Origin of the sequence: Shimazuella soli (genome assembly GCF_022511585.1) — a bacterium.
In the GTDB taxonomy this organism is placed as follows: Bacteria; Bacillota; Bacilli; order Thermoactinomycetales; family Thermoactinomycetaceae; genus Shimazuella; species Shimazuella soli.
Window position 1 is genome coordinate 173,015 of the sequence record NZ_JAKWBN010000002.1, and the last position, 115,343, is coordinate 288,357.

Consider the following 115,343-nt stretch of genomic DNA (forward strand, 5'->3'; position numbering starts at 1 on the left):
TTATCGGTATGGGTTTCCATATTGCAGAAGGACCTGAAGTAGAAACGGATTATTTCAATTTTGAAATGTTAAATTTGCCAAAGAATCATCCAGCTCGTGATATGCAGGATTCTTTTTATATTTCACCTGAAACGCTGCTTCGAACTCATACTTCTGCTGTACAAGTAAGATCGATGATCGATAAAAAAGGCGAAGTTCCTGTTCGGATTATAAGCGCAGGAAAAGTATACCGTCGGGATGATGATGATTCTACTCACTCCCATCAATTTACACAAATCGAGGGATTGGTAGTAGACAGTGGTGTTTCCATGAGTGAACTGCATGGTGTGCTTCTCCATCTTATTCACCAATTGTTTGGAGAAGAGACAGAAGTTCGACTGCGTCCAAGTTATTTCCCATTTACAGAACCTAGTGTTGAAGTAGATATCTTCCATCCTGAAAAAGGTTGGATCGAAATCCTCGGTGCTGGTATGGTACACCCGACTGTTTTAGAGAAAGCAGGATATGATTCAGAAAAATATACTGGATTCGCTTTTGGTATCGGGGCAGAGCGAATCGCAATTTTAAAATACGATATAGATGATATTCGCAATTTTTATCAAAATGATTTGCGTTTTATAAAACAGTTTAAGTCGGTTTAAGAAGGAGGGTAAAACATGTTAGTTTCATATGAATGGTTATCGGAATATGTAGATTTAAAAGGAATTTCACCTGAAGATATTGCGGAAGAGCTAAACCGTACAGGAATTGAAGTGGAAGTTATTTATACAAGAGATGCTGGTGTATCTCGTGTTGTAGTGGGAAAAGTGCTCAGTTGTACCCCTCATCCAGAGGCAGATCGACTGAATATTTGTTCGGTGCATGTGGGGCATGCTACTCCTTTGCAGATTGTATGTGGAGCCAAAAATGTTGCCGCTGGTCAGTTGGTCCCCGTAGCGTTGGAGGGAGCAACACTGCCTGGAGACATAAAAATAAAAAGAACAAAACTTCGCGGGGTCGAGTCAAATGGTATGATTTGTTCTGCAAAAGAATTAGGTCTACCAGATAAAGTTTTAATGAAAGAACAACAAGATGGAATTTTAGTTCTTGGTAAAGATGCTCGTATTGGTCAAGATATCAAACAATATTTGGGTATGAATGATCAAGCGATCGAATTGCAGCTTACGCCAAATCGATCCGATTGTTTAAGTATGTTCGGTGTAGCCTATGAAATAGCAGCTATTTTTGATCGTGAGCTTCGTTTACCGGAAGTGGAAGTGGAAGAATCTCCAGAGCAAATCGCTCCTCTATCGATCAATATCCAAAGTGAAGCAGATTGTCCGATCTATTCCGCACAAGTTATTCACAATTTACGAATTGGTCCTTCCCCACAATGGATGCAAAATAGATTGATAACAGCTGGTATACGTCCAATCAATAATATTGTAGATATTACCAACTATGTCATGATTGAAACAGGTCAACCATTACATGCTTTTGATTACGAACAAGTACGGGATGGTCAAATCGTTGTGCGCCGCGCAGCCGAAGGGGAACAAGTGGTGACATTAGATGGTGTTACTCGTACTTGTGATGATGAGACGTTACTCATTACAGATGGTCACGAAATTTTAGGTTTAGCTGGAATTATGGGGGGAGAGTCCAGTGAAGTAACTCCAGTGACTTCTACTATTTTACTGGAATCAGCTTATTTTGATCCACAAGTGATTCGGAACACCTCTCGTAAACTTGGACTTCGTTCGGAAGCAAATCATCGCTTTGAGCGCGGTGTAAATCCGGAACGAGTACAGCCTGCTTTAGCTCGTGCTGTGCAGCTTTTGCGTGAGATAGCTTACGGAGAAGTAGCATCAGAGATCGTAGTAGAAGGTTTTGGGGAAGTGGAAGCCATCGACTTAACACTTCGACATGATCGTCTCACAACTGTTATGGGTATACAGTTGGAACAAGAAGAAGTCTTAAATATCTTTGAACGTTTACAGTTTCCAGCAATCGCAGAAGAAGGGGTATATGTTGTAAGAGTTCCAATTCGTCGACCTGATATAAATTTAGAAGTGGATCTGATTGAAGAAGTAGCACGTTTATATGGATATGACCGCATACCTACATCTTTACTGTGGGGACAACAACAACCTGGGGAAAGAACATGGGAACAGAAGAAAAAACAAGTAATTCGCCATACCCTGCGAGATCTTGGTTTGAATGAAGTTATTACCTATAGTTTGACCTCAGAAACACTAGAGCAAGAGATTGCGTACCCATTAACGGTACCATATATGTCTATACCGATTGCGATGCCAATGAGTAATGAACACGCAATCTTACGTACTAATTTGTTACCGCAATTGGTGCAAGTCGCAGCTCGAAATCGAAACCATGGTGTTACAGATGTTTCTATTTTTGAGTTAGCAAAAGTGTACCTTGCAAGCGATGATAACCAGCATTCTCTTCCAGAGGAGCGTTTTCAACTTGCATTTTTGCTGACTGGAAACTATCATCCTGCTAACTGGGCAAATGCAGCTCAAAAAGGTGGAGATTTCTTTACAGCAAAAGGTGTACTTACTACTTTGTTGGAACGCCTTGATATTACAGATGTGGATTATGAAGCAATCCAAGTTAAAGGTTTCCATCCAGGTCGTACCGCGATTATCAAACATAACAATCAAGTGATAGGAATATTAGGTCAACTTCATCCAGCTTTGAGTAAAAAATATGATTTAGATGACACAGTAGTATGTCAACTTGATTTAGAACTACTACTAGAAGCAACCTCTGATGAACTCATCTATCATCCAATACCGAGATATCCTGAGATAACACGGGATTTGGCATTGATCGTAGAAGAATCTGTTCCAGTGAGTCAGATTGAAGCAGGGATTCGAGCAGTTGCTGGAGAATTACTCAAAACAGTGACTTTATTTGATGTGTTTACAGGGAAACAAGTAGAGGATGGTAAGAAGAGTATTGCCTTTAATCTCGTCTATCGATCTGATGATCGCACGCTAACAGATGATGAAGTGCAACACGCACATAGTGGAGTAGTGGCATATCTAGAGGAGACATTCGGGGCAAAATTGAGACAATAATGTGGTGGTCCTATGAGCAAAAATAAAATGTCTGTCGAAATATATGGTCAATCATACCCCATAGTCAGCAAAGCTAACCCGGCACATATGCGTGAGGTGGCTAGTCTTGTGGATAACAAGATGCGAGAACTTGCGGAGATGAACCCACGGTTAGACACCACCAAATTAGCTGTTTTATCTGCTTGTAACATAGCTGATGAATTTTTGCGACTGAAACAAGAGTTTGATGAACTCATGCATTTGGTTGAAGATGAATCAATTTGAAACTTTGAAATCCACTTCTAAACGGAGTGGATTTTTTATGTATGAATGGGTGCGCAGCCGGGTCACGAGGCCCGACTGCGCAGAGCTCACTGCTTGGCGTCTCTTCTGGTTCTGCTGTTCCAGATTCGTCTGACCATTGCGGAGACAGGCCAGGCCGCGAATCCCGCAAGCAGCAAGCCTGCGATATACGGATCAGCTGCTCCGTTGAAGTAGATGGCAAGTGACATTGGAGCTCCTGAGGTGGCGAAAGGGACTTTCCCTTACGAGACCTCGAATTCAGTTTAAACATTATATTTCCAATATTCAATATTAAAGAATGATATATCTTACTTCTTTCACAAAATTAAGCATGTATAGGGAAATTCGTAAGAGGAATAATACTGTTAGATTTCAACCTAGAGAAAGGTTGTGTTTGGCAGTTGAGAAAGAAGTGGGTTGTAGTCGTAACCCTTATATGTATCTTATTTGTTCCTTTTTTGGCCAGTAATCAAGTCGTAGAAGCTAAGCCTTTTGGGAAAACAACGCTTCGTTATGGCTCCCGTGGTGGGGATGTCTATGAATTGCAAGGAAGATTAAAGCATTTAGGATACTATGCTGGTAAAATAGATGGTTCATTTGGAGCAAAAACAAAACATGCGGTAACATGGTTTCAATGGAAATTTGGCTTGAAGTCAGATGGAGTTGTAGGGGCAAAGACAAAGTTAAAACTGTGGCAAGCGACGAAAGCTTGGAGACCAGGAAGAACTACTAGGACAACGAAACCCGTGCAGTCCTCCAGCGGATTCTCAGCTCAAGACCTTAGGTTACTCGCCCAAGCTGTATATGGAGAAGCCCGAGGAGAACCATTTACTGGGCAAGTGGCAGTTGCTGCTGTTATCTTGAATCGTTTAGAAGACTCGCACTTTCCAAATACAATTTCAGGGATTATATTTGAACCTCTTGCCTTTACATCTGTAGCAGACGGTCAAATTTGGTTAACTCCCAATAGTACAGCCCGAAAAGCAGTCTCTGATGCTATCAACGGTTGGGACCCATCAGGTGGAGCAACTTATTACTTTAATCCAGAAACGGCAACATCAAAATGGATTTGGAGCAGACCGCAAATTAAAAGGATCGGAAAACACATATTTTGTAAATAAAAAAGGTTACTGGACGGAATCCAGTAACCTTTTTCTATGAGGTTGCTTTTGATCTTGTTGTAGGAACAAAAATATCGATTATCCCGATCAAAAGCGATGCAATTAATGCAGATAAGAAACCAATCCGATATCCCGGAACGATAAATTGAATCACATATAAAATGGCTGCACTCACTAAAAACCCGACAATTCCCCTGCCATAGGGAGTTATTTTATGTCCAGTGAGGCTTTCAATCAACCAGCCGACTACCATAATTGCTAAAGCAGCTAGCAATACAGATCCAAAACCAGCAATTCGAAATCCAGGAACCAAAAAGGCAACCACACCTAAAACGATTGCAGACACAATAAAGCGAATTACGTGGCGCAAAATATAACACCTCCTTATCTCTAGTCTGCATCCATTGCTGTTTTTTACTCCCAAAGTGTTATAATAAAAATGTTTGCTGGCACGGAGGTGTAGGAAAGTGGAAGATTCGTCATGGAAGGCATTGGAATATCTGACGATAAAAAATAGAATTAAAAATTTAGCAACGACTTCACTTGGACAAGAGGCTATTGAAGCGATGAAGCCATCCTCTGATTATTTCCATGTGGAACAACAACTTCGGATCACTCAGGAAGCGATGGATTTCTTGCGTCTCAAAGGAGAGGTCTCGCTTCATGGATTAGAAGATATTCGAGCAGCATTAATAAGAGTAACAAAAGGCAGTATTTTGCAAATAGAAGAATCCTGGGCAATTGCTACTACGATTCACGCAGGTCGCCAAGTGAAATCGGCAATGCGTCAACTTTCAGAAGAAAGTGCAACGCTTCCTTATTTGCGGAAGAACTGTGAGCAAATTGCCAGCTTGGATGATCTTGAAGCAGAAATAAAACGATGTATTAGTGAAGATTTAGAAGTAAAAAGTACAGCGAGTGAAGAACTTCGAGCAATTCGACAAAAGCTGATTACAGGAAGACAACGGATACAAGAAACATTACAGCAGATGCTTCGTTCTTCCCGGATTCAAAAAATGCTCCAGGAATCATTAATCACCATTCGAAATGAACGATATGTTATCCCGATCAAAGCAGAGTATCGAGGTTCTCTTGCTGGTATTATTCATGATCAGTCTGCATCAGGTGCTACCTTGTATATCGAACCACAATCTGTAGTGGCTATGGGTAACCAACTGAGAACATGGGAATTAGAAGAATCTCGAGAGATAGACAAAATTTTGGCTGCTCTATCTAACTTAGTAGCAGAAGTTACCAACGAATTAACCGAAAATGTAGCAATCTTAGGAGAACTAGATGGATTATTTGCCAAAGCAGAGTATGCAAGGATAGAGTGGGCAATTGTTCCCAAGATAATCCAAAATGGGCCACTTAAGCTAAAACAAGCTCGCCATCCTCTTCTTGATCGAGAATTAGCTGTTCCGATCGATCTTGAACTAGGGAATAATATCCAAGCCATCATCATTACTGGTCCAAATACTGGTGGAAAGACAGTAACATTAAAAACTGTTGGTTTATTAGCACTAATGATGCAGAGTGGATTTCCAATTCCTGCGTTAGATGGAACCATAATGCCTGTATACAGTGGGGTATATGCAGATATCGGGGATGAACAAAGCATTGAGCAAAGTTTGAGTACATTTTCTAGCCACATGACAAAAATCATTCGAATATTACATGAGATAGATGAGCATAGTTTGGTTTTATTTGATGAACTTGGCGCAGGTACTGATCCAACCGAAGGCGCTGCCATGGCAGTAGCTATCTTAAATCATGTACTTCACAAAGGTTGTTCGATTGTAGCTACTACTCATTACAGTGAATTAAAAGTATTTGCCCATACCCATCCAAAAGCAGTAAATGCAAGTGTGCAGTTTGATGTGGAAACTCTTCGCCCGACTTATAAGTTAGAAATCGGTGTTCCTGGTGAGTCCAATGCTTTTTCGATTGCAAAAAGACTAGGATTGTCCGAAGAAATTATTGAAGCGGCTAAAGAAGAGATATCGCAAGAAGAGAGCAGACTAGAAGAAGTAATCACTTCTTTGGCTAAAGCGAAACGAGAAGCAGAAGAAGAAGGTATGAAGGCCCAATCTTTGAGAGAAGAAGCAGAGAGATTATATCGAGATATACGCGAAAAATGGCAACTATGGGAAGAAGAAAAGTTTCAATTACAAGAGAAAGCAAGACAAGAAGCTCGATCGATCGTGAATCTTGCTACACGTGAAGCAGATGAAGTGTTGTCAGAGCTTCGCCAGTGGGCCAAAGAACGTCCACAAGATGTGAAAGAACATAAGCTGACTGAAGCACGCAGCAGGTTACAACAAGCCAATCCGGGTGTTACTTTAGTAGCACAAAAGGAAACATTTGCACCCGAAAAGGAACAATTGGTCGTTGGAGATGAAGTAAAAGCGAAGAGCTTTGGACAAAAAGGTACAGTCGTCGAGGTGCTCGCCGATGATCAATATCGGGTACAAGTTGGCTCTCTAAAGTTGGTATTAGATCGCTCCGGACTTACCAAACTAAAATCAACTGCAACTGCTACAAAGCCAATAACCTCTGTACGCAGCCGGTCTTTTGTAAAATCAGAAATTGACCTAAGAGGAAAATTGGTGGAAGAAGCACTTGTCGATATTGAAAAATACTTAGATGATGCGATCCTTGCCGGATTTAAGCAAGTACATCTTATTCATGGAAAAGGTACAGGAGCACTCCGTAAAGGAGTTCATGCCTATCTTGCGAAACACCGTCGAGTTGCTGCGTTTCGAAATGGAGAATATAGTGAAGGCGGTCTGGGAGTTACTGTAGTAGAATTAAAGTGAGGGAAAGAGAATGAAATATTTACCTCCGATTTTGGGCGGGGTATCCCTGCTCTTTTTGATAATTGGTATTCTATGGTTCTATTATCATGCAACATAAAAACGACTTAATTCTATTCGATACAGCAATCGAAGGTGACACATAGTGAAAATTGGTTCTAGAATCTTAAAAACAGCTATTGGAGCGGGTATATCCATCGCGCTTGCCCAAGCATTTCAGCTTACTTTTTACGCATCTGCTGGTACCGTAACTATGCTGTGCATCCAACGAACGAGAAAAAAATCATATGAAATTGCATGGCAGCGTTTTTTAGCTTGCTTGATTGGTTTAAGTGTGGCAGCTGCCATATTTAGTCTCTTGGGTTACAACACTTGGGCAATTACGATTATTTTGCTCATCAGTATTCCATTGATGATCCGGCTAAAAGCAAAAGAGAGTGTTATTGCAAGCTCTGTGTTTATCTTTCATTTATACGTAATGAAACATATCACCTGGCAGCTTGTTATTAATGAAATTGCTCTGATGATAATCGGAATAACCGTTGGTTTGCTGCTCAATCTGTTTATGCCCAGTGCAGACCAAGAGCTGCGGCGGTATCAACAAAAAATTGAAGAAAATTTCCGGATTATTTTCCATGAGATGGCGCGATATTTGCGTGAAGGAGACCATGATTGGAGTGGTATGGAGATCGTCGAGACAAATAGACTATTAAAAGAAGCGAAAGAAAGATCTGTACACAATGTAGAAAATCGTTTCGATGAAGAGGAGTTAAAGTTTTATCGCTATTTTCAAATGAGAGATAAACAATTTGATGTGATTGATCATTTGATTCCTCATTTGGTCTCATTTCACCCCTATTCGGATCAAGGTGAAAAACTAGCAGATTTTTTAGATCAATTGGCAGATGGGGTTCACCCGGGAAATACCGCAGATATTTATTTGGAACAGCTAAAGGAAATGACCGAAGAGTACCGTAATATGCCGCTGCCTAGTACAGAAGAAGAATTTCATATGAGAGCTACACTTTTCTTGATCATGAATGAGATAAGGAGATATTTAAAAATCAAAAAAAGATTGGCAAAATAATAGTGTAAGATAGGGGGAACCGTAAATGGATCGTTTTCTTCATGAGGAAAATAAAAAATTGAGTTCCATGCTGAGGACTTTAAGTGAAGCCATGTGGAATGTGAATACGACAGGAGAAGAAAAATGGCAGAAAGCGGAGATGGAGGCAGAGAAAGCGTACCGTCAATATGTCTCTGACAAAGAACGATTTGAAAAGTTGAAAGCACTGCGACAAGAAGTCAAAAAAGACAGCTTAGAAGCAAGACAAGTGGAGCGTCTGTATCAAGATGCGTTCTCCAATCAGCTTTCTTCAGAATTTATTCATGAATTGGTACAACTCTCCTCTACTTTGAGCAATCAATTTAATACATTCCGAGCGAAAGTGGATGGAAAAGAAGTAACCGAAAATACCATTCGGGAAACGCTCTTGACAAGCACAGATATCGAACGAAGAGAAAAAATATGGCATGCGAGTAAGCAGATCGGAAAAGAAGTAGAGAATGGGTTAATTCAATTGGTAAAACTGCGCAATAAAGCAGCTCAATCACTTGGCTACAAAGATCACTATGAAATGTCTTTTGAGTTGGCAGAATTAAATCTTGAGGAAGTTTTTGCTATTTTTGAAGACCTTGTTCGTCAAACAGACGAACCATTTAAACGCGTTAAGGCAGAGTTGGATGACGAATTGAGACACCAATATGGCATTACTGATAAAGTGTTATATCCGTGGCACTATCATGATCCATTTTTCCAAGAGGCGCCGTCTATCCCAGGGACAGATTTAACCCCGCATTTAAAAGGAAAAAATATCGAACAGCTTACCATTGACACTTTTTCTTCACTAGGTATGGAAATCCGTGATTTACTCGCAAAAAGCGATCTATATGAACGTCCAAATAAAAATCAACATGCGTTTTGCTTAGATATGGATCGTCAAGGTGATGTAAGGGTATTGTGCAATATTCAACCGAATCAATATTGGCTGGAGACGATGCTTCATGAATTTGGTCATGCTGTCTATGATAAATACGTAGATCGTGATCTGCCATTCACCCTGCGTACCCATGCTCATATCTTTACAACAGAAGCTGTGGCCATGTTTTTTGGGAGAATGGCAAAAGAAGAAGAATGGTTACATAAATTTATGGGATTATCCAAAGAGGAACTTGTATCGTGGATGCCACAGCAGCGAAAGATGCAGCAGCGAAAGATGCTGATCATGGCTCGTTGGATAATCACATTTGTCTTTTTTGAAAGAGAGCTGTATCGCAATCCAGATCAAGACTTAAATACACTTTGGTGGAAATTGGTCAAAGACATCCAAGGAGTAGAGCCGCCAAAAGATCAAGATTATCCCCATTGGGCGGCAAAAATTCACTTCACGATTGCACCTGTTTACTATCAAAACTATTTGCTTGGGGAATTGATGGCCTCGCAAATGCATTATTATATTCAAGACCATGTTTCATCGGAAATCTTTACAGAGCAGACAGGACAGTTCTTTATCCAAAAAGTATTTCAACCAGGTGACCGCACCGATTGGCGTGGATTGATCAAAGGAGCAACAGGAGAAGCCTTAAATCCAGCATATTTTGTGAAACAGTTTGTGTTATGATGAGGTGCTTGTTTAAAAATTATTAGACTTCATATAAACATTACAAAGAAGATTATATTTTTTGTGCTATAATGCCACAGAAGGTACATCGACCTTCCACTCACAACAAGGGAATCATGACTGAGAACACCAGAGAAACTTGTGTCCAGGAGTTCATCATCTTCGACGGGCAGATGTTTGGAGACAACTCCAGCATCCCCTTCCACTTCGGGAAGAGTGGTGGCAATCTCACCATTCGAGGAGTTGAGGAAATCAACGCTGCCTCCACTGGAGAAGAGAATGGTCGAGAAATCCGCTTCACGCTACCGCTGGGTGGCTCCGTCCTACTGAGCAACGACAGCGGACAGCGCGGCTTCATGCCCTCTACGGGAGAAATGTCGCTGACTGTCAAGGCGGCGAAGATGCTGATCGTAGGCTGACACCAGCCTGCATGATCCCGATCCTGAGTGGTGCGTAAGCGCCGCTCAGGAGTCCCGAAAGATAACCTAGGAAAATAATAGCCTAGGTTTTTTAAAACTCATTTACAAACCGATGGTCGGTATATATAATGAAAGTACATGGAGGTAAGCACATGAGACAAGAAGAACGTCGTTCCCAAACCAAAAAATTATTGCTTGATACGGTAATATCCCTCATTCAATCAAAGGGATGCGAAGCAGTTACAATGGCTGATATCGTCAACAATTCGGGATTATCCAAAGGGGCTATTTTTCACTATATCAAAAGCAAAGATGAACTGTTTGCATGGGTTTTGCAAGATCGCTTAGAGCAAGTCAATGAAGGATTTATGCAGCAAGTGGTTAAAAATCCAAACTTTGAACAGCCTATGAAACAAATTGCGGATAGTTTATGGGAGTTAGAAGATAAAAATGATATCACCAATCAAGTATGGATGTATCTACTCAGCAAAGCAGAACAACCCATGGTTGGAGAAGTGCTCACCCGTTTTTATGCTCAATCTTTTTCCTACTCCAAAATATGGATTGAACAAGGTCAAATCCATGGCGTTATACCCAAAGAACTTGATGCTATAAAAACCGCCGAAATATTTGTCTTGATCTCTTATGGAATTCGGTTACGCTCTGCTATCCCTGGAGTAGAAGCTTCATTTGGGGTTTCCGATTTTATTTCGATTATTAACCAGCAATTAGGAAAGAAAAAATAATAGAATGAGGAGGAGCGAAAATGGCACCTTTGATTGCGTTATTTGCTTCATTTGTCATTTTTCGTTTGATTGGATTTGCTGGAGTTGCGTATTTTAATGAGTGGCATACTTCTTTACAGGCAGGAGTAGCATTGATGTTTTTGCTCACTGCATCTGCTCACTGGGGAAAACGTCGGGAAGATTTAATTCGTATGGTACCGAGTTCGTTTCCAAATCCAGATTTATTGGTAACTATTACAGGATGGTTAGAGATTATAGGGGCTATCGGTATTCTGATTCCCCAAACATCTGTATACGCTTCATTGGGATTAGCAATTATGCTGGTCGCGATGTTTCCCGCAAATATAAAAGCAGCACGAGAAGGATTGACGATAGCTGGACAACCGACGCCTAAAATCGTGATTCGCACTATCTTACAAATCATTTTCCTAGTTGCTGTCTTGTTGGCAGGGTGAAGGCAGAACGTTATAAGAGAAATAAAAAGAAACCTTTTCAGAAAATAAGGGGAACGGTTTCTTTTTTGGTTTCTCTAAGGAATATAGGAAGATTTTTCGATTGATAATAACAAAATGAAAGAAGAAAGTACTTTTCTAGTGTTCCCCTATTGCACGAAAAATTAGATTCTTTTCACTTCCGTTTACCCCCTTTTCTCAATATATAGTATGAGTTATACTCAAGTAGGGCTACATATTGATTGCTAGCAGTTATATCTGCATCAAACTTAAAACATATCGATATCGATACCTATCCATAAATAGCGAGAAAAGGAAATGAGACAAATGCACTTATCTGATAATTTTTTAGAGCAATACATAGGCAAAAATCCAAAGTGGGGCTTTGAAGGTCTCGGATATATGGTTTACTTACGCACATATTCCCGAAAAAAAGCAGATGGGACACAAGAAGCTTGGTGGGAAACAGTAAAGCGAGTAACCGAAGGTAACTTTTCACTGGAAGAGAAGCGTCTTAAAGAGATTGGCAAATGGAACTACCAAAGAGAAGCGAGCTTACGGGAAGAGATGGAACGATTTTACCATCTGATGTTTAATCTTGTGCTTACACCACCAGGACGCGGACTATGGATGTCTGGAACGGCTTATGCGGAGAAAATAGGAGATGCTGAAAACAATTGTTGGTTTGTCTCCATGCGACCACAAAAATATGGAGAGAGTAAGATTAAACCAGCAATTGGTTCCATTGATGAACTATTGCCGTCCATGCCTGCCGTATTTACCTTTGATCAAGCAATGAAAGGTGGAGGTGTTGGCGTAAATCTGCAACGGAAAAATACAAATTTAATGCCAAAAGTAAAAAATGAGATTTCCCTTTATTTTATCAGTGATCCAGACCATGATGATTATTTTGGGGAACTAAATGCTTTAGGAGTAACTCCCATAGCTGCCAAAAATGATGACTCTGTCTACCGAGTAAAAGATAGCAGAGAAGGATGGGCAGAAGCACTCCAATTGGTGATCGATTCTCATTTTATTGAAGAAAATAAGTATCTTGTTTTGGACATCTCAGAAGTCCGCCCTCGTGGTTCCGAAATAAAAGGATTTGGCGGTGTCGCTAGCGGCCCTGCACCGCTTGTGCAAATGCTGGGAAAAGTAAATGATATTCTCAATAAAAGAGTGGGAGAACAAGTTACTTCTGTGGAGTGGGGGGACATCATCCAAAATATCGGTTGTTGTGTTGTTGCTGGTAATGTCCGCCGTACCGCCCTTATCTTGATTGGAGACAAAGAAGACAAGGACTTTATTGAATCAAAAAACTACAGCCTGGAGAAAAATCAAGAGGCAAGTCAATGGCGTTGGGCTAGCAACAACAGTGTTGCGATTGACGAAGATGTAACACCAGCAGATTTAGAAGAAATGGCAAAAAATATCTACTACAATGGGGAACCGGGTATCGTCAATATTGAACTTTCTAAGCACCATGGAAGAATTGCCGATGGATTACAAGAAAATATCGATGGAGAAGTCGAAGGGTTCAATCCATGTGGGGAAATCACGCTGCCAAATGCCTCCCCATGCAATTTATTTGAGATCAACTTACCGAAAATACATGAACTGATCGATGGGGGAAAAGAAGACAGCAACCTGTACAATGAAGCCAGTTGGTTGGCTGCGCGATACGCATATCGCATCACTTTTCGTAACTATGAATGGGAAGTGACGAGAAATATCATCGAAAAACATCGTCGATTAGGAGTCGGTATCACGGGTATTGCCGATTGGGTACTGATGAAGTTTGGAGATCGAGCTGTGCTCGGATTTGACGACCAAAATCAACCTATTTTCAATAAAGATGTGGAAGTAGCATTGGATAGATTGTACCAAGCAGTCAAAGAAACGAACTTGACTCATGCCGAGGAATTAGGAGCAAAACCATCTATTAAACTTACTACCGTGAAACCTTCCGGTTCGATGTCCTTACTCATGGGTGTTAGCCCTGGTATGCATTGGCACTGGTCTAAATATATGATTCGCCGGGTGCGCTTTTCAGCAAATTCCCCTCTGATTCCAGCTTTAATCGAGTGTGGATATTATGTGGAGCCGGTAATCTCAGGTTTCCAAAAAGATGGAAGTCCAAAAATTGATCAGCATACCCTTGTCGTTGAATTTCCAACAAAAGCACCTACTGCTGAACATCCAAAATTTCAAGCGGAAAACGATGTTCCTTTAGCAGAGCAAGCAGCAGTACAAGCATTGCTACAGTCTTACTGGTCAGATAATGCAGTTTCTGCAACATTGACCTTTAATAAAGAAGCAGGCAATGAAGAAAATAATATTGCAGAAATCGCGGCAGTACTCGAACAGTCAAAGCAAATACTAAAATCTACATCTCTTCTGCCACATGACTCCAATACGTATCCACAAATGCCATTGGAAGCTATTACGAAAGAAGAGTATGAGAAAAAGAAAGCAAAAATAGCCGCAAAACCTTGGGAATTGCTTGGAGAAGTGAGAATTTCCGAAGAGGACGATGCGGATGTCATCGGAGAATGTAAAGGTGGAGTTTGTCCAATAAGATGATGTTGTAAGAAGCCTACGCTTGTATGTAGGCTTTTTTGCTTAGTAGTAAAATATTGTGCAAAAATATCGATAATGATATCATGAAAGCCGCGCATTTTTTAAGTATGGGTAGGAAAAGAAGGCAGGTTAGCAGATAGTTCGATGGCAAGTGCAAAATTAGGAGCACAATATATTTTACAATCAAAAAAGCAAGCATCCTCTTAAGCGATAGAGGATGCTTGTTTTATTTTTCTCCCCACCGTTCGACTGTACCTGTATCAATTCCAAAAAGGTCAAGGGCACGTCCAACAGTATGATTTACGATATCTTCCAGCGTATTCGGACGAATATAGAAAGCAGGAACAGGTGGTGCGATGATACCACCGCTCTCTGTTATGGCCAACATGTTTTTAATATGGGCAGCAGTAAGAGGTGTTTCTCGCAGCAGAAGGACTAATCTTCTTCGTTCTTTCAAGGCTACATCAGCAGCACGAGTTAACAAATTATCTGTTATGGTATGAGCGATCGCAGACATCGTTTTGATCGAACATGGTGCTACGATCATGCCCATATTATGAAAAGAACCGCTTGAAATCGCTGCTCCAACATCTTGAATCCCATAATTCACATCTGCTAAACTGCGTAATTCTTTTACACTCATATCTGTTTCATAGTGCAGGGTCATCTCAGCTGCTTTGGATAAAACTAAGTGGCTCTCAATCTCTAGTTTCTTTAAAACTTCTAGTATGCGTATCCCATAAATAACACCAGTTGCTCCGCTGATTCCAACGATTAGTCGTTTATGTACAGTCATATTTGAGTCCTCTTTCGTTTTGTATATCAAGATATTGTTATTATAACAACATTTCTTTACAGGGAACTCACATCAGTAAGTTTTCTTTTCTCTACAAAAATTTTTTAAAAAAATCTTTTAGGTATGTCGATTTTGTCGTTTGTTATTCGTTGTCTATATAAAGAGCCAAAAGAGACTCATAGTTAAGTCGTTTAAACCAGAACTATCCTTTAAGTTGATTTTGAGAAACAATAGTAAAAAATATCCCTATCAAAGGAGAGATTCTATATGCATTCTGTCATTTCAAAAGATGGTACAAAAATAGTTTATGAAAAAGTTGGACATGGGCCTTCATTAGTACTGGTAACAGGTGCCTTCAGTTATCGAGAGTTTCCTGCTCAAATAGAATTGGCTCAGTTATTGTCTTCCCGCTTTACTGTTTACTATTACGACAGACGTGGTCGCGGAGATAGTGAAGATACCATGCCTTATGACGTAGAGCGGGAGTATGAAGATCTGGAGGCTCTTATAGAGGAGGCTGGAGGATCATCATATGTTTGGGGGTTGTCTTCTGGGGCTGTGATTGCTTTACAGACAGCAGCTAGAGGAGCAAACATCACAAAATTGGCTTTACATGAAGTACCATTTGTAGTTGATACAGAAGGGCATACAGCACCAGAAAATTTTGCGGAACATGTGAAAAATCTCATTAGCGAGGATAGGCGGGCAGAGGCCATCAAATATTTTATGACAAAAGGTATGGGGGCACCTTCTTTTGTCATTGCCATGATGCGGTTGATGCCGGGTGTATGGTCCAAATTGATGAATGTTGCTCACACCCTACCTTATGATGCAGCTTTATTAGATGGGTATATGGAAGGAAAACCTTTACCTGTTGGATTGTGGAATACAGTGACAATGCCAACTTTGGTTCTTGCAGGAACAGAGAGTCCGATTGCCTTACGTCATGGTGCGCGGGCATTAGCTAAAAATTTACCGAATGCAGCTTTGGTGAGTAAAAAGGGACTTGGTCATACCAAAAAACTACAAACAAGCAAGATTGCAAATGAACTACTTGCATTTTTCAACTGAAACAACAAACAAAAAAACTAAAGATTATTAGGGAGAATATGTGATGAATACAAAAAAACGATCTCTTTTGAAGCTTTTCTTAATTGGAGGAGTAACTTCTACACCTTTTTTCTACATCATATCCATCATCCAAATGTTTACACAGTCAGGATTTGACATCCGTCGTCATGCTATCAGCATGTTAACTTTGGGGGATTGGGGTTGGGTACAAAGTGCTAATTTCATTATTACAGGCTTACTTGCAGTTCTAGCTTCCATTGGTATAAGAAGTGTGTTGAAAGATCATAAAGCTGTTACTTGGGGGACATTGCTTATTGGTGTATATGGCATTGGGATGATTGGTGCTGGATTATTTCGTCCTGATCCTGGATTGGGTTTCCCTGCTGGTGCTCCACAAAGTATGCCAACATCCATGAGTACTCATGCAGCTTTGCACTCTCTAGCTTTCTTCACGTCTTTTATCTGTCTACTCATAGCCTGCTTTGTATTTTCACGTTTGTTTGCGGCTCAAGGCGAGAAAAACTGGAGAGTGTATTGCATTTCAACAGGGATTGTTTCACCATTGCTCATCATTTTAGGTATGGGGATGAATTCGTGGATGGGAATTATGATGGGATGTGCTGGTTTAGTAGCTTTTGGGTGGGTATCTGCCCTCTCCGGCAGGTATGTTATGAAACAAAATCAATTCAATGTGTAATCATTTGGAAAGGCTATTAATACTTAAAATTAATAAATTTATATTTAAAAATGATATATTTTTTATAATAGGAGGAATTTAAAATGAGATTTATGCTGATTGTAAAAGCAACGACAGATTCAGAAGCAGGTAATAAGCCGAGTCCAGAGCTTGTGGAAGCGATGCAAAAATATAATGAAGAGTTGGTTAAAGCAGGTGTGTTACTTGCCGCTGATGGATTACAACCAAGCAGCAATGGAATTCGAATTTCTTATCCAGAGCCTGGAGGGAAGCCGAGAGTCATCGACGGACCGTTTACAGAAACAAAAGAAATGATCGCTGGATATACCTTAATAGAAGTGAAATCGAAAGAAGAGGCTGTCGAATGGGCTTTACGAATGCCAGACCCGCATGGATTTGGACAAGGTGAGATCGAACTTCGTCAAGTAGTTGAAGTAGAAGATTTAATGGATAATCCGGAGACTTTAGCCAAAGAGGCTATTCTACGTAAACAGATTCAGGAGCAAAAGAAAGCGTGAGTTTTTCGGATGCTCATCGAACAATTGATGCAATATGGCGGATAGAGTCACCAAAACTAATAGCGGGTTTAACCAAAATGATACGTGATGTTGGTTTGGCAGAAGATCTAGCTCAGGATGCTCTTGTCATCGCTCTTGAACGATGGCCGGAAACGGGAATCCCAGAAAATCCAGGAGCTTGGCTGATGACAACTGCAAAGCGCCGCGCAATTGATCTGATACGTAGAAGTAAGATTCGTGATCAAAAATATGTAGAGATTGCTCATAGCATGGATTTGTATACAAAACCAGATATTGATAATTCAGCGGAGATCGGTGACGATCTCCTGCGGCTTATTTTTATGACCTGTCACCCTGTACTTTCACAAGAGGCTAGAGTAGCCCTCACACTTCGGCTATTATGTGGACTAACAACGGATGAAATCGCCCGGTCTTTTCTAGTTGCAGAATCAACAATTGCTCAGCGCATTGTTCGGGCTAAGAAAACCCTTCGTGCCAAGCAAATTCCCTTCGAATTGCCGACGGAAGAGGAGTTAAAAGATCGTTTGTCTACGGTACTTGAGGTGATATACCTCATGTTTAATGAAGGCTACTCTGCTACTTTTGGGGAAAATTGGGTTCGTCCGTTGTTGTGTCAAGAAGCCTTGAGGTTAGGGCGTATACTAGCTGAAATTGCATCTTCTGAGGCAGAAGTTCATGGATTGGTAGCTTTAATGGAGATACAATCTTCGAGATTGAGAACTAGGGTTAACTCACAAGGAGAACCAGTCCTGCTTATGGATCAAAATCGCTCCAAATGGGATCAATTGTTGATTCGGCGAGGATTGGCTGCACTAGAACGCAGTAAACATTTGGGAAAAACAATGGGTCCTTATTCACTGCAAGCAGCAATTTCAGCTTGTCATACAATAGCACCTACACCAATGGAAACGGATTGGGTAAAAATAGCCGCTCTCTATGAAGCTCTTTCTCGTGCAACACCATCTTCTATTGTTGAACTAAATCGTGCAGTAGCTATAGCAATGGCGTTTGGCCCAGAATATGGTTTACAGATTGTAGAAGAACTATATAAGGAACCTGCCCTGCAAAACTATTACTTACTGCCGAGTGTTCGAGGAGACCTTCTGATGAAGCTAGAACGTTATGAGGAAGCTTGTGTCGAATTAGAACGAGCAGCATCTATGACTGAAAATGAACGTGAAAGAATTCATCTGCAAAATCGAATAAATGAATGTAAAGAAAAGACTTAAATATATTTTAATAGATATGTCGATTTAAGCAGTTTTCATTCGTCGTTTTAGTAAGAAGGATATCAAAGAATTTCTTCTTAGATTGAAGGAGGCGAATGATCATACGATACATGTTAATAGTAAAAGCTTCGAAATATACCGAAGCAGGAGTGAGATACAGTCAAGAAGACCAAGAAGCAAAGACGGTCTACAAGAGAAATTTAGTGAAAGCTAATGTCCTATTAACAACAGAGTCCCTTCAACCTAGCGCTACAGGTATGAAAGTATTGTATTCCTCTCATCGCGATGAACCAAAAGTTCAAGTAGGACCTTTCTCTTTAGATGACACAGCGTGGATGACGGAATATATCTTGATTGATGTAGAAACAGAGGAAGAGGCTTTAAAATGGGCTTTACAGATGCCAGTGCCAAAAAATCGAGGCAAATTTGAGATTGAATTACAGAGGTTAGAAGAAAATTTGGATGTTTTAGAGGGAACGAGGGAACATCCAATGGAACATGATCTGAAGGATTTGCTAAGTATGTTAAAAATAACTGGAGGAGCAGACAAATATGAATCAAGAAATAACAGCGTATATAGATCAAATCGAACAAGAATGGCAAAAAGAAATTTGTAATCAAATACGACAAGTAATTCATCAAACGTTGCCAGAGGTCCAAGAACAAGTAAAATACAAACAAGCTTTTTATACAAAAGATGGGAAACAAGTCTGTGTATTCTTCCCTGCAAAAAATTGGATTAATGTTACTCTATTTAACGCTGAAACAGTTGAGGCTCCAGAAGGTTTCTTTGAATCCTCTTCAAAAGCCGATCGTAAAGCTGTTAAAATAAAGGAGGGACAATCTTTCGATTATTCCCTTTTAGGAAAAATTCTCCGACACATAACGCAAAACGTGAATTAACAAATTTGATTATAAATGTAGGGGACCGGCTGAATTACTCTATAAGGGTAATTTAGCCGGTCCTGTTCCAAAAGAATTGCTGTCAGTCGGTGTCCTTCTTACCGAGAGCTGCCTTCAGGAGAGGGTGCGAGCTTGCCTCTTCCTGCGCCTTCTTCAAAGCCTTCCTCTGAGCCTTCGTCCCAGGAAGCTTGAAGTTCGGAGTCTTGCTGTTCAGCTTGTGGCAGGGGCACCATACATAACTTCTCCTCTTAGTTCGAGACAGGGAGAACGTTTTTCTCACCTTGATGTGCTTTATTTTATATGTCCGCTTTTTCCAAAAAAAATCAATTTTATTTCCAAAATGTAAATTCATTGTTTATAAATCCATGTTAATATAAATAATATTCTGCTCTATTATAAAAAGCACATTGTCCGTTAAACAATGTGCTTTGTTCAATCGAGTCTCGGATGAAAGACTATCCGCATTTCCGATGTAATGGGAGGAAGTGGTGCAAGTTCTTCCTCTGTTTCTTCTTCCTCTAAAAAATGACTCATGTAAATCCATTCAGGCTGAATCATTCCAAGGGCAATCCAGTATTTATTTGCAGCAGGCTCTTTTAGCGTCATTTTTTATTTTCCTTACATATGTTTTTGTAGAAAATCTACATGAATGCAATTACAGTATATGTAAGGGAGCTTGGGCAGATGTAACTTTATTTTGGTTGATCATAGGCGAAACGTAACCATTTGGGATAATGGTTTTTTAATATGCCAGCCGCACCTTTCCCCCATCCAAGAGCATATCCATCAACGGTTACAAGTGTCCACCCTTTGTGAGTTGTAGGGACTGTTTCTCCTTGTAAAAAACGGTATAATTCCCTATCCCTATTTTGATATGATTGAACTTGTTTTATCGAATTGGCTTGAAGTGCCATAGCCCAAGCGTGAGAGGGGAGAAAGCGACCTTTTCGAATTTCACCCAAATATCTGCCTGGTTGAGCAACTTTACACTTGTCCAAATTAGGGAAATCAAGCGGTGTTTCATACAGATGATCTCCATAGAGTACCAAATTCCCTGAAAAAGACATTGGCTCCACAAACGTATCTTTTATAAATGCTTCAAAAAGAGCAGAAATTTGTTTGGGAATACGTGCATTTTTTATGCCTTTTTTTGATTTCTTATCGATTTTAGCCTCTTCTATATCCTGCTTCTTTTGTAATACTGCTAAAAAGTGTCCCTCTCCTCGAAGCAAATGAGGCCATAAGCGACTCGCTAGAGCAGTGGAGTCTGTTAATCCATTTTGAAAATGTTGATGGTTAGGAACTTCTATTAATTCAAAATCAGGATGGTTACGAAGGAAATTCTCCAATGTATATTCATTTTCTCGGCGATTAAATGTACAGGTGGAGTAGACTAACCGACCACCGGGTTTTAACATCTTCGCAGCTTCTGTTAGGATATATTGTTGGAGGTCAGCACACTTTTCACTGTTTTTGATGCTCCAATGTTCACATGCTTCTGGGTCTTTGCGAAACATCCCTTCACCTGAGCATGGTGCGTCAACTAGAATACGGTCGAAATAAGCAGTGAATCGCTCACTGAATCGATGTGGCTGTTCATTTAAAACGACAGCATTTGTCACTCCAAAACGTTCTAGATTGCTGATGAGTACTTTGCACCTTTTGCCATCTACTTCATTGGCGACGAGGATGCCCTCTCCATTCATTTTAGCGGCGATCTGTGTCGTTTTTCCTCCTGGAGCTGCACACATATCGAGGATTTTTTCACTCGGTTTTGGTTGAAGTGCTTCAACAGGTGCCATTGCACTTGCCTCTTGTATGTAATAAAGTCCTGCTGCGTGATAGACATGTTTTCCAGGGCGAGTGGTGACGGGAAAATAAAACCCATCTGGGCACCATGGGATCGGTTCAAAGTGAAAAGGGATCATGTTTTCAAGCGATTTTGGTGAAACTTTCATTATATTGGTCCTGAGACTTTTGACAGCTGGTTGTTCATACGTAGCAAGAAACTCGTCAAACGAACCGTTTAATTCTTTTTTTATTTCGGTTAAGAATTCGGTAGGCAGTACATTCATCATCGATAACTCCTGTTTTTTTATCTAAAAATCATTTTACTTCACATCTTGGAGGCAATAAAATGAGTTATTCTTTACGTTCTCTTCAATGGTTTATTTTTTTAATTGCTAATGGTCTCGCTGTACCTATTGTAATTGGACAATTATATCATTTATCTCCTATAGAAGTAGCAGAATTCATTCAGCGGACTTTTTTTGTCATTGGTATCAGTACTTTTCTTCAAGTAGCTTTTGGACATCGACTTCCTCTAATCGATGGACCAGCAGGAATATGGCTTGGAGTTTTTGTCGTTATGGGGCAAATCGCAGCGAACAAAAATACGTTGCATTCCTTGACAGGTATGCTTGCCGTTGCTGGTATTGTACTGATGATATTTGGATTTACTGGTCTGCTCAGTAAAATGTTAGTCATTTTCACTTCTTTGGTGACAAGTACGTTTTTGGTTTTGCTTTCCCTGCAATTAAGCGGTGTATTTTTAAAAGGAATGCTTGGAATTACTTCTGATATTACCTATTTTCCGCTAAAAGAAGCAGCTGTAGCCTTCTTTATTTTTGTTTTGGTATTTGTCTTATCGATGTGGGGAAAAGGTTGGATGAAAACCTACAACGTATTAATTGGTATTGCTCTTGGATGGATTTGCTTTTTGATCATTGGTGCTCCAAACAAAGCGGTGGGTACACATGCCTTTTTTTCTATTCCACAAGTTTTTGCATGGGGTATTCCTCAGTTTGATTTGGGCGGAATTGTTTCTGGTATCCTAATCGGTCTTGTTCTTATGTCGAATACTGTGGCAAGTATTACAGCCTTGAATCAAGTTATCCCAAAAGAACAAAGAGCAGATAAAAAAGAGTTGAATCAGTCAGGTTGGATTGGAGGGATTTCCCATCTTGTGTCTACCATTTTTTCTACTATTGGGATGGTATCCTTAACTGTTACAGCCGGTTTTGTAAAGACAACAAATCAAACCAAAACAAATGTATTAAAAATAGCTTGCATTGCTTTAGTTATTTTGTCTTGTTTTCCTCCTATCATGTCTCTCTTATCTCAATTACCTAGTCAGATAGCATATGCTGCAATTTTACCATCATTTGCTCAAATGTTTGCGATTGGCATACGAACATTATTGAATGAAAAACTGGATGACCGCAGAGTTACAATCTTTAGTTTATCTGTATCTTTAGGGATTGGGATTATGTTTTTACCTCTTCCTATCTTTCAAAAATTCCCCTCGGTGGTTCAATATATTTTTGGAAATGGATTGTTAGTAGGGGTGATAATTGTAATTTTGCTCGATCAGTTGTGGAGGAAGAAAATCATGTAAATGAAAATAAGCATAAGATGAGTGAAAAGTCAAAAAGAAAAGATGCAAACTTTAGGTATAGTTGGATACAATATAGGTAGCAAGATTATTTCTACTTGGTGGATCTCATTCACCTCTAGGAGGGAGCCTGGATGACGGTGTCAAAACCATGGCTACACCAATATCCGCCTCAAATCCCTAAAACATTATCTTATCCAGATGTAGCCCTGACCGCATTGTTGACTGATGCAGTAAAGCAATATCCGGACAGAGAAGCCATACATTTTTTAGGTAAGAAAATTTCTTATCGAACTTTATTGGATGAAACGTATCGTTTTGCAGAAGCTTTAAAAGAAGCAGGGGTAAAAGCAGATGATCGCGTTGCTATCATGCTGCCTAATATTCCACAAGCAGTTATTTCGTATTATGCTAGTTTGTTTCTAGATGGCGTTGTCGTTCAAGTAAATCCAATGTATACAGAGCGTGAACTGCTCCACATATTGAACGATTCAGGAGCTACTTCGCTCATTTGTCTCGATATCCACTTTGATAGAGTCGAAAAAGTTCACTTGCAGACAAACTTACAGCGAATTATCGTAACAAGTGTCGCTGAATATTTGCCGCTTCGCAAAAAATTGCTCTATCCTTTAACACAAAAATCATTGCCCAAAATTCCGCGTGAAGATCATGTATATCTGTTTCAAAATTTGCTCCACCATGTTCCTTTTGCAAATGCTATACAGACATCCAAACAAGCCGATGATTTAGCTTTGTTGCAATATACCGGTGGAACTACTGGGTTAGCGAAAGGTTCCATGTTATCCCATCGGAATTTGGTTGCAAATGCTCATCAAGCCTCCGCTTGGATGTATAAGACAAGGGAAGGGCAAGAAAAGATCCTTGGTGTTTTGCCATTTTTTCATGTTTATGGGATGACAGCTGTGATGAATTTGGCGATCAAACTTGCTGCGACCATGATCTTACTTCCCAAATTTGATCGTGATCAAATTCTCAAGACCATTGCCAAAGAGAAGCCTACTATTTTTCCTGGTGCACCGACGATGTATGTTTCATTGATCAATCACCCCCAAATTCATAAGTACCAATTAAACTCTATCGACGCATGTATTAGTGGTTCTGCGCCATTACCAATTGAAGTGCAGGACAAATTTGAACAACTTACAGGCGGTCGATTGGTAGAAGGATATGGATTAACGGAAACATCACCAGTTACACATACTAATTTAATTTGGGATCGAAAAAAAAGCTCTACGATTGGCTTGCCATGGCCGGACACGGAATGTAGAATCGTTTCGATGGAAACAGGGGAAGAACTGGCTCCTGGGCTTATTGGAGAACTTCAAATACGTGGACCGCAAGTAATGAAGGGCTATTGGAACCGTCCAGAAGAGACTGCCCAAGTGATCAAAGATGGTTGGTTATCCACTGGCGATATGGCGAAAATGGACGAAGAGGGTTATTTTTATATTGTGGATCGGCGAAAAGACCTTATTATTGCAGGTGGATTTAATATTTATCCGAGGGAAGTAGAAGAAGTATTGTACGAACACCCTGCTGTAGATGAGGCTGTAGTAATTGGAGTCCCTGATGCATATCGAGGAGAAACAACAAAAGCTTATATCGTAATCAAAAAAGGAATGACTGTAACATCTTCGGAACTCGACAAGCATTGCCGGGCTAATCTAGCAAGTTTCAAAGTTCCTAGACTCTACGAATTTCGAGACGAACTGCCGAAGTCATCTATTGGGAAAATATTAAGACGTGTACTGCAAGATGAAATAAGAGCGGAAAAGAAAAATTAGTCCAGTGTAACTGGGCTTTTTTGCTGTCTATATGATTGGTTTTGAAGGAAGAGAAGGAGCCAGCGAACGAGCCCACGAGCACAGCAGCGAGAAGAAGACCAGCGGCCTTACGCATATTGCGCATGGATTTGTCCTTTCAGTCGGAGATACCATCTTAATAGTACCTCAATTTCAAATGCTTTGCTAGTAATTCGCAATTTAACAAACAAAAAAGCCTTGTCCCATATGGGAAAGGGCTTTTAAATTCAAAGAAATTAGGGAGAAATAGGAGCGATTTTTTTATCATGAATCGTTTTAACCGCTGCTAAATAATACTTTTCTACTTCTTCTAATCTTGCTGCTATCTCGTCCGAAATGTTTGTTTTATCCCACTCATAGACATAAGTACCTAGTTTATAGTGTTCTACAAATTCTTGATCTTCTTTTGTGAATTCAGATGGTCCAACGTCTGCTTCCTCATCGCCTTTGAACCAATCCTCAAATAGGGACTGTATCATCTCTCTATATTTTTTCTCACACCGAACATGGAGATGGTATACAGAACGATAGGCAAAATCATCGTACCAACTCACTAACAAAATAAAACAACGTGGGTCTTGTGGATGGAAGATAACTTGATAACTGGATAGCGGCGGCTGATAATTTTCGTTCCATTCTTCATAATACTCTTCTTCCTCATCCTCATCATCGTTGATAACTTCAAAGGGAAGGGCATCGGCAGAATAACCAAGTATTTTAATCAGTTCTTGAAACTGGTCATGATGACTGTCGTCGGTACTGTCATAGAGACTTAGTTGAATAAGGTCAGAATGATCTTGTTGCAATGCATCTTTTATCTTAGACAAAGGTGGAGCTGCCTGAAAACTAGGGATTGGTACTTCTGCTTCTCTCATATAGTGAGCCAAAAGGTCACTAATCTCTTTCTCTAAAAAAGATACTGCTACTTCGTAAGGAGTATAACCTTCTGAAGTTTTTATGTTAACATCTGCCCCATGTTCCAAAAAAAGTTTTACTAACTTTAGATTTCTATATTGGATAGCTCGAAGCAGCGGACTGCCGTAATACTTGATAGGAGTATTTACATTTAAGCCAGCTTCCAATAAGACTTTACATAAAGGAATCATTTGATTATGGCGAGAACCACTAATCGCATCGTTCCACAGATCGGGGTTGTCCACAGGTACACCGATGCGGATGAATTCTTTTACAACTTCTGTATCTCCTCTGCCAATGGGCCAAATTAAAAAGTTTTTCATTTTTTCGGGGTCTGTTTGTGCTCCATATTTGATCAAAAGGTGTATCGCTTCAACCGAACAAGCATCCCGAAGGGGAGGATGATAGAAGTAATGTCCTCTTACCTGAGCTTCTGGATCAGCTCCATGTTGTAGTAAAAGTTCCATAATCTCGAGTAAATTTAATCTTGTCGCCAGATGAAGAAGAGATTCAGTCCCTAATTTATGATTGGGATCAGCACCATATCTGAGTAGCAACTCTGCCATTTTAGTATCTCTGTGTTTGATTGCATTTTCTAATGGCACATGTAAATGGAGATATGGTGCACTTGGTTTTGCTCCGTTTTCTAAGAGTAGTTCTGCTAGTTCTAGATTTTGTTTGTCTACTGCAATATGGAGAGGAAGACGAAATTCAACCTGATGGTCTTCGTGATTTAAAAGATTAGGATGAACATTCATCTCCATTAGTGTTTTCGCAGCAGTGATATCTTCTGTTTCCACTGCTTCATAAAGTGATTTGTCTGGTTTTGTCTTATACTTGTGATTTGCATCATCTGTCCATAATACAGAAAGTAATTTTCCGGTTCGGGCAACTTGCCAAGGAGCATGATTTCGTTTATTGGTGATGGTTTTGTCAGCACCCAGCGTCAGTAGATGATTTACTCCTGTTTCATGCCCGCATAGTGCTGCAAAATGAAGGGGAGTATTCCCATCTTTATCCATGCTATTGATATCCATTCCTAATTGCACCAAATAATCTATTATTTCAGTTGTTCCACTTGCAGCAGCCATATGGAGTAGCGTCACATTAGAGTAGTCATCCAACATACGATCATTTTCAGCAAACTCTTCTTTGAAAGCTGCAAACTCCTTTTCCATTACTAACTCAGAAAGATGGGCAAATCGTTTGTTATCATGACGTAAATCATACATAAGTCCAACTAGCGGCGGTAGATTAGTCATTTTCACCCTACCTTTTATAAATATTTTTATATATATCATAAATTAATAACAATCTTCTTGGTGAAAAATATTATATAATTTAAAGGGACTTGCACTTGAATAGCAGGGATAAGTTATCTTATATAGAATATATAATTATACCTAAAATTGTAAATATAGCATGGTAAAGTTTTCTATTTACAAAATTTGTAACTAATTTTATGAATACTTTCCTTATAAGGGGCAGCTATGAATCAACATCTCAGTCGTCGGGCATTTTTAAAGCGGGCGTTATTTGGTTTTCTCAGTCTTATTCCATTGACAGCAGGGTATAGCTATGGAATAGAGCCTAGGTGGTTAGAAGTTTCAGAGAAATTCATACGTCTTCCACGGTTAGCTTCAGCATTTGAAGGGATGCGAGTTGTAGTATTCGGTGATTTGCATGTTGGATTTCATATGAACGAAGATGATGTGTCTCACGTAGTTACGAAAGTAAATTCTTTAAAACCTGACTTATTGTTGTTTACGGGTGACTTGGTAGACGACAAACAGGACGTTCTTTTTCCAATCCTCCCTCATCTCCAAAAATTACATGCCCCGCTTGGAAAATTTGCTGTTCTTGGAAACCATGATTATCAAGGGGACCTAGTTACACCAAATTTTGAACACATTGGTTTTCATGTTCTCCGAAATAGGCATCATTTGATCCGAAAAGGACAGGATACGTTGGTGATTGCAGGTGTAGAGGATATGTTGATGGGTAAACCCTCTTTAAACCAAGCAATCGAAGGAGCACCAGACACATGTACGTTATTGCTCTCGCATTGTCCCGATTTTGCATCCAATATTGTATCAAACCAAGTTGATTTACAAATATCTGGTCATAGTCATGGCGGGCAAATACGGCTTCCATTTCTCGGCGCTATGATTACCCCTCCAGGCGGGAGAATTTATACGGATGGATTTTATTCGCTGGAAAAAACGAATGTATATGTGAACAGAGGAATTGGCACTACCATTTTACCCTTTCGCTTTCATTGTCGACCACAGATTTCAATCTTACATTTATCTCGTACATAATTTTCAAAATTCAACTACCTGAATTGATAGGATGATCATACTGAATAATTTCTTCGGATTGCTAAATATGTGGAAATGGCATAAAATTCTAGTTGGTGTAAATGAACGGACTGCAAGGGAGGAGATAGATAATGGGGTCCATTCGTGCTTTAGGTAAGTTTCTGAAACCTTATAGAGGGATTGCGATACTCGGACCGCTACTGATGGTATTAGAAGTAACCATGGATTTACTTCAACCTACGATTATGCAACATATTATTGATCATGGGATCGCAAATCAAGATACAGGTTATGTGATTCGTATGGGTATTTTGATGATTGTAGCCGCATTGATCGGATTAGTCGGCGGATTAGGGTGTATTTTTTTCTCTACGAAAACTGCTGTAAATTTTTCGGGAGATGTGCGACTTGCTGCATTAAGTAAAATCATCACTTTTTCTGGGGAAAATCGCGAACGTTTTGGTGCAGGCAAATTAATAACTATTGTCACCAATGATATTGTTACTATCCAAAATGCACTTACGATGACATTACGTGTACTTGTTAGGGGACCGCTTTTGTTTATTGGAAGTATGGTAATCGTCTTGTTTTCTTCCAAGGGACTTTCACCTGTTTTATTTGTGGTTGTACCTGCATTGTTGATTACGGTGTTCTTTATCGCCAATAGGTCAAGTCGAATGTTTCAAAAAGTACAAGAAGCAATTGATAAAGTGAATACGAGGTTACAAGAGAATTTAGCCGGTATGAGAGTAATTAAAGCATATGTGCAGCAAAAGCAGGAAATACAGCGGTTTGCTGAAGTGAATGATGGACTGACGAAAGCAAACCGTTCGGCAGTACAAGTGATCTCTATCATGATGCCTGTGATCATGCTTATCATTAATGGAGGAATAATAGGAACTTTATGGCTAGGAACTTATAAAGTTGCTGATAACAGTATAGAAGTTGGAGCTATACTCGCTTTTATCAATTATTTGATGCTAATTTTGATGGCACTTATGCAAGTCAGTATGGTTTCGATTCTCATCACGCGTGCTGTCCCTTCAGCAGCAAGGGTACAAGAAGTATTGGATACAAAAATAACGATTACCAACAAATCAGATAGTTACGAACCAAGTGAGATAAAGGGAAAAGTAGAGTTTCAAAATGTTTCCTTTAGTTACAGTAAAAATGAGGAGCAAGTATTAAAAAATATTTCTTTTTCCGTGCAATCTGGTGAAACAATCGGCATTATCGGTTCTACTGGAAGTGGGAAGTCAACATTAGTAAAGCTAATCGCGCGGTTGTATGACGTTGATTCTGGCGAAATTTTACTCGATGGAATCAATATCAAACAGTATAAACTTGATGCGCTCAGGTCTTCTATTGGTTTCGTAACCCAAAAAGCTACCTTGTTTTCTGGATCTATCTTGGAAAATATTCGATATGGAAATGACGAAGTAGGACCGTCTGAACTAAAAGCTGCTGCCGATGATGCATGTGCTTCAGAATTTATCGATCGATTGGAAGACGGATATAAGTACACTCTAACCCAAGGGGCTACGAATTTGTCTGGAGGTCAAAAACAGCGACTATCCTTAGCGAGGGCTTTTGTCCGCTCTGCTCCTATCCTAATTCTCGATGATTCTACGTCTGCTGTAGATGCAAAATCCGAAGAAACTATTCAGGCTGCCCTGCACAGGTCATCCGATCAGACTATTTTTTTAATCGCATCAAAAATTTCTTCCCTTATGGATGCAGATAAAATATTAGTACTGGAAGACGGTGAATTAGTTGGTATGGGAAGTCACACTAATTTATTAGCTGATTGCGAAGTGTATCGTGAAATTTATCTTTCTCAGGGTGGTCAGATTGATATCGTAGCAGAGGCAGGAGGGAAGAGCTAAGATGAGCGAAACATCTGGAACACGTTCCGCAACACCACCCCGATTTGGATTTCGTGGAGGTGGTCGATTTGGTGTGCAAATGGAAAAGCCAAAAGATGCGCGAAATACAGTAAAACGAATATGGAAGTATTTAGGAAGACAAAGTATTGGCTTAATTGCTGCGATTGTTCTTGTTTTACTTACGTCTTTACTCGGTTTGCTCGGACCTTACTATATAGGAGTAATTATCGATAAGTATATCATTCCCCATGATGTTAATGGATCTGTACGGATGATCCTCTTTTTGGCGGGAATTTATTTACTTACTACTGCTCTAACATGGCTACAGACATTTATTATGATCAATATTGCGCAGAAAACGATTAATCAGTTGCGATATGATCTTTTTGTAAAACTTCAAACTTTATCATTGCGTTTTTTTGATAGCCGACCACATGGTGATCTGATGAGTAGAGTGACAAATGATATAGACAATCTCAACAGTGCTCTCTCTCAAAGTGTTACGCAAGTGATATCCTCTATTATTTCTATTGTCGGGGTAATGATTGCCATGTTTTCGTTGAACCCTATATTGGCAATCATTACATTGCTGATTGTGCCTTTAATGATCCTTTCTACAAAGAAAATATATCAATATAGCAGCAGTAGTTTTATTAAAAGGCAGAGAGATATTGGTGAATTAAATGGTTTTGTAGAAGAAAAGATCCAAGGTGCAGAAGTAGTCACACTCTATGGAAAAGAAGCTCAAACCATCGAACAATTTGGTGAGATTAATGACAGGTTGCGTGAATCTGGCAGACAGGCAGACACCTTTTCAGGATTTATCAATCCGATTATCAATTTTATCAATAACTTAGGTCTAGGGCTGGTGATTGGGGCAGGTGCACTACTAGTTTTGCATGAAAGTATGACGATTGGGATTATCGCATCGTTTGTGAGCTATTCCAGACAGTTTTCTCGGCCTATCAGTCAGATTGCAACATTATTAAATACGATTCAATCCGCTATTGCCGGTGGTGAACGTGTTTTTGAAATCATGGATGAAGTACCGGAAATCACGGACAAAGAAAATGCCTTAGTCGTAGAAAAATTTCGGGGAGAAGTTAACTTTCAGCATGTTTCCTTTGGCTATCAATCGGATCAACTTGTTTTAAAAGATATAAATTTAGAGGCAAATCCTGGAGAAATGATTGCTCTTGTCGGTCCAACTGGTTCGGGGAAAACGACGATTGTAAATCTATTGACAAGATTTTATGATATTCAAACTGGGCATATTTCTATTGATGGTAATAATATTAAGGACTATCGAATCGATGATTTACGAAAAAGAATCAGTATCGTTTTGCAGGATACCTATCTGTTTTCTGGTACAATCCTTGAAAATATTCGTTATGGTCGGCAAGATGCCACTGAGGAAGAAGTAAAAACTGCTGCAAAGATGGCTTGGGCGCATTACTTTATCAAGCATCTGCCGAAACAGTATCAGTCTGAAATCGTCTCAGGAGGAACCAATCTCAGTCAAGGACAGCGTCAATTGATTGCCATCGCTAGAGCAATTCTCATGAATTCGGATATCCTCATTTTGGATGAAGCTACTTCTAATATTGATACCCGAACTGAACTTCACATTCAGCGAGGATTAAAAAATCTAATGGCAGGACGTACTAGTTTTGTCATTGCTCACCGTTTAAAGACAATCGAGAATGCCGATAAGATTTTAGTGATTCATCAAGGAAAAATAATAGAACAAGGAACCCATGAGGAGTTATTGAATAAAAGAGGATTTTATCAAGAATTATATGCTGCACAGTTTGAAATCTGAGGAAAATTTTAGCTTAGTTCCTATTTGGGAGCTGAGCTAAATTTAATTACTGTCCTTTTGCTTAGGTGCTTTTCAAAGCCCAGCCAAGGTACTATGAGAAAAATACAATTTACATTGTTTTCTTTTTTTGTTTGACAATGAAAACATGTGTTTATAAAATTGAGATAGAAAATGAACCACCATTCAGCAAAGAAAGGAATAGGGCAGATGGCAAAACGGACTAGTCAGAAATATGATGCCATCTTAGAAGCATCTATTCGTGTTATTGCTAAGTATGGCTATCATCGAGCGCAAGTGTCTAAAATCGCAAAAGAAGCATGTGTGGCAGATGGAACCATTTATTTATATTTCGAAAATAAAGAGGATTTATTGATTTCTATTTTTAGGGAAAAAATTGGCAGTTTCATTCGTTTAGTCAAACGGAAAATTGCTACTGCAAAAGATGCAAAAGAGCAGCTGTTTCACATTATCGCTTTGCATCTGGGTTACTTAGAAACAAATCCATTGCTTGCTGTTGTAGTGCAGATGGAAATACGCCAGTCTGATCCCTATGTTCGCAAAGAAATTGGTGAATTGATGCAAGCATACTTAAACCTGATTGAGCATGTAATGGAACAAGGCAAGGAATCAGGTGTTTTCCGCTCTGATTTGGATGTACGTTTGGCACGAAAGATGATCTTTGGAACATTAGATGATCTTGTAACTTCATGGGTGAGCCATCAACAAAAATATTCCTTACAAGCGTTAGCCAAGCCAGTTTACCAGATGTTTGTAAACGGGATTACTGCGAAAAAGGGGGATTAACATGAATTTTCTAGTCTGCTTAAAACAAACCTTTGATACAGAAGAGAAAATCGTGTTAAAAAATGGACAGATAAGTGAAGAGGCAGTTGAATTTATTATTAATCCGTATGATGAATATGCTGTAGAAGAAGCAATCCGCCTAAAGGAAAAGCATGGTGGAGAAATAACAGTACTTACCATAGGTCCAGATCGAACAGAACAAGCTCTGCGCTCAGCATTAGCAATGGGAGCAGATAAAGCGATATTAGTAGAAACAGAAGAGCTGGAAGTAGAATTAGATGAACATAGTATTTCTCAAGTTATTTATGCTGTATTACAGGAACAAGACGATGAGTTTGACTTGATATTGTGCGGCTATATGGCAGTAGATGATGGTTCTGCACAAGTAGGACCAAGACTTGCGCAATTGCTGCAAATTCCTCATGTATCTACCATTACTAGCATCTCGGTTGATGGGAAAAATGCTGCCATTGAAAAAGATGTGGAAGGTGATACTGAACATATTCAAACAACATTACCCTTATTAGTAACCACACAACAAGGATTAAATGACCCCAGATATCCCACCATTCCCGGCATTATGAAAGCCAAAAGAAAACCATTGACCCGCTATGAACTCGATGATTTATCCCTTTCAGAAGAAACAATTCAATCCAAAACAACACAAAAGGAAATATTTTTACCGCCCAAAAAAACCGCAGGCCTGATTTTGACTGGAAGTATAGAGGAACAGGTTACTTCTTTAATAGAGAAATTGAATAAAGAAGCAAAGGTTTTATAGAGGAGGGGATCAGATGAGTAAGAAAGTCCTTGTCTTTGCGGATCGAAAAGAAGGGCAGTTGCGACAAGTTACGCTGGAAAGTATTTCAGCTGCACGCACGATTGTAGATGATGGTGAAGTGACGGTAGCTTTACTTGGCTCAGATGCGAGAAAAGAGACAGATACGCTTACCCATCATGGAGCTGATCGTGTACTTCTCGTTGAAGACAGCCAATTCGATTCGTATATAACTGATGCATATTTTTTGGCATGGCAACAGGTCATTGATCAAGTAAAACCAGACTTTATTGTGACAGGTCATACAACTGTAGGAAAAGATGTGTCTCCTAGGATTGCTGCTCATTTTTCTTTTGGGTTGATATCAGATTGTATAGCCATTGAACGAAATGGGGATGAAGTTATATATACACGTCCCATTTATGCAGGAAAAGCTTTTGTCAAAAAAAGTTTTCGACCGGGTGTGCAATTTGTTACCATTCGCCCTAATAATATCCCCCTTATCTCTGTTGATCCATCACGCTCTGCACAGATAGAAGAACTTACTGTTCCAATCAAACATGATTTGTTGCGTACGATTGTGACAAATGTGGTGAAAAAAGCTGCGACGGGTATCGATTTATCGGAAGCTAGAATCGTTGTTTCTGGTGGAAGAGGAGTAAAAAGTGCAGAAGGTTTTCAGCCATTACAAGAATTAGCAGATGTCTTAAATGCTGCAGTAGGTGCATCGAGAGGAGCATGTGATGCTGGTTACTGTGATTATGCGCTGCAAATTGGTCAAACGGGAAAAGTGGTTACTCCTGATCTGTATATTGCTTGTGGTATTTCAGGAGCTATTCAACATGTAGCAGGGATGTCTAGTTCTAAAGTAATCGTGGCCATCAACAAAGACCCCGATGCTCCTATCTTTCAGATTGCTGATTATGGGATTGTAGGCGACTTATTTGAAGTGGTTCCATTGTTAACCAAAGAGTTAAAAAAGCTCCTTCCTCCTGCTTAAACTGTTTCGGACTGCGAAATAGTTGATATTTCGTGTAAAAGTGATATACTAACTTATGAATTGTAAGTACCATTTAGGAGGAATTACCAATGGCAATCGTAGAAGTAACAGATAAAGATTTTGGCACAAGTGTGGAAGGTGCAGAGAGCGGAACAGTTCTAGTAGATTTCTGGGCTCCATGGTGTGGTCCATGTAAAATTATTGCTCCTATTTTAGAAGAAGTGAACGAAGAGATTGGCGAGAAAGTAACCATTGCAAAACTAAATGTAGATAACAACCCAGAATCAGCTAGCAGATTTGGTGTCATGAGTATCCCTACTCTGATGGTTTTTCAAAACGGGGAGATGAAATCCAAATTGGTTGGACTTCAACCAAAAGAACAGTTGATTCAATGGTTAGGTGAATATATGTAAGCGAAAAGAAGTGTCCGGGTAACGGGCACTTTTTTTTGATATTTGACTTTTGTATATTTTTTCTTTTTGGTAAATTACATCTCTTTGTAAATGTTATACTATTTATTGCAGGATACATATACTCAGGAGGAATAATAAATGGCACTTATAGAAGGTACAGACAAAACCTTTGCGATAGACGTAGAAGGAGAAGATAGTGGAAAGGTATTGGTTTATTTTTGGGCTCCATGGTGTCCTCCATGTAAAGTTCTTGGTCCGATCATACAAGAGATAGATGAGGAAATTGGCGATAAGCTAAAGATCGTAAAAATAAATGTCGACGATAATCCTGAATCAGCTGCTAATTTTGAAGTGATGAGTATTCCTACATTGATCGGTTTCCATAATGGAGAGATGAAATCCAAATTGATTGGTCTTCAGCCAAAAGAACAGTTGATTCAATGGTTAGATGCCATGTAAAACAAAAAGTGTCCAGATGGACACTTTTTTACTCTACAAAGGAGCGGTGAGGACATGAATTTGCTTGAAAAAGCTATTTTGATTGCTGTGAAAGCACATGCAGGACAAATCGATAAGGGAGGACAGGCTTATATCCTCCATCCTTTAGCAGTGATGTCGCGTGTTTCTTCCACTGATGCAAAGATAGTAGCTGTACTTCATGATGTGATCGAAGATACACCCATCACCATGGAAATTTTGCAGAAAGAGGGCTTTCCAGTCCATATAAGGGAAGCTATTTTGGCAGTAACGAGGCAAGAAAAAGAAACATATGAAGCCTTTATTGAGCGAACTGCTCAAAATAGTTTAGCCGTAGAAGTAAAGTTAGCGGATTTAGAAGAGAATATGAACTTAGATCGCCTTCCACAAGTTACTTCAAAAGATAAAGAGCGTCTTGCCAAGTATCGTGAGGCATATAATCGCCTAAAAAGCTCGATTTAGCTGCCTATTGGTGGGATTTGCCTCGATGTCGTAGAATAGAAGGGAGAACAAGTGAGGGAGAAACACATGTTAAAAGATAAATTGAGTTTACTGCCAAATCAACCAGGTTGTTATCTGATGAAGAATAACCAAGGGGAAATCATATATGTGGGGAAGGCGAAGAACTTACGTAATCGGGTTCGTTCTTATTTTTCTGGTTCCCACGATGCGAAGACAACTCGACTAGTGATGGATATTGCTGATTTTGAATATATCGTAACATCAAGTGATCTTGAAGCATTGATACTTGAGTCCAATTTGATAAAAAAACATTATCCACATTACAACATCATGCTAAAAGATGATAAATCTTATCCATATATACAATTGACCAAAGAAAGACATCCTCGGCTGCTTGTTACACGAAAATTGGTCAAAGACGGCTCTAAATATTTTGGTCCTTATCCCAATGCTGGTGCCGCACAGCAGACGAAAAAGCTGCTCGATAAACTTTTTCCACTTCGGAAATGTACGACACTACCTAAACGTGTTTGTCTTTATTACCATTTGGGACAGTGTTTAGCACCTTGTGAATATGAAGTATCGGAAGAACAGTATGAGGAATGGACTCAGAAGATCACCCGTTTTCTAGGAGGAAATCATCCTGAATTAAAGAAAGAATTAAGTCAGCAAATGCATGAAGCTGCCGAGTCGCTACAATTTGAAAAAGCAAAAGAACTGCGTGATTTAATTAACGATATTGATACCTTAATGGAAAAGCAGCATGTTTCCCTTGCGGATCAAGTAGATCGAGATGTGTTTGGTTATTATGTGGAAAAAGGTTATCTGAGTGTCCAAGTATTTTTTATCCGGCAAGGAAAACTTTTGGAGAGAAATGTCTCTATTTCTCCGCATTTTCAAGAGCCGGAGGAAGATTTCCTCAGCTTTGTTGGGCAGTTTTACTACGATGCCCCTGCTTTGCCAAAAGAGATTGTCTTACCAAAAGGAATAGATGAAAACTTAGTATCTGGACTCATTCCAGAAGGGAAAATCGTGATTCCCCAAAGAGGCACCAAACGAAAATTAGTGGAAATGGCGACAGAGAATGCAAAGATTGCTCTTACAGAGCGGCTCCGTTTGATGGAACGGGATGAGAGTAAAACCACTTTATCGCTTACGCAGCTAGCTGATGCAATTGGGATGGACTTGCCTAAACGAATAGAAGCATTTGACAACTCCAATATTCAAGGAGCAGATCCGGTATCGGCGATGGTCGTATTCATCGATGGCAAACCAGCCAAAAAAGAATACAGAAAGTACAAAGTTCGTACCGTAGAAGGTCCTGATGATTACGAAACCATGCGAGAGGTTGTGAGACGTCGTTATACAAGAGTCTTAAAAGAAAACTTACCTCTGCCTGATCTGATTCTTATCGATGGTGGAAAAGGTCAGCTGGCAGCAGCCTTAGATGTATTGGAAAATGAACTAGGACTTGCTATTCCTGTTGGGGGCATGGCGAAAAACGAGAAACACCAAACGGCAACTCTAATTATGGGAGAGCCGCCTTTAGAAGTTCCATTGAAACGGGGAACGGATGGGTTTTACTTATTACAGCGCATTCAAGATGAAGTTCACCGTTTTGCCTTGTCCTTTCATCGGCAGACAAGAAGCAAGAGTTTTCTCCAGTCGAAGCTCGATGAGATTCCGGGAGTTGGGGAGAAACGCAAACAGCAGCTTTATAGGCATTTCGGTTCGATGGAAAAGATACAAGCAGCGAGTATCGAAGAATTACAAAAAGCAGGAATCCCAGTGAAGTTGGCGGAAACGATTAAACAGCACTTGGTGACAAAGGAGAGGTAAAAAGACAGCCCCCTCGATCTGCTCCTGATTGGAGCGAACCGAGGGGGATGGCACTTTGGCACTCAGGCCTCAGTGCCGGGCTTTACCTGGTTGTGGCCCTCTTGCTCGCGGTCTTCTTGGCTGCGGTGGTCCTCTTGGCCGGAGCCTTCGGAGCCGCAGTCCTCTTGGCCGGAGCCTTCGGAGCCGCGGTCCTCTTGGCCGGAGCCTTCGGAGCCGCGGTCCTCTTGGCCGGAGCCTTCGGAGCCGCGGTCCTCTTGGCCGGAGCCTTCGGAGCCGCGGTCCTCTTGGCCGGAGCCTTCGAAGCCGCGGTCTTCTTGGCTGCTGCCTTCTTGGCCGGAGTCGACTTCCAGACGATCTCGTTCTCGGGCAGATCCCTTGTTCCGTTGACAAACTCCTCCAGAAGCTTGCCGGGACGGAACTGAATCGTGATCGTCTCCGTCTGAGGGGTTCGAGTCACCACCTTTTCGATGGTGCCGAAACCTGTGACGGAGACCTCTTCGTCATCGACGAGTCCCCGAGCGATGCCTTCGAGTACGGCTTCGACTGAGATGGACGCATGCTGGCAACTACCCAGCCTGCCCGCGACGAACTCAACCAGATCAGCCTTGATCATTACGTTGCCCTTCTTTGCGGATGGGAACCGTTACAAGAAACACTGCCTTGGATGAAATGCTGTGAATCCTGCTTGCTTTTATTTTAACGGACTTTTTATAATTTGCAAATAAAATATGTGCGGAGTTAAATTTTGTTTTTATTTAATGATAGAAACACATAACATATGTAATTTACTCAATAAGTAGCAAATATTCTGCTGTTTTCTAAGCCTTAAAGCTATCCATTATGATTTAATATTATTAACTTGATGAGATATCGAGAGTTGGGAAGAAACAGCAGCTTTATCGGTATTTCGGATCGATGAAAAAGATACAAGCAGCGAGTAAAGAAGAATTACAAAAAGCAGGAATCCCAGTGAAGTTGGCGGAAACGATTAAACAGCACTTGGTAACAAAAAATCCGAATTAATGCGTAGTTTTTTAATAAAGAAGGGGTAAAAAGACAGCCCCCTCGATCTGCTCCTGATTAGAGCGAACCGAGGGGGATGGCACTTTGGCACTCAGGCCTCAGTGCCGAGACTTACTTGGTCGCCGTCCGCTTGGCCGGTGTCCTTGAAGCCGTGGTCTTCTTGGCCGCTGCCCTCTTGGCGGCGGTGTTCGAAGCCGTGGTCTTCTTGGCCGCTGCCCTCTTGGCGGCGGTGTTCGAAGCCGTGGTCTTCTTGGCTGCTGCCCTCTTGGCGGCGGTGTTCGAAGCCGTGGTCTTCTTGGCTGCCGCCTTCTTGACCGTGGAAGCGGTTCCGCCCGTGAGGCTGCCCTTGGGCGCCTTCCTGACGGAGATCTCGTCTTCGTGAGGAAGCTTCTTCGAGCCGCTGACGAGGTCCTTGAAGCCCTGTCCTGCCCTGAAGCGCGGGACAGAGGTCTTCTTGACTCGCACCCGCTCCCCCGTCTGGGGGTTGCGGGCGTAGCGGGCGGGCCGGTCGACCTTCTCGAAGGAACCGAAGCCGGTGACGCTGACGCGACCGCTGCCGGCGACAACTTCCCGGACGATGGCGTCCAAGACGTGGTCGACAGCGTAGGCCGCCTGCTGGCGACCGCCCACCTTGTCGGCGATGGCCTCGACGAGCTGTGCCTTGTTCATACTTGAACCCTTCTTGTGGGAACTGTTACAAGAAGCACAGTTACTCGATGGAGTGACTGTAAATCCTGCTTGCTTTTATTTTAACGAACTTTTTGTAATTTGCAAATAAGATTCTGTATGAAGTGATATAAACATTTTTATTTCGGGGGTAAAAATACATAAGAGATGTAATGAAAACAATCACCGATAAATGCTTTCTATTGTTTACTAGCCTTAAAGCTATCAATTATAATTAATATTATTAAGATTTTATGAGTAAAGGAGGGATTCTTATTATTCCTCAAACAAATTCCAAGCGTCCATCCGGCAGACCAAAGAGAAACACAAATAGTGAATTAAAAGATACAGAGAAACTCATTTTATTTCATAATTCGTTGTCCCAACAAGCATTTGCAAAAAAACAAGATGAGGCTGCACTTACACAGCTGAGTTTGACGGTAGTCTCTGTCTTTTCAGATGGAATTGCTTAAATCATATGTTTTTTGAAGGGGGAACGATAATGGCTAGAGGAGTGGTAATTGGGGGTGGGCTGTCCGGTCTGGTTTCAGCCGCTATCCTATCTGCCCGCGGACATGATGTAGTACTGCTCGAAAAGCAGCCAAAACTTGGTGGAAAAATCCAAGAGTTACAGCTAGATGGTTATCATTTTGACTTTGAACCTTCGATGATTACAATGCCTTGGATTTTGGAGAGAGTTTTTCGGGAAGCAGGAAAAACAATTGATCCAAAACTTCGTTTTATTCCATTAGCTGTAAACAGTCGAAATTTTTTTGAAAGTGGAACAATCATCGATCTTACATCAGATCCGGACTATATGATGGAGCAGATGAGAGAGTTTTCTTCTGAAAATAGACAAGGGTTTATTGACTATTTGATGGAATCTGCGAGGTTGTATGAAATTGCAGATGCGAAATTTTTCGAGAATCCTAACATTAATTGGTCTGATTTTCTTTCTTTTCCTTGGTTAAAATCATTTTTATCCGTGTACCCGCATCTGACAATGGATGCTTTTCATAGAAGATTTTTTGATGATCCACGTCTATTGGCAATGATGAATCGCTATGCAACTTATGTTGGCTCTTCCCCTTACCGTGCACCGGCAGCTTTAGGTTTTTTTGCTTATTTGGAACTGGTACAAGGGGTTTACTATGTAGAAGGCGGCAACTATCGTTTAGTAGAAGCTTTTGAACGATTGGCATCGGAAGTAAATGTTCATATCTTTCATGAAACACCCGTACAACAAATTACAGTGAAAGATGATTTTCGTTTTGAAGTAAAAACGGAAAAATATTTGTGGGATGCTGATTTTGTCATTTCTAGTGTGGATTCTGTTACATTACGAAATTTGATGAAAGCAAATCGGCAAGAAACCAAGGTGAATTTGGAGCAGAGTTCTTCTGGCTTTTTGTGTTTGCTCGGAGTAGATAAGAAATATAAACATTTGCACCATCACAACTATTTCTATCCACTTGATCATAGTCGTCAATATGTAGATATTTTTGAACAAAAAGAGTGGTCATTAACCCCTGCCTTACATGTTGCTTTTTCAGGGCATTCGGAATCGTCACGTGCAAATCAAGGGAGTAACCTTGCGGTTTATGTCAATGTACCACCTTACGATAAAAATCATCGTCTGCATCAAGCATCTTACTATGATTCCTATCGAGACTTTATTGTTCATTGGTTAGAATCAAAGTTAGGCTTGGTAGATTTGGGGAAATCGATCGTGACCCAGAAGGTATATGGACCAAGAGAATTAGAGGCTATGATTGGTACAAAACATGCTGTCATCGATCGAGTAAATGCAAGTAGTTTTTTTCAACCAAATATAAAAGATAAAAGTGTTGAAGGGCTTTATTATACAGACAGTAGTACGCATATCGGCGGAAGTATTGTGATGTCTGTGATAAATGCACTAAATACGATCCCATTGGTTGAAGAGGACCTCGCCAAGAAAGATAAAAAATGGTCTACTTTGTTGGAATACTAAAAGACAACCAAGAAGAGCAGGTAGAATAAACAAACCTGCTCTTCTTGGTTATTAAAACGTTTCTGCTACTTTAGCTGCTTTTTCCAATCCTTGCTGAATAATTTCTTCTTTGCGATCCGGATATTGGTTATGTCCTTCTGTGATGACAGTTGTGATATCCGTAACACCAAACAGTTGCAAGTTCGAAAGAACTAGGTTAACCGCCATTTCGGAAGCAGCTCTTTCTCCAGAGTAATCTCCGCCTCGTGCATTTAAGATGACAACTTTTTTACCTGTTGCAAGACCGATTGCTCCTTCGGGAGTAAAGCGGAATGTCGATCCAGCTCTATTTAAATAATCAAAATAAGTATGCAGTACACCTGGAACGGTTTGATTCCACAATGGGAAAGCAAAAACGATTTTTTCAGCAGCCAAAAATTGATTTAAATATTTGTCCGCTGTTTCTACAGCAGTTTGTTCTTCAGGGGTTAATTCATGTCCTTGAATTGCTTTAAAAATACCAGTGAGCATTACATTATCATAATAAGGAAGATGCTCCTCAAATAAATCTAGTTCAATGAATTCATCATTTGGATGATGTTCACGATAGCTTTTTACGAATGCATCATACATTTTTACACTGACTGCTTGATCACTAGGGCGATTGTTTGCTTTTATAAATAATGTTTTTGACATGATATTTCTCCTTAGAGGGTTTATTTATTGTTTTTAGTCAATCTTTCATATTGCATATAGAATAATTTTAGTAAGATGTCTATGTCTTTCTCGCTGTTAATATAAAAACTTACCCAACCCGAATTTGGGTATATATGATGTGGCTCAGCTAATTTGGATTCGATGAGTTCATCTCGAATTTTTTTAGGAAAAGGGAGATCTGCAAGTTTCTCCCCGTGAATGTGACCGAGTTCTTTGGATTGATAACGAAATTCTACCCCGCCAAACCGATGACTCTGTTCATTCACGCCTTCTAAAGCAAGTAACTTTTCGCGAAGTGTTTGGAGAATCATGAGATTATCCCCTTTATTCAGATTTACGCCCGAATTTGTTTGTACTTTTCATTGACGATATCCCAATTGATGACTTGGAAAAAGGCAGCAACATAATCGGGTCTTTTGTTTTGATAACGCAAGTAATAGGCATGTTCCCAAACGTCTAATCCCAATATTACTTGTTTTCCTGTCATCAACGGGTTGTCTTGGTTAGGTGTATGTACAATCTCCAAACCGTTTTCATCTGCTACTAACCATACCCACCCAGATCCGAATCGACCAAGGGCCGCTTTGGTAAATTCATTTTGAAAAGCATCGAAGTTGGTAAATTGATCATCGATTGCTTTTGCAATTTCATGGACAGGATGTTTCGAGCCGCCAGGGGTGAGGATTTCCCAGAATAAACTATGATTGTAATGTCCTCCACCATTGTTTTGGACAGCGGTTTGAATGGAAACAGGCAGTTCATTGATATTTTGCAATAGTTCTTCTAATGATTTATCTGCCAATTCTGGATGAGCTGCGATTGCTTCGTTTAACTTATCTACATAGGTTTGATGGTGTTTTCCATGATGAATGAGCATTGTTTCTTTATCGATATGAGGTTCAAGAGCTTCAGGTGAGAATGGTAGTGCAGGTAAAGTAAAATGGGACATAGTCTATCTCTCCTTATTTTTTATACTTTTTAAACCAATAAGTATAAAAAGTGATATATTGATATTTAACCTCAAAGGCAGAAAAAAGGCAATAGATTTTTAAAAATTTTTTTTCACCTTCTTTTCGCTTGTACACAAAAATAATCCAATAAGGTTGTATATATTTTATACTTTATGGTATAAAAAGTGTATCCCCATATCTCTGCATGTGAGAAAGCAGGTGAAAAAATGCTGCATATGAATGCTACTACGAGACAGATCTTAGAGCTCATAAAACGCCATAACGAAGTTTGTGTTAACTTTCTTTCTGATGAACTGAGCATCACACATATGGCTGTTCGAAAGCATTTAAATAAATTAGAAAAAGATCAATTGATTACCACCTTTCAAAACAAACAATCGGTGGGTAGGCCCGTTACTCTATACCGCTTGACAAAAGCAGGAAAAGCATTATTCCCTCAAAATTATGGAACACTGTCCGTTGAATTTTTAGAAGATATAGAGATGTTAGATGGAAAACAAAAAGTGGATATGCTTTTTCAGAGACGAAAAGAAAAGTTAAAACAAAAATACACAGAACGGATAGCATCCAAATCTACCTTTATAGAGAAGGTAGCAGAATTAAAAAGGATTCAATCGGAAAATGGCTACATGGTGGAAAGTGAAGAAATCAATGACGGGGAAATTGAGTTCATTGAGTATAACTGTCCGATCTTTGAAGTAGCCAATAAATATAAAAAAGCATGTGATTGCGAACTTTCTTTATTTAAAGAAGTGTTGGGAGTAGATTCGATTGAGCGAACTACGTGCATGTCTGATGGAGATCATAAGTGCCGGTATGTAATGAAATCCCATAAGTCTTAAATAACTCCTTGTTTCAATGAAGCAACGGGTTATTTTTTTTTGTATATTATGGTATTCTTTAATAAGGCATAGTGATTGTTATGGAAATGATAGTAATTCCCATTTGAAAAATATATTGTCATTCTAGTAAATCATATGCTAGAATAAATAAAATTTCACATTTATACCTGTGTAGTAGAGGTTGCGATAAAGAAAAGTACTCATACAGAGGATTTGGGTCCTATGAAGGATGAGGAAAGGTTTTGTCGCCGAAGTCGATTATCCGCCCATAAAGGATAAACGATTGGGGTCGTGGTCAAATAGATGCGACACTGTCACAAGAATTTTTCTTGTGGAGTACTATCTCACAGAGAGAAGTCGCTAATAGACGACAGCTTGTGTTTCTCTCTGCTGTGGTCTTTTTATTTTGTCAAGGAAACTTGCCGATGTGTCTGTCTTTCAAGGCGAGGCAGAGGCTTAGTTGCACTTATGCAGAGAAGATAAAATTTATGGTTCTTATCTGCTAAAAAAAGGGAGAGACATACTGTTGAAGATTATCGTAATGAAGTTTGGCGGAACTTCGGTAGGAAGCACAGAGAGAATCCGCGAAGTCGCCAAAAGAGTCGAGGAAAAAGTTCAAGCAGGATATAAATGCGTTGTTGTACTATCAGCAATGGGAAAAACAACAGATACATTAATTGATATGGCTAAGGAGTTAAATCCACATCCTTCCCCGCGAGAGTTAGATATGCTGTTGGCAACAGGGGAACAAATCAGTATTTCGCTATTGAGTGTTGCACTTCATCAGCTAAATTTAGAAGCCCGTTCCTTTACTGGCTGGCAAGCTGGTATTGTAACAGACGCGGTACATGGCAAAGCGATAGTAAGTCAAGTAAAATCAGAAAAATTGCTTTCTTCTTTGAAAAGAGGAGAAATTGCTGTAGTAGCAGGATTTCAAGGTGTAACAGATCAAGGTGAGATTACCACACTTGGCAGAGGTGGATCAGATACAACAGCTGTAACGCTTGCTGCTGCATTAAGCGCGGAATACTGTGAAATATATACAGATGTTACAGGTGTTTACACTGCTGATCCAAGAGTTGTCGGTCAAGCGCAAAAAATAGATGAAATTTCTTATGAGGAGATGCTGGAATTAGCCCGTTTGGGAGCTGGTGTATTGCACCCTCGCTCAGTTGAATGTGCATTGACTCATAAAGTAAATTTAGTTGTGCGTTCCAGTTTTGAAAAAGTACCAGGAACATGGATAAAGGAGCAAGATCAAATGGAAGAAAGTTTACAAGTCAGAGGTATAGCCCATGATCTGGATGTGGCAAGGATAAAGTTATTAGGTTTACCAAACAAGCCAGACATTCTAGCGCAGCTTTTCACTGCGTTAGCAGATGCCCACATCAATGTGGATATTATTGTGCAAAGTGAGCACCAAACGGATCAGATTGATGTTGCCTTTAGTATCTCCGAAGATGAAGGAGAAGCAGCTAAAAAAGTATTACGAGAAAAACAAAATATCCTTGGATTTCAAGATATGTTGTTTGAAGGCGGTCTAGCAAAAGTATCTGCTGTTGGAGTTGGGATGATGACTCGCCCAGGAGTAGCAGCCAATATGTTCGCTTGTCTGAGTGAAGCAAATATCGCAGTAAAAATGGTATCTACGTCAGAGATCAAGTTATCTTGTGTCATAGATCGTGACAGAGCGATTGAAGCAGCGAATCGTTTGCATGATTATTTTGGACTAGGTGCGGATGCTAAAGTTTCCGTATAAAGGAAATTCACTTGCGAATCGTTTTGAATAGATGGACAAAAACGTGGATTTGCTTGGCAAATTTGTTCGGTGTACTTTGGTACAAACTGAGCGAGAGTCGAAAAATATCTATCCAATTGATGGTTTTTTAACAAGGGGAACTTAAGCGGAAAGTTCCCTTTTTTGCATTGGAATGAGATGGGAAAATATCCTTTCACATGTTGATAGTTCAATCCCTTTTTTGTAAAAGGTGGTTTAATATGAGCTTGTGGCTCAAGAGGGATATAATCATGAACATTTACAACGCGAATATTTTCTTTAATTCTACGGTCATAAGTCATCGCAAAAACGGGATCACCCACACGCGGTGAACCGAATGTGTATACCTTCGGATTTCGGAAGGGAGTATGTTTGGAGATATCGAGTGCAGCTATTGTTGCAATCGCCCCACCCAAACTATATCCAGTAACATATAAGCTTCTTTTCTCGTGTTTATCAAATGCACATAAAGTAGAGAGGATCGAAGAACGTAAACAACTGTATAAGTAAGTGAAACCTTCATGGGTTTTACCCGCATGGGAGATAAAAGGGTATTTTGTCTGATATAAATTTAGATCAATAGAAAGATCAAAAGCTCGAATACTGGTACCTTTAAAGACGAGAATGAGATTGTTTTTACTTTCCAAGAGATAACCAAATGCCTCATACCCATACTTTTTTGGAAGGCAAAATACACGTACCAGATGGTATCCTAATTTTTTAGGAACGATAAAGCGAAGGCGTTTATATAGGTTTCTCGCTTGGCCGCAACAGGCAAGCATAAAAAGCGCATTTTTCACAATGTGTTTATTTGGACCACATCCCATCTTCTCTCCCCCCAAAAGAACTGCTTTAATCATCTTATGCAGAAGAGAAAACAATGGTTTTCCTATTTGTTAGCTAGATACGGAATTTGTAACATAACGAATTACTTTGATCTATTTTTCTATATATTATGGCAATGAGGTGCTCGTTTATTTCTGTTGATGACACATGGATTCATAGTAGAAGAACCTAACAGTAATAAGAAAAAACGCGATATAGCATCGCGTTTTATTATATCAACGAAAATTCCGGAAAAATGCAGCAACATCATCAAGCCAAACATCTGGAATTTCTAATACTGCATAATGCCCACCTTGATCGTAATCCGTCCAGCGAACAATATGATTCGCTTGTTCCGCATACTTACGGATAGCGACATCATCTTTGAAATTAGCTACGGCAGTAGGTACTCCAGCGTTTTCTTTTGGGGCCCAAGCGTTTGGATCATGGGCATTTTCATAATAAAGACGGATGGAAGACGCAGCAGTTCCCGTAAACCAATAGATTAAGAAGTTTGTTAAAAATAGATCTCTATCAACAGCATGAACAGATTCCCCAAACCCTGTAAACAACTCACTTATCCAAGAAAGCAGACCTGCTGGAGAGTCAGAGATACCAAAAGCTAATGCTTGTGGACGATGGGAATGGATGAAATTAAATCCAAATTGCTCAGACATAAATTTTTGAAGTCGTTGTAGTCTTCCTTTTTCCATTTCAGAAAGAGTTTCCATATCAGAAGGGTCAATTGGCCCCATTGGGATGAAACCCATCGTAGCAGCATTGACGTGAAGACCTATCACTTTTTCCGGTGCTAAACGAGCGAGTTCTGGACCGATAATTGCCCCTGCATCTGCTCCTTGTACTCCATATTTTTCGTATCCCAATCGTTCCATTAGTTCGATAAATGCATTTGCAATTCGCCCGTTATTCCAACCAGCTTCTCGGATTGGGACAGAGAATCCAAAACCAGGCAAGGAAGGGATGACTAAATGAAAAGCATCTGATGCATTCCGCCCATGAGCAACTGGATTGGTAAGTGGTTCGATCACTTTTAAGAATTCCACAAACGAACCTGGCCAACCGTGTATAAGGAGGAGAGGAATTGCATTTTTTTCTGTTGATCGGATATGTAAGAAATGTATATTTTGACCATCGATTTCTGTTGTGTATTGAGGGTATTGGTTGATCTGAGTTTCATATTTTCGCCAGTCGTATTCTGTTAACAAATGTTCGACATTTTTTTTGACAAATTCAAGTGTAGGACCAGCATTCCAGTTGTCATTTTCCCATTCACCTGGCCAAATGGTTTTGCCTAGCCTCTCGTTTAGTTCCTGCAATTTGGAAGAAGAAATTTGAATTTTAAATGGTTTTATTTGCATAATGCTAACCTCTTTTCGTTAATGTCTTGTTGTTATACCTATTTTACAACAAGGAACCTGACAATTCGTGTCAGTGAAAAAGAGGAAAATGAAAAAGAACCAGCAAATCGAAAGCTGGTTCCCTTTTATTATTTGCTATTTTTCCAAGGTTCTTTGCCTTGCAGTTCTCTTGGAAAAATTATCTTGCTGTCCCGAACTTCTAAAACAACAAACTCCGATAGAGTATCTATAATAGATATCCGCGGATAAGTAAGGTGGTGCTTACCAACATATTGGTAAGCTTCTGTATCTGATTTGAGTTCCTCTTCTTCCGCTCGTTCTCCGTTTTCGGTGTAACAAAAACCTGTATAAATGGTCAGTCCCTCCTTAACTTAAATATCTACTAATCTATTTTGAAGTTGGATCGTAGTGATGTATTGCTTAACTTGTTCGCTAGATAAAACTTCTACTGCTTCCAGACTTGGTTTTAATGCTTCGTGAACAGGAGTACAAAAAGTAATATCCCAAGAACGGTCTCCTAATGTATTTTCTCCTAAAATCACCACGGGGACCCCATTTAATTTAGGGATGTGATGGAGTGTGCCTTCGCCAAATAGCCAATTTGCTGGCATTACTGCTGAAGGTATTTTACCTTCGCCATTTAGAGCATGGAAGTCGTAAAATCCAAACAAGGCATGATCATGTATCTGTTCTTCTGTGTCCGAAAGGGCTCCGCCTTTTGCAAGATGAATCGCTTTTTCGTTTCGATGGAAAGTTGCAAAAGCTGGATGGGTAGCGAATTGAGTAAGATACAAATCCTGTAGTAATGTAAAGAAATGAAAATTGTTTTGGATCATATCTGCTTTGATTTTCAAACCTGTTTCACTTTGCGGATGGAGGATGATCATTTCGTAATCATCGACACTATACAAAACTTGTTTTAGATAATAAAGATTATCCACTTCATCTTCTAACTGGATCACTTGATGGATCAAAGGAGTATTTGTTCGGATACTTTGTCTTGCTTCTTTTAACCGGCATACAGAGGTCATCGTTGCCAAAACAACATAGGAAGAAGTAATACTTGCCTTCAAAGCATCAGAATCATAGGAAAAAAAGAAATCTAATTCCTTCGGTGATAAAGTACCACCTTCCCATTCTTCTTGCTCAGCTAAAGATAGGAAAGATTCTGTTGCTGTTAAATGATTTTCTAATTGTTGGATGATGTGATCAACGACAATTTTAGGGTTTCCGCCAAATTCAATGAGACTTCCGCAAATCAGGCAAGTAAGTCCTTTTTTATACATATCTAAATCCAGCGGCATTACCATTGCAATACTAGTGAGTATTTCGTCTAAACTATCTCGGTTATCAACAGCATAACGAAGCAATTGTTTAATCTCAGGTTCTTGAAAAGCTGTCTGATCTTGTTTTAAATCTTGGCTATTTGTGATTGGTTTATGTAAAAAATCAATATAATCTTGTATAACCTTTTGCAGGGTCATATACACACTCCTAGATGTAAGAAAACAGGTATTTTGCTGTGGGAATCTCTTTGTAGGTGGCAAGTTCGTTCCATTGTACGATGAGATTTGTATTTTGTGAAGGACTTGTTCTAACAAGTTTTTGTATGTTCTTTGGTGATTTTAAGTCCTTTTTCATTTGAAGTGTTTTATTTTCGTTTAAAAAGTGTGTGTTTATAGTGGCTTTCATCACTATTTTAAAAATGTAAATAAGTGGGGGGATTAATTTATATGATAGATAAAAAAGAATCCGTTCCAATAGGAACGAATTCTAAAAAAGTTTAGCTTATTTTGTGGATCATTTTTTGACTCAATGAGTCGATTGTATTTGCACCTACCCCAAACATAGCGAGTTTTAATTCTAATTCCACTTGTGACATTTTTTCCACTAGCTTGGTTGGGTCGTTAACTGCATCACGGAGTAAGAATCGCCCGAATCCTGCTAAATTAGCACCTAGTGCAATGGATTTTGCTGCATCTACTCCATTTTGTAAGCCTCCACTAGCTATGAGCGTTTCACTTGGATTTTTTTCTCGGATATCGTGGATACATTCAGCAGTTGGAATGCCCCAATCGAGGAAAGCTTTTGCAGCTTTTTTTAGCATAGGAGTCGAACGGAAACTTTCTACTTGACTCCAAGAGGTTCCTCCTGCACCAGCGACATCAATAAAATGTACGCCGCAATCATACAGTTTTCTTGCTAGTGTCCCATGGATTCCCCAACCCACTTCTTTTACTCCAACAGGTGTATTCAACCCGGTGCATATCTTTTCTATTTTTTTAAGCAGTCCTGAAAAGTTTGTATCCCCATCAGGTTGAAATGCTTCTTGCATGGAGTTCAGATGAAGGATCAACCCATCTGCTTCTGCAATCTCCACGATTTGCCTGCAATGCTCTACACCCATTCCTTTGTTCAATTGAACGGCTCCTAAGTTTACTAGAATAGGTATATCAGGGGCATAAGGACGCATCTGAAAAGTAGAATGAGTTTCTGGGTTTTCAATGGCAACACGCATAGACCCAAGAGCTAATGTCCAACCTCGCTCTTGGGCAGCAGTTGCTAAAACACGGTTAATATCTCCGGTAGCTTGTGTTCCGCCAGTCATGGAACTAATCAAAAAGGGTGTAGCAATGTTGCGGCTTAAAAAACGAGTGTTAAGAGAGATAGAATCAAAGTCAATATCTGGTAGTGCTTCATGTACGAGGCGATACTTTTCAAAGCCAGTCGTTATCCCTTGTCCTGACACGTTTTCATTTAAAACTATCTGTACATGCTCCGCTTTGCGCTGCTTGGTGTCATTTTGCGGTGTCATTCGCCGTCCATCTCTCCTCGTTATTCTAATATATGTTGTCTATGTTTCCTCACCTTGGTTGATCATGTGATAAGCAGTCATCACCAGTCTGTCCCACATCTCTGCCCGGATTTTCTCCTCGATGCCGACTTCCTCTAATGCTGCTGACATACAAGCTAACCAAGCCTTTGCCGTCTCGGGATAAATGGGGAAGGGTAAGTGTCTAGCTCTTAAACGGGGATGGCCCCTTTTTTCAGTATAGAGGGGAGGTCCGCCAAAAAATTGACTGAGAAAGAGGTACTGTTTCTCCATCGTTTCCGTGAGATCTTCCGGAAATAAATGTTTTAACTCAGGATGTTTTTGAACACGAGGGTAAAAAGCCTGTACGATTTTCCGGATCGTTTTTTCTCCTCCTATTTTTTCATAAACAGATTGCATTTCGTTGTTCCCTCTCTAATTATCTATCGCTCGTAACGGATTTATTTGGTTCCTCAAGTCCTATAATCTTCAAAATTTCCCGCATGTCTTCTATCCAATAGGTAGGTTGATGATTTTTCACATCTTCGACATGTAAACTCCAAGCTACACCGACAGAATCAATCTCAGCGCGCTCAGCTGCTAAAATATCATATCGGCTATCTCCGACCATGAGCGTTTCAGAGGGAGTGACATGTAATTGATCCATCGCGAGTAGCAGCATATCCGGATGTGGTTTATTTCGCTCCGCTTCATCTGCACAAATAATAATTTTCATCCATTTATCTATGCCAAAACGTCTCAAACCTTGTTCTACAGCAGCACGGCGTTTATTGGAAATAACACCCATCGTAATTCCGTTTTGATATAGTTTTTCTAAACAGTAAAGCACATGAGGAAATTCTTCTACCAAACGGTCATGTTCTGTTTCATTGAAAAGACGATATGTTTTTACCATCTCCTCTGCTTGGTTAGGATCAAAAAAGTACATCTGATCCGGTAGAGGCTCTCCCATGATCGGCATGACATCGTCTCTTGTGAATTTATTGGGGCAGTGGATATCAAAGGTATGTTCAAAAGAAGCTAAAATAAGTTCATTTGTGTTGATTAGTGTTCCATCTAAATCAAATAGTATGGTGGAATATTTCATGTAAGATCACCTCTTTCTAATGGTACTACAAATATGATGTGGTTTTAAGATTACTTTGATACAATTACTCATTTTATCACTTGCATTTATTTATGGAGGATAAATAGGGAAAGTATTAGTTGGGCAGAGGAGGTAGGCTAGGGATTTTCTAAGATAGTTGTATGGGATTTCTCCATTGCCTTGTCTAGAGATAGATAAGAAATTCAGCTGAGTTGAAAAGCCTTGATTTATAAGGTTTTTTGGTCGACAAGCAACTCAACGTTACAAAAGAATCGTTTTGCGAACTTAAGTTGTACATATGTTCGCTTTCTTGGGTGAATAAAAAGAGGGAAAATCCCTCTTTACTCTTGGATTAAACTGCCAGGGAACAACTTTTCATATGCCCGTTTGGTAAGCATTCGCTTTCCTAAGATGCAGTAGTTGACGAACTAAAGGCGGAAAGGGAAAAAAGCAACAGTAACTGCATAAATGATTAATATAAATAGGGAATGATATTTTAGAAATCAAACATTATACAAAAACTTATTCAATTTTTGACAGACCACTTTCGTATAAAATGGCTTTGCCAAGAAGTTATTTGTATATGGCAGTGGTTTTTTTATGTGAAAACGTGAGCATTTTTCATTTTTAGATGGAGACAAATTAGCTTTGTTACTATCACCAAGAAGCCAATTTTTTGAAGAAGAAGCAGCAACCAATTTTCCAAGAATAGTATCTTTTCGATGATGAACTGGAAAGTTATATTTTTTCAAACAGAAGAACAAAAAGAAGAGAACAAAGAAAAATAGAAGTGGTTTCTACGATTTCCATATGATTGTGAAAGGCTAGGTTTCCCAGTGCAATTTAGACTCTTAGAGCCTGTTGCATTATTCGTCTCAAAAGCACAGATGTGCACCTCAGACAAGGGACAAGTCTCGCTAGGTCGCTGTGCTCCTAGTCTCGCTTTGTGTGGGTGGAGCGTCCTTTGTGTTTTTTCAACAACAGACGTGGAAAACACACACATCCCGGGGTTCCCCGAAAAGTAATACTTTTTGGGGTGGATCAGCGACCTTATCCAGTGTTCAAATCTATTTATGCAACAACCTCTCTTAAAGAAAAAAGCTATGAACGAATGTCACAAAGCCACACCCTTCTCCGTCTTAGTTTATAAAAGACAAAAAAGCGAAGGAAGGTATAGAGGATGAATCAGTTTGATGTGGCAGTCATTGGTGGAGGTATGGCTGGTTTGGTGGCAGCAATTGACTTGGCCCAAGCAGGTAAGTCCGTTGTCCTGTTGGAAAAGGCCGGCCAATTTGGTGGTCGAGCGGTATCTGCCAAGAAAAACGGGGCTATTTTCGATCTTGGCGGTCATGCATTAATCAGGGGAGGGGCGACAGAAGAAATTTTCCAAGATTTAGGTATAAAAATGGAAGGGGGATCTCCCACTCCAGGCGGATCGATTCTATGGAACAAAAAGATAACTTCTTTTCTAAAATTTATTTTCACCCAAAACTTAAGCTGGTCTGCTAAGGTGGAGTTAATAAAGTTTTTTTCCAAGTTTGGAAAAATTGACGCCGATTCCGTGCCAGCAATCAGTCTTCGAAATTGGATTGAACAAGAACTTCGCGATCCGATGGTTCGTCATATCATTTATGCTCTGTTCAGAGTAGCATCATTCGTACAAGCTCCTGATCACCAATTGGCTGGTCCCATCATACATCAATTAGCACGCTCCTTAAAAAAGAATAACATTGTCTTCATTCAGGATGGCTGGCAAACCCTTGTTGATCAGCTATACGAAAAAGCAGTTTATGCAGGCGTCTCTATGATGACGGGAAAAAACGTAACGGAAATCGAACATGATGAAGCCGTTCGGAAAATAAAGTTTGCTGATGGACAAGAGATGGACATCACACATGTGATTTCCACCACCCCACCTTCAGTAACCTCCCGGATCTTGGGAGATACGGGAAGTAAATCGGTTTTACGTTGGAAAGAACAGGCTCGTGCTATTAAAGCGGCAAATTTAACTCTTAGTTTAAAGAAGATTCCAGTACCAAATAACATTCAGGTTATAGGTGTGGATCAACCCATATACTTCTTAAATCAATCGAAATTCACTCGATTAAGTGAAGATGGCACTTCGGTGGTGCAAATTATCAAATATAATGGCACTGGTAGAACAGATCCAAAAGCGGACGAGCGATTCCTCGAACAGATGATGGACTTGATCCAACCGGGCTGGCAGAAGGAAGTCGTCGCTAGGCAGTATCTCCCAAAAATAGTTGTAGCCTACGACTATATGCACCTAGACAGGGAAGATCGGTTTCCCGGTCCAGCTGTACCCGAAATCGCAGGGCTTTACGTGGCGGGAGAATGGGCCACCCATGGAGAAATGTTGTCAGATGCTGCGACGGCAAGCGGAAGACGTGCAGCTCGGTGTGTGTTAAAGGATATGGAAACAGGCCGTAAAAATGAGCAAAAACGCATTTTGATATAAATAACAGGAAGAAAGCGGGAGGCTAACATCTTGGAAAACTTAAAAACAGAACAATTCTATACCGAATACAAACCACTATTATTCTCCCTTGCTTACCGTATGTTGGGCAGTGTCGTGGATGCAGAAGATATTGTCCAAGAAGCTTTTTTAACCTTATACAAATCTGGTGGTTTTGACTACATTCAAAATATGAAAGCATACCTGTGTAAAATCGTAACGAACCGGTGCCTCGATCTGCTTCGTTCTACGAGAAAACAGCGGGAAGACTATTTCGGGACTTGGCTGCCTGAACCGCTCGTGGCAACAGCAAATGAGATAACAGATCCGATGCAATCCTACTTACAAAAGGAATTGGTATCCACCGCTTACTTGCTGTTGTTGCAGCAATTATCTTATGTGGAACGAGCCGTTTTCCTGCTGCGCGAAGTGATGCAGTACGATTATGAAGAAATTGCTGACATCGTTGGCAAGAGCAGTGTGAACTGCCGGCAAATATTTCATCGAGCGAAACGCAGTCTTCATGTAAAAAATGATCCGGATCAAATGGACCACATAGATCAAGAGAAAGCCACCAACTTGGTGGAGCAATTCATGCATGCTCTTGCTTCTGGGGATGCAGTCCAGATCATGAAATTCCTATCGGTTGACGCGGTACTCATGACAGATGGGGGTGGCAAAGTAAAGACAATACCACAACCACTTCATGGGCACATACGAATTGCCCGCTCTATGACGGGTTATTGGAAAATGTTACCGAGAAACTTAACTTACCGTATCACCATGGTAAATGGCCTTCCTGGAATCGTCGTATATATGGATGAAAAAACATTGACTGTCATTTCATTCCATATCCTCGATGACCACATCGCTCATCTCTATTTTGCTGTAAATCCGGATAAATTGAGACATATATATTAAGTAAATGATTTCATATATTTGATAAGTTGATTAAACGACGTATATCAGCTGTTCTACGTTTAGATTTTCATAGAAAAAAGTTAGTAATAGAATGTCACAAAACCACACTCTTCCTCGTCTTAGTTTATGAAAGGTAAAACAGCGAAGGAAGGAATAGAGGATGAAACAATTTGATGTGGCAATCATTGGTGGAGGCATTGCAGGTTTGGTAGCAGCAATTGACTTGGCTCAGGCAGGTAAGTCTGTTGTGCTCTTGGAGAAGGCCAGTCAACTTGGTGGTCGGGCAATATCTGCCAAGAAAAACGGGGCTATTTTCGATCTTGGCGGTCATGCCACAATCAGGGGAGGGGCAATGGATGAAATCTTTCAAGATTTAGGTTTAAGAATAGATGGGGGATCTCCCTCGGCTAATATATCGTTTCTCTGGAACAATAAAGTATCCCATATATTTAGATTTATTTTCTCTCGAAACCTGAGCTGGTTAGGTAAGAAGGAGTTTATGAAGTTTTATAATGCATTGACAAAAATCGATGCCGATTCCGTGCCAGCTATTAGTTTACAGAGTTGGATAGAACAAGAAATTAGCGATCCGATGGCTCGTCGAATTGCTTATGCCATGTTCCGGACAAGTTCGTACTCACACGCTCCAGATCACCAAATGGCTGGCCCCGCCATACGTACTGTAGCACGCACTACGAAAAAGAGCAGCATTGTCTATGTAAAGGATGGCTGGCAAACCTTGGTTGATCAGCTTTACGAAAAAGCAGCTCGGTCAGGTGTCTCCATAATGACAGGAAAAAACGTAACGGAAATCGAGCATGATGGAGTCGTTCGGAAAATAAAGTTTGCTGATGGCCAAGAGATGGACATCATGTATGTGATTTCTGCCACCCCGCCCGCAGTAACCTCCCGACTCTTGGGAGATGCGGGAAGTAAGTCAATTTTACGTTGGGTGGAACAATCTCGTGTCATTAAGGCAGCAAGTTTGACTCTTAGTTTGAAGAGGCTTTCCGCACCAGATCATTTTGCGGTTTTGGGTTTGGATCAACCCGTGTATTTCGTGAATCAATCGAAATTTACTCGACTAAGTGAAGATGGCACTTCAGTAGTGAACATTGTTAAATATAATGGCACTGGTGGAACAGACCCAAAAGCGGACGAACGATTTCTCGAGCAGATGATGGACTTGATCCAACCAGGCTGGCAGAAGGAAGTCGTCGCTAGACAATACCTTCCCAATATGGTTGCAGCCTATGACTATATGCACCTAGGCAGGGAAGATCGATTTCCGGGTCCGGCTGTACCCGAAATTGCAGGGCTTTACGTGGCGGGAGAGTGGGCCACCCATGGAGAAAATTTGGCAGATGCTGCGGCGGCAAGCGGAAGACGTGCGGCACGGTGCGTGTTAGAAGAAATGGAGCAGATCGTAAGGGTGGTTGGAAATCCATTTAGGTATGAGTAATAGGAAGAAAGCGAGTGGCTACATCTTGGAAAACATAAAAACAGAACAATTCTATACCGAATACAAACCACTATTATTCTCCCTTGCTTACCGTATGCTGGGCAGTGTCGTGGATGCAGAAGATATTGTTCAAGAAGCTTTTTTAACCTTATACAAATCGGGTTCTGACCATATTCAAAATATGAAAGCATATCTGTGCAAAATCGTAACGAACCAGTGCCTCGAACTGCTTCGTTCTACAAGAAAACATCGGGAAAACTACATCGGGACTTGGCTGCCTGAACCACTCGTGACAACAGCAAGTGAGGAAATGGATCCGATACAGTCCTACTTACAGAAGGAGTCAGTATCTACTGCTTATTTGCTGTTGTTGCAACAATTAACTTATGTGGAACGAGCCGTTTTCCTGCTGCGCGAGGTGATGCAGTACGATTATGAAGAAATTGCTGACATCGTTGGCAAGAGCAGTGTGAACTGCCGGCAAATATTTCATCGAGCGAAACGCAGTCTTCATGGAAAAGATAATCCGAATCATGTGGATCACTTAGATCAGGAGCAAACCACTAACTTGGTGGAACAATTCATGCGTGCTCTTGCTTCTGGTGACGCGGCTAGGATCATGAAATTCTTATCGGCTGATGCAGTACTGATCACAGATGGGGGTGGCAAAGTAAAGGCACAACTGCAGCCTCTTCTTGGGCATATACGAATTTCCGATTTGGCATCGAACTTTTTGAAAAAACTGTCTGGAAACTTAACTTACCGTATCAAGATGGTAAATGGCCTGCCTGGAATCGTGTTATATATGGATGGGAAAACATTGACTGTCATTTCATTCCAGATTTTTGATGGACACATTGCTAATCTTTACTTTGTTATAAACCCAGATAAATTGACACATGTGTTTTAGAGAAATGGTTTCACATATTTGATAAATTGTTTACATCTATGTATATCCGCGGTTCTATGTACTATTTGGACTATTATAGAAAAAAATTATTAAAAAGTGTCACAAAACTACATCATTCCCCGTCTTAGTTTATGAAAGAAAAACAGTAAAGGAAGGCAGGGATAATGGAGAGCGAGCATTAGATCGTCTGGAAGTGTATTTGAACGAAATATCTAAATGATTTTTTAGGAGGAACCACGTGTCCAACCAAGTAGAATTAGTTATCACGCGTATCCTTGATGCACCTAGTGAGCTCGTATTCCAAGTTTTTACGAAGCCTGAGCATCTGAAAAATTGGTGGGGCAATAAAGGCTTTGAGATGAATGTCGCTAAGTTAGATCATCTTCGTCCAGGAGGTCGTTTTCATTTCTGCCAGAAATCTCCTGATGGCATAGAAATGTGGGGTAAGTTTGTTTATCGTGAGGTTGACGAGCCAGAAAAGCTTGTGTTCATCAACTCTTTTTCCGATGAAGAGGGCAATACGATTTATGCTCCACATTATACCACATATCCAATAGAATTCCTTAATACTTTGACGTTTACTGAGGATGAAGGTAAAACAACCATCACCATGCGTGTGAGTCCCTTGTCTGCCACAGAGGAGGAGATCAAGGTCTTCGAGGATGGACAGGAGTTGTCTCAACAAGCATATGCTGGACTTTTTGACCAGCTAGAAGACTATTTGGCAGGTATGGTTTCGTTTTAAATCAAACAGACCAACACCATCTGTTTTTTCTATTCTACTGGAACCTTCGTTTGCAAAAAGGATGTGCCTTTGTGTGAAATTCCAGAAGATAATTCAAATGAAAACATTATGACCGGAAATCATTTTCCTAACAATAGGTATTTACGAAATAGTTTGCGCTTCGGATAGCAAAAGCATGAGAAAGATCTTTTTTTATGCCCCAATTGGAGGACATATTATGAAAAGAATTGTTATTGTTGGCAGTGGATTTGCTGGTACTTGGAGCGCACTTAGTGCTGCAAGACAATTAAATCAGTTTAATATAAGTTCAGATGAAGTAAAAATACAAGTTGTGAATCGGGATGCCTATCTTGGGATTCGTCCGCGTTTTTATGAAAAAAATCCGCAAAACTACCGGTTTCCGTTAGAAAAAGTTTTCAAGCCCACTGGAGTTGATTTTATCCAAGGAGAAGTGGAAAAAATCAATACGGAATCCCAGGTAGTAACTATAAATCGACAAGAAAAATTAACTATCCATTATGACCGCTTGATTTATACAGCAGGCAGTCAATTGATTCGTCCAAATATCCAAGGATTTCAACACTCCTTCTCTGTTGATACTTTGCAGGATGCTGTAAAACTGGATCAACATATACACCAATTACCTTCCTTATCTACCGATGAGGGAAAATATACAGTAGTAGTTGTTGGAGCAGGATTTGCTGGACTGGAAGTTGCTACTGAAATGGTATCTCGTATCCAAGAAATCGCAAAAAAAGAAAAGAAAGAATCAGAAGCAAAAGTGATTTTAATAGAAAGAGCTTCTGTTGTAGGACCAGAATTAGGGGCTAATCCTCGACCTATCATTGAACAAGCATTACAGGAATTAAATATAGAAGTTCATACAAATGAGACTGTCAGTGAAATGACTGAACAAGGTATCGTTTTACAGAATGGAAAACGAATTCCTGCTGCTACTGTTATCTGGACTGCTGGATTACAAGCTAATCCATTGGCTAAATGGTTTCCTGTAGAAAAAGATCATTTGGGACGATTGTCCGTTGATTCCTATCTAAAGGTGGAAGGAATCAACTCTGTTTTTGCTGCTGGAGATGCAGTAAAAGCTAGAACGGATGATCATCATTTTTCACTCATGTCTTGTCAACATGCAAATCCTCAAGGCAGGGTTGCTGGGCATAATGCGGTTTGCGACTTATTAGGCATAGACGAAAAAATTCCATACCGACAGGAAGGATATAAAACGGGATTAGATTTAGGTGCGTGGGGAGCACTGATAACTAGTGGATGGGACAGAGTTCCGGTTATGCAAAAAGAAGAAGCAAAAAAGGTAAAAAGAGGAGTTAACCAAGCGATCTATCCACCTAGTTCTGAAAATCGGGATGAGATTTTTGCAGCAGCAGAGCTATTATAAGTAAAGTTCATTCCGAAATGAAAATGAAATTGGGATTATGGAAAATACCAACGAAAGAAGTTTGAATGGAAAGACAATGAGATTTGAAGAGATAAAGCAAGTTGCTTAAATCTATCAACAAAACCTAGGAGATGAAAATATGTCTAATGTATTGTTCGTAAAAGTAAATGATCGCCCTGTGGAACAAGCTGTAAGTGTCCAAATGTACGCAGCATTTTTAGATGCATATAAGGAAACAAATCCATCAGATACGGTTACAGAGATTGATTTGTTCAAAGAAAATATCCCTTATTATGGAAATGATGCCATAACAGGTCTGTATAAAGTCTCTCAACAGGCACCATTAACAGAAGCCGAAGATCAAATGGTGAAGGTTATTAATAAATACATGGATCAATTTTTAGCCGCTGATAAAGTTGTCATCGCTTTTCCGACGTGGAATCTTACTGTGCCTGCTCCGCTAATGACGTATATTTCTTATCTTGCTCAAACTGGAAAAACATTTAAGTATACAGCAGAAGGCCCTGTTGGGCTTATTACCGACAAAAAGATTATGCTGCTTAACGCCCGAGGAGGTAATTATTCTTTGGAATCCACACAACTTATGGAGTTTGCTTGCAAACCAACTAAGTCGGTTTTCTCTGGATTAATGGGAGCATCGGTAGAAGAAGTAATAATTGAGGGGCATCAACATCATCCAGATCGTGCGTCAGAAATCATTCAATCAGGGTTAGAGAAAACAAAGAAAGTAGCAGCAAGTTTCTAAGGATATATATTTAATTGGGTTTGTACATTATTAAACGAAGCATTTAGAATCACCATATAAAGCTAGCAACAAAAAGAACTTCTGCAATAAGTAAAGACCTCTAAGTCTTTAAAGTTATCTTTTGGGAGCCTAATAGGCTCTTTTTTTATCATTAAGAACCTACTATCCTTTACATATGCCATATGGGAGAATTGTTGTTGCCTGAAGTATACAAAAACACCTAAAATAAAGGTAAGTAATATTGAGCGCTGGAGTTTTCTCATGAAGATCAATCTTTCCACTCGATCTGCCAAGGTGCTGGATGTGGTGTGGGAAATCTTGAAGTACATCAAGTTTCTGTGCTTCAACGTTCGTCACCCCTTTGGGTATCTGGTTTTCCCTGCTGTGGGAGCTGTTGTAGGAAACTGGTTCCCTCAACTGGCTTCTTGGGAGAAGCTTCTTATCACAGGAGGGATCGGTCTCTTCTTCATCCACCTTGGAGTTTCCGGTTCCCAGTGGTTTGGTGACAAGAGGAATCGAAAGAACTATCCCTTCGTGTACATCTTCATCTATGGCTTCTTCTTCCACCGGATCAATGAGGCCAAGAAGAAGATGGAGAAGGAGGCGTAGAGCCTCTGAGCGTTCACAGGTGGTTTCTCGAGTCCCTGTTCACGACGGGTCGATTCGAGAAACCGCCGTTCATTTATAACATAAAATTTGTCAACAAGCACTGGTAATTTTCCAGTGTTTATTTGTTGTTGTTTGAGTATACAAAAAAACTTAAAATAGAAGTAATCGGTAATATCCGTTTCGAGCGCTGGAGGCTCTCATGAAGATCAATCTTCCCACTTGGCTCACCAAGGCACTGGCTGTACTGTGGGAAATTCTGAAGTACATCGTGAATCTGTACTTTGAGTTCCTCAGTACTTTGGGGGTGTATGCAGTAGTACCAGCTTTCTACTGCGTACTCGGTCTTGCGTACTGGTTCCCGCTGTCTCCAGGGGAGAAGTTCCTTATCTTCGGAGCGGCCTGTCTCTTCTTTCAACACCTTCAGTACTCTGTTTTCCGCTGGTTCCATATGAAGAAGTTCAATCAGGTGAAGCAAAATGGAGTGGAGTATCCCTTCATGTCCATCTTCATCTTCGGTTTCCTCTACTTCCACTGGTGCAATGAGGCCAAGAAGATGATGAAGGAAGATAGGGTGAAGAGTCTCTGAGCGTTCATAGGTGGTTTCTTGAGTCCCTGTTCATCACAGGTCGATTCGAGAAACCGCTGCTCATTTATGACATAAAATTTATCAACACAAGCACTGGTAAATGGAAATTCGAGCTTTAAAATAATAATAAAGAGTAAATAATTCTTGAGATAGAAGGTTTTTTTGATTATCCTATAAGTAAGATAAATAGCCAAATCTACTCTATTAATTTGAAAAGTGAAAAGAGGTCTTCATCTATGTCAGGAGTGCGTTTAAATAACATCTACAAACGTTATGGAGATACTACCACCATTGATAATTTGGATTTGGAGATAAAAGATAAAGAGTTTCTCGTATTAGTAGGACCATCTGGATGTGGGAAAACAACGACACTGCGGATGATTGCTGGGTTAGAAGAGATTTCAGAAGGGGAACTGTACATCGGTGACCGCCTCGTAAATGATGTTCATCCAAAAGATCGGGATATTGCTATGGTTTTTCAAAGCTATGCCCTTTATCCCCATATGACTTGTTATGAGAATATGTCATTTGCTCTGAGATTGAAGAAGACCCCTAAAAAAGAGATTGATGAGAGAGTAAGAGAAGCTGCTAAAATCCTCGATATTGAGCATCTATTAGACCGCAAGCCGAAAGCGCTTTCAGGCGGTCAACGTCAACGGGTTGCGTTAGGTCGTGCGATTGTCCGCGAACCTGCGGTGTTTTTAATGGATGAACCACTGTCTAACTTAGATGCGAAATTACGTGTACAAATGCGTACCGAAATTAGTAAACTGCATCAACGTCTTCAAACTACCGTTATTTACGTTACTCATGATCAAACGGAAGCGATGACGATGGGAACACGAATTGTGGTCATGAAAGATGGAGTAATCCAGCAGGTAGATACACCGACAGAAATCTATCAACGACCTGCAAATCAATTTGTGGCAAGTTTTATCGGTTCTCCAGCAATGAACTTTGTAAAAGGGAAGCTTCGGGAAGAGGGACAAGAACTTTTCTTTGATACTGTCAATGGAAAAGTGAAGTTTCCAGAGGGCCGGTCTTCTATCCTTCGCCAAAAAGGATATATTGGCAAAGAAGTGGTTTTAGGTATTCGTCCAGAGGCATTACATGATGAACCAGTTGTGATGGATACGCTAAAAGATAGTATCTTCCAAGCGAATATTGATGTGGTAGAAAACATGGGTTCCGAAATGTTTCTCTATGTGAGCGGTTTTGGAGATGATTCATTGACCGCAAGGGTAAGTGCCCGTACTCCATTTACACCAAACAGCTCTATTCAGTTAGCAATCGATATGAATAAAACGCATATATTTGATCAGGACACAGAAGAGCGTGTCATCTAGTTTCATCCTCCTTCTAAAGAAGGGGTTTTTTGTTTGGTGATATCGGAATATATAAAATAAACTTTCTCTTATATAGGTGCTTGCATTAGAGTTCACTCTAAAGTATATAGTTACACCATAAGCAAGAACAAGAGAAAAACAACAGGAAAAACACAAAAGGAGCCGATCGAAATGACAGAAGAAACAAGATTTGAACGTGGACTAGCAAAATTAGCAGAGGTGGACGGAAAAGCAGGGAATGATGTAGTAAGTCCCTTAGGAGATTTGGGAAAATACATTGTAGAGTTTGCCTTTGGAGATATTTACAGCCGAGAAGGATTGAGTCTAAGAGAAAGGGAAATTGCCACGATCGCAATGTTGACAGTATTAGCAGGAAGAGAACCCCAGCTAAAAGTACACATTGGCGGAGGATTAAATGTAGGTCTTACTCCTGAAGAGATAGAAGAAGTTATTATCCAAACCGTGCCTTACTCCGGTTTCCCCACAGCTATTAATGCACTCCATACACTAAAACAAATGATAAAAGAAGAAAGTAATAAAAGCCATACATTAGAGTGAACTTAAAGGTGTATACTAAATATATGGAAAAGATGCTAACGATACAAAAAATGTCACAAGTAACTGGTTTGAGTACCCATACCCTAAGATATTACGAGAAGATTGGGCTTATTTCTTCTATTCGCCGCAAGGAAAATGGCTATCGTCTATATTCCGAGGCTGATATCGTATGGGTGGAGTTTCTAAATCGCTTAAGAGCGATCGGAATGCCCATACAGCAAATGCAAGAATACGCTGCACTACGTATGAAAGGTGACGAGACGATTACCCAAAGACGAAAAATGTTAGAGGATTACAACCAGCAAGTGCAGCAACAATTGTTTGAAGTGAAGCAAAACTTAAGCGCAATCCAAGATAAAATAAAGCTGTATCGAAAAATGGAAGAAGAATATGAGAGGTCAAAAGGGTTGAACAGATTAATAGAAGGAAGTTAAATATGGAAAAAAAATTAACAGGGAAAGTTGCTTTAGTAACTGGTGCTTCAAAAGGAATAGGAAAACAAATCGCGTTAGACTTAGCATCGCATGGAGCAAAGGTAGTAGTCAATTACGCCAGCAGTACAGCGGAAGCAGAGGAAGTAGTCGCTCAAATTAAATCAATAGGGTCAGATGCAATTGCTGTAAAAGCAGATATAAGCAATTTGACGGATATCAAAGATCTGTTCTACCAAACACTGTCTACTTTTGGTATGCTAGACATCCTTATCAATAATGCTGGCACAATGATAACCAAACCACTGGTACTAATGACAGAAGAAGAATTCGATAAACAGTTTTCGATTAATGTAAAAGGGACGTATTTTGCTATCCAACAAGCTGCGATGTTTATGAATGAAAATGGACGTATTATTAATTTGTCCACCTCTGTAGTAGGACAAATGTTTCCAAACTATAGTGTCTATGCAGGGACAAAAGGAGCTGTTGAACAATTCACTCGTCATTTAGCTAAGGAACTCGGCTCAAAAGGAATAACGATCAATGCGGTCGCTCCAGGTCCTGTAAATACAGAGTTATTTACAGCAGGGAAAACAGAAAACCAAATTCAAACGATAGGCAGTGGGAATGCATTTGGAAGATTAGGTGAACCAGAAGATATTTCAAATGTTGTATTGTTTTTAGCAAGCGATGAATCCGGATGGGTCACAGGGCAAACCATTCGTGTAAATGGGGGTTTCATTTAATAGAAACAAAGCTGACTGTATGATATGTCAGCTTTTGTTATTCCATGAAGATAGTAATCGAAATATAAACCAATGATAATGCCATCACGATATTAAAAGGTTTCCGGTACTTGGTCAAAAAGGTCTGAAACACAGAGCCAAATAAACTCCAACTAAATGTTGCTAAGAAGCCAAACAGAGCGATAAGAGCAGAAAACCATATCAAAGCCATATTTGTGTGATAATAAGGTAAGATGAAGGTTGTGATCAACGTTATTCCAGATAAGATGCCTTTTGGATTGATAAACTGTAACAAGATAGCGGTAAAATAAATATGATCTTGTTTTTTGTCCTTCTTCTCATCTATCCCTTTGCTTGTGATGATTTTATAGGCAAGGTATAGCATATACAAACCACCTAATATGGTCATAGCAAACTGAACATTCGGCATGATGTCTTGCAAGAAGAGATTCAAGTAACAGCAGGCTAACATAACAAAGAAATAACCTGTTCCCACTCCTAAGCAAAAGCGTACGGATTTTTTGACCCCGTATTTGTTCCCGAAAATCATGCCCATGATGTTATTAGGTCCTGGAGTAAAGCTGGTTACAAAGACATATAGCAAAAAAGAAAATACAGGCATGCCAAATCTCCCCTTGAGGTATGTTATAATGACTGATACAGACACTATAACATATATTGCGTTTTATTGTACATATCGTACGTTATAATGTTTTATTGAAGGAGTTTAAGATGGAAGAAATAAACCTTATTATTGCGAAAAACTTAAAAGTGTTGAGGGAAGACAGAAAACTCAGTTTAGAGAAAGTGGCTGAGTTAACGGGTGTAAGCAAAACAATGATCGGTCAGATCGAAAGAGGCGAATCGAGCCCTACTATCAAAACTATTTGGAAGATAGCGAGCGGACTCAAGATTTCGTTTAGTTCCTTAATAAATACTCCTCTGCCAGATACAAAAGTAATCCGAAAAAACGAATTGCAAACGCTGACCGAGTGTGATGGAAAATACCGGGTTTATTCGAACTTTCCTTTTGAAGACGGCAGGAGATTTGAAATTTATACGGTTGAAATTGAACCAGGGGCATTTGTTCAATCAGAAGCACATTCAGAAGACACGGAAGAATATATCACTGTTTTTGATGGGGAATTAACGGTAGGTATAGGTGATGAGGAATTTGTCGTTCGTTCAGGGGATTCCATTCGGTTTAAAGCAGATCGACCACATGACTATATCAATAATGGACAGGTGCAGACGAATTTAAGTATGATTTTATATTATCCTTCTTAGATTAGGATAATAGTGATGTATAAATTTTTAAATGAGAAATTCCATGTTAGAAACTTAAGTTCAGATTCATCTATCCTATCAGGTTTAGAACTAGCAAACAGCTACCGAGAGGAAATGAAACAATATTATGGAAAACGAACCAATTAAAATAAATATTGGTTCGTTTCTTTGTACAGGGAAAGAAGAAATGATATGGTTATATACTTTTTGAGAAGTAGTCATCGTAGTTGTATGCTATAATTTATCGAAATTGGCCGTTGAAATGAAGAAGAAGTGGTTTGTTTGTATTCAATAAAAGTTTATTTGCCCGGAGTAAGAACAATCGGGCCCTTTGGTGTAGAATATCATCCTTCATAAATTATTGTTGTTTGAGAGACATAAGAAAATCCTTTAAGCGCTCATCGAATGCAGCATCAAATGATGGAATTAATTCATCAATTCGTTGCTGGAATAGTTTAGGATCCTGAACACCAAGCTCCGCTCTTAATTTTTTTTCTTCTGGCGAACCATTATCATCTAATATCATGGTCAGTATTTCCGCATTAAAAAATTTGCTAGGAGGCAAAACTAGGGAAGTCATCAAGGTTTGTGTTAGATAAAATCTGCTGTTGCCATTAGCTGCTAATTCCATCGCTTTTTTTGTGAACAAATCGATGTATTTCTGGACGAATGTAATCCCTTTTAAAGGTGGACCAACATGCTCGACACCCTTCCATCGTAAATCAGCAATAGAGCTCAGCCACCAAGCCGGGTCGATGGCTTCCTGCATCTGATGTAGCACATGTCGCTCAAAATATGGCTGTGGATTGCGCTTCTGTTCTTCCAGACAATTCCCGACTGTTTCTGCTTCAATTGCAGCTACTGTCATTCCTTGTCCATAAATGGGGTCAAAATTGCAGAACGCATCTCCCAGAACAAGCAGTCCCGACGGCCAAGTTTCCATTTTCTCAAAATGCTGCCGTACAGATTCAGGTGTACGATATCCACGAGGGCCTTGCAAAGGCTCTAAATGACTTACAGTTTTAGCAATTTCTGATGCATTTAGGTATTTGAGTTCCGCTTGGAATTCATCCGGTTTAGTGGGAGGATAATGCTCACCACCTGCGCTAAACAGTAATGTTAAGGCTATATTATTTTCAATGCGCAAAAGCATACCAGTACTTATTCCTTTAGCAGGTTGTGCCTCTGATATAACCGATCTCCATTGCTCTCTTGCTTGCGGAGGAATTTTGTAGTATTGGGTACTATAGCCAAGAGATACTTTGAGCACCTCAGGATCTGGTACAGTATGACCAAGCGATGTCAACCATTTGATGACTTTTGAAGAGCGCCCAGCAGTATCAATAACCATATCTGCTGTAAGCATACCTTCCTGTTTCTTCTCATTGCGCTTTTTTGTATATATGCCAGTAATCGTTTGACGGTCTTCAGAAGATATCAAACCTGTAACTTCTGTATTTGTTAGGAAGTGAACATGTTGGATGTTTTGGACACGCCGACGGAGTACCCATTCTAACAAAGCTCTGCTGCTTGAAGCGCTCAAAAATGGAGGACGGGATACAAATGTACCGAACCGATTAACAAGCTTCGTTTCTTCGGCATACGAGGCTTGAGCACCATGGTCTAACAAATCATTCGTATAACCAGGGAAGTAACGTTCTAGAATCATGTGACCGCGTGGCAGTACACGATGAGGATGGAAAGACTGTGGAGTGCCTTGCCTATTGGCTGGTGCTGTTGGTAATTCATCACGTTCCACAATATATACCTCTTGATAGTATTCGGATAGCATTCTTGCTGTTATCAGTCCAGCAATGCCTGCCCCAATAACTACAGCTTTGTTCATATTTGACATGATTGTCATCCTTCCTTTTTGGTTCAACGATCTCAGATACGCAAGGGCAATTTACTCCTGCCTTTGGTCTATCTACTTTTTAGGTATCGAGCTGATGCCATGAATTCGAAAAATGGGTTACTTTAGCTTAGAATCAAATTGGCTATTTCTTTAGTGAATTTGCTTATTTAGAGTTATCAACTTATTAAATTGACAATGTTGTGCAGCAGGCAGTCATCGCTCGATTCCATGATCGAGCACAGGCTTCACATCGATAATAGGTGTGGCATCAAGTGCTTCTAAATCACAAACGCATATTCTTATGCTGTCGCTTGTGCTATCAATTGAAGTGACCGTCACTCGATGTAGCCCGATCGGATTCGGACGGTCAGGTGATCGAGTATTGAATACACCAGTTTCCTTTCTCGTCTTATCTTCACGTGGATGTACTGTTAGAACATCTCGGCGCGCACGATCAAGCCATGTCAGTACTATTATTTTGGCACCCACCTGAAGATCACGAAGGCCGTCAATCACGTTTGGCTCGAATACTATCCAAGCCTCGGGTGCTCCCTCATCGCCTTGCTTCGGAGCTTCTGTCCGTTCCACCAAAGGTGACTCAACCCATCCGATCGGTTGCAGAATGTATTTATTGCTATTTGATTTGTAAAAATTTTCTTTTTTATTCAATTTCATTTTCATCTCCGATTTTATACTTTAAAACTGTTTTAGACTGGATCATGCTAAATGGGTTTCTATGCAATTTAAAATACAATTCCACACATTTAGTACATTCGGTATGAAACTGAAATTTGACAGTTATTTATATGATCAACTTAGTAGAGTAGCCGATTTTTTATGGTTGATACAATTTGGATACAAAAGAACGCGGTTTCTTGTAATTTGGAACCACCAAGGGATCGTCCAACCATGTGGCGGCTGTGCCATCTAGTAAGTTGGGTGTTTTTTCTTTTCAGAGTTGCAGATGGCGTTTTCTTTCAGCTTGTCTATCATCTTCATGTTAGACGTTTCTCAACGTATAGTTCCTACACCGGATCGAAGGGTTAGCTTTCGCTTTCACCTTTGTGTTCTCCAAGATGACAGACACTCGCTTTCTTCCTGTTGCTCACACTACAATGGTACTCTTAGGACCTGCCTCTATGTCTTTTAACACACGCTGTGCCGCACGTCTTCCGCTTGCCGCCGCAGCATCTCCCAAATTTTCTCCATGGGTGGCCCACTCTCCCGCCACGTAAAGCCCTGCGATTTCAGGGACGGCTGGACCGGGAAAGCGATCTTCTCTGCCTATATGCATAAAGTCATGGGCTACAACTATATTGGGGAGGTACTGCCTAGCGACGACTTCTTTCTGCCAACCTGGTTGGATCAAGTCTAACATCTGTTCGAGGAATCGTTCGTCCGCTTTTGGATCTGTTCCGCCAGTGCCGTTACTTTTCGTAATGTTCACCACCGATGTGCCGTCTTCACTTAGTCGAGTAAATTTTGATTGATTCACAAAGTATACGGGTTGATCCAAACCCAAAACCGCAAAATGATCTGGTGCGGAAAGCCGCTTCAAATTAAGAGTCAGACTCGCCACCTTAATGACACGAGCCTGATCTTTCCAGCGTAAAACTGACTTACTTCCCGTATCTCCCAAAAACCGGGAGGTTACTGCGGGTGGGGTGGTGGAAATCACATGCGTGATGTTCATCTCTTCACCGTCGGCGAACTTTAGTTTACGAACAGACCCATCATGCTCGATTTCCTTTACGTTTTTTCCTGTCATCATGGAGACACCTGACCGAACTGCTTTTTCGTAAAGCTGATCAACCAAGGTTTGCCAGCCATCCTGAACAAAGAATCCGCTATTCTTTTTCGTCGTGCGAGCTATAGAACGTATGGCGGGGCCAGCCAATTGATGATCTGGGTCTTGCGAATACGAATTTGTCCTGAACATGGCATAAGCGATACGACGAGCCATTGGATCGTGGAGTTCTTGTTCAATCCAACTCTTAAGACTAATAGCCGGCACGGAATCGGCATTGATTGTTGTCAACGTTTTAGAAAACTTCATAAACTCCTTTTTACCTGACCAACTCAGGTTTCGAGAGATTAAAAATCTAAAAATATGGGATACTTTATTGTTCCAGAGGAACGATACGTTTAACCCTGGATATCCCCCATCCATTCTTATACCTAAATCTTGAAAAATTTCATACAATGCCCCTCCCTTGATTATGGCATGAGCGCCAAAATCGAAGATAGCCCCGTTTTTCTTGGCAGATTTTGCCCGACCGCCAAATTGGCTGGCCTTCTCCAACAGGACAACGGATTTACCTGCTTGGGCCAAGTAAATTGCTGCTACCAGACCTGCAATGCCTCCACCGATGATTGCCACATTAAACTGTTTCATCATCCATACCTTCCTTCGCTATTTTGTCTTTCATAAACTAAGACGGGGAAGGCTGTGGATTTGTGACATTCGTTTCTAACTTTTTCCTGTGAAAGGATGGCATGTGTAAGCCTTATATCAAAAATTTAAAAAAAAATGACTTGAGTATACACTCAAGTCATTTATATCACTGTTAATTGTCTAACCTAGTTCTACTCTTTCACAGCACCAGAAGTTAGCCCAGCCACGATCCAGCGTTGGAAAAATAAGACCATGATAACGAGTGGAATGGTTACAATGACAGAAGCAGCTGCGATATCTCCCCAAGGGATGATAAATTGACCTTGGAACAAAGCAATACCTACGGGGATGGTTTTGTATAGTTCGTCTGTATTGATAGTAAGGGCAAATAGAAATTCGTTCCATGCAGCGATGAAGACCAAAATGGCAGTTGTAAAAGTCCCTGGTAATACGAGAGGGACAATGATTCGATAAAACCTCTGAAAAGCTGTGGCACCGTCTACTTTTGCTGATTCTTCTAATTCCAATGGGATTTGCTTGTAATAAGTTGTTAAATTCCAGACGGCAAGCGGAAGAGCAAAAGTAGTATATGGCAGAATCAAACCAAAATAACTATTGGTTTGATCGAATTGCTGCAAGAACAAATAAACAGGTGCAATTGTTGCAATTTGAGGAAACATAGAGACGGCGAGAATCACACCGAGTAAAATATTTTTACCTCTAAAATGCAGACGGGCGATCGCATAAGCGGTAAAGGAGGCAATGATCAAGCTAAAAGCTGTTGTGATCGAAGCTACGACTGTGCTGTTCCACAAATAACGCAGAAAGGGTCGTTTTTGGTCTGTAAATACATTGATATAGCTTTGGAGACTAGGATTAGTTGTATAAAAAGAGAATGCCCGCTCACCGAATAGTTCCGTCGGCGGTTTGATGGATGTTATAAATTGCCAAAAGAATGGGAACAGAACAGCGAAGAGAAACAAGCATACAAATAAATAAAATACTATTTTCTTACGCATGACTGTCCCTCCTTAATTTGATTGATTATTACTCATGATATTGGCACCAAGAAAACGAATATAAAAAATGCTGATAATCGCGATACAAATGAAACCGATTACAGAAAGGGCAGAACCTTCACCAAAATTCATTTGGGCGAACATCGTTTTATACGTATAAATCGAAATGGTTTCTGTTGCGTTTGCAGGTCCGCCGCCTGTTAAAACATATACAAGGTCAAAAACTTTAAATGCATCCAATGTACGGAATAAAAGCGTTACCAGTATTGTTGGTTTTAATAAAGGAAGCGTGATTTTAAAGAACTGCTGGATCCGTGATGCACCATCAACATGTGCAGCTTCGTATAAAGAACCTGATATCGTTTGCAGCCCGGCAAGCAGCAGCAACGTCATAAACGGTGTTGTTTTCCAAACATCAGCGAAGATCACGGCAAACATGGACCAGAACTTGGATGTGAGCAATGTTCCCATGTCTGGTATAAGTCCGATGAAATGAAAAAATTTCGCCATAATCCCATTTTGTCCATCGAACATAAACTTCCACATTAAGGCAGAAACGACAGTTGGAATCGCCCATGGAACTAGGACAGATGCTCGAACAATACCGCGACCTTTAAATTGTCTATTGATAAGAAGCGCTATGGCTAGACCGAGCACTAACTCAATAGCAACCGAAATGATGGTAAAGACCGAAGTATTCCAAAGTGACATCCAAAAACGAGGTTGATGGATAACATCGGTATAATGACTAAAGCCTACAAAGTTAGGTTGAATGACTGTTTTTTGTAAACCATTTAACAGTCCCAGCATTCCTTGTTTATCTGTATCTTTTATAGGTAATTTTTTTACTTCCAATTGAAGCGTTTTCAATTCTTCTAGTAATGATATCGCAGATGTTTTACTTAAGGGATATGTGATTAAAGATTCAGGAACATTTCCATCATCCATTTGGATAGAATCTACTTGGTCGTATTGTTTTTCAAAATTAGGGTCATTCGTTAGACTCTCTTTTACTTTCAATACTCGCTGATCTAATTGTTTTAGTTTCGATTCACTTGCTTTGTTTTCTGGCTTTTTGAGAGAACGATCCATGAGGCTAACCAAAATAGGATATTTTTCCACAAATCCATCCATATCTAATTTATAACTATAGTAAATATCGTTTTTAGAAGGGTCATTTAGACGAACATCGTATAAGCTTAACCAAAAGGTACGAATTACTGGATATACGGCTATCACAAGAATAATCAAAACCGCAGGTAAGATAAATAAGTATGCTATGTTTTTTTCACTGAAGCCCCGCTTTTTGCTCAAATCATTCACCACCTATAGAATAGGGAGAGTCATGGAGGCGACTCTCCATCAGTTCTATTCCTTCATCATTGTTTTAGGATAGCTTTCAATTTTGTCTCGATGTTTTTCACTGTTACTTCCGCTGTTTGTTGTCCGACAATAGCTTTGGATAGCTCAATTTGCATGGCATCGGAAATTTCTGGGTAAACAGGTGAAACAGGACGTGGAATTGCTTTGCTAATTCCTTCAATGAAGTTTTTATTCGCATAAAGTGGGTTTGATTTTTGCACATCTTTATCATCAAAAGCAGGTAGATAGGTTGGTGTAGAACCATACTGAGCAGAAATCTTTTGACCTTCAGGACCAGTGATAAACTTCAGGAATTCCCAAGCTTCCTTTTTATGTTTGGAGTATTTGCTAATACCAGACATCCAACCGCCAAGAGTAGCAGCTGATCCTTGGTCTCCAGCTGGTAATGGAGCTACACCGACTTTACCGACGATTTTAGATTGCTTTTTATCTTCTGCAAGAGAATATTGATATGGCCAGTTACGAATGAATGGAGATTGACCTTGAATGAAAGCAGTATGTGATTCTACTTCTGTGAAGGTCGAAATATTTTTTGGCACTACATCCGATTGGGCAATCTCCATCATTTTTTTCAACCCTTTGATTGTTTGAGGGCTGTTTACCACAACATTTCCTTTGCTATCTAGAATTCTACCACCGTATGAACCAGCAAACTCGATGAAATTACATACAAGACCTTCATATTGCTTTGCTTGCATGAGGTACCCAAACTGCGTACCGCCTTGCCCTTTTAATTGTTTTGCTTGTGCCAGCAGTTCATCCCATGTTTTAGGAGGATTTTTTACTAAATCCGTGCGATAAAACAGGAGACCAGCATCAATAAAACGAGGCATTGCATATTGCTGACCGTTGACATTACCAGCTTCAACAGCACCTTGGACGTATTTATCCATAGGGATGTTGTCACTTTGAATATAGCGATCTAAAGGTTGAAGATATCCAGCTTGTCCGAACTCAGCAGGCCAGATTACATCTAGGTCAATAACATCAATCTCACTAGATTTGCTGCTGAGCATGGTAACGAGTTGATCATGATTTTGTCCAGAATCTGCAGGCATTTCTTTGAAGTGTACTTTAATATTTGGATGAGATTTTTCAAATGCTTCGATCAATTTTGTCGTACTACCATTTACATCTTTTCCACGAGCGAATGTTAAGTTTACGACTTCCGATTTTTTCGAATCATCAGCGGCGGGAGTGGAACAAGCAGTTACACCGACAACCAAACTAGCAATAATACCAAGCGATAGAAGCTTTTTCCCCAATTTCATCATGTTTCCTCCATGTTCTAGTATGCGATAGGAATAGTCTTTCTTTCTTCACTTGATTGCAAGGCAGCTATAACTACTTTAATGGAGTTTAGTCCATCCTGGCCTGTAATAGGGACAGGTTGTTTGTTGATCAATGCTTCTACAAAAGCGTCGATCACTCCGCTATTCAATTGTACTTCGTTTGTGGAAACTGCTTCTGCGGCATGTTTTTCCACTGAGCTGTCACGATACTCGACGACTAGTGGGTATTCTGGATCCACTAATAGTTTCATTGTGCCATTTTCAAAATGGATGGTGGTGCTGTTATCTTCTCCGGGTACATGTGTCCAACTGGTAGTAATCGTACCGATTGCTCCAGAAGAGGTTTTGGCTACGATAGCAGCATTATCATCGACGTCACCTGGTTTTTGTAATGTAGCAATAAGTGCACTTACTTCTTCGATCTTTTCCTCTAATAACCATGTGATGAGGTCGATTTTATGGACACCAAGATCTCCAAGGGAGCCAATGAATGCTTTCTTTTTGGAAAAGAACCAAGAATTTTCTTTTTCTACACTCCATTGCTCAGGACCGCCATGGGCAAAGGTAGTACGGAAAGTTAGCACTTTTCCGAGTTTGCCGCTTTGAATGATCTCTTTTGCAATTACATGAGGTGAGAAATAGCGTTGATTGTATCCGATCATTAATTGTACATTATTTTCTTTCGCTGTCTGGATCATCTCTTCTGCTTCTTCCAATGTAATGGACATTGGTTTTTCACAGAGGACATGTAGACCATGTTTCATTGCTGCAATCGAGATAGGTGCATGGAAAGCGTTTGGTGTACAGACGCTGACTGCATCCAATTTTTCATTGGCTAGCAGCTCTTTAAAATCATTGTAGGCATTACCGCCATACAAAGTAGCGAACTCCTGAGCGCGTTCTAACACATCATCGGAAAAAGCGACAAGTTTAACATTTGGGTTTTGGGCGTATTCTGGAATATGACGATGTTTGGCGATGCTACCACAGCCAATCACTCCGATACGTAAAGGTTCCATGGTATTCACTCCTAATTCCACCATAAACTTGGTAATGGCTCTTGTGGGATAACTTGTTTTAGATTGTCTACAGCTTTTTGGAAACCTTCATCGGCTGAGAAGAATGCATCTTCATGTTCGATACTCACTACATAATCGTAACCGACTACGCGAAGTGTACTGAGAATGTCAGCCCAAGTTTTCATGTCGTGGCCAAATCCAACTGTACGGAACTGCCAAGCACGAGTTTGCAAGTTCTCAAATGGTTGCATATCTGTCACACCATACATATTTACATGTTCTTGATCAATGATGGTGTCTTTCGCATGGAAATGATAGATTGCATTTTCTCTTCCTAAGATTTTGATTGCTGCAACTGGATCAATTCCTTGCCACCACATATGACTTGGATCGAAGTTGGCACCAATCACCTCCCCTACAGCCTCTCGTAATTTCAATAAGGTTGCTGGAGTGTGAACAGAGAAACCACCGTGAAGTTCCAAAGCGATTTTCACGTTATGATCTTCGGCGAATTTTCCTGCTTCCTTCCAATAAGGAATAATTTTCTCTTCCCACTGCCATTTTAAGACGTCACGATACTCAGTAGGCCAAGTAACGACAGGCCAGTTTGGATATTTTGCATTTTCTTGGTCCCCTGGGGTGCCAGAAAAACAATTAATTACTGGAACATCTAACTTTTCTGCTAATTGTACAGTTTGGAGAAACAATTGGTGTGATTCTTCAGCATAAGCACGATCTGGAGTCAGTGGATTTCCATGACAACTAAAAGCACTAATCGTCAATCCTCTATCATCGATTGCTTTTTTGAAAGCTCGTAATTTGGACTCATCCGCTAGGAGCTCTTCAGGATTACAATGTGCGTTGCCAGGATAGCAGCCAGTGCCAATTTCCACTGCTTCAATGCCTTTTGCTTTGACATGATCTAGCATGTCTTCGAAATTCATTTTGCTAAATAGTACTGTAAAAGTACCGAGTTTCATGTAAATCATCCTTTATAAAATACTGGAAAACGTTTGCACGAAATGGATAAATCATGCAATCCATTGTGCAAGGATGTCCGATAACTTGACACAAAAAAAACAAAAAGAAACCGCTTTCATATGTGGTAAATTACCAGACTAACGTTTGCCTCTATCCTACAATAAAAAAAACGATATGGAAACAGTTTTTTTTATGCAATTTTAGGCAATGTTGAAGAAATTATATTAAAATATATAAAATTCTATACGGACTTTGCATATGTTTTCTTATCTGTTAATATGGTAGTGGAAACGTTTGCACAGGAGGTGGAATATGTCTGCTGTAACAATTAAAGATGTAGCTCAGTTAGCAGGTGTTTCACCTTCGACTGTATCTCGGGTGATATCCAATCATCCGAAGATAAGCCCAGCTACTAGAAAAAAAGTGCGAGATGCAATGCATCAGTTAGATTATCATCCAAATATCATGGCGAAAAGTTTAGTATCAAAGAATACGAATACAATTGGTCTCGTCCTTCCATACTCTTCGGATAATTTATTTATTAACCCTTTTTTCTCTGAAGTTTTAAGAGGAATGTTAGCATATGCAAATAATAAAAATTATGACCTGCTCCTATCATCTGCTAGAAATCAAAGGGAAGAGTTAGAAGCGATCAATCGAATGGTATTAGGGAAACGTATAGATGGTGTAGTCTTAATGAGTCCAAGCCGGGACGATGTGATTGTAAAAAAATTAATGGAGTATGATTTTCCATTTGTATTACTAGGCAGGTCTTTGGAATATCCGGATGTTCTATCCGTTAATAACGATAATATAAAAGCTTCTTTTGATCTTACGAATTATCTAATAGCTCAAGGGCATCAAAAGATTGGGATTGTGACTGGGAAACCAGAGTTAGTAGTATCAGAGGATCGTTTATCAGGTTTCCAGCGAGCATTGAGACAAGCGGGACTTCCGTTAAATCCAGATTGGATAGTCAGCGCAGAAATGTTGGAGAAAAATGCTTACCATACCATTTCCATGTTGATGAATGCAGGAGATCGTCCAACGGCAATTTTGGTAATCGATGATGTAATTGCGATTAGTTTGATTCGCGAACTTGCGGAGATTGGTTTTGGAGTTCCTGAAGATATCTCCATTGTCGGCTTTAATAATATATATATGTCCGAAATGAGTAATCCACCCCTTACCACCATTGATGTAGGAATCTATCAATTAGGTTATCAAACCATACAACAACTAATTCGTAAATTAGCTGGGGAAGATCATCCATCAAAGGTAACCGTACCTCATCGATTGGTTGTTCGGGAATCTACGAAGTAAATTTTAGTTGTAGGGATCTACTTCCTCTATGAGATAGGGGTCGATTTCTGCTATCAATAGATCAAACATTTTATCTTCTAGGTGTCGATTGCTCACTCCTAGCTGATCTATATAGGGTAGGATAGTATCTACAAAAGCGGTTACTTTTTGGAGTTCAGAAACTTTCCAGGCATAATGATAGGGAAACTTACTTATCTCTTCTATAAAATGTTCCAAACTGATATTAGAAGTAATAGTTGCATAGTCAAATGCATGAGGAACTTCCACAATTCCAAGGTATCCGGAGGAGTCATGAGAAAAGGATTTCGTCCATATGGCTTTTTGTTTTTTCATATGTAAGTGAAAATCGTTCATTTTATCCATAGAAATCGCTCCCTTTAAATGTATCTTTATTAGCATAACAGAAAAGATCACACCTCGGTGTGATCTCTAGATTAGGTGCAGTTTGGTATTTCAGCTTGTTCCAATAGAGCAGCTTGTGTTTCAGTGAGAGGAATAACCACTGGTACAATAGTAGTATTGTCCTTCAGTGTGATGTTATTGCAGCATCTGTGAAAGCGTTAGAAAATATCTACTATACTTATTCCGATTGGATTTTAGAATATAATAGGGGAAGAATAGATAAAGTATTCATGGACTAATGAAAATATTTGCTTTTTAATTGATATTATGTTATAATATCCATCGTGTTGAAATATGCAAAGATGTAAACAGAGAAAGTTCAATTGTTGGAAGCCCAATTCATTTGGCGCGGTCTTCGGAGCCGCAAAGATGAAAGAGAGGTAGGGCTTTTGTCGTTTTAGGTTTTCCATGCAAGGTAAAAGAGAAGTTTCTTTGTTTCTCGAAAACAGTTCATCATATAAAAAGCCGCATCCAATTAATTGGGTGTGGCTTTTCCAATCTATTTTGATGATATATTTTTGCGGCCTGACAGAGAAAGCGTTAGCTGCTCACTCTGTCAGTTTGTTCTGAGACGAAGCAGCCGAATGACGATCAGCGTTCGGATAGACGTTTGATGATGTTCGTCAACCTAGAAGACTCGAAGTCTTCTTCCGCAGCATCGACCGCCGCAGGCTGAAGATTGCACAGGATCAACTGAAGATCACAGTCTCCCTTGGTGAAGTCATCCCGAGTTATGGCGGCAGCAACGAAAGCACTCTGCTTCGTCCCATTTGTGCGAAAGACGTCGAGAGCAGCATCCTTCATCAGGCGCACACCCTCGGATATCTTTGCAATGGGGACAGTAGACTCGCACTCCTTGAGGAGCTGTGCGATCATGTCCTGAAAATCAGTCTGGGGCATATTCCGTTTTCTCGTTCGATTCACTCAGAACTTACAATTCTTATTTTATATCCTATAATTTTTATTTATTTTTTGCAATAAACCAAAGTTATTGGTATAAAAATAAAAATCCACACATTCAGCGTGGATTTTTTTGTATATAGAAATCTATTATTTCGGCCCCCCGTCAGAGAAGAGCGGTGCAATTCTCTGACGGGTGGTTCTGAGAGTGATTAGTCTCTGGGTCGCGACCGTCGAGCAGCCTTGACATCTACATCGAACCTGTAATCCTCACGAGCGGCTCTGACCGCATCAGTGAGCTTTGTAAGAAGCACGGTCTCCAGTGTTTCATTGCGGTCGGCAAATTGTTTGCAAGCCTTCCGAGCAGCCTGATTGGCTGCGGAGCGTGCATGTTTGCCTTTCTGCTTGAAGATCAGCTGGGCAGCAATCTTCATCGCGAGAAAACCATTTTCGATTTTCTCGGTGGAGAAGGTGGCTTCAAGGGTAGCGATGTCATCCAAGGATGCCATCAACTTTTGGGCATTGGTGTCGCCGTCCTCAGCCTTATTGATGACTTCCAGAGCTTCGAAGATGAGGTCACGGATCAAATACTCTGCGAACTCCTGTTCCAGTTCCCGACGGGGACCCTTCCGATTACATGTGAATTCCTTAGCAGCTGAATCCGCAGCAGAAAGGGCTTCCTTTTGTTCTTCAGGAGAATCCGGGTTCTTCCGAAGAACTCGGAGCGCAGCAGCAAGCATGACCTGCTGACCCTGCTCGACTGCTGTGTTCAAGTTCCCTTTCAAGTCATTCCTTTCTCTCAGAACCGATAATTCCTAATCATTATATTATAATTTTCGTTTTTATGGTGCAACATTATGAACTTTCCGCTTGAATTTTAAAATCTTCTGCAACAAATGTCTTTTCATGCCCGACAAACCAATGAAATTTACATTTGCTAAAAATCATAAATCGCTGCAAGAGCTTCAAAGTTTTAGGGCGTTTTAAGGCTTGATCAACGGCTTCTTCAGAGGAAAAAAAGATTTGAACTTGATAAAAAAGATTGCGCAGGGGAGTTTGATCATATTGGTTAAATGGAGTAGATCGGAGTTGAAGGCAGTTAATTTTTTCAATTTCAGGTATGAGGAGAGAAGAAGATGCGATTTTTTCTTCATAAAATTCCATGATTTCTTCATGATTGGTCTCTGGAGTTAATTCCAATATAAGCGTTATGATATACATGAGAACAACCTTTCTTATTAAGGATAAAAATATATTTAATAGACTTCAATTCGCTAATATAACTTCATATTCCTACTTGCGGATATATTTATTTTTGGTTCCAAAATGTTTTTTAAACCGCATACATTTTTTAAGCATGTAAAAATAGAAGTAAAATTGCGTGATTCAAAAATTAGTATCATTCTAGAGAAGGCACTTGAGCTAAATCGATGAACTCCACAAGTACACCCCATACCATTTAACAAGCGAATGGGATGAATAGTTTTTAAGAAGAATTATTTTTATGGAATGAACGAAAGTAGTGGGTTGGATATTCTAATACAAGAACTAGGTAAGGAAGAATCAAAGGAAAAACAGAAATAATGGAACTATTTGATATAATAGAGAGGCAAATCGGCCCTTTCTTCAGAGAGGTACAATGAATCCCATAGAACCCTTTGCAAACTGGAACAGCAGAGCTATGGCACACCTTCTACGAGAACTGATCGAATCTGTTCGGGTAGTGTGCTTCGATTTTGATGGACCTATCTGTAAACTCTTCCATGTATACTCTGCCGAAGAGATCGCAGATGCAATGAAGCGTGTTATTCGCCGCCATGGTTTGTCTGTAAACTGGAGAGAAAAAGATCCACATGCAATCTACCGATATGCTGCAGCTTCTTGGCAAAATCATCCGGTGTTTCGAGAGCTGGATGCTTTGTTGACAAGGACCGAATGTTTGGCTGCCCTCACAGCAGAACGAACTCTTCTGTATCGGTTTTTTGTAGAGTTTTTGCTAAAGAGAGAAAAGCAAACCGCAATTACTACAAATAATTCTCCTAAAGCAGTGGAAGTATTTTCTAGGAGACCGGATGAGAACAGCTACCCTCTATTTGAGGGGTGGATATTTGGTCGAACAGAAGAGACATTCGATAGGATGAAACCTGATCCGTGTATCCTACAGACCGCATTGGAAACTCTCCATTCGGCACCAAAAGATGCGCTGATGATAGGGAATGCGGTAACAGACTTCCAGGCTGCACAAAGGGCGGGAACTGCTTTTCTTGGGTATGCACAAACAGATACGGAGTATGTAGACCTAAAGAAAGCAGGGGTTTCAGTCATCATTCCCAGCTATACATGGGTGTTCCAAGCATTTGGTGTGTGGTATCCCAGTATGCTGGTTTTGGATGACGTAGAGAAATATTACTAGGGTTGATTGGACACCATTTGCAAAATTGAAATGGTGTCCAGTTCATTTCATGAATAGAAAAAGCATACCTCTTAAAAGAGATATGCTTTAATGAATTAAAAGGACAACCATTTTTTAAACATATGTTTCGTTGCTTCTCGGTTCATTGTTGCGATTGCTGTTGTGAGTGGAATCCCTTTTGGACAAGCTTGGACACAGTTTTGTGAGTTTCCGCATTGTTGCAAACCGCCATCAGAGATCAATGCTTCTGTACGTTCTTCTTTATTGAGAGAACCAGTTGGGTGTGCATTAAATAAGGTTACTTGTCCTACTGCAAATGGACCTATAAAGGCAGAGTTATCATTTACGTTTGGACACGCTTCTAGGCAAACACCACAAGTCATACATTTGGAAAGCTCATAACGCCATTGTTGCTCAGTAGCAGATTGGCGGGGTCCAGGACCTAGATCATGGGTGCCATCTACTGGAATCCATGCTTTTACTTTTTTCAAAGCGTCAAACATCCGGCCACGATTGACGACAAGGTCACGTATAACTGGGAAAGTGCTCATAGGACCGATACGAATAGGTTGTTCTAGTTTGTCAACTAGAGCAGTACATGCTTGACGTGGTTTACCATTGATCACCATAGAACAAGCACCGCAAACTTCTTCTAAGCAGTTGGACTCCCATTGGATCGGTGCAACTTTTTCCCCTTTTGCATTTACCGGATTACGCTGAATTTCCATCATTGCAGAGATGACGTTCATGTTCTTCCGGTAAGGGACATGGAATTCTTCTTTGTATGGTTTGCTATCTGGACCATCTTGTCGAGTAAAAATCAAGTGAACCGTTTTTTGTTGTTCCGCTACAGCTGTTTGTTCACTCATTTCTTGTCACTTCCTTTCGCCACATCATAACGACGAGGGCGTGGTTTGATTAATGAGGTATCGACATCTTCATAAGATAGTTCTGGTCCTTCTGGGGTGAAGCGAGCTTTTGTTGTTTTTAGGAATTCTTCATCGTTACGATCAGGGAACTCTGGCTTGTAGTGGGCTCCACGGCTTTCGTTACGATTTAACGCTCCTAAGGTAATCACACGAGCAAGTTGCAACATATTCCATAAATGGCGAGTAAATGGTGCAGCAGAATTGCTCCATCTGCTAGTGTCTACCATGTCGATTTTTTTGTAGCGTTCCATCAACTCTTGAATCTTTTCATCTGTTTGTTGGAGACGATCATTGTAACGTACAACTGTTACGTTATCGGTCATCCATTCACCAAGCTCACGATGGATGACATATGCATTTTCTGTACCTTCCATTTTGAGCGTGTTTTCATATTTGTCTTCTTGTACTTTTCGTTGAGATTCTGTGAAATCAGGATCAAAATCAACTACAGATTTATCTAATCCACGAATATATTCAATTGCTTTTGGTCCTGTGATCAATCCACCATAAATACAGGAAAGAAGTGAGTTAGCACCGAGACGGTTGGCTCCATGATATTGGTACTCGCATTCTCCAGCGGCAAATAATCCAGGAATATTTGTCATTTGATCAAAGTCCACCCAAAGTCCACCCATGGAATAGTGAACAGCTGGGAAGATTTTCATTGGAACTTTGCGTGGGTCTTCACCAATAAATTTCTCATAAATCTCGATGATTCCACCAAGTTTGATGTCCAATTCTTTGGGGTCTTTATGAGAAAGATCAAGGTAAACCATGTTTTCTCCATTAACCCCAAGTTTTAAGTCTACACATACTTTGAAAATCTCACGGGTTGCGATGTCACGAGGGACGAGGTTTCCGTAAGCAGGATATTTTTCTTCTAAGAAATACCAAGGCTTTCCATCCTTATAGGTCCAAATTCGTCCACCTTCACCACGTGCGGATTCGGACATAAGTCGAAGCTTATCATCTCCAGGGATAGCAGTTGGGTGAACTTGAATGAATTCACCATTTGCATAATAAGCTCCTTGTTGATAAACCGCACTTGCTGCTGTGCCCGTGTTGATCATAGAGTTGGTAGATTTTCCAAAAATAATACCAGGACCACCAGTAGCTAATATAACAGCATCAGCAGGAAAAGCTTTAATTTCTGTACTACGCATATTTTGTGCTACGATACCACGGCATCTGCCTTCATCATCTTGCACGATGGAAAGGAATTCCCATTGTTCATACTTGACTACTTTCCCTTCTACTTCATAGCGGCGAACTTGTTCATCTAAAGCATAAAGAAGCTGCTGTCCAGTGGTAGCACCAGCGAACGCAGTACGATGGTGTTTGGTTCCTCCAAAGCGGCGGAAATCAATCAAACCTTCTGGTGTACGGTTGAATGGTACTCCCATACGATCCATCAAATAAATGATTCCAGGAGCTGCTTCACACATTGCTTTTACTTGAGGTTGGTTTGCGAGGAAGTCTCCTCCATAGATGGTGTCATCAAAGTGCTCCCAAGGAGAATCTCCTTCTCCCTTAGTATTTACTGCTCCATTGATCCCGCCTTGTGCACATACGGAGTGGGAGCGTTTTACAGGTACGATGGAGAAAAGTTCTACCGTAGCTCCTGCTTCAGCAGAACGCATAGCAGCAGCAAGTCCTGCCAAACCGCCCCCAACGATAATTATTTTTTCGTTCATTTGGTATAGCTCCCTTCTATTGCAATGCTGACACGTTATTTGCAAAGTTTGGATCGTGGAATGCAACGATAGAACTGATGCCAAAGTAAGAAAGGACAACAAAAGCTACAATCCATACCCATGTAGAGACAAGTTGAGCACGTGGTCCGACGGTTACACCCCAACTTACGAGGAATGACCACATACCGTTACAGAAGTGGAAAACGGCAGAGATAACACCGATACCATATAAAATAGCTGTAATATTGTTTGAAAGGATATTAGCAGTTTCAGTAGCCAATTCATTTGCTGTTGGCGTAGGATCAAGAAACGTTTGGAACCATATTTGCCAAAGATGCCAAAGAATAAAGATAAGAGTAATTACCCCTGTAACCCGTTGGATTACAAACATGTAGTTCCGGAAAGTACCAAATTGACTTACATTATTTTTCGCACGAAAAACGATGTAAAGTCCATAAAATGCATGGTATATCAATGGAATAAAGATTAAAAAGATTTCAAGGAATCGTAGAATGGGAATCCCCCAAAGGAAGTTAACTGCTCCTTCGAATGCTTCTTTTCCTTGAGTTGCGAAGTAGTTCGTATAAAAGTGTTCGAGCAAAAAAAAGCCAACCGGTATCACACCTAGTAGGGAGTGAAGCCGCCGGTTGAGAAAATCGGTCTGATTGCTCACAACTAAGCCTCCATTTCTCATTACCATTATTGAATGTTTCACAGGGTCTTCAACGTTTCTTATTGTACTCTCATAAATATGGAGCGTCAAGAAATCGACAAAGCCACTTATTCACATAAGTAGGTTATAAAGGTATATTTCGTTTGTATTTTTCTAACCATAAAAGCGAAAATCCAATAAGTTCTAGCGTTTTATTTTGTTTTTGTAAAAATAAATAAAAAAATATGAATGAGTGAAAAGTGTTGTTTCATTTCTAAAAGAAGAGCCTTGTTCTTTTAGAAGAACAAGGCTTCTTTTTTAAGAGTATGGGGCATTCATATCTTTTTGTCTCTCTGGTATAACCGTTTCTCGTTCACTTTTTGTAATGCGGTCAAGTAATGAAATAGAAGCAGGTAGAACCATTGGCAGTAGGACAAAAGCCAGCAATAGCAAGGCAATAATCACTACTGTTGCTATTTGTACTAATGTAGTAACTCCTGATGGATACATCGCAGCAAAGGTACCAGCTAAAATGATTGCCGCAGATATAACGACGCTTCCTGTTCGTTCAACAGCTTTTAAAATTGCTACGACCATACCTAGGTGTTTATATTCTTTGTATCGCATCATAACAAAAATACTGTAGTCTACTCCTAAAGCAATGACCATGATAAACGAGAAAAATGGAATGGTCCATGACAAACCAGCAACATCAAAATACCCGATAAAAATGTTTTCCGATATTGTTAGAGAGAAATAATAGGCAAGTATCAAAGTTCCAAGTATCGTAACGGTAATCCATACGGATCGATACAAGATTAATAATAGGACACCGATTCCAGCCACCATGAGGATGATGGTAAGAGAGAAATCTTCATCTGAGATATGTTGAAGATCATAGTTGGCAGAAGATACACCGCCAGTACCAATTTGCAGATTGTTATATGGCGTATGGGAAATCGTTTCACGAATCGTTGTGTCGATCTCGTGAGCGATATTCATTGCATTCTTGGAGTAAGGGTCTACGGATAAAGGTATTGTCCAAGTTACAATCTTACGATCTTTGGACATATATAGATCCAAAGCAGCTTGAAACTGTTTGCTATTCCTCACTTCTTTAGGAACGAAGAAAGTACCGTATGGCGACCCTTCTCCTGTCACTTCTGTTAAGTAATTGTTTGCAGTTGATAAGCCATTATTTATCTTATTTAATCCTGTAGCACTTTGCGATAATCCTTGTTGTAACTCTTTCATCTTGGACTCAAAGTCATTTAAGCCAGCTAATACTTGTCTTTGACCATTGGTGATAGCTAAAAGTCCATCGTTCATCGAAGGAATAGACGAAATTACTTCTGATTGACCGGATGCACCTTGTTTCAACCCTTTTTCTAACTGACCTGCTCCAATTTTTAACTTAGTTGTACCTGCTGCGATTTGTGTCTGTGCATTCGATATTTGAGACAGGCCTTTGTTAGCAGAGGAAAGACTGCTGTTTAAAGCAGCTAAGGAACTATTTAATTGTGTGATGGTTTGCTGCATAGTAGGCAACGCTTTGGCCATATTATCACTTGTATTTTTTAAAGTTGTATAGTTTTCATCTTCTGCGAGTTCTGGGTGGTTATTGCCCAACGCATCTATCGCTGTTTGCATGGTACTATTCCATGTGCTCAAGTTTGAGATTCCTGAAGCAATCCCTTGGTATCCAGTCGATAATTTTCCAATACTAGTGCTAATTTTTGCATATCCAGTCAGTAATTGTTTGGTAGAAGTGTTCAATTTCTCCATGGAACTCTCTAGACTAGCTAAACCGGATTTTATTTGTCCAGCTCCGCCAGCACCTTGTTTGATACCTGAGTTAATTTGGGATAACGCTGTTTGTACTTGCCCAAGACCGGAACGAACAGTAACAGTTCCCTCGATTAGTTTATTGATATCATTTAAATCACCAGATGTAGAAGTTTTAATTTTATCTGATGCAGTAGATAAACCTTGAGATATTTTCCCTAGTCCATTACTAGACTGATCAATCCCTGAACTTACCCCTTTCGTTTGTTTGTTGAGGTATAGGTCGTTGATATATTCCCCATTTGGCCTTGTTGGCCCATATACATCTTTTACCCCTTTTATTTGGGTTAATCTTTCATGAAGTTGATCTAAAAAAGCAAGACCATCAGCAGTATCCATAGGTGTCTTAGATTTAATTACCAAGGTGGTAGGCAGGGTTTGACCTGCACCAAACGATTGAGCCACAATATTAAATCCTTTAACAGAAGGGGAATCTGGGCCTATTTCTTTTAAATTATCGAATGAAAGTTGATTTTTATAAAATAAAAGGATAGGAATAGAGAGGACTACGACTAAAAGGATACTGACGGATACACGGATAACAGAAAAATGCCCCAATCGAGACCATAGTCGATTTTGCCCATGTCCTTCAAATTTCTTCAGCGGCCAGAACAAGCGATTTGCCAGAATGACCATCACAATAGGATTAAGTGTGAACAGAGCAGCAAGTAAAAAGATGACACCGATTGCTACTGCGACTGCAGATTGATAAATCGAGAAGTTAGAAAAACCGAGCATCGAAAACCCGATCAGTACAGCCAAACCGCTGAATAATACGGTTTTTCCTGCTGTTTTGTATGTTTCCACAATAGCTGTGAGCAAGGCTTTTCCTTGGCCTAATTCTTCTTTAAATCGCATAAATAGCAAGATATTATAGTCTGTTCCTACTCCAAATAGCACTAAGATAAGGAATATTTGTGTTGTATTGGCGAAAGGAAAATCAAAGTATTCTACCAATAATCCAACTGTACCTTGGGAGATAAGGTAGGCAACAGCCACAATGAGAAGAGATACAACTGGTGTGATAGGAGAACGAAAGACTAGGATGAGAACCAGTACGATAAATATTACTGTGAATAGTTCCGTCTTTTTTACCCCATCAATCGAGTTTTGTGCATAATCTTCTTCAATATAACCATCACCAGTTAAATAGGTTTGAATTCCATCCATCTTCATTTGCTGTTCGAATTGAGCTCGAATTTGTGGAATGGTTTGTGTTGTTTTTTCTACACTGGCAATAGCCATTATCGTTTTTTGATCAGCTGAGAGCAGTCTTTTTTCTGCGTCTTTGCTGTCAAATGGACTCAAAACGGATTGTATATGTAAATTTTTGTTTTGTTCCATCTGGTCGATTTTCAGCTTGATTTGCTTTTTTTCTTCTGGTTGAAATCCTTTTGGATCATGGAATACTAGGATGGTATCGAGATTTTTACCGCCTTTATCACTCTTATGGAATTCAGCTAGTAATTTGGAAGCAGTACTAGATGAATAAGTGCCTTTAAGATTAGGCTGGCCTTTTTCTCGTATTAATGTATCCATGGAAGGCATGGCAATCAGGATCACTCCTAAGATTGCAAACCAAATCACCAGCCAAAACCATTTCAATCGAATAATACTGCGCATAGCTGTATATCACCGCCAATAGGATGTATTTTGAGTGCGAATAAAATTATTATACCATTGCTTTTGGTTGCAAAAAGAAAAAACACAAGAATGGCTCAAGCAGGTAAAGTTGATGAGAAATTATTTCATGTAATAAGCCCTTGGTTTTAAAAGAATTGCCGTGCATTCAAGTCAGATAATTTCTTTACTGCAAGCAGTAAGGTAGTAAGTCCGAAATTGATTTTTTCGGATGGGACATTGGAAATTTTCACTTGCAATAGATGATCTTTGGAATGATGATGCAGATAGTATTTTTCACTCGAACTGATGATAATACGATGTTGCTGCATGATTTGCCGAAGTTTCTCGATCGAGACAGGTCTTTTAAGCAAGAGATGGGTATGTGTCCCTGTTTGAATAGGTGGAAAGGTAATATACTCTTCCATATTCATGGATATCAGTGTTTCGTACATAATTTGCATTCGTTTGCTATAGGAGGATCGTATTTTTTTAAGGTGGTAGTTGTACATGCCGTTTTTGATATAAATTTCTAAGCCTGCCTGAGACAGCATGGAGCTGTCAATATCTTGCGTTTTTTTGTAATGACGAAAGAGAGAGATTAGTTCAGTTGGTAGAATGGTTACCCCTACTCTAAGTCCAGGGAATATAACTTTCGAAAAACTCTTGAGATAAATGATATGACCATTCTGGCTAGAGTAAATCGGGTCTGCTTTTGTATCCATCTCCAAATCTAGCAAGTAATCATCTTCTACAATATAAACATCATATCGCTTCGCTAACTCTGCTATTGATTTTTTCTCTTTTTGATGGAGAGATGTTCCTAAAGGATTTTGAAAACGAGGCATGGTATAAAAAAATTTGATCTGCTCAGTGCGAAAGAGTTGTTCAAGTAAGTTCAGATCTAGTCCATCTCTTGTTCGACGAATTCCGATAACTGGTTTTTGGAGTAACTCCAGCATTTGAATAAACAGGTGATAACTTGGTTGCTCAATAAGAATGGTTTCTTTTTTGTTTGGAAAAGGCATCATGGTTAGTATGGATAGTGCCTGTTGTACACCAGAAGTGATAGCAAATTGTTCACTATGTGCGAATACTTGATGATCAGCTAGTTGTTTTTGTAACACATCAATCAGGGAAGGCAATCCCTGCGGTATGCCGTATAGGAATAGTTCATTTTGATATCGGTCGATCGCTTGATTTAGACAATGTTGAAAATCCCGATAAGGAAATAAATCTCGGTCTGGGGAGGCAGAAGCGAAATCAATGATAGGATTTGGATTTTGGAGCTGTTGATTTTCGTGTTTCACTACATAATAACCACTCTGTGGTATCGAATAAATCAGATGTTGCCGTTCTAGTTCTGTATAGGCACGAATAATCGTACTCTTGCTGCACTGATATTGCTCAGCGAGCTGTCGAATAGATGGTAAACTCTGTCCTTCCTTCCAGATGCCATGGATTAATTTTTCGTGCAGATCTTGTATTACTTCTTCATATTTATACATATTGCTCATCCTTTCTGTACCGGTACAGTATAGGTAATGTGATATTTTCATTCAAAAATTATTTGCGTATAGTAACCTTGAAAGGCTGGTCAGCCAAATAAGAAAGGAGGTTCCGGTTATGAGAACAGGAATCAAGATGGCGTATGCCGCTGCTATTACGTATTCGATCCTCATTGGGTTATCGTTTATGTTTGTGAAATTAATTGTTCATACTGCTTCAGCCTTTGATATTCTGGCTGTTCGATTTTTACTTTCTTTGGTGATGCTTACTATCCCTATTCTATTCGGATGGATAAAGCTCCAAATAAAGCTTAAAGATATCTTCCGGCTCATTCCACTAGCTGTTTTGTACCCTATTTTCTTTTTTACTTTTCAAACATGGGGATTGTTAGGAGCAACTTCTGCTGAAGGTGGGATCATTCAAGCAACAGCACCAATCTTTACCGCTGTTCTGGCTGCTTTTGTGTTAAACGAAAAAACGAACTTATGGCAGAAATTGTTTTTAATCCTCTCTGTGGGAGGAGTAATTTTTATCTTTGTTATGCAAGGAAGCGCTATATCGATCGGACATCTCGGAAGTATTGGATTTCTACTTTTGTCTACTTTCTCTTTTGCAGTATACACCATATTGGTGCGTCGTATCGGTCAAACCTACAAATCATATGATTTGAGTTATGTGATTATCATGCTGGCTTCTATCAGCTTTATCATCATTAGCATGGTGGAGCATGTTTTAAGCGGAACAATGGATGAGATAGTAAAGCCATTCTATCAACCTATTTATTTATACAGCATTTTTTATTTAGCAGCTTTTAGTAGTGTTTCATCGATTTTGCTTTCCAATTATGCTCTTTCTAAATTAGAAGCTTACAAAGTAAGTGTTTTTAATAACTTAAGTACACTAGTTTCGATTCTTGCAGGTGTTGTATTTCTCAATGAACCGATCACTTCTGTTCATGTGATTGGTGCCTTCATGATCATAGTGGGGGTTGTTGGAACCAATTTAGCAGGTCAATGGAGTAGAAGATCGGAGTTAACGATAAAAAATGAAAAAGGTGATTCTTATGAATAAAATAGAACAAACTTTTGATGAAGTATTAAGAGAACGTCATGCAGTTCGTCACTATCAAAAAGATCATGCTATTTCCCAAAAAGAGTTGCAAGAGATCATCCAACTTGCCCAAACAGCCCCTTCAGCATGGAATCTACATCATTGGAGGGTAATTGTAATTCAAGATCCTGCTCAAAAGAGAGCAATTTTACCAATCGCGTACAACCAGCAACAAGTAGTGGATGCATCCGTTGTCTTTGTCGTTCTGGGAGATCTCGAAGCAAATAAATCAGCAGATGCGGTTCATCGACCACTTGTGGATGCAGGTCTCATGTCAGAAAAAGCTTATCAAAAGGCATTACAAGATATCGACAATGCTTACCAAGCCCCCTTATCTATAAGACGTGAAAGTGCATTTTTAAATGCTTCTTTATTTGCCATGCAACTCATGTTAGCTTTGAAATCAAGAGGGTATGATTCTGTTCCCATGGGGGGTTTTCAAGCGGATCAATTAATAGAAGAACTTCGTATACCTGAACGTTATATTCCTATTATGATGATTGCCGCAGGAATAGCCACCGCTCCAGCGTATAAAACCATACGTTTTCCTATAGAAGATATTGTTATTCATGAGTCTTTTTAACTACAAAAAGGAACCATCCTTGATTTTTATCTAGGATGGTTCCTTTTGTATCTATACGTGATTATTGTCGAGAAGAAGAAGAGGTGAAAAAGTCACCGATTGCGCTAAATAGGCTTCCAAGCCATTCAAAGATAGTATCAAAAAATCCTTGAGGATTTACACTTAATATATTACTAAGACTTCCACGGAGTTTGGAAATCTGATCACTCAATTGGCTATAGTCGATATCAAGGGTAGAGAATGCTTGACCGTATTGAACCAATTGATTGATGGTGGTTTGATTTAGATTAATGTTTAAGTCTCCAGCAACATTGACAATAATATCTCTATATTCTTGTGGAGTTGTTGGTTTTTGAGTTGCAATTTCTTGTTTTAAGTTGTTCATAAACTGAGCAGCTTGGTTACCAGCAGTCTGTGAATTACCACCGATATCTTTTGCGACATCCTGCGTTGTTACAATTTCTTGGTTTGCTACTTGTTTTTGGTTTTCACTGATTGGTTTACCTGTTGCTTGTTCAAATGCTTTGATAATCCCAGTAAGACCAGCAGTACCAGATACACGGATTGGAGCAGTTACATAAATATCTGCATCTTTAACACCTGCTGTAATCGCAGCATTTGCGTACATCGCATCAGTGATATAAGTGATATTATTTGTTTTTACAGAGATCCCTGATCCTGGAGCAGCGATTGTAATTTTCGCCGAAGATAAGGCACGTGTTCCAATCTGTCCAGCAGGCATGTATTTTCCTAGATATTGATGTTCTTCTTGGTTTGTGACGTAGATTTTATTTACATTGCTAGGTACTTTCATTTCCGCTAAAATGCTGTCCTGCTGTTGTAAAGTCAGGTCTTTCCCTAATGTTACAACTGTCTCTCCTTCAACAGCATCCGCAAAGGCTCCAGTAGGAAGAGCGATCGTAAATGCGGTCAAAACAGAAAGTGTTACCAAAGAAAGCTTTGATAAAAGTTTCAAAGTCAAACCTCCTTAAAAAATAAGAAACAAGTACAAAGAGGGCTTATAGTCCCTCTTTATTTTACCGTTTTGTGACTCGGAAGTGAACAGGAATTTATTTAAATACAGGTTCTTTGTATTGGGCAAGTTTTTCAAGAGATGTCTTATCTACATCAGCGTGCAGACTATTGCCATGGGAATCCATGGTTACGATAGCAGCGAAGTTTTCCACGTTTAGGTGCCACATCGCTTCTGGTACCCCAAAGTTTAAGAAGTCTACCCCTTCTACATCTTTGATACACTCAGCATAATATTGTGCAGCTCCACCGATAGCATTGAGATAAACAGCTCCATGCTCCTGTAGACCTTGTAACGTTTTTGCACCCATTCCACCTTTTCCGATGACTACTTTCATGCCAAATTTTTTGATGATATCTGATTGATAAGGTTCTTCCCGGATACTAGTAGTAGGACCAGCAGCTTTGACATGCCATTTTCCTTCCTCATCTTTGAGCATAACAGGTCCACAGTGATAAATAACACTTCCTTCTAGATCAACAGGAGAATCATGATCCATCAAATATTTATGAAGTGCGTCTCGTCCTGTATGAATCAACCCATTTATCACCACGACATCTCCAACTTTGAGGTCGCGAATTTGTTCTTCTGTGATAGGGGTAGTAAGTACTACTTGCCGATTTGAACTCTTGGATTCTTCTTGAGTTTTTGGCTTTCCTTCTACTTTGGGTCTTTCTTCTTTATATAACCAGTTTTGGATTTCTCCAGTTGTTGGATTGATCGCAACACCTTGACGGCGAAAAGCCCAACAATTATATGCCACCGAGACAAAGAAGCTCGCTGGTAGACGGTTCATGACACCGATTTTACAACCAAGTAAGGTGGTATTTCCACCAAATCCCATGGTACCAATGCCTAAGGTATTTCCTTTTTCTAAAATATATTCTTCTAATTTAGCAAGATCTTCGATTGGATTTACATCATCCACATGACGGAATAGTTGCTGCTTTGCAAGTTCATAACCAGTTGTACGATCTCCGCCAATTCCAACTCCGATAAAACCAGCACTACATCCTTGTCCTTGAGCTTGGTAAATACTGTGCAAGATACACTTGCGAATTCCATCTAGATCTCTTCCTGCTCGACCTAATCCTTCTAATTCAGTTGGAAGACTATATTGAATGTTTTTATTCTCACAACCTCCACCTTTTAAAATAAGCCGAACATCAATGTAATCTTTTTCCCACTGATGGAAGTGAATAACAGGTGTCCCAGGACCTAGATTGTCACCTGTATTTGCCCCAGTCAAGGAATCAACAGAGTTAGAGCGGAGTTTTCCTTGTTTGGTAGCTGTTGCGATAGCATTTTTGATCGCTTTTTCCATCTCTAATTGATTGGCACCTATTGGTACATGAAGGATAAAAGTAGGCATACCTGTATCTTGGCAGATAGGAGACACTTTTTCCTCTGCCATTTGAATGTTTTCCGTAATTCTTGCAAGTGCCAGTGCTGCTCGAGTTCCACTGTCTTCTTGTGCAGTTGCTTTGTCGATTGCAACGCGCACATCTGGTGACAATTGGGTGGATGTATCTGTGATCAGGGTAAGCATAGATTGTTCAAATGATTGCATGTTAAAAACCTCTCTTTTTTCGCCACAAAGTCAACTTTATTTTAACATACTCATGCAAGATGTCTGTGGAGAAAACAGTGATGTAATTATAGAGGAATAATTTAATTTAAATTTTATCATTAGAATATAACATAATATTGTTTGATTTAATGAGTTGAAATGTTTTGAGGGTAACAGCCGGTGCTGATTTGTGGTTTTTGAATATATAGAAAGTATGCAGGTGTGAAGATGAGAGGTGCGGGAAATGAAACGGAAAAGAAAGTCTAATATGGAAAATCAAGTATATTCAAACAGAGTTCTTCGATCTGAGTTCGACAGAAATTGGAAGACCAAACTGACAACCAACGGATATATAGAATATATTGCCACTGCAAATAGAGCTAGAGTTATCGTACTTTTGGCGGGAGGAGTACAAAAACTACTCATTTTCCCCAGAGGAGGAAGGATTTTAGTTGGCGGTGGAGGAACAAGCCACTATAGTAAACCGCATAAAGCTGTATCTATTTAAAAATATACTAGGGATAAATCTACTGATGAATTATCTAGTAACGAAAAAACTCCCTTTCAAAATAGGGAGTTTTTCACATCCATTCATGAGCCCAATTCTCGATCGAGTCAAGTACGGGTTGCAAGGCTTTTCCTTTATCCGTAAGTGTATATTCAATGCGGACAGGTGTCTCGGGATAAACTTGCCGATTGATTAGTCCTGACGCCTCTAATTCTTTTAGGCGTTCGGCTAACATTCGTTCGCTCATCTGCGGAATTTGCTCCCGGATATCACGAAAACGGCGTTTTTCCTCCATGAGAACCCGCAAGATAAGACCCGTCCATTTTTTTGCTAAAATTTCAATTGCAGCTTCAAATTTAGGACAGATGCAACTTTCCACCGAATTCCCTCCACTTCTTAACAGTTAGCGACTTATTTTTTATTTATTATAGCATAGTATGTTCGTTTCGTGTCTTGAAAACACTCTCTAATTTGTGCATTCGAGTATCCTTTTGTTAACAAATAACGAAATTGATCAAGAAGCAAAGGGGACCAACTTAAACCAAGTGCGGTTTGCGTAAAAGAATGGGCAGCTATTTCCCGTAGTCTCAATAGAGATCGTTTTACTAAAAATGGCCCCCTTTGTTTAATTACAACTGGGCGAAACTTAAGATCTGTTCTTCCGATTGTCGTTTCTTCTAAATGGTGAAACCATTCATGGTAAGCATGTAGTGCGATTATATCAATTTGGGGAATATCGCCAATTTCTTTTGATATAAATTGCCCGATTTCTCTCATTGAATTTTTATAGATGAAAATGGTTTGCTTTTTTTTATGATACTGCGCTCGAATGGTAGATTGCTCAGGATGTTGATCTAGTAAACGAATACGAATATCTTCTTTCAGCACATCATTAAAAAAATCAAGATGATTCATGTCCGTGTATCGCTTTGCTGTTTGTTCTCCTATATGAATAGCTTTCTTCAGATAGTCTTCCAACTCTTCCTCAGGTAAAAAAGAGTAGTATGGATCACGTTCTAACTCTAAAAAGGACAGGTAAAGAGGAGACAGATCTGGCCAATATTTCTCCCAATCAAATTGAAGATTTCTTTTGGTTTGTAAAATAGACATAAAAAATCCCCGTTTCCTGTTTTTTTACATTTATGAACGGGGAGGCTTGGCTCATTCCTGTAACAAATTTAGAAACCATTTTTTTAAGTCAATAAGGCGAAGGTGTTCGGGTTGGTTATCCATGCCTGTTACAATCATAGGCACAAGGGAATCTAAATGATGTAAGGAACCATGGGAAGCTCCTTTATGTTTAGGTGAGGCTTTCCCTACTAACTCGTAACCTGGAGATATAGTAATGATGATATTCCGGCTTGCTGGGTCCATTGCTCCTGCTAATCGAGATAATGCATCAGGATAGAGACCATACTGGATTTGATGATCATCCAGTGTTAAGTCTAGAATAGAGATATCTCCTTCAAGCTGCCATTTTTGATTATATTCATCTGTGTAATCTCCATCTGGTCGGAAGCTTAAAGCCCCATCAGTTTGTCCGCTTACCACATGGATCCATCTATCTTCTGTTTGCCATGCAATGACATCTATTTTTTTTTCTGCCTTACATAAACGGACTATGTCTTGATAAGATATATTATCATCCAAAATAGTTATATAACTCATTCGCTCATTTACACAAATGATAAGTTGGTCTTGCGGTTTTGGCGTATCTCTTGAAAGTGGCATAATCGAATAAGGTCGAAGTATTTTACGTAAGTCTACATAAGTATCCTTTTTCATCATGTTGGTCTGGCCACTATCCCCTAATACAATGAAATTACATTTTTGTATAGCTTCCTCCCATGAACCAAAGGCATTTAAAATGGGACTGATCTCTTCATCGACTTTTTTTATCCCTTTTCCTTCAGATGTTCCTTTTTTATGTACAACTGTGTCATTTCCTGGGAAATAAACGAGGGAAAGAGGTGGTAATTTGTCTTCTTCGATTAGGGAAATAATTTCCATCGATGAAAAATGATCATTCATGCCGAATTTTGACAAGAATGTTTTTGGTAGTGATTTTTTTGTTATGTTGAACAGTGAGCCAAATGAGAAATGAGATGGTACGGATGTTTCAACATTTCTAGGCAGCAAACCAAACAACCATGCTAACCAAGGTGTTTTTAGTGTTGCAGGTTGGTTACCGCGGTAAATCATTGAATTAATAGCAGCAGTAGGCTTTTCTGTTGCTTCGTGAATAGTTTCTACGTCTTTACTTATTAATTTTTGATTTAATTGCATGATTGCAGCATGAAGTACACGCTTAAGCCCGAAAAATAAAATTTCTTTTGGACCAGTACCAAAGTTGAACACTTTTTTTTGCTGGGAATGATAATAGGTAAGACCATAAATTCCATGTTTGTTGGGAGGTTCACCTGTTAACATGGTAGTATCAATAGATACAGACATTGTAGGAAACGAACTGACTACTCTAGGAAAATAAGTTCCATTATCACGAAGAAACTGTAGAGTGGGGGCTCGTCCCGCTTGGATTTCTTCTTGTAATGGAGTGTCCATTAAGGAGTCGATTAACAAGCATATAATTGGTTTATGTATAATGAAAGTTCCCTCCTTCATCTGTTCAACCATATAATTATCTTTCCACCAAAAAATTCCTTCTATGTAAAGGGTGATTGCAATGGATTTTCTTACAAAAATTTCTAAAAAAGAAATAACTGCTCGAATTAAGCGTTTACAATCGGAATTACGCAATCATGAGATACCTGCAGCTCTTATTACACAAAATGTAGATCTTTTCTACTACACAGGGTCTATGCAAAACGGTATACTCTATGTTCCTGAATCAGGAGATCCTGTGTTTTATGTGAAAAAAAGTGTAGTTCGTGCGGCAGTGGAGAGTTCGATTGAAGTGGAGCCATTAGGGAGAATGAGAACATTTGGAGAGCGAATACAGGCTCGCTTTGGTAAACCAAATACATTAGGCTTGGAACTTGATGTGTTACCTTATCAGCTAGGTGTTCGTTATCAGCAGATGCTAGATACTGAAATCAAAGACATCACGCCCATTATTCGCTTGCAGCGTGCAGTAAAATCAGACTACGAACTAACGCAAATTCAACAGGCCGCTATATTAGTTGATGAAGTAATTCAACAATTGCCTGCTTGGATATCAACAGGTATGACAGAAGTACAATTAGCAGCGAAAATGGAGCATTACTTACGAGTACGTGGAAATATAAATCTCAATCGAATGCGGGGTTACAACCAAGAACTGTCACTTGGAATGGTAGCTTCTGGTGCAGCAGCAGCAACTCCAACTTATTTTGATGGTCCTGCTGGTGGCTTAGGACTGACAGTTGCTAGTCCGCAAGGTGCTAGTTTCAAAAAATTAGCTCAAAATGAACCAATTTTGCTCGATTTTAGCACAGTAGTAGAAGGTTATATGATTGATCAAACACGAATTGCTGTTATTGGTTCACTAGATGATGATTTGGTACAAGCATATGAAGTAAGTCGAAGTATTTTACGTGCTGTAGAACTGTTAGGAAAACCAGGAGTTACATGGGAGAGTTTATATCAGCATGCTTTAAAAATAGTGGAAGATGCTGGTTTACAAGCTTATTTTATGGGATTCGGAGATGACCAAGCGAAGTTTTTGGGACATGGGGTAGGTTTGGAGATTGATGAGTTCCCTATTTTGGCAAAAGGATTTCAACAAGCCTTACAAGAGAATATGGTTATTGCGATTGAGCCTAAGTTCACCTTTCCTGGTAGGGGTGTTGTCGGAATAGAAAATACATATGTGGTCAAAAGTAACGGATTAGTATCGCTATCCATTTCTAGCGAAGATATCATCACCATTTGAAAAGGCTTTGACTGCATGAAAATGAATCTCTGGCCCAATAATTGTACATTTCGTCATGGATAGGTTAAGGTTTGTAGCTACTTATCCATGATTTTTTATAAAACGGAGGTTTATTTTCGTCAACGTTGATAGAAAAGTAATATATATGATAAAATTAGTTTGAAAAAAATAAATAAATACTATATTTAAAGATTTTCTCTTATCGAGAGTGGCGGAGGGACTGGCCCGATGAAGCCCGGCAACCAATTGATCGTGATCAATAAGGTGCCAAATCCTGCAGGAATTCCTGGAAGATAAGAGAAGAAGCGGTGTTTAAAACCAGCCTCTTCTCTTCAGAGAAGAGGTTTTTTAATGCGAGGAAATGGGTTAGGGGGATGAACGAATGAAAAAAATGGAGACGGAATTAGCGCAGATAGGCTGTAGAAGGGAACCGAAAACAGGATCTATTAATTTTCCTGTTTATTTTGCAACTGCTTATGAACATGTTGGTGGAGTAAGTACAGGTTATGATTATACGCGAACGGCTAATCCGACCCGAGATGTTCTGCAAGAAAGCATTGCAAGATTAGAACAAGGAGATGAAGGTTTTGCTTGTAGTTCAGGAATGGCAGCTATTCAAACGGTGATGGGACTGTTTTCACAAGGGGATCATTTGATTGTCTCTCTTGATCTTTATGGTGGAACTTATCGACTGTTTGAAGAAAACCTTCGACGCTTCGGTCTAGATTTTTCTTATGTAGATTTGCGTAATATGGACGAAGTGGAGAATGCTATACAAGCGAATACACGGGCTATTTTTATCGAAACACCTACCAACCCATTGATGCAGGTCGCTGATATACAAGCGCTTTGCAGTTTAGCTCGCAGACATCAGATCATAACCATTGTGGATAATACTTTTTTGACACCATATTTCCAACGTCCTATCGAATTAGGTGCTGATGTTGTCATTCATAGCGCAACGAAGTATTTAGGCGGTCACAATGATGTACTTGCTGGTTTGATCGTGACAAAAGGATCTGAATTATCAGAGCATGTAAGGTATTTGCATAACGCCATAGGGGCGAGTTTAGGACCTCATGACTGCTATTTGTTGATGAGGGGAATGAAAACACTCGCTTTACGGATGGATCGTCACCAAGAAAATGCTCTACAGTTAGCACAATTTCTTCGTGAACATTCGTTGATCAAGGGTGAAGTATATTATCCAGCTCTCGATGAGAAGGGAAAAGATACGCATCTAAAACAAGCGGGTGGCTTTGGAGGTATGCTGTCCTTTCGGTTAGCTGATGCTAATCTTATCCGGCCGTTTTTACATCATCTGAAATTGATTACTTTTGCAGAAAGCTTAGGCGGGGTGGAAAGCCTAATTACTTATCCAGCGACACAAACGCATGCAGATATACCAGAGGAAATTCGGCTAAAGGTAGGAGTTTGTGACCGATTACTTCGTTTATCAGTAGGAATAGAGCATATTGATGATTTGCGTGCAGATTTAGAACAAGCCTTATCCTATGCTAATGAATACTATTCTTGATTAATACTAGAATATACTTTTATAGACGTATAACAGACACAAACATATGATAAATTCCATATTATCTGAATTATGATATAAGGGATATCAGATGAGAGGATTCAACTTACATGAAAAAACTATTAGCATATGGTTTGGCTTTTGGGCTTATCATTACTTTCTCTGCTTCTACTACATTAGTTGATGCAAAAACAACTGTTAAAGTCTATAAAAACTGTACAGAGCTTAACAAAATATATAAGGGAGGAGTTGCACGCTATTCCTTCACAAAGAATAAAGGCGGCAAAACATATTATAAGCCGTATGTATCAAAAGTTATCTATGACGCGAATAAAAGATTAGATCGTGATAAAGATTTAATCGCTTGTGAACGATAAACAGATGCCACTCACATTGAGTGGTATTTCATATTATGGGGTTATTGAGTTAAATGAAGAGTAAAGTCGATTTTGGAAATTACATTTTAGAGCAGTATAACTTGGCGTGATTTGGCACTCCACCAAAGTGTGATGGAAGTAAAAGAAGTAAGAAAAATAATTAAAAACAGATGGAACCCATTTTTGCTTAAAATCCCTTTTTTGCTCTCACCTATAGGTGTATGGTCTCATAAGATAACTTGACTGTATCCCTGACCCTCATATCTAAATGCTCGAGCAAGGAAGGGTGGCATAGAAGTTGCACAATCAGAAGGGGAAAACCCTGCTTACCAATCGGGAGAGGGAAGTATTTGAGTTATTGGTTCAAGATAAGACCACCAAAGACATCGCCGGTCAATTGTTTATCAGTGAGAAAACCGTTCGCAATCACATCAGTAATATGATGTGTACCATTTGAGAAAATAATATCCTGAAAATGTTTATCTAGAAGCATCTCCTGAATGCATGATTCAGGGGATGCTTGATTTCTAATTAATTGGATGAGATGAAGTGACTTTTCTGTAGAATCTTTGCTTGAGTTTGTGTTTCAGAATGTTTCCATTAATATTAATGAACACTTGGCTGCTATAGAATTGAACCGTGTGATAAACATAAATACCAAAAGGGATTTTGTCTATATCATTGGATGCAGCGATATATATATATGATAGAATTATAAGTTGATGCTTATAAATATTAAATTCACTTTTTTTTACTAGGCAATAAATTAGGAGGTTCACAATATTAATATGACAAAGTTAAAAGACCTTCCTTGGTATCTAGTATCTGATTCATCGAAAGAACCTGAAACATTGGATGATCTTTATAGAATCATGGATCTACAAAAAATTTCAGAAAAAGATTTAAATGATGAGGGAAAATTGAAAAAAAAGAGATTATTGGAGGAGGAATTCAAGAAACACAAATCAGATTTTATAAATTATTTTCTTGAAAAGATAACTAATCTTTCAGAAAAAACCAACTTTGAGCTATTAGATGAGAATACTTTTTTGATGCCTTATATTTCAAAGAAAATGCTAAGGCTTAATTCTGGGCCAGTGTTAACATCAGATCATGATTATGAGTTTGATTTGATGATACTAGAAAAACTTCATGTAGCCCAAATTTTAATAGATGTTATAGAAACATTTAAAGATGCAGATGATTTTGACTCTTATCTTGCTGACCAGTGGTATTTATATATGAAAATCACACGCACTTATATCAGAACAGGAAAAATAGATCAAGCAAGAGAATGGTTTTTTCAAGATAAATGGAACGATTATTTTCTTGATGTGGATGATCCTGATGTCTTTTGTTTTAATGGATTAACTGATGACATAGTGAAGTTTCTGTGTGATCATTTTTCGATGCTTAGTGTGGAGCAACTACAGAAATGGTCTTTGGTCATGTTATGGGAATCTCATTGGATAGATCCAGAAGATCCATCTGTACTGTTTTTTAAGCTGGCCAAAGAAAAGGAGTCTTTGTCAGAGGATTACAAACTGCTATATAGCTTATATGATAATGCAGAACTGATAAAAACAGATCCTGAAGCATACATAAGCATCCATTTTCAACAGCTTAAAAACATAATCAAAAAGATGAAAAAAGATTTCATTCAGACAGTTGGAGTGGAGTTTACTAGTATTTTAGAACAGATCAATAACCTTTTTTTCTTCTCCAATGGAGATCTGGATGAATATAAAGCAAAATACTTGAATGAGCGAACTCAATGGTTGTTAAAACACTTCAATTCACTCACCAATGGTCAGAAGCAAATTATCGCAAATGTCTATGTAGATGAGGAACTATTTGAGGAATGCAAAAAGGATAATACATATCCTATCTTCGTCGAGCTGTATGAGAATGCTTCTCCAGAAAAATCTTCTTTTTATAGAAAAAGATATCGTTTCTATTTAGCATATAGCTATTATTTTATTGGTAATGCTATAGAAGCTCAAACGTTATATGAAGAACATTTAATTGATAATCCCCATTGTGGTTCTACGCTTAACAATTTAGGGGTTATTCATAAGAATAATAAGGATTACAATAAGGCTCTGGAATACTTCCAAAAAGCACTAGACATACATCCTGAAGAAGAGTTATATCAGCAAAATAGAGAGAAAGCAAAAAAGGCGATCAATGATTTGGAAGAAAAACCACAAAGAATAAAAGAGCAGTATTTTAAAACAAATTCGAAACATAAGAAGATCATGTTTACGATCTACAAACTTAATGGAGAAAAAATCATAGATGACGATCTTCTGAAAAAAGTAACAGGGTTATACAAAGGGTATAATCAACTCATTAAATTACTTTTGGAAAAAGAACTAATTCAGTATACAGAACGGCATGGATACCAACTCGATCCAATTGCTTATAAGTTGGCTCAAGACTGGATTGATCCTAAAGTCGAGCGACAAATCATTCACCATGTAGAACATCAACGATTTCGACCAATATTTTTCCATGAGTCGGAAATCAATTTGTATCGAGCATTGGTTGATCTATTTCCACAAAATCTTGTTTTCCCCAATATGTCACTAAAAACAATCATTGATGCAGAGAAAATGAAAAACCAGGTAGAACCAGACATTTTGAATTACTTTTATAAAGCACATGTTGATTTTGCTATCATTTCGAATATCACCTATCTACCTATTATTTGCTTTGAAAAAGATAGTACTTACCACGATACCGATTATGCAAAAGAAAATGATGGAAAGAAAAATCTACTCTTCCAACTAGCAGGTATTCCCTTGCTTCGGTTGAGATTTAATAGCAACATGGAATATGAGCGTTTAAAGGAAGAAGTACGTTTGACCACCAAGGAATTGTTGCAAGATATCAAGCAAAGTAGTTTGAGCCAAAGTAATGATCTGTTAAAGCAATTTAGCTTAAGAACGTTTGGCTTGGATACAGATTTAGATCTAGAGGAAGTCAAAGCATTTATAAAAGATAAAATGACGGATCTATTGTACAAGGAAGTTCACCATATTGAATGGCTTAAAGAAGAGGCAACTTTACTTGTTCGTATCAGTAGCTCTGGTAAGCAATTGATCCAGTTGGTAGAGTCACAATTGAAGAACGAAATATGGCAAAAATATCGCATGATAAACAACATAAACTTCTTGGATGCGGTTACTCCTTGAAATTAGGTCAAGGTGTGGAAGAGTACCTTCTCCCTTATTTTTCAATTAGATATCCTTCATCCTCTACGATAAAATAGAAAATCCGACATAATTGAAAGAGAGGAATAGTTTGGTAGGAGAAATTGCATGGGAAAATGAGAATTACCGAATCGAGGTATTGGATCGAAAAGCTTATGCTGTAGAGAAAGAGTCTGAAATGGAATTAGCTAGCACAATTTTCTTAGGTGATTTAGATACCACGATTTCTACTTTGAAGAGAGCAATGGTATTTCAAGAACTTGGGAATCCGAGCTCAAAGGTTATTTGGAAAAATGAAGAACTTTTTCTCGAAATCGGATTTAGTGGCGAGAGTTTGTATCTGAAAAGCCAAGTGAACAATACAATTATTGCTTCTTTTAACCTCGATTCACTTGAAGTTGTAAGTGTCATAAAAAAGATTTGGCCTTTTTGTAATTTATTGTGTTTAAACTGAAAAACTCCTGATAAAAAGGAGTTTTTCTTTGAATTGCGAGTATTAAATCTACTATAAAGATGCAATTAGCATGGAAGCAAACTTAAAACATCTCAAGTAATGAATCTAATAAATTCTGTAATCCCTTGTCTTCCATATTAAAGGTATACTATCATCATACAAAGATGGTTCTTTATCTGAATAGGCTTTGAGTAAGTCTAACTGACATGTCTTACATTTAACTGAATCGATTTCCCATCCTTCATATTCAATATCTCCATTCCGTGGATCAACAATGGAAATATCTTGACCATATAAATATAACGAAAAATCTCCACATAGAAAACACGTTCGAACTTCATCAGCCCAGCTATCTTCTGTTATTTTATTTTTCATCTCATCAGATGTACCATCATATTCAGTTGGATAATAAGTCGGCATGTTGTAGCATGCATATCCGATTGCTTTATTCAGGCAAATTAATTTATGATCATATTTTTGTTTTTTGCTCATCACCATGAAGTTACTGATAACATCTATATTAGACAGAGGTTTTTGATATTTCCAAAGACGTTCATAACCTTTGTAGTGGGAATTTTCAATTGAAGTGATTACTAAAGGAAGTACTTGTTTACTAATAAAAATGTCAAATTCAGAGTATTTCATTATCCAAGTTCCATCGTGCCAAGCAGTATTTCTCCAAAAATTAAGGGATTTAAGAGTGTTAAAATGGCCATCTTTTCTAATTACTCTACATATTTCTGGTTTGGAATCATCTCCTGCGAAACTTTTGAGTCGAACTAATGCACTGTGAAATTCAATGGATTTAGTATCCAAACCTATTTTATATTCACCTTGAATTAACTTTAAAATTTCCGTACCATTATCATGATTAATTTTCATTGCAAGTATTGGATTAATTAATCTTAAAACATCTTTCATAAACAATTCAAAGAAATGGTGAAAATGAAAAATTGTTTGTAAATATTTTTCTTGATACTCAGTATTTGAATTTATATTTTCTTCGCCCTCAATAACAGAAAGGTCTTTAGTTGAAAAATAAGATAAAAGAGCTAATTTTAACGATAAGAAAGCAGACATTGTTTTATCTTTTTCGCTAAAAGGCACTTTATGTCCATATTGTGCTAATAATTCTTTACTCATGTATTTCCAATCCTTTATTAGAATGTGAATCATTATAAGTATTTGAATTGTATCATAATTGGCAAGTTTGCTGGTACTGCTTCATCCAGAAATGCCTTTTGTATGAGTTTAAAAACTTATAGTCATTTATTTGGTATTTATCAAGTGGATTCTTCCTTTTTCATATTAACGAATAGAGTAAAGATACAGTACCTGTAATCAAAATTTCGCACAAAAAAACAGCCAACCTATCAATTGGACTGTTTTAAATGTATTTATCTTATTTTTTAAATTGGATACCCAGTAATACAAATATCTTTTCCAAATCGTTCTATTGAGATGTTATCTAGTTCAACAGCCTGTGCCATTAAATCAAATCCTTTACCACCAATAGGAGTAATACTTCGCTTTCCTCCAAGTAGTTTTGGAGCAATGAAGGATATCACTTTGTTTATAAGAGAAGCTTCGAGCATGGACCAATTAAGTTGTCCACCACCCTCCAACAAAACGGATTTGACTCCGTTTTCTCCAAGAATCTTCATCGTTTTTACTAGATCAACGGTGTTACTGCCAGCGCGAAATACTTTTACTCCACGCTCTTCCAGTTGTTTTGCTTTCTCCTCGTTTGCTTCTTCGGAACAAAAAACCCATGTTTGTGCTTCATCAGTAGTGTTAACTAAAGTGTAGTCAAGAGGAATACGCAGTTTACTGTCAGTTACGATCCGGATTGGATTCTTCCCCCCACCTTCAGGTAGGCGTGTTGTTAAACTTGGATTATCGTTTATAACCGTATTGGCTCCTACCATAATTCCATCGAGATTGTGGCGCATATAATGTACATTTTCCCGAGAGATACTATTTGTTAGCCACTTGCTGTCTCCAGATTCAGTGGCCAATTTCCCATCTAAGGTCATGGCCGTCTTCAAAACAACGAAAGGTAATTTCGTTTAATAATTTAAGATTTCTTGTTGATTAAACTCCATACTAAATTTCCTCCTAGTTTATAACATGAATCGATATTCAAACTGGTACACATCTGTCCGACTAGTAAGTAGGCAGTATTCTACCAACTTGCTTGACGCATCAAAGGTTTTTCTCGTAATCCTTGCCACGGGTGTAATCTTATCCCCAGGAGCATTCTCATCTAATTCTAAAAGATCAATTTCTTCTTCAGAAGGATTACTATCCACAATCAAAACTTCTTCACAAGAAATTGGTTTTCGCCCAAAACTTTCTAAAGTTTTATACAGGCTAAGGGATGGATTCTCCTTAACCCCTTCCAAAATCTTTTGTATTTCCTCTATTGGTAAAGAATTAGGTAGATAAGATTCAGATATTGTGATTGGCTTATTGTCCCTGTTCTGTAAAACTCGATAATACAAAACGGGTGGTTGTAACTCTCTGCGGACATCTTCTGAAAGGCCCGCTAAAGTGGTGTGAATTCTAAGTTCTAGATATGTCTTTGTGGCTTTTCCTTTGTGATATCTGCCAAAACCTTTATGGGTTGAAGAGGACCGTCCCAAAAGCCAATCAACGGAAACATTATATAAGTCAGCCAATTTTGACAGAGTTTCCGGATCTGGATCGCGGTCCCCTTTTTCAAATAGTGAAAGGGAACTGTTACTTATACCTAATTTTTCAGCAGCTTCTTTTTGCTTTAAATCAGCCGTTAATCTTGCTTCTTTTAAGCGTTGTGGCAACAACATGTTGATTTTTCACCTCGATTTCTTACTGACTTAGTATAGTGTACGTCATAATTAACAAAATGAAAAGAAAATTTACAATGTGTAAATCATTGTATTTATTTTACATATTGTAAATTATATACTTGGTTTATTGATAGGAAATAAAAAATTCTGAAAAGGTGATGCCGATGATGAAAACAGTCATCATTATTGGCTTAATCCTAGTGATAGCACCAGTTATCCTAATATTCCGATTTAAATATGACCAAATAGAAGCAGCTCTACAACGAACCAAAGATAAGATTATATCCTTGATGCCTCGCTGGATCAGAGGAAAGTAATTTTTGAACTTTGAAAATGGAATAGGAGAGATTTTGATGGACTTTATTGGGATTATTGGACTTCTCATCTCTATAATCATAGGAGTTTTGACAGTCATAGGAGTTGTAAGATTGGCTGCATCATATGCAAGTGGTGATTCCAAAGGTTCAAAAAAGGAAATCAAATACTGTGTAATTGTTTGTTTCTGCCTAGGGTTACTTCCGGGACTGGGGCCAATAGCAATAAATGCAGGAATAGCAGTAGTTAAGCCTGTGAATGCAATTGTAAATTCTGTTTCTCATCAAAGTGGAAAACGAAGCTACAAAATCAGTAGAAGGTAATTAACATGAATCCGCTCTGGTAGACAGTGAACAATAAAGAAATTCATATCCATACAGGAAATCGTTCTTATGAGTTTCATTACCAAAAGATAAAAGGTTTGTTTTGGAAACTGATACTCGTTTCATATGCAATAGGACTTGCCCTATCCTTTACGATCATCGTTGTTATACCGTTGGTGATCGTAGCGATATTGTGGATTAGAAGAGGATTCAAATTTGGAATTTTCAATGGAGTACGCAGAGTACTTCGAATAGCTTCACCAAAGTAAAAAAGGCAGGGGATAGAATGAATAAAAAAGATGATCCACTAGTGAGTAGCAAAGTAAAAAGCCGTCCAGAAGTACAGGATAGTGTGGATGCTATTATATATAAGGAAATGAATGATAGTGTAGATGTAAAAAACATTATAGCATTGCAAGCGAGAAAATCCACGGTTTAAATCGTGAGATGAAAGCAAGCGTTGGATGAGGGGAAAAGATTTTTCCTTCACCAGTTCAACTTTTGAAAAAGCAAGTTTACAAACAAGTATTCGCATGGTGATATATGTATAGTAGCAGCAGACGAAAACCAAGTTGCTCGCGGCAAAGAAGAAATCAACAAACGAAAACCGTGGGGCACACGGGGTTAGCTTGGTAATGAAATAGTCATTAGGCTATCGTCCCAAGAATCCAACGGCTTTAGCCGTGTGGAGTTGTCAAAGATATAATCCATCTAATTAATATGGAGAAAGATAAGATACTAATGATTGTTAAGACAATGTGCTAGTTGTTTTCTTCTGGTTCTTCTCTTTCTATAGCAGCAAGAAGAATGGCTCTAATACTATCTTGTTGCTTTTTCGTTAGCTTATGTCCATCATAGACAAGCTCCTTCTCCAGAAGGGCTTTTTTTATTTGTTTTATATCAAGTTCTTTATCATTATTCATCGGTTCTTTTTTTATAGGTGTAAGGTCATCTGTTTTGCCGAGTAAATAGTCTGTTGAAACATCGAAATGATCTGCGAGTATGATTAGATTTTTTAACTCGGGATTTCGAAACCCTCTTTCGTAGTTAGAGATCATGCCTCTTGAAAGTCCAGTTCTCCGTCCCAGTTCTTCTTGACTTATACCTTCATTTTCTCTTAATTTGATCAATCTATCCTTATTGATTTTGTTCATGAGGAGTACTCCTTTTATTTTAAACGTTATTCATTACTAGCAATTATATGAAACTTGAAGTTGCAAAGGTGGTGACAACATGTGAATTAAATTGATCGAGATGAGAGGGAAGATGTCTCGTACTCACGTTGCTAAATCCCTTGAAATTACAACTCAAATGTTAGGTGCAATAGATCGTGGTGACAGAAATCCTTCACTTTCCTTTGCGAAGAAAATTGCTGATTACTATGGTGTCTCAATAGATGATCTTTTTTTGATTATAACAGCAACTTGAAGTTGCGTAAATTTCAATTAGCATAGTGAAGCTGGCGAACATTGAAACTTGAAAAATGGCTTAACTACGAAATTTTCTTGTCTGTATCTAAGACGATCTATAAGAAGTACGAATGATTTAACAACCTAAATCATTTTGCATGAAAAGTCGGTTCTACACAAGTCCCAATATTCGTTCTATTTTTATCGATGCAAATTTTAAATAAGACATGCTTTTATGGATTGAATGTCTGCATACATTGAATGGAAGGGGTGATTAGTTTGAAGAAACCAAAACTTAGTGTCGGTAAGGAAATATACGGTGCAAAAGATATCAAACAGGCTTTTTACGAAGCATTTGCACCGTATTTCGAACAGAACAATATGCACCCTGCAAGATTTGTAAGTTGGATCACACAAGAGCCCAAAAAACGTGTGGGGAGTAGTTAGCCCCTTTTTTGATAAAGATCTGGACAAGCATGGAAAGGATGACGTAAGAAATGGCACGATCTCGAAATATTAAGCCAGGATTTTTTCTAAATGATTTATTGGCGGAAGTTGATCCTCTTGGAAGATTACTCTTTGCCGGACTTTGGACAATAGCTGACAGAGAAGGAAGAATGGAGGATCGTCCCAAGAGAATTAAAGCTGAGATTTTACCATATGACAATTGCGATGTAGTTGAGTTATTGGACGAGCTTAACAATAGAAATTTCATCATGCGTTATCAGGTAGATGGTGGGAAATATATACAGATTACTGGCTGGCATAAACATCAAAATCCACATGTAAAAGAAAAAGCGAGTACGATACCAGCACCGGACTTGTCCAATGCAAGTACTGTACAAGCACTACAAGACAATAAACAAGAAAAAAGTAGTTCTGGTTCTGGTAATGACAAAGAAAAAAAGATAAAGAAAATTAAGCAAGCTGATTCAGATGAAATGGAAAAAGAAAAAACTTTTGAAAATGACGGATCAGCGAAATCCTTTAAAAAATAAAGGGGTTTCGAAAGAACCGGAAAAGCACCATAAAAGTACAGTACAAGAACCAGAAAAGCATACAACAAATCCTGATATGCCGTAAAGAGATACGGCGATTGGAGTTAAAAGTGATGGATCGTATTATACGTCCGATACCTGTTTGCAACTGTTTTAAAGAAAAGATGCTTCAGGAAGAGAGAGAAAAAGAATTGGTGGAGCAGCGGGCGCGGGTGAGGCGCATCTATGGAGAGGGATTTGCAAAGAGTCTGATCAGATAACTGATAACTCATTGACTGAGTTTTCTAATCTAGTATGCTGAGAATTTAAAAGTACATATCCGGTTTCTGAGACTTTTAGGATACATGTTTCCCTATATCAATTTTTTGTTTAAAAAAATATAAAAATAATATTATAAACGTTTATTATAAATCCTCCATATTTACGGACGGATCTGTAGTATAATTAACTCAAGAGCGAATATTTGGGAGGATGGGAATAATGCAAATGGGTTATATCCGAGTTTCCAGTAAAGACCAAAACGAAGAACGCCAAGTTAGAAAAATGTTGGATCTCGGAATTGAGGAACGAATGATTTTTATTGATAAGCAAAGTAGTAAAGACTTTGATCGTCCAAGTTATCAAACGATGAAACGATTTATTCGAGAAGGCGATTTAATTTATATTGATGCGTTAGATCGCTTGGGGCGTGACTATGATGGGATCATCCGAGAGTGGAAAGAGATCACAAGAGAGCTAAATGCCGATATCATTGTATTGGAAAACCGAGCTTTGTTTGATAGTCGTAAATTCAAATCTATGGGAGATATGGGAAAATTAATGGAAGATCAATTTCTTAGCCTGTTGTCTTTTGTTGCTGAACAGGAGCGCAAGAAAATTAGACAGCGACAAGCGGAAGGCAAAGCAGTAGCAAAAGCAAATGGCAAGCGTTTAGGACGCCCACAGTTGAATCTAAATACCATTTCCGAGCAGCAAAAAAAGGTTTTACAGGACAATTATAAACGGTGGAAAACGCAGGAAATAACTGGTGTCCAGTTTATGAAACTTCTTAATTTAAAGAAAAACACTTTTTATAAAATCTTAAAGGAATTTGAAAACACTCAAAGTACAACCGTGGAGGCTTCTTAATCTATGAGAGAGATCAAATTTAGAGTCTTCGCTAAAGATGAACGATTCCCAAAGGGTAAGATACACTACCCAGATACATTAACTGAAATCGACGAGGTTATGGATCAGATTAACACCACAGATATATCATTGATGCAATATACTGGTTTATTGGATCATAATGGGAAAGAAATTTATGAAGGCGACATTATAAAGACAGATTTTCAAAAAAATGCAGTCGTAAGTTTTGAAAATGGCTGCTTTATGATCGGTGGAAAAAGAGGAATATCGATTGATCATTATTTGAATTCAGGCTTGCAGGTTATTGGGAATATACATGAGAATCCGGAATTATTGACGTAAAACCAGTAACCGTCACACTATGGAGGACAAATATGAAGCAAGTCATAATTTTTAGATCAAACTCAGAAGATGATATACAAAAAACAATTAATAGTTGGATTACAGCGAATAACAAAGTCAATGAAATTTTAGATATTAAATTAAACTCCTAACAAGACAATAGTTATTCTACCATACATTATTTTACAGCTATGATTATCTATGAGAAGAAGAGAAGCAACTGAACTTATGAACCTTAATTTGAACAACAATATGAAAATGGATAGGTGAACGAGAAAAGTAAAGCCGTCACCGTCAAAATGAAAGGAGTCGTTATTGTATGTCTGAAGGTATCAAAAGTGAGATTATGAGTGCCATAGATAGATTAAGTGAAAAAGATATGAGATTTCTTTTTGCCTTAGCGATTGGATATATCGATGACAAAAGAATCTTACAAGCAATTCTAGAACGTGCTGAGTCTATGGAAGCATGACCTACTGACTTAAAAATAATCAAACAAACTCAACTGCTACCCAGGATCAAAATGTAATCGAAACTGCTTCTGCGACATTCTGTACCGGCCAATTGCAAGTTGTCCACTTCTATCACATGGGCCAAAGAATACTTGAACATTACAAGAGGTCACAATATCGATCTTAGCAGTAACACCTTCATATGGAGTTTGAGAATTACCATACCAGATATCGTTATTGCAAAGCGTGGAGTAGATATGATTGTGTAGCAAAAGATTTTGAATGATGTGTTTTCCTAAGATAAATAAAAAGGCGGGATTTCCGCCTTTACTTTGAATATGTCTTTGTGTATTTCATATCAAATCACCGTTCATCTTGTTCATATTTCATCGTCTCACACCGTCTCGAATGCGGGTTTATCCGTTTTTTATCTCCTTAAATGCAATACGTGAATAATGCGTCGTTATCCCCTTATCCTTCATGTCTTTATATGTTGGAAATCTTCCCAGCTCATCGGTTAATATTTTTGCTGTTTATATAGCTTTGCTTCGTGCTTCTGTGTTTGCTTGAAATAGATGATCTTGTCTCTTTTCTTCTTGGTAGAATCCGATTTGACGCTTAAACGGTATGACGTGGGTTTCTTGTGCTTCCTTTTGATCATCTACTATAGGAGTGACAACTATCTCTTGTAATGACTCGGGTTGTCTTCTGAAATACTCAGGAAGACCATCTTTTATTATTTTCTTGCGTTTCTCCTCCGATTTTCGAGCTTCTTTTATCAAACATAAGTCCGGCTTACGAGACTCCCATTTCATCCATTCCATTTTCTGAATGATTTTCTCTTCGTTGATATCTTATTTGGCTTGTTTCAAGTGTTCTTTAAGGCTTTTTACATGCGGTTCATGGCTTCTTGTCCAAAGCCATACAAGTGTATTCTCCATGAGCCACATAGCCCCGCTTATTGCTACTCCAACAACGGAGCCAACTATTAAATTTTTCTGTGCCAATCCATACATATTTACTGCTGTTACAAATCCTAAACTGGTGAAGTATCTAATTTCTAAGAAAATTGGGACATTTCGTTGTAAAGCTCGTTGTCTTCCTCGTATAACAGCAAGGATGCGAAGAGTATTTCCACAAGTCCTGCTGTTAAATATGGGTTGAGACCTAATCCTCCTGATAATTTCGTTGTGTTCTGAAAAGATAAAGCGATGACGATTAACGCAATCACCACTACGATTCCTAGGACAACGATGTCAAGCGGTGTTCTTTTTTTCATGATGTGTACCTCCTGTGTATTTGATCATAGATATATAATATATCATAGATGTAATAGATATCAAGCATATGCTATAGTTAATTCAAAAACATTGGAGAGATTTAAATGGCTAGAAAAAACAAAAATATATTATTGGATGAGGATTTATACAAAGAAGTGAAGGCATTGGCTGCTATTCAGAAGGAAAGAACCTATACAAATGATCTGATTGAAGAAGGTATGCGTTTGGTGTTAATCAAATACGGAGTAAGAAAAGAAAAAAACGAGAAAAAAGAAGAATGATTGTCTATAAAGTAACAAACAAAGTTGATGGGAAGGTTTATAAGTGTTGACTATTCATAATCATGAAGCAGAGTGTACAGAAAGAGGCTAACCAACATGCATAAAAGGAAAAGAAAGAGCAACACAAATCAAACTCAGGTTCCAACCAAACAATACACAGTTAAAGAGCCAACGGAGTTGCTGGTTTTTTTATTGAATACTTTATCAAATCTTGGCCGGAACTCCGTTAAATCCCTATTGAGCCATGGACAAGTATTGGTAAACGATCAAGCCGTGACGAAATACAATTTTCCACTACAACCTGGACAAACGGTATCCATTCGTAAGATAAAGATTACAAATACACCACTCATGACAGGAGTTATTATTTTACATGAAGATGAGGATATCATCGTAATTGAGAAGGAAGCTGGATTGTTATCGGTTTCTTCTTCTAAAGAGAACGAATTAACAGCCTATCGACAGCTTATGGATCATGTCCGTAGAGGGAATCCTAAAAACCGGATTTTTGTCGTGCATCGTTTGGATCGAGACACATCTGGGGTGATGATGTTTGCCAAAAGCAAAGAGGTACAACAAACCATGCAAAATTCATGGAAAGACATAGTACAGGAGCGTCTTTACATTGCCCTTGTTGAGGGATCGGTAAAGAAAACAGAGGGTACTATTTCATCTTGGCTGAAAGAGACTACAACTTTCAAAACATATTCAAGTACTCGTCCGAATGATGGGAAACTTGCTGTGACACATTACGAAGTAATTAAATCCAATCAAAACTTTTCTTTATTGAAGGTGAATCTCGACACTGGACGGAAAAATCAAATCCGTGTACATATGCAGGATATAGGGCATTCCATTGTAGGTGATAAGAAATATGGTTCACGTATGAAACCAATTGGTCGACTTGGACTTCATGCTCAGGTCTTATCGTTTGTACATCCCACAACTGGTCTCCTGCTACGTTTTGAAACAAAAATCCCTAAGTCGTTTTTAAGTCCTTTTCGAAGCACACCTACGAAATAAACTAATTATGAGAATACATAAATGTTTACGTGGCCCAGAACAAGCATCCAGCGATGGAGGAACAACGAGACCATATAATTGTATCTGGGTAAACCCCGCATTTTTGAGGTGCGCCAAGAATTACTTCTTTTTGGAGTAGAACCAGAAACTGAACGACGAACCCTAATTCGACCAATAAATGGAATTTATCTGATGGACTAGAGCGTGAACCATCTCACTATCCTTATATGATTACAGGAGGTTGTTCTACATGAAGCAAAACAAACAGTTTGGTATAGAAATTAGTGGCACTATCTTTGCAAAGGATGAAAATACAAACATTGACCATGATGAATTTTTGGATAAATTTATTGAGTTTGTGGAGAAGAATAATTGGTTGTTTGGAGGAGGAACAAAGCAAGTAGATAAGGATGGAGAGGTAGTAAAATAATTAATATCTATTAATCCATAGACTCAACAGCTGGCCATGATCAAAATGTAATCAAAACAGATTATGTCATCACTGTAACAGTCAATTGCAAGCCATCCACCGTTATCACGTGATCAAATGATGCTGATCAGAAGTCATAGCGTCGATTTTAATGTCGATACATCTTCATATGGAGTTTGAGATTTACCATAGCAGATACACCTATAGAGGCAAATGAGAACTTTTATTGCAAAACGTGTGGTGGATATGATGTATTGCAAAAGAATTTGAATGATGTGTTTAAATAAAAAGGGAGCATAGAACAATGAACGAAAAATATGCGTGTTATGTTCGTGTTTCTACTGATCGAGATGAACAGGTGTCTTCTGTTGAAAACCAAATTGATATATGCCGTAACTGGTTAGAGAGACAGGGATACGTATGGAATGAGAACAGCGTGTATAAGGACGAAGGAATCAGTGGAACCATTTTTAAAGATCGACCAGCGATTCAGTTGCTATTGGAGAAAGCAAAGAGAAAAGAAATCAACATGGTGTTGTTCAAGTCGATCAGCCGGCTTGCTAGGGATTTGAAGGATGCTTTGGAAATACGAGAAATATTTTTATCCCGAAATGTAAGAATTATTTCGATTGAAGAAGGCTATGACTCAGATGTTGCTGGAAAAAACGATATGAGTTTTGAAATGGCTTCCATGTTTGCTGATCACTACAGCAGAATGTTATCAGGGAGTATATCATCTGCACTGGCTGCTAAAGTTCGGCGTGGTCAACATATTGGGAAGATTCCATTTGGTTATATTCGAGAAGATGGTATTTTGAAGATTAAACAAGATGAAGCTGATGTTGTGAGGATGATCTTTGATTGGTATGTAAATGAAGGATTGGGATTCAAAACGATTACTCACAAATTAAATCAGTTGAGTTTGAAACCGAAAGAAATACAGAAGTGGCAAGTAACATCGGTGCAAAGAATTATTCGAAATCGTATATATTGTGGAGATTTTGTACTAAACAGATACACAACGATGAAAGTAGAAGGAAAAAAGAAACAAATTCAAAATCCAGAGAGTCGATGGCTCATTTTTCACGATCATCATGAACCTATTGTTAGTCGGGAGTGGTGGGAAAAAGCAAATTCCAATCTTATTAAAACAAAAAAGAAAATATCGCCATGGAATGATCTTCGCGGGATACTAAAATGTAGTGAATGTGGATCGAGTATAGTGCCCATGTTGTCATGGAGATTGCTTGCAAATGGGAAAAAAAAGGACTATCGGTACATGAAATGCAGCAAATATCGTCGTATGGGAGAAGCTGGTTGTGTAAATCATAGTCCGATATTATA

At 39.2% G+C, this 115,343-nt stretch carries 119 protein-coding genes, 2 pseudogenes and 2 riboswitches (2 of these 123 running past the window's edge); of the genes and pseudogenes, 74 read left to right on the plus strand and 47 right to left on the minus strand.

The genetic code is table 11. The annotated features are described in order from the left end of the window. The 3 genes in view from pheS to zapA are tightly spaced (at most 15 nt apart) and all read left to right on the plus strand, a layout consistent with a single transcriptional unit that may run on beyond the window. A protein-coding gene (pheS, locus tag MK805_RS05810) for a phenylalanine--tRNA ligase subunit alpha (protein WP_240874651.1) crosses the window boundary here: on the plus strand, positions 1–641 show its 3' portion. Its footprint begins 361 nt before the window's first position; only the last 641 of its 1,002 coding nucleotides appear in the window; its start codon lies beyond the left edge, outside the window; it ends in the stop codon at positions 639–641. 15 nt (positions 642–656) lie between these two features. Next, positions 657–3,083, plus strand: coding sequence for a phenylalanine--tRNA ligase subunit beta (gene pheT / locus MK805_RS05815; protein WP_240874652.1), 2,427 nt, complete (start codon positions 657–659; stop codon positions 3,081–3,083). A 12-nt stretch (positions 3,084–3,095) separates the two neighbouring features. Then, on the plus strand, positions 3,096–3,347 hold the full coding sequence (gene zapA, locus MK805_RS05820) for a cell division protein ZapA (RefSeq protein ID WP_240874653.1): 252 nt from the start codon (positions 3,096–3,098) through the stop codon (positions 3,345–3,347). On the opposite strand, the gene MK805_RS05825 is transcribed toward zapA, so the two are convergent. Further along, positions 3,316–3,567, minus strand: a complete 252-nt coding sequence (locus MK805_RS05825) for a hypothetical protein (protein WP_240874654.1) — start codon at positions 3,565–3,567, stop codon at positions 3,316–3,318. The genes zapA and MK805_RS05825 overlap by 32 nt on opposite strands. 199 nt (positions 3,568–3,766) lie before the next feature. Between MK805_RS05825 and sleB the strand changes: the two genes are divergently transcribed. Next, on the plus strand, positions 3,767–4,486 hold the full coding sequence (gene sleB / locus MK805_RS05830; RefSeq protein WP_240874655.1) for a spore cortex-lytic enzyme: 720 nt from the start codon (positions 3,767–3,769) through the stop codon (positions 4,484–4,486). A gap of 34 nt (positions 4,487–4,520) precedes the next feature. Here sleB and MK805_RS05835 read toward each other — a convergent pair whose 3' ends face one another. Further along, the gene (locus MK805_RS05835; protein WP_240874656.1) at positions 4,521–4,856 is read right to left on the minus strand and encodes a phage holin family protein; all 336 of its coding nucleotides are present in this window, start codon (positions 4,854–4,856) and stop codon (positions 4,521–4,523) included. 97 nt (positions 4,857–4,953) lie between these two features. Between MK805_RS05835 and MK805_RS05840 the strand changes: the two genes are divergently transcribed. The 7 genes from MK805_RS05840 (at position 4,954) to nrdJ (ending at position 14,183) form a co-directional block, all read left to right on the plus strand. Further along, entirely contained in the window at positions 4,954–7,305 is a 2,352-nt protein-coding gene (locus tag MK805_RS05840; RefSeq protein ID WP_240874657.1) for an endonuclease MutS2, read from the plus strand. A gap of 142 nt (positions 7,306–7,447) precedes the next feature. Beyond that, positions 7,448–8,389, plus strand: a complete 942-nt coding sequence (locus MK805_RS18010) for an aromatic acid exporter family protein (RefSeq protein ID WP_240874658.1) — start codon at positions 7,448–7,450, stop codon at positions 8,387–8,389. Between the two features lie 25 nt (positions 8,390–8,414). After that, positions 8,415–9,983 (plus strand): M2 family metallopeptidase, encoded by a 1,569-nt coding sequence (locus MK805_RS05850; RefSeq protein ID WP_240874659.1) that lies wholly within the window; start codon positions 8,415–8,417, stop codon positions 9,981–9,983. Between the two features lie 116 nt (positions 9,984–10,099). Further along, on the plus strand, positions 10,100–10,402 hold the full coding sequence (locus tag MK805_RS05855) for a hypothetical protein (protein ID WP_240874660.1): 303 nt from the start codon (positions 10,100–10,102) through the stop codon (positions 10,400–10,402). Between the two features lie 152 nt (positions 10,403–10,554). Continuing rightward, positions 10,555–11,148 (plus strand): TetR/AcrR family transcriptional regulator, encoded by a 594-nt coding sequence (locus tag MK805_RS05860; protein ID WP_240874661.1) that lies wholly within the window; start codon positions 10,555–10,557, stop codon positions 11,146–11,148. Positions 11,149–11,168: 20 nt separating this feature from the next. Continuing rightward, complete coding sequence (locus MK805_RS05865; protein WP_240874662.1) at positions 11,169–11,603, plus strand: DoxX family protein; 435 nt, start codon at positions 11,169–11,171, stop codon at positions 11,601–11,603. Between the two features lie 315 nt (positions 11,604–11,918). After that, entirely contained in the window at positions 11,919–14,183 is a 2,265-nt protein-coding gene (nrdJ, locus tag MK805_RS05870) for a ribonucleoside-triphosphate reductase, adenosylcobalamin-dependent (RefSeq protein WP_240874663.1), read from the plus strand. A gap of 223 nt (positions 14,184–14,406) precedes the next feature. Here nrdJ and MK805_RS05875 read toward each other — a convergent pair whose 3' ends face one another. Then, the gene (locus MK805_RS05875; RefSeq protein ID WP_240874664.1) at positions 14,407–14,976 is read right to left on the minus strand and encodes a UbiX family flavin prenyltransferase; all 570 of its coding nucleotides are present in this window, start codon (positions 14,974–14,976) and stop codon (positions 14,407–14,409) included. Positions 14,977–15,243: 267 nt separating this feature from the next. Here MK805_RS05875 and MK805_RS05880 point away from each other — a divergent pair, with 267 nt between their 5' ends. From MK805_RS05880 to MK805_RS05905, 6 genes are all read left to right on the plus strand, one after another. Next, entirely contained in the window at positions 15,244–16,047 is an 804-nt protein-coding gene (locus MK805_RS05880; RefSeq protein ID WP_240874665.1) for an alpha/beta fold hydrolase, read from the plus strand. Positions 16,048–16,090: 43 nt separating this feature from the next. Continuing rightward, the gene (locus MK805_RS05885; RefSeq protein WP_240874666.1) at positions 16,091–16,744 is read left to right on the plus strand and encodes a DUF998 domain-containing protein; all 654 of its coding nucleotides are present in this window, start codon (positions 16,091–16,093) and stop codon (positions 16,742–16,744) included. A gap of 83 nt (positions 16,745–16,827) precedes the next feature. After that, a complete protein-coding gene (locus MK805_RS05890; protein ID WP_240874667.1) occupies positions 16,828–17,262 on the plus strand; it encodes a YciI family protein in 435 nt (144 codons plus the stop codon). Further along, complete coding sequence (locus MK805_RS05895; RefSeq protein WP_240874668.1) at positions 17,259–18,512, plus strand: RNA polymerase sigma factor; 1,254 nt, start codon at positions 17,259–17,261, stop codon at positions 18,510–18,512. Before MK805_RS05890 ends, MK805_RS05895 begins: the two co-directional genes overlap by 4 nt. A 110-nt stretch (positions 18,513–18,622) precedes the next feature. Continuing rightward, positions 18,623–19,129, plus strand: coding sequence for a YciI family protein (locus tag MK805_RS05900; RefSeq protein ID WP_240874669.1), 507 nt, complete (start codon positions 18,623–18,625; stop codon positions 19,127–19,129). Then, entirely contained in the window at positions 19,065–19,415 is a 351-nt protein-coding gene (locus tag MK805_RS05905) for a DUF1801 domain-containing protein (RefSeq protein WP_240874670.1), read from the plus strand. The genes MK805_RS05900 and MK805_RS05905 overlap by 65 nt, the downstream gene beginning before the upstream one ends. A gap of 432 nt (positions 19,416–19,847) precedes the next feature. On the opposite strand, the gene MK805_RS05910 is transcribed toward MK805_RS05905, so the two are convergent. Together MK805_RS05910 and MK805_RS05915 are read right to left on the minus strand one after the other, a co-directional pair. Further along, on the minus strand, positions 19,848–20,021 hold the full coding sequence (locus MK805_RS05910) for a hypothetical protein (protein ID WP_240874671.1): 174 nt from the start codon (positions 20,019–20,021) through the stop codon (positions 19,848–19,850). An 86-nt stretch (positions 20,022–20,107) separates the two neighbouring features. After that, on the minus strand, positions 20,108–21,493 hold the full coding sequence (locus MK805_RS05915; protein WP_240874672.1) for an RsmB/NOP family class I SAM-dependent RNA methyltransferase: 1,386 nt from the start codon (positions 21,491–21,493) through the stop codon (positions 20,108–20,110). Positions 21,494–21,552: 59 nt separating this feature from the next. Here MK805_RS05915 and MK805_RS05920 point away from each other — a divergent pair, with 59 nt between their 5' ends. After that, positions 21,553–22,812 carry a purine/pyrimidine permease gene (locus MK805_RS05920; protein ID WP_240874673.1) on the plus strand — a complete coding sequence of 420 codons (1,260 nt, stop codon included), beginning with the start codon at positions 21,553–21,555 and terminating at the stop codon, positions 22,810–22,812. 131 nt (positions 22,813–22,943) lie between these two features. Next, positions 22,944–24,614, plus strand: a complete 1,671-nt coding sequence (locus tag MK805_RS05925) for an AMP-binding protein (protein WP_240874674.1) — start codon at positions 22,944–22,946, stop codon at positions 24,612–24,614. A gap of 254 nt (positions 24,615–24,868) precedes the next feature. Here the strand turns inward: MK805_RS05925 and MK805_RS05930 are convergent, their stop codons facing one another. After that, a complete protein-coding gene (locus tag MK805_RS05930; protein WP_240874675.1) occupies positions 24,869–26,809 on the minus strand; it encodes an ankyrin repeat domain-containing protein in 1,941 nt (646 codons plus the stop codon). A gap of 228 nt (positions 26,810–27,037) precedes the next feature. On the opposite strand from MK805_RS05930, the gene MK805_RS05935 reads away from it, so the two are divergent. From MK805_RS05935 to uvrC, 10 genes are all read left to right on the plus strand, one after another. Further along, the gene (locus MK805_RS05935) at positions 27,038–27,868 is read left to right on the plus strand and encodes a metallophosphoesterase (protein ID WP_240874676.1); all 831 of its coding nucleotides are present in this window, start codon (positions 27,038–27,040) and stop codon (positions 27,866–27,868) included. A gap of 131 nt (positions 27,869–27,999) precedes the next feature. Next, positions 28,000–29,754, plus strand: coding sequence for an ABC transporter ATP-binding protein (locus MK805_RS05940; RefSeq protein WP_240874677.1), 1,755 nt, complete (start codon positions 28,000–28,002; stop codon positions 29,752–29,754). Position 29,755: 1 nt separating this feature from the next. Then, positions 29,756–31,576: an ABC transporter ATP-binding protein gene (locus MK805_RS05945; RefSeq protein WP_338057483.1), complete on the plus strand. Its 1,821-nt coding sequence runs from the start codon at positions 29,756–29,758 to the stop codon at positions 31,574–31,576. A gap of 207 nt (positions 31,577–31,783) precedes the next feature. Further along, entirely contained in the window at positions 31,784–32,380 is a 597-nt protein-coding gene (locus MK805_RS05950; protein ID WP_240874678.1) for a TetR/AcrR family transcriptional regulator, read from the plus strand. Position 32,381: 1 nt separating this feature from the next. After that, positions 32,382–33,161, plus strand: a complete 780-nt coding sequence (locus MK805_RS05955; RefSeq protein WP_240874679.1) for an electron transfer flavoprotein subunit beta/FixA family protein — start codon at positions 32,382–32,384, stop codon at positions 33,159–33,161. A 13-nt stretch (positions 33,162–33,174) separates the two neighbouring features. After that, positions 33,175–34,158 carry an electron transfer flavoprotein subunit alpha/FixB family protein gene (locus MK805_RS05960; RefSeq protein ID WP_240874680.1) on the plus strand — a complete coding sequence of 328 codons (984 nt, stop codon included), beginning with the start codon at positions 33,175–33,177 and terminating at the stop codon, positions 34,156–34,158. An 89-nt stretch (positions 34,159–34,247) separates the two neighbouring features. After that, positions 34,248–34,571 carry a thioredoxin gene (gene trxA, locus MK805_RS05965; RefSeq protein WP_240874681.1) on the plus strand — a complete coding sequence of 108 codons (324 nt, stop codon included), beginning with the start codon at positions 34,248–34,250 and terminating at the stop codon, positions 34,569–34,571. Positions 34,572–34,709: 138 nt separating this feature from the next. After that, positions 34,710–35,030, plus strand: a complete 321-nt coding sequence (gene trxA, locus MK805_RS05970) for a thioredoxin (protein ID WP_240874682.1) — start codon at positions 34,710–34,712, stop codon at positions 35,028–35,030. 54 nt (positions 35,031–35,084) lie between these two features. Next, complete coding sequence (locus MK805_RS05975) at positions 35,085–35,510, plus strand: GTP pyrophosphokinase (protein ID WP_240874683.1); 426 nt, start codon at positions 35,085–35,087, stop codon at positions 35,508–35,510. A 66-nt stretch (positions 35,511–35,576) separates the two neighbouring features. Next, positions 35,577–37,349: an excinuclease ABC subunit UvrC gene (gene uvrC / locus MK805_RS05980; RefSeq protein ID WP_240874684.1), complete on the plus strand. Its 1,773-nt coding sequence runs from the start codon at positions 35,577–35,579 to the stop codon at positions 37,347–37,349. An 82-nt stretch (positions 37,350–37,431) separates the two neighbouring features. Here the strand turns inward: uvrC and MK805_RS05985 are convergent, their stop codons facing one another. Further along, positions 37,432–37,962 carry an HU family DNA-binding protein gene (locus MK805_RS05985; RefSeq protein WP_240874685.1) on the minus strand — a complete coding sequence of 177 codons (531 nt, stop codon included), beginning with the start codon at positions 37,960–37,962 and terminating at the stop codon, positions 37,432–37,434. Between the two features lie 521 nt (positions 37,963–38,483). Further along, complete coding sequence (locus MK805_RS05990; RefSeq protein ID WP_240874686.1) at positions 38,484–39,041, minus strand: HU family DNA-binding protein; 558 nt, start codon at positions 39,039–39,041, stop codon at positions 38,484–38,486. A gap of 251 nt (positions 39,042–39,292) precedes the next feature. On the opposite strand from MK805_RS05990, the gene MK805_RS05995 reads away from it, so the two are divergent. Both MK805_RS05995 and MK805_RS06000 read left to right on the plus strand, forming a co-directional pair. Then, the gene (locus MK805_RS05995; protein WP_240874687.1) at positions 39,293–39,511 is read left to right on the plus strand and encodes a hypothetical protein; all 219 of its coding nucleotides are present in this window, start codon (positions 39,293–39,295) and stop codon (positions 39,509–39,511) included. A 29-nt stretch (positions 39,512–39,540) separates the two neighbouring features. Continuing rightward, complete coding sequence (locus MK805_RS06000) at positions 39,541–41,031, plus strand: phytoene desaturase family protein (protein ID WP_240874688.1); 1,491 nt, start codon at positions 39,541–39,543, stop codon at positions 41,029–41,031. 51 nt (positions 41,032–41,082) lie between these two features. Here MK805_RS06000 and MK805_RS06005 read toward each other — a convergent pair whose 3' ends face one another. The 3 genes from MK805_RS06005 to MK805_RS06015 are packed head-to-tail and all read right to left on the minus strand — an operon-like array spanning position 41,083 to position 42,676. Next, entirely contained in the window at positions 41,083–41,706 is a 624-nt protein-coding gene (locus tag MK805_RS06005; RefSeq protein WP_240874689.1) for an FMN-dependent NADH-azoreductase, read from the minus strand. Between the two features lie 20 nt (positions 41,707–41,726). Next, positions 41,727–42,038: a luciferase domain-containing protein gene (locus tag MK805_RS06010; RefSeq protein WP_240874690.1), complete on the minus strand. Its 312-nt coding sequence runs from the start codon at positions 42,036–42,038 to the stop codon at positions 41,727–41,729. A gap of 23 nt (positions 42,039–42,061) precedes the next feature. Beyond that, the gene (locus MK805_RS06015) at positions 42,062–42,676 is read right to left on the minus strand and encodes a superoxide dismutase (protein ID WP_240874691.1); all 615 of its coding nucleotides are present in this window, start codon (positions 42,674–42,676) and stop codon (positions 42,062–42,064) included. Positions 42,677–42,904: 228 nt separating this feature from the next. On the opposite strand from MK805_RS06015, the gene MK805_RS06020 reads away from it, so the two are divergent. After that, positions 42,905–43,540 (plus strand): helix-turn-helix transcriptional regulator, encoded by a 636-nt coding sequence (locus MK805_RS06020; RefSeq protein ID WP_240874692.1) that lies wholly within the window; start codon positions 42,905–42,907, stop codon positions 43,538–43,540. A 167-nt stretch (positions 43,541–43,707) separates the two neighbouring features. Continuing rightward, a riboswitch (Lysine riboswitch) is annotated at positions 43,708–43,890 on the plus strand. A gap of 176 nt (positions 43,891–44,066) precedes the next feature. Beyond that, on the plus strand, positions 44,067–45,299 hold the full coding sequence (locus tag MK805_RS06025; protein ID WP_240874693.1) for an aspartate kinase: 1,233 nt from the start codon (positions 44,067–44,069) through the stop codon (positions 45,297–45,299). Here MK805_RS06025 and MK805_RS06030 read toward each other — a convergent pair. From MK805_RS06030 to ppaX, 6 genes are all read right to left on the minus strand, one after another. Then, entirely contained in the window at positions 45,260–46,177 is a 918-nt protein-coding gene (locus MK805_RS06030) for a lipase family protein (protein WP_240874694.1), read from the minus strand. The two genes, MK805_RS06025 and MK805_RS06030, sit on opposite strands and share 40 nt — an antisense overlap. Positions 46,178–46,378: 201 nt before the next feature. After that, a complete protein-coding gene (locus tag MK805_RS06035) occupies positions 46,379–47,521 on the minus strand; it encodes an epoxide hydrolase family protein (protein ID WP_240874695.1) in 1,143 nt (380 codons plus the stop codon). 371 nt (positions 47,522–47,892) lie between these two features. Further along, on the minus strand, positions 47,893–49,005 hold the full coding sequence (locus MK805_RS06040) for a hypothetical protein (protein ID WP_240874696.1): 1,113 nt from the start codon (positions 49,003–49,005) through the stop codon (positions 47,893–47,895). A gap of 299 nt (positions 49,006–49,304) precedes the next feature. Further along, the gene (gene fni / locus MK805_RS06045; protein ID WP_240874697.1) at positions 49,305–50,336 is read right to left on the minus strand and encodes a type 2 isopentenyl-diphosphate Delta-isomerase; all 1,032 of its coding nucleotides are present in this window, start codon (positions 50,334–50,336) and stop codon (positions 49,305–49,307) included. 39 nt (positions 50,337–50,375) lie between these two features. Then, complete coding sequence (locus MK805_RS06050; protein ID WP_240874698.1) at positions 50,376–50,753, minus strand: globin domain-containing protein; 378 nt, start codon at positions 50,751–50,753, stop codon at positions 50,376–50,378. Positions 50,754–50,772: 19 nt separating this feature from the next. Next, positions 50,773–51,441, minus strand: a complete 669-nt coding sequence (gene ppaX, locus MK805_RS06055; protein WP_240874699.1) for a pyrophosphatase PpaX — start codon at positions 51,439–51,441, stop codon at positions 50,773–50,775. A gap of 1,180 nt (positions 51,442–52,621) precedes the next feature. Between ppaX and MK805_RS06060 the strand changes: the two genes are divergently transcribed. The 13 genes from MK805_RS06060 to MK805_RS06120 all read left to right on the plus strand — a co-directional run bounded on the left by MK805_RS06060 (position 52,622) and on the right by MK805_RS06120 (position 64,411). Further along, the gene (locus tag MK805_RS06060) at positions 52,622–53,920 is read left to right on the plus strand and encodes a phytoene desaturase family protein (protein WP_240874700.1); all 1,299 of its coding nucleotides are present in this window, start codon (positions 52,622–52,624) and stop codon (positions 53,918–53,920) included. A gap of 30 nt (positions 53,921–53,950) precedes the next feature. Then, entirely contained in the window at positions 53,951–54,838 is an 888-nt protein-coding gene (locus MK805_RS06065; RefSeq protein ID WP_255724524.1) for an RNA polymerase sigma-70 factor, read from the plus strand. Positions 54,839–55,013: 175 nt separating this feature from the next. Beyond that, entirely contained in the window at positions 55,014–56,300 is a 1,287-nt protein-coding gene (locus MK805_RS06070; protein WP_240874701.1) for a phytoene desaturase family protein, read from the plus strand. 25 nt (positions 56,301–56,325) lie between these two features. Then, positions 56,326–57,210, plus strand: coding sequence for an RNA polymerase sigma-70 factor (locus MK805_RS06075; protein ID WP_255724526.1), 885 nt, complete (start codon positions 56,326–56,328; stop codon positions 57,208–57,210). 238 nt (positions 57,211–57,448) lie between these two features. After that, positions 57,449–57,955 carry an SRPBCC family protein gene (locus MK805_RS06080; protein WP_240874702.1) on the plus strand — a complete coding sequence of 169 codons (507 nt, stop codon included), beginning with the start codon at positions 57,449–57,451 and terminating at the stop codon, positions 57,953–57,955. Positions 57,956–58,172: 217 nt separating this feature from the next. Next, positions 58,173–59,366: an NAD(P)/FAD-dependent oxidoreductase gene (locus tag MK805_RS06085; RefSeq protein WP_240874703.1), complete on the plus strand. Its 1,194-nt coding sequence runs from the start codon at positions 58,173–58,175 to the stop codon at positions 59,364–59,366. Between the two features lie 139 nt (positions 59,367–59,505). Then, positions 59,506–60,132 (plus strand): FMN-dependent NADH-azoreductase, encoded by a 627-nt coding sequence (locus tag MK805_RS06090; RefSeq protein ID WP_240874704.1) that lies wholly within the window; start codon positions 59,506–59,508, stop codon positions 60,130–60,132. A 261-nt stretch (positions 60,133–60,393) separates the two neighbouring features. Then, on the plus strand, positions 60,394–60,741 hold the full coding sequence (locus MK805_RS06095) for a hypothetical protein (RefSeq protein ID WP_240874705.1): 348 nt from the start codon (positions 60,394–60,396) through the stop codon (positions 60,739–60,741). A 199-nt stretch (positions 60,742–60,940) separates the two neighbouring features. Then, a complete protein-coding gene (locus MK805_RS06100; protein WP_240874706.1) occupies positions 60,941–61,327 on the plus strand; it encodes a hypothetical protein in 387 nt (128 codons plus the stop codon). 236 nt (positions 61,328–61,563) lie between these two features. After that, a complete protein-coding gene (locus MK805_RS06105; RefSeq protein WP_240874707.1) occupies positions 61,564–62,673 on the plus strand; it encodes an ABC transporter ATP-binding protein in 1,110 nt (369 codons plus the stop codon). Positions 62,674–62,844: 171 nt separating this feature from the next. Continuing rightward, positions 62,845–63,231 carry a carboxymuconolactone decarboxylase family protein gene (locus MK805_RS06110; RefSeq protein WP_240874708.1) on the plus strand — a complete coding sequence of 129 codons (387 nt, stop codon included), beginning with the start codon at positions 62,845–62,847 and terminating at the stop codon, positions 63,229–63,231. Positions 63,232–63,263: 32 nt separating this feature from the next. Then, positions 63,264–63,665: a MerR family transcriptional regulator gene (locus MK805_RS06115; protein WP_240874709.1), complete on the plus strand. Its 402-nt coding sequence runs from the start codon at positions 63,264–63,266 to the stop codon at positions 63,663–63,665. A 2-nt stretch (positions 63,666–63,667) separates the two neighbouring features. After that, a complete protein-coding gene (locus MK805_RS06120) occupies positions 63,668–64,411 on the plus strand; it encodes an SDR family oxidoreductase (protein ID WP_240874710.1) in 744 nt (247 codons plus the stop codon). 37 nt (positions 64,412–64,448) lie between these two features. Here MK805_RS06120 and MK805_RS06125 read toward each other — a convergent pair whose 3' ends face one another. Beyond that, complete coding sequence (locus MK805_RS06125; protein WP_240874711.1) at positions 64,449–65,033, minus strand: LysE family transporter; 585 nt, start codon at positions 65,031–65,033, stop codon at positions 64,449–64,451. A 110-nt stretch (positions 65,034–65,143) separates the two neighbouring features. Between MK805_RS06125 and MK805_RS06130 the strand changes: the two genes are divergently transcribed. Next, entirely contained in the window at positions 65,144–65,698 is a 555-nt protein-coding gene (locus MK805_RS06130; RefSeq protein WP_240874712.1) for a helix-turn-helix domain-containing protein, read from the plus strand. Between the two features lie 358 nt (positions 65,699–66,056). Here MK805_RS06130 and MK805_RS06135 read toward each other — a convergent pair whose 3' ends face one another. From MK805_RS06135 to MK805_RS06170, 8 genes are all read right to left on the minus strand, one after another. Next, positions 66,057–67,553, minus strand: coding sequence for an FAD-dependent oxidoreductase (locus MK805_RS06135; RefSeq protein ID WP_240874713.1), 1,497 nt, complete (start codon positions 67,551–67,553; stop codon positions 66,057–66,059). A gap of 213 nt (positions 67,554–67,766) precedes the next feature. Beyond that, on the minus strand, positions 67,767–68,228 hold the full coding sequence (tsaA, locus tag MK805_RS06140) for a tRNA (N6-threonylcarbamoyladenosine(37)-N6)-methyltransferase TrmO (protein WP_240874714.1): 462 nt from the start codon (positions 68,226–68,228) through the stop codon (positions 67,767–67,769). A gap of 430 nt (positions 68,229–68,658) precedes the next feature. Then, the gene (locus MK805_RS06145; protein ID WP_240874715.1) at positions 68,659–69,951 is read right to left on the minus strand and encodes a phytoene desaturase family protein; all 1,293 of its coding nucleotides are present in this window, start codon (positions 69,949–69,951) and stop codon (positions 68,659–68,661) included. A 188-nt stretch (positions 69,952–70,139) separates the two neighbouring features. After that, positions 70,140–70,967: a carbohydrate ABC transporter permease gene (locus tag MK805_RS06150; RefSeq protein ID WP_240874716.1), complete on the minus strand. Its 828-nt coding sequence runs from the start codon at positions 70,965–70,967 to the stop codon at positions 70,140–70,142. A gap of 12 nt (positions 70,968–70,979) precedes the next feature. Beyond that, entirely contained in the window at positions 70,980–72,290 is a 1,311-nt protein-coding gene (locus MK805_RS06155) for a carbohydrate ABC transporter permease (protein WP_240875144.1), read from the minus strand. 56 nt (positions 72,291–72,346) lie between these two features. Then, entirely contained in the window at positions 72,347–73,621 is a 1,275-nt protein-coding gene (locus tag MK805_RS06160; RefSeq protein ID WP_240875145.1) for an ABC transporter substrate-binding protein, read from the minus strand. A gap of 17 nt (positions 73,622–73,638) precedes the next feature. After that, positions 73,639–74,661, minus strand: a complete 1,023-nt coding sequence (locus tag MK805_RS06165; RefSeq protein WP_240874717.1) for a Gfo/Idh/MocA family protein — start codon at positions 74,659–74,661, stop codon at positions 73,639–73,641. 11 nt (positions 74,662–74,672) lie between these two features. Next, the gene (locus MK805_RS06170) at positions 74,673–75,641 is read right to left on the minus strand and encodes a sugar phosphate isomerase/epimerase family protein (RefSeq protein WP_240874718.1); all 969 of its coding nucleotides are present in this window, start codon (positions 75,639–75,641) and stop codon (positions 74,673–74,675) included. A gap of 313 nt (positions 75,642–75,954) precedes the next feature. Between MK805_RS06170 and MK805_RS06175 the strand changes: the two genes are divergently transcribed. Beyond that, positions 75,955–76,965: a LacI family DNA-binding transcriptional regulator gene (locus MK805_RS06175; RefSeq protein ID WP_240874719.1), complete on the plus strand. Its 1,011-nt coding sequence runs from the start codon at positions 75,955–75,957 to the stop codon at positions 76,963–76,965. A 3-nt stretch (positions 76,966–76,968) separates the two neighbouring features. On the opposite strand, the gene MK805_RS06180 is transcribed toward MK805_RS06175, so the two are convergent. Continuing rightward, positions 76,969–77,328 (minus strand): hypothetical protein, encoded by a 360-nt coding sequence (locus MK805_RS06180; protein WP_240874720.1) that lies wholly within the window; start codon positions 77,326–77,328, stop codon positions 76,969–76,971. Between the two features lie 167 nt (positions 77,329–77,495). Here MK805_RS06180 and MK805_RS06185 point away from each other — a divergent pair. Beyond that, a pseudogene (locus MK805_RS06185) lies at positions 77,496–77,606 on the plus strand (DUF3885 domain-containing protein); the annotation flags it as partial. Between the two features lie 352 nt (positions 77,607–77,958). Here the strand turns inward: MK805_RS06185 and MK805_RS06190 are convergent. The 3 genes from MK805_RS06190 to MK805_RS06200 form a co-directional block, all read right to left on the minus strand. Continuing rightward, positions 77,959–78,267 carry a hypothetical protein gene (locus tag MK805_RS06190; protein WP_240874721.1) on the minus strand — a complete coding sequence of 103 codons (309 nt, stop codon included), beginning with the start codon at positions 78,265–78,267 and terminating at the stop codon, positions 77,959–77,961. A gap of 212 nt (positions 78,268–78,479) precedes the next feature. Continuing rightward, entirely contained in the window at positions 78,480–79,040 is a 561-nt protein-coding gene (locus tag MK805_RS06195) for a hypothetical protein (protein WP_240874722.1), read from the minus strand. An 82-nt stretch (positions 79,041–79,122) separates the two neighbouring features. Further along, on the minus strand, positions 79,123–79,488 hold the full coding sequence (locus MK805_RS06200; protein ID WP_240874723.1) for a hypothetical protein: 366 nt from the start codon (positions 79,486–79,488) through the stop codon (positions 79,123–79,125). Positions 79,489–79,906: 418 nt separating this feature from the next. Between MK805_RS06200 and MK805_RS06205 the strand changes: the two genes are divergently transcribed. Further along, positions 79,907–80,680: an HAD family hydrolase gene (locus tag MK805_RS06205; RefSeq protein WP_240874724.1), complete on the plus strand. Its 774-nt coding sequence runs from the start codon at positions 79,907–79,909 to the stop codon at positions 80,678–80,680. A gap of 95 nt (positions 80,681–80,775) precedes the next feature. On the opposite strand, the gene sdhB is transcribed toward MK805_RS06205, so the two are convergent. The 5 genes from sdhB to MK805_RS06230 all read right to left on the minus strand — a co-directional run bounded on the left by sdhB (position 80,776) and on the right by MK805_RS06230 (position 88,928). After that, the gene (gene sdhB / locus MK805_RS06210; RefSeq protein ID WP_240874725.1) at positions 80,776–81,549 is read right to left on the minus strand and encodes a succinate dehydrogenase iron-sulfur subunit; all 774 of its coding nucleotides are present in this window, start codon (positions 81,547–81,549) and stop codon (positions 80,776–80,778) included. Further along, positions 81,546–83,303, minus strand: coding sequence for a succinate dehydrogenase flavoprotein subunit (gene sdhA, locus MK805_RS06215; RefSeq protein WP_240874726.1), 1,758 nt, complete (start codon positions 83,301–83,303; stop codon positions 81,546–81,548). Before sdhA ends, sdhB begins: the two co-directional genes overlap by 4 nt. 16 nt (positions 83,304–83,319) lie before the next feature. Beyond that, positions 83,320–83,976, minus strand: coding sequence for a succinate dehydrogenase cytochrome b558 subunit (locus tag MK805_RS06220; protein WP_240874727.1), 657 nt, complete (start codon positions 83,974–83,976; stop codon positions 83,320–83,322). 297 nt (positions 83,977–84,273) lie between these two features. Continuing rightward, positions 84,274–87,423, minus strand: coding sequence for an MMPL family transporter (locus tag MK805_RS06225; RefSeq protein WP_240874728.1), 3,150 nt, complete (start codon positions 87,421–87,423; stop codon positions 84,274–84,276). Between the two features lie 146 nt (positions 87,424–87,569). Next, the gene (locus tag MK805_RS06230; RefSeq protein WP_240874729.1) at positions 87,570–88,928 is read right to left on the minus strand and encodes an aminotransferase-like domain-containing protein; all 1,359 of its coding nucleotides are present in this window, start codon (positions 88,926–88,928) and stop codon (positions 87,570–87,572) included. 118 nt (positions 88,929–89,046) lie between these two features. Here MK805_RS06230 and MK805_RS06235 point away from each other — a divergent pair, with 118 nt between their 5' ends. Together MK805_RS06235 and MK805_RS06240 are read left to right on the plus strand one after the other, a co-directional pair. Further along, the gene (locus tag MK805_RS06235; RefSeq protein ID WP_240874730.1) at positions 89,047–90,000 is read left to right on the plus strand and encodes a DMT family transporter; all 954 of its coding nucleotides are present in this window, start codon (positions 89,047–89,049) and stop codon (positions 89,998–90,000) included. Further along, on the plus strand, positions 89,993–90,622 hold the full coding sequence (locus tag MK805_RS06240; protein WP_240874731.1) for a nitroreductase family protein: 630 nt from the start codon (positions 89,993–89,995) through the stop codon (positions 90,620–90,622). Before MK805_RS06235 ends, MK805_RS06240 begins: the two co-directional genes overlap by 8 nt. 61 nt (positions 90,623–90,683) lie before the next feature. Here the strand turns inward: MK805_RS06240 and MK805_RS06245 are convergent, their stop codons facing one another. Both MK805_RS06245 and MK805_RS06250 read right to left on the minus strand, forming a co-directional pair. Beyond that, positions 90,684–91,598 (minus strand): DUF1002 domain-containing protein, encoded by a 915-nt coding sequence (locus MK805_RS06245; protein ID WP_240874732.1) that lies wholly within the window; start codon positions 91,596–91,598, stop codon positions 90,684–90,686. Positions 91,599–91,692: 94 nt separating this feature from the next. After that, on the minus strand, positions 91,693–93,225 hold the full coding sequence (locus MK805_RS06250; RefSeq protein ID WP_240874733.1) for a fumarate hydratase: 1,533 nt from the start codon (positions 93,223–93,225) through the stop codon (positions 91,693–91,695). Positions 93,226–93,469: 244 nt separating this feature from the next. On the opposite strand from MK805_RS06250, the gene MK805_RS06255 reads away from it, so the two are divergent. Then, complete coding sequence (locus MK805_RS06255; protein WP_240874734.1) at positions 93,470–93,733, plus strand: hypothetical protein; 264 nt, start codon at positions 93,470–93,472, stop codon at positions 93,731–93,733. A 73-nt stretch (positions 93,734–93,806) separates the two neighbouring features. Here MK805_RS06255 and MK805_RS06260 read toward each other — a convergent pair whose 3' ends face one another. From MK805_RS06260 to MK805_RS06270, 3 genes are read right to left on the minus strand one after another with little or no spacing between them, the layout of a single operon-like run. Then, positions 93,807–94,112, minus strand: a complete 306-nt coding sequence (locus MK805_RS06260) for a winged helix-turn-helix transcriptional regulator (protein ID WP_240874735.1) — start codon at positions 94,110–94,112, stop codon at positions 93,807–93,809. A gap of 32 nt (positions 94,113–94,144) precedes the next feature. Next, complete coding sequence (locus tag MK805_RS06265; RefSeq protein WP_240874736.1) at positions 94,145–94,843, minus strand: hypothetical protein; 699 nt, start codon at positions 94,841–94,843, stop codon at positions 94,145–94,147. A 51-nt stretch (positions 94,844–94,894) separates the two neighbouring features. Then, positions 94,895–96,313: an alkaline phosphatase family protein gene (locus MK805_RS06270; RefSeq protein ID WP_240874737.1), complete on the minus strand. Its 1,419-nt coding sequence runs from the start codon at positions 96,311–96,313 to the stop codon at positions 94,895–94,897. Between the two features lie 103 nt (positions 96,314–96,416). Between MK805_RS06270 and MK805_RS06275 the strand changes: the two genes are divergently transcribed. The 6 genes from MK805_RS06275 to MK805_RS06300 all read left to right on the plus strand — a co-directional run bounded on the left by MK805_RS06275 (position 96,417) and on the right by MK805_RS06300 (position 103,187). Continuing rightward, on the plus strand, positions 96,417–97,604 hold the full coding sequence (locus MK805_RS06275; RefSeq protein ID WP_240874738.1) for a M24 family metallopeptidase: 1,188 nt from the start codon (positions 96,417–96,419) through the stop codon (positions 97,602–97,604). Positions 97,605–97,800: 196 nt separating this feature from the next. Further along, positions 97,801–97,904: riboswitch (SAM riboswitch) on the plus strand. Positions 97,905–97,986: 82 nt separating this feature from the next. Beyond that, positions 97,987–99,141 (plus strand): aminotransferase class I/II-fold pyridoxal phosphate-dependent enzyme, encoded by a 1,155-nt coding sequence (locus tag MK805_RS06280; protein WP_240874739.1) that lies wholly within the window; start codon positions 97,987–97,989, stop codon positions 99,139–99,141. Positions 99,142–99,251: 110 nt separating this feature from the next. Further along, on the plus strand, positions 99,252–99,518 hold the full coding sequence (locus tag MK805_RS06285) for an excalibur calcium-binding domain-containing protein (RefSeq protein ID WP_240874740.1): 267 nt from the start codon (positions 99,252–99,254) through the stop codon (positions 99,516–99,518). Between the two features lie 298 nt (positions 99,519–99,816). Next, positions 99,817–99,975: a LuxR C-terminal-related transcriptional regulator gene (locus MK805_RS06290; protein WP_240874741.1), complete on the plus strand. Its 159-nt coding sequence runs from the start codon at positions 99,817–99,819 to the stop codon at positions 99,973–99,975. A gap of 331 nt (positions 99,976–100,306) precedes the next feature. Then, the gene (locus tag MK805_RS06295; protein ID WP_240874742.1) at positions 100,307–102,715 is read left to right on the plus strand and encodes a DUF2726 domain-containing protein; all 2,409 of its coding nucleotides are present in this window, start codon (positions 100,307–100,309) and stop codon (positions 102,713–102,715) included. A 157-nt stretch (positions 102,716–102,872) separates the two neighbouring features. Beyond that, a complete protein-coding gene (locus tag MK805_RS06300) occupies positions 102,873–103,187 on the plus strand; it encodes a hypothetical protein (protein WP_240874743.1) in 315 nt (104 codons plus the stop codon). A gap of 105 nt (positions 103,188–103,292) precedes the next feature. On the opposite strand, the gene MK805_RS06305 is transcribed toward MK805_RS06300, so the two are convergent. The 3 genes and pseudogenes from MK805_RS06305 to MK805_RS06315 all read right to left on the minus strand — a co-directional run bounded on the left by MK805_RS06305 (position 103,293) and on the right by MK805_RS06315 (position 106,015). Then, positions 103,293–104,330 carry a hypothetical protein gene (locus tag MK805_RS06305; protein ID WP_240874744.1) on the minus strand — a complete coding sequence of 346 codons (1,038 nt, stop codon included), beginning with the start codon at positions 104,328–104,330 and terminating at the stop codon, positions 103,293–103,295. Positions 104,331–104,596: 266 nt separating this feature from the next. After that, a pseudogene (gene ribD / locus MK805_RS06310) lies at positions 104,597–105,241 on the minus strand (bifunctional diaminohydroxyphosphoribosylaminopyrimidine deaminase/5-amino-6-(5-phosphoribosylamino)uracil reductase RibD); the annotation flags it as partial. Between the two features lie 69 nt (positions 105,242–105,310). Further along, entirely contained in the window at positions 105,311–106,015 is a 705-nt protein-coding gene (locus tag MK805_RS06315) for a helix-turn-helix domain-containing protein (RefSeq protein ID WP_275092325.1), read from the minus strand. 167 nt (positions 106,016–106,182) lie between these two features. On the opposite strand from MK805_RS06315, the gene MK805_RS06325 reads away from it, so the two are divergent. The 4 genes from MK805_RS06325 to MK805_RS06340 are packed head-to-tail and all read left to right on the plus strand — an operon-like array spanning position 106,183 to position 107,095. Continuing rightward, on the plus strand, positions 106,183–106,335 hold the full coding sequence (locus MK805_RS06325) for a hypothetical protein (protein WP_240874746.1): 153 nt from the start codon (positions 106,183–106,185) through the stop codon (positions 106,333–106,335). 3 nt (positions 106,336–106,338) lie between these two features. Next, a complete protein-coding gene (locus MK805_RS06330; protein WP_240874747.1) occupies positions 106,339–106,656 on the plus strand; it encodes a hypothetical protein in 318 nt (105 codons plus the stop codon). A 26-nt stretch (positions 106,657–106,682) separates the two neighbouring features. Further along, positions 106,683–106,925: a hypothetical protein gene (locus MK805_RS06335; protein ID WP_240874748.1), complete on the plus strand. Its 243-nt coding sequence runs from the start codon at positions 106,683–106,685 to the stop codon at positions 106,923–106,925. 17 nt (positions 106,926–106,942) lie between these two features. Next, positions 106,943–107,095: a hypothetical protein gene (locus tag MK805_RS06340; RefSeq protein ID WP_240874749.1), complete on the plus strand. Its 153-nt coding sequence runs from the start codon at positions 106,943–106,945 to the stop codon at positions 107,093–107,095. 322 nt (positions 107,096–107,417) lie between these two features. On the opposite strand, the gene MK805_RS06345 is transcribed toward MK805_RS06340, so the two are convergent. Continuing rightward, positions 107,418–107,810 carry a helix-turn-helix domain-containing protein gene (locus MK805_RS06345; protein WP_240874750.1) on the minus strand — a complete coding sequence of 131 codons (393 nt, stop codon included), beginning with the start codon at positions 107,808–107,810 and terminating at the stop codon, positions 107,418–107,420. A 112-nt stretch (positions 107,811–107,922) separates the two neighbouring features. On the opposite strand from MK805_RS06345, the gene MK805_RS06350 reads away from it, so the two are divergent. The 7 genes from MK805_RS06350 to MK805_RS06380 all read left to right on the plus strand — a co-directional run bounded on the left by MK805_RS06350 (position 107,923) and on the right by MK805_RS06380 (position 111,005). Beyond that, the gene (locus tag MK805_RS06350) at positions 107,923–108,084 is read left to right on the plus strand and encodes a helix-turn-helix transcriptional regulator (protein WP_240874751.1); all 162 of its coding nucleotides are present in this window, start codon (positions 107,923–107,925) and stop codon (positions 108,082–108,084) included. A 260-nt stretch (positions 108,085–108,344) separates the two neighbouring features. After that, positions 108,345–108,512, plus strand: a complete 168-nt coding sequence (locus MK805_RS06355; protein ID WP_240874752.1) for a hypothetical protein — start codon at positions 108,345–108,347, stop codon at positions 108,510–108,512. A 50-nt stretch (positions 108,513–108,562) separates the two neighbouring features. Continuing rightward, positions 108,563–109,063 (plus strand): hypothetical protein, encoded by a 501-nt coding sequence (locus tag MK805_RS06360; RefSeq protein WP_240874753.1) that lies wholly within the window; start codon positions 108,563–108,565, stop codon positions 109,061–109,063. A 113-nt stretch (positions 109,064–109,176) separates the two neighbouring features. Further along, entirely contained in the window at positions 109,177–109,323 is a 147-nt protein-coding gene (locus MK805_RS06365) for a hypothetical protein (protein WP_240874754.1), read from the plus strand. 220 nt (positions 109,324–109,543) lie between these two features. After that, positions 109,544–110,191, plus strand: a complete 648-nt coding sequence (locus MK805_RS06370) for a recombinase family protein (RefSeq protein WP_240874755.1) — start codon at positions 109,544–109,546, stop codon at positions 110,189–110,191. 3 nt (positions 110,192–110,194) lie between these two features. Continuing rightward, positions 110,195–110,533, plus strand: coding sequence for a YopX family protein (locus MK805_RS06375; protein WP_240874756.1), 339 nt, complete (start codon positions 110,195–110,197; stop codon positions 110,531–110,533). A gap of 319 nt (positions 110,534–110,852) precedes the next feature. Further along, positions 110,853–111,005, plus strand: coding sequence for a hypothetical protein (locus MK805_RS06380; protein ID WP_240874757.1), 153 nt, complete (start codon positions 110,853–110,855; stop codon positions 111,003–111,005). Between the two features lie 513 nt (positions 111,006–111,518). Here the strand turns inward: MK805_RS06380 and MK805_RS06385 are convergent. From MK805_RS06385 to MK805_RS06395, 3 genes are read right to left on the minus strand one after another with little or no spacing between them, the layout of a single operon-like run. After that, positions 111,519–111,800: a hypothetical protein gene (locus MK805_RS06385; protein WP_240874758.1), complete on the minus strand. Its 282-nt coding sequence runs from the start codon at positions 111,798–111,800 to the stop codon at positions 111,519–111,521. 39 nt (positions 111,801–111,839) lie between these two features. Next, positions 111,840–111,992 (minus strand): hypothetical protein, encoded by a 153-nt coding sequence (locus MK805_RS06390; protein ID WP_240874759.1) that lies wholly within the window; start codon positions 111,990–111,992, stop codon positions 111,840–111,842. 53 nt (positions 111,993–112,045) lie between these two features. Next, the gene (locus tag MK805_RS06395; RefSeq protein WP_240874760.1) at positions 112,046–112,264 is read right to left on the minus strand and encodes a hypothetical protein; all 219 of its coding nucleotides are present in this window, start codon (positions 112,262–112,264) and stop codon (positions 112,046–112,048) included. A 105-nt stretch (positions 112,265–112,369) separates the two neighbouring features. Here MK805_RS06395 and MK805_RS06400 point away from each other — a divergent pair, with 105 nt between their 5' ends. The 4 genes from MK805_RS06400 to MK805_RS06415 form a co-directional block, all read left to right on the plus strand. Beyond that, entirely contained in the window at positions 112,370–112,546 is a 177-nt protein-coding gene (locus MK805_RS06400) for a hypothetical protein (protein ID WP_169818330.1), read from the plus strand. Positions 112,547–112,642: 96 nt separating this feature from the next. Continuing rightward, positions 112,643–113,569, plus strand: a complete 927-nt coding sequence (locus MK805_RS06405; protein WP_240874761.1) for an RluA family pseudouridine synthase — start codon at positions 112,643–112,645, stop codon at positions 113,567–113,569. 250 nt (positions 113,570–113,819) lie between these two features. Continuing rightward, a complete protein-coding gene (locus MK805_RS06410; protein WP_240874762.1) occupies positions 113,820–113,999 on the plus strand; it encodes a hypothetical protein in 180 nt (59 codons plus the stop codon). A 304-nt stretch (positions 114,000–114,303) separates the two neighbouring features. Next, a protein-coding gene (locus tag MK805_RS06415) for a recombinase family protein (protein ID WP_240874763.1) crosses the window boundary here: on the plus strand, positions 114,304–115,343 show its 5' portion. The gene runs 427 nt beyond the window's last position; 1,040 of the gene's 1,467 nt are visible here — the first part of the coding sequence; its start codon is at positions 114,304–114,306; its stop codon lies off the right edge, out of view.

Coding starts and splice junctions, on each gene's coding strand:
- MK805_RS06240 (WP_240874731.1), top strand. CDS start 89,993: ATGAATAAAATAGAACAAACTTTTGATGAAGTATTAAGAGAACGTCAT.
- ppaX (WP_240874699.1), bottom strand. CDS start 51,441: ATGAAATATTCCACCATACTATTTGATTTAGATGGAACACTAATCAAC.
- MK805_RS06360 (WP_240874753.1), top strand. CDS start 108,563: ATGGCACGATCTCGAAATATTAAGCCAGGATTTTTTCTAAATGATTTA.
- MK805_RS05915 (WP_240874672.1), bottom strand. CDS start 21,493: ATGATGAATGTACTGCCTACCGAATTCTTAACCGAAATAAAAAAAGAA.
- MK805_RS06280 (WP_240874739.1), top strand. CDS start 97,987: ATGAAAAAAATGGAGACGGAATTAGCGCAGATAGGCTGTAGAAGGGAA.
- trxA (WP_240874682.1), top strand. CDS start 34,710: ATGGCACTTATAGAAGGTACAGACAAAACCTTTGCGATAGACGTAGAA.
- MK805_RS06105 (WP_240874707.1), top strand. CDS start 61,564: ATGTCAGGAGTGCGTTTAAATAACATCTACAAACGTTATGGAGATACT.
- MK805_RS06285 (WP_240874740.1), top strand. CDS start 99,252: ATGAAAAAACTATTAGCATATGGTTTGGCTTTTGGGCTTATCATTACT.
- MK805_RS05890 (WP_240874667.1), top strand. CDS start 16,828: ATGAGATTTATGCTGATTGTAAAAGCAACGACAGATTCAGAAGCAGGT.
- MK805_RS05885 (WP_240874666.1), top strand. CDS start 16,091: ATGAATACAAAAAAACGATCTCTTTTGAAGCTTTTCTTAATTGGAGGA.
- MK805_RS06325 (WP_240874746.1), top strand. CDS start 106,183: ATGATGAAAACAGTCATCATTATTGGCTTAATCCTAGTGATAGCACCA.
- MK805_RS06170 (WP_240874718.1), bottom strand. CDS start 75,641: ATGAAACTCGGTACTTTTACAGTACTATTTAGCAAAATGAATTTCGAA.
- MK805_RS06235 (WP_240874730.1), top strand. CDS start 89,047: ATGAGAACAGGAATCAAGATGGCGTATGCCGCTGCTATTACGTATTCG.
- MK805_RS05950 (WP_240874678.1), top strand. CDS start 31,784: ATGGCAAAACGGACTAGTCAGAAATATGATGCCATCTTAGAAGCATCT.
- MK805_RS06145 (WP_240874715.1), bottom strand. CDS start 69,951: ATGATGAAACAGTTTAATGTGGCAATCATCGGTGGAGGCATTGCAGGT.
- MK805_RS05940 (WP_240874677.1), top strand. CDS start 28,000: ATGGGGTCCATTCGTGCTTTAGGTAAGTTTCTGAAACCTTATAGAGGG.
- MK805_RS05900 (WP_240874669.1), top strand. CDS start 18,623: ATGTTAATAGTAAAAGCTTCGAAATATACCGAAGCAGGAGTGAGATAC.
- MK805_RS06030 (WP_240874694.1), bottom strand. CDS start 46,177: ATGATTAAAGCAGTTCTTTTGGGGGGAGAGAAGATGGGATGTGGTCCA.
- MK805_RS06380 (WP_240874757.1), top strand. CDS start 110,853: ATGTCTGAAGGTATCAAAAGTGAGATTATGAGTGCCATAGATAGATTA.
- MK805_RS06135 (WP_240874713.1), bottom strand. CDS start 67,553: ATGTCAAATATGAACAAAGCTGTAGTTATTGGGGCAGGCATTGCTGGA.
- MK805_RS06225 (WP_240874728.1), bottom strand. CDS start 87,423: ATGCGCAGTATTATTCGATTGAAATGGTTTTGGCTGGTGATTTGGTTT.
- MK805_RS05990 (WP_240874686.1), bottom strand. CDS start 39,041: ATGAACAAGGCACAGCTCGTCGAGGCCATCGCCGACAAGGTGGGCGGT.
- fni (WP_240874697.1), bottom strand. CDS start 50,336: ATGACACCGCAAAATGACACCAAGCAGCGCAAAGCGGAGCATGTACAG.
- nrdJ (WP_240874663.1), top strand. CDS start 11,919: ATGAGACAAATGCACTTATCTGATAATTTTTTAGAGCAATACATAGGC.
- MK805_RS06175 (WP_240874719.1), top strand. CDS start 75,955: ATGTCTGCTGTAACAATTAAAGATGTAGCTCAGTTAGCAGGTGTTTCA.
- MK805_RS06410 (WP_240874762.1), top strand. CDS start 113,820: ATGAAGCAAAACAAACAGTTTGGTATAGAAATTAGTGGCACTATCTTT.
- MK805_RS06190 (WP_240874721.1), bottom strand. CDS start 78,267: ATGCCCCAGACTGATTTTCAGGACATGATCGCACAGCTCCTCAAGGAG.
- MK805_RS05955 (WP_240874679.1), top strand. CDS start 32,382: ATGAATTTTCTAGTCTGCTTAAAACAAACCTTTGATACAGAAGAGAAA.
- MK805_RS06120 (WP_240874710.1), top strand. CDS start 63,668: ATGGAAAAAAAATTAACAGGGAAAGTTGCTTTAGTAACTGGTGCTTCA.
- MK805_RS06050 (WP_240874698.1), bottom strand. CDS start 50,753: ATGCAATCTGTTTATGAAAAAATAGGAGGAGAAAAAACGATCCGGAAA.
- MK805_RS05860 (WP_240874661.1), top strand. CDS start 10,555: ATGAGACAAGAAGAACGTCGTTCCCAAACCAAAAAATTATTGCTTGAT.
- MK805_RS05995 (WP_240874687.1), top strand. CDS start 39,293: ATGAGTAAAGGAGGGATTCTTATTATTCCTCAAACAAATTCCAAGCGT.
- MK805_RS06035 (WP_240874695.1), bottom strand. CDS start 47,521: ATGCAAATAAAACCATTTAAAATTCAAATTTCTTCTTCCAAATTGCAG.
- MK805_RS06090 (WP_240874704.1), top strand. CDS start 59,506: ATGTCTAATGTATTGTTCGTAAAAGTAAATGATCGCCCTGTGGAACAA.
- MK805_RS05935 (WP_240874676.1), top strand. CDS start 27,038: ATGAATCAACATCTCAGTCGTCGGGCATTTTTAAAGCGGGCGTTATTT.
- MK805_RS06255 (WP_240874734.1), top strand. CDS start 93,470: ATGAAACGGAAAAGAAAGTCTAATATGGAAAATCAAGTATATTCAAAC.
- MK805_RS05945 (WP_338057483.1), top strand. CDS start 29,756: ATGAGCGAAACATCTGGAACACGTTCCGCAACACCACCCCGATTTGGA.
- MK805_RS06205 (WP_240874724.1), top strand. CDS start 79,907: ATGAATCCCATAGAACCCTTTGCAAACTGGAACAGCAGAGCTATGGCA.
- MK805_RS06040 (WP_240874696.1), bottom strand. CDS start 49,005: ATGACCCTGCAAAAGGTTATACAAGATTATATTGATTTTTTACATAAA.
- MK805_RS06295 (WP_240874742.1), top strand. CDS start 100,307: ATGACAAAGTTAAAAGACCTTCCTTGGTATCTAGTATCTGATTCATCG.
- MK805_RS06340 (WP_240874749.1), top strand. CDS start 106,943: ATGAATAAAAAAGATGATCCACTAGTGAGTAGCAAAGTAAAAAGCCGT.
- MK805_RS05855 (WP_240874660.1), top strand. CDS start 10,100: ATGACTGAGAACACCAGAGAAACTTGTGTCCAGGAGTTCATCATCTTC.
- MK805_RS06405 (WP_240874761.1), top strand. CDS start 112,643: ATGCATAAAAGGAAAAGAAAGAGCAACACAAATCAAACTCAGGTTCCA.
- MK805_RS06365 (WP_240874754.1), top strand. CDS start 109,177: ATGGATCGTATTATACGTCCGATACCTGTTTGCAACTGTTTTAAAGAA.
- MK805_RS06085 (WP_240874703.1), top strand. CDS start 58,173: ATGAAAAGAATTGTTATTGTTGGCAGTGGATTTGCTGGTACTTGGAGC.
- MK805_RS06125 (WP_240874711.1), bottom strand. CDS start 65,033: ATGCCTGTATTTTCTTTTTTGCTATATGTCTTTGTAACCAGCTTTACT.
- MK805_RS06400 (WP_169818330.1), top strand. CDS start 112,370: ATGGCTAGAAAAAACAAAAATATATTATTGGATGAGGATTTATACAAA.
- zapA (WP_240874653.1), top strand. CDS start 3,096: ATGAGCAAAAATAAAATGTCTGTCGAAATATATGGTCAATCATACCCC.
- MK805_RS05985 (WP_240874685.1), bottom strand. CDS start 37,962: ATGATCAAGGCTGATCTGGTTGAGTTCGTCGCGGGCAGGCTGGGTAGT.
- MK805_RS06275 (WP_240874738.1), top strand. CDS start 96,417: ATGGATTTTCTTACAAAAATTTCTAAAAAAGAAATAACTGCTCGAATT.
- tsaA (WP_240874714.1), bottom strand. CDS start 68,228: ATGAAATTGAATAAAAAAGAAAATTTTTACAAATCAAATAGCAATAAA.
- MK805_RS06315 (WP_275092325.1), bottom strand. CDS start 106,015: ATGTTGTTGCCACAACGCTTAAAAGAAGCAAGATTAACGGCTGATTTA.
- MK805_RS06375 (WP_240874756.1), top strand. CDS start 110,195: ATGAGAGAGATCAAATTTAGAGTCTTCGCTAAAGATGAACGATTCCCA.
- MK805_RS06180 (WP_240874720.1), bottom strand. CDS start 77,328: ATGGATAAAATGAACGATTTTCACTTACATATGAAAAAACAAAAAGCC.
- MK805_RS06165 (WP_240874717.1), bottom strand. CDS start 74,661: ATGGAACCTTTACGTATCGGAGTGATTGGCTGTGGTAGCATCGCCAAA.
- MK805_RS05975 (WP_240874683.1), top strand. CDS start 35,085: ATGAATTTGCTTGAAAAAGCTATTTTGATTGCTGTGAAAGCACATGCA.
- MK805_RS05880 (WP_240874665.1), top strand. CDS start 15,244: ATGCATTCTGTCATTTCAAAAGATGGTACAAAAATAGTTTATGAAAAA.
- MK805_RS06230 (WP_240874729.1), bottom strand. CDS start 88,928: ATGTATAAATATGAAGAAGTAATACAAGATCTGCACGAAAAATTAATC.
- MK805_RS06110 (WP_240874708.1), top strand. CDS start 62,845: ATGACAGAAGAAACAAGATTTGAACGTGGACTAGCAAAATTAGCAGAG.
- MK805_RS06150 (WP_240874716.1), bottom strand. CDS start 70,967: ATGCGTAAGAAAATAGTATTTTATTTATTTGTATGCTTGTTTCTCTTC.
- MK805_RS06095 (WP_240874705.1), top strand. CDS start 60,394: ATGAAGATCAATCTTTCCACTCGATCTGCCAAGGTGCTGGATGTGGTG.
- MK805_RS06395 (WP_240874760.1), bottom strand. CDS start 112,264: ATGAAAAAAAGAACACCGCTTGACATCGTTGTCCTAGGAATCGTAGTG.
- MK805_RS06010 (WP_240874690.1), bottom strand. CDS start 42,038: ATGATTCTCCAAACACTTCGCGAAAAGTTACTTGCTTTAGAAGGCGTG.
- pheT (WP_240874652.1), top strand. CDS start 657: ATGTTAGTTTCATATGAATGGTTATCGGAATATGTAGATTTAAAAGGA.
- MK805_RS06000 (WP_240874688.1), top strand. CDS start 39,541: ATGGCTAGAGGAGTGGTAATTGGGGGTGGGCTGTCCGGTCTGGTTTCA.
- trxA (WP_240874681.1), top strand. CDS start 34,248: ATGGCAATCGTAGAAGTAACAGATAAAGATTTTGGCACAAGTGTGGAA.
- MK805_RS06115 (WP_240874709.1), top strand. CDS start 63,264: ATGCTAACGATACAAAAAATGTCACAAGTAACTGGTTTGAGTACCCAT.
- MK805_RS05905 (WP_240874670.1), top strand. CDS start 19,065: ATGAATCAAGAAATAACAGCGTATATAGATCAAATCGAACAAGAATGG.
- uvrC (WP_240874684.1), top strand. CDS start 35,577: ATGTTAAAAGATAAATTGAGTTTACTGCCAAATCAACCAGGTTGTTAT.
- MK805_RS06385 (WP_240874758.1), bottom strand. CDS start 111,800: ATGAAATGGGAGTCTCGTAAGCCGGACTTATGTTTGATAAAAGAAGCT.
- sdhB (WP_240874725.1), bottom strand. CDS start 81,549: ATGAGTGAACAAACAGCTGTAGCGGAACAACAAAAAACGGTTCACTTG.
- MK805_RS06350 (WP_240874751.1), top strand. CDS start 107,923: ATGTCTCGTACTCACGTTGCTAAATCCCTTGAAATTACAACTCAAATG.
- MK805_RS06060 (WP_240874700.1), top strand. CDS start 52,622: ATGAATCAGTTTGATGTGGCAGTCATTGGTGGAGGTATGGCTGGTTTG.
- MK805_RS06100 (WP_240874706.1), top strand. CDS start 60,941: ATGAAGATCAATCTTCCCACTTGGCTCACCAAGGCACTGGCTGTACTG.
- MK805_RS06200 (WP_240874723.1), bottom strand. CDS start 79,488: ATGTATATCATAACGCTTATATTGGAATTAACTCCAGAGACCAATCAT.
- MK805_RS06305 (WP_240874744.1), bottom strand. CDS start 104,330: ATGAGTAAAGAATTATTAGCACAATATGGACATAAAGTGCCTTTTAGC.
- MK805_RS05930 (WP_240874675.1), bottom strand. CDS start 26,809: ATGACTAATCTACCGCCGCTAGTTGGACTTATGTATGATTTACGTCAT.
- MK805_RS05925 (WP_240874674.1), top strand. CDS start 22,944: ATGACGGTGTCAAAACCATGGCTACACCAATATCCGCCTCAAATCCCT.
- MK805_RS06370 (WP_240874755.1), top strand. CDS start 109,544: ATGCAAATGGGTTATATCCGAGTTTCCAGTAAAGACCAAAACGAAGAA.
- MK805_RS06160 (WP_240875145.1), bottom strand. CDS start 73,621: ATGAAATTGGGGAAAAAGCTTCTATCGCTTGGTATTATTGCTAGTTTG.
- MK805_RS06020 (WP_240874692.1), top strand. CDS start 42,905: ATGCTGCATATGAATGCTACTACGAGACAGATCTTAGAGCTCATAAAA.
- MK805_RS05850 (WP_240874659.1), top strand. CDS start 8,415: ATGGATCGTTTTCTTCATGAGGAAAATAAAAAATTGAGTTCCATGCTG.
- MK805_RS05910 (WP_240874671.1), bottom strand. CDS start 20,021: ATGACGCTAAAAGAGCCTGCTGCAAATAAATACTGGATTGCCCTTGGA.
- MK805_RS06005 (WP_240874689.1), bottom strand. CDS start 41,706: ATGTCAAAAACATTATTTATAAAAGCAAACAATCGCCCTAGTGATCAA.
- MK805_RS06250 (WP_240874733.1), bottom strand. CDS start 93,225: ATGCAATCATTTGAACAATCTATGCTTACCCTGATCACAGATACATCC.
- MK805_RS05960 (WP_240874680.1), top strand. CDS start 33,175: ATGAGTAAGAAAGTCCTTGTCTTTGCGGATCGAAAAGAAGGGCAGTTG.
- MK805_RS06265 (WP_240874736.1), bottom strand. CDS start 94,843: ATGTCTATTTTACAAACCAAAAGAAATCTTCAATTTGATTGGGAGAAA.
- MK805_RS06345 (WP_240874750.1), bottom strand. CDS start 107,810: ATGAACAAAATCAATAAGGATAGATTGATCAAATTAAGAGAAAATGAA.
- MK805_RS06015 (WP_240874691.1), bottom strand. CDS start 42,676: ATGTCCCATTTTACTTTACCTGCACTACCATTCTCACCTGAAGCTCTT.
- sdhA (WP_240874726.1), bottom strand. CDS start 83,303: ATGAACGAAAAAATAATTATCGTTGGGGGCGGTTTGGCAGGACTTGCT.
- MK805_RS05875 (WP_240874664.1), bottom strand. CDS start 14,976: ATGACTGTACATAAACGACTAATCGTTGGAATCAGCGGAGCAACTGGT.
- MK805_RS06130 (WP_240874712.1), top strand. CDS start 65,144: ATGGAAGAAATAAACCTTATTATTGCGAAAAACTTAAAAGTGTTGAGG.
- MK805_RS05865 (WP_240874662.1), top strand. CDS start 11,169: ATGGCACCTTTGATTGCGTTATTTGCTTCATTTGTCATTTTTCGTTTG.
- MK805_RS05920 (WP_240874673.1), top strand. CDS start 21,553: ATGAGTTATTCTTTACGTTCTCTTCAATGGTTTATTTTTTTAATTGCT.